Source organism: Actinomadura sp. NAK00032, assembly GCF_013364275.1.
Classification (GTDB): domain Bacteria; phylum Actinomycetota; class Actinomycetes; order Streptosporangiales; family Streptosporangiaceae; genus Spirillospora.
This window is the reverse complement of the sequence record NZ_CP054932.1, coordinates 2094798-2207289: the sequence shown is the minus strand read 5'-3', so window position 1 is coordinate 2207289 and position 112492 is coordinate 2094798. Positions and strand designations below refer to the sequence as shown.

Here is a 112492-nt window from a genome sequence, read left to right as displayed (position 1 = left end):
ACGGGTCGAGCGGCCGCACGAAGTCGAAGGTCTCGGCGCGCTTGACCTCGGCGCCCGCCGCCGCCACCAGCTCCGCGATCCGCGCCTCGGTGAGCGCGGTGCCGTGCGAGGGGTCGCGGAGCCGCTCGATGCGGTCGGGGTCGCCCGCCGCGCCGTCCGGCCGGACCAGGTCGGCGATGATCAGCGCGGCGCCGGGCCGGCTGACCCGGGCCATCTCCGCCACGACGGCCCCGGGGTCGGCGACCTGGTGCAGCGAGAAACGGGTCATGACCAACGTGAACGAGCGGTCCAGGTAGGGCAGCGCGGTCGCGTCGCCGCGGGTGAACGTCAGGTTCGTCAGGCCGGCCTGGTCGGCGCCGCGCTTGCCCTCGGCGAGCATCGCGGGCGTGAGGTCCAGGGCCGTGACGTGCCGGACGCGGTGGGCGATCGCGCGGGACACGAGGCCGGTGCCGGCCGCGACCTCCAGCACGACGTCCTCCAGGTCGAGTTCCGGCTCCATGAAGCGGACGAGCCGGTCCAGGTGACGGGTGAAGGCGGCGTTCAGCCTCGGGTCGGCGAACCCGGCCGCCTGCTTGGAGAACTCCCGGACGACCTTCTCGTCGTGCGTCACCGTCACGTCGCCTCCCTCGAAATGGTTGCCCGGATCATCCCCGAAAGCACGCACGGTGACCAGAGGGGAGTGAGACTCATCACCCCGTCCGGGCGAGAATCACAGGGCGAGAATCACAGGGCGGGGACGCCGTCGAGGAGCGCGGCGAGCCCGGCGGCGTCCAGCAGGTCGGCCGGCCGGACGGTGACGTTCGCGCCGACGTAGTGGAACGCCGCGCTGACCGCGGAGACCTCGACCCCGGTCAGCGTCGCCCACGCCAGCCGGTACGCGGCGAGCTGCACCGCCGCGAACCGCGCCTCCGCCCCGGACGGCGGCGAGCCGGTCTTCCAGTCGACGACCTCGTAGCCGCCGCCCGGCGACCGGAACACCGCGTCCATCCGGCCCCGGACGAGCCGGTCGCCGATGATCGTCTCGAACGGCACCTCGATGTCGAGCGGTTCGCGGGACGCCCACTCCGACTCCTCGAACCGCTCCCGCAGCCGGGCGAGCTGGGAGTCGTCGGCGGCGCCCTCGTCGGCGGCGCCGGGCAGCTCGTCGGGGTCGAGGAGGCGCTGCTGCCCCCAGCGGCCCTCCAGCCAGGCGTGGAACGCGGTGCCGCGCCGCGCGTAGGGGGCGGGCGGGCGCGGCATGGGGCGGCGGATCTGCCGGGCGAGCGCCGCCGGGTCGCGCGCGAGCGACACCAGCGACGACACCGACAGGTGCGCGGGCAGCTCGACGAGCAGGCCGTCGCCGGAGCGGCCCCGGTCGCGCTCGGCGAGCAGCAGCTCGACGTCGCGCGCCCACGCGGTCATCCGGGCGCGGTCGGCGTCGGACAGGCCGGTGTCGCCCGCCCAGTGCCGTGTCCGCCCGGCCATCTCGTCCCCGACCATGCGGGCGCCCTCGACGACCGCCTCGTAGCGCTGGCGGGCGGTGAGGTCGGAGTGGCCGCGCTCGCCGGGTGCGACGGGCCATTGCGCCTCCTCGGGGTCGGCGAGCAGCGGGTTCGCGGCCCCCTCCTCCGGCGGGTCGGTCCAGACGGCGACGGATCCGGCGCCGGCGACGCAGACGGCGCGCACCTCCTCCAGGAACGGCGACGGGCCGAGCGGCCGGCCCGACGCCCCCCACCAGTAGCCGGTGGTGATGAGCAGGCTGGACGCGCGGGTGACCGCGACGTAGGCGAGCCGCCGCTCCTCGCGCAGGTCGCGTTCGGCGCACGCCTGGTCGAACGCGGCGAGGTCGTCCTTCTCCAGGCCGGTCAGCGCGGGCAGGTCGGCGCGGTCGCCGCGCAGCATGAACGGCAGGACGCGCGGGTTCGCCGTCCAGCGGGTGGCGTTCTGCGGCGGCGACGGGAAGATCGACCCCTTGGCGGGGCCGCCGTTCTTCTGCGGCGTGTACGACAGGCCCGGCACCACGACGACGGGCCACTCCAGGCCCTTGGACGCGTGGACGGTGAGCAGCTTGACGCTGTCGGTCTCCCCCACGCGCCCGGCCTCCAGCCCGAACTCCTCGGTCTCGGCGGCCTTGAGGTAGGCGAGGAACGCGCCGAGCGTCGGGTCCTCGGCGTCGCCGGCGAAGGTGGCGGCGGCGTCGATGAAGGCGTCGAGGTCGGCGCGGGCGGTGACCGGGTCGAGCCCGGACCGCGCGGCGACCTCGATGTCGAGGCCGAGGGCCCGCTCGACCTCGGTGACGAGGTCGGGCAGCGGCAGCCCGACCTGGCTCCGCAGGCCGCGCAGCTCGTCGCGCAGGCGCCGCAGCCGGCCGTACCCCTCCGGCGAGTACGCCTCGGCCGGGCCGAGGTCGTCGAGCGCGTCGACGAGGCTGCCGGTCTCCTGGTTCAGCTCCCCGACGAGCTGGCGGAGCGGGTCGTCGCCGGCGTCCGGCGCGGCGGGCTCCGCCATGGCGTCCCCCGGTGGGGCGTCCTCGGCCGGGGCCGGTTCGGGGCGCTCGGGCGGGGTGACGTCGCGGGCCGTCTCCTGGGCGAGGGCGCGGGCGCGGCGGCCCAGCGCGACGAGGTCGCGGGGGCCGAGCCGCCAGCGCGGGCCGGTGAGCAGCCGGGCGAGGGACGCGCCCGCGGTCGGGTCGTGCATGACCCGCAGCGTGGCGACGACGTCCTGCACCTCGGGGACGGTGAGCAGCCCGCCGAGCCCGACGACCTCGACGGGGATGCCGCGCGCCTCCAGCGCCCGCCGGACCAGCGGGAACTGCGACCGCTTGCGCGCCAGGACGGCGACGTCGCAGTAGCGCAGCGGCTCGGCCTGCGGGCCGCCGTCGGGCGCGGTCTCGGGGTCGGCGGCCATCAGGCCCGCGATGCGCGCGGCGATGCGGTCGGCCTCGTCCTCGACCGTGGGGAACAGCGCGCACTCGACGCGGCCGCGCGCCTCGCGGCCCGCCCCCGGGACGAGGCGCGGCACGGCCTTGGTCTCGGCGCGCAGCTCCTCCTGCACCTTGGCCGCCGCCTCCAGGATCAGCTCGCCGTTGCGGAACGACCGGCTGAGCTGGACGACCGGCGCCGGCACCGGCCGCCGCCCGTCCGCGCCGGGCTGCGCGGGGAAGTCGTGGGCGAAGCGCAGCAGGTTCCCGGCGCTCGCGCCCCGCCACCCGTAGATCGACTGGCACGGATCGCCGACGGCCGTCACCGGGTGGCCGCCCGCGAACAGCGAGCGCAGCAGGACGAGCTGCGCCTGGCTGGTGTCCTGGTACTCGTCCAGCAGGACGACGGAGAACCGGGACCGCTCGATCATCCCGACCTCGGGATGCCTGGAGGCGATGCGCGCGGCGAGCGCCATCTGGTCGCCGTGGTCGATGACCTCCCGGTCGGACTTGGCCCGCGCGTACGCCTCGATGAGCGGCATGAGCTGCTCGCGGACGGCGTGCTTGGCGAGGATGTCGCGCTGCGCCTTCAGCGGCTTGTTCACCACGGCGAGCCGCTCGTCGAGCCAGGCGCCGACCTTGCGGACGTCCTCGGCGGTGCGCAGGTGCTCGGCCAGGTCGCCGGCCAGTTCCATGACGGCCTTGGTGACGGTGTCGGGCTGCCAGTCGATGCGGTCCATGGGGCCGTTGTAGGCGTCGACCACCCGCGAGCAGATCTGCCAGGCGACGGCCGGCGAGATCAGCCGCATGGTGGGTTCGAGGGCCTCGCGCAGGGCGTGGTCGCCGAAGAGCCGCGCCGCGTACGAGTGGTAGGTCGACACCATGGGCTCGCCGTCGAACAGGGCCTCGCCGCCGAGCCGTTCGAGCTCGTCGGCGGGCAGCACCTCGCGGAGCTTGTCGAGCCGCTTGCGCACGCGCACGCCGAGCTCGGCGGCGGCCTTGCGGGTGAAGGTCAGCCCGAGGACGCGCTCGGGCCGGACGAAGCCGTTCGCGACCAGCCACACCACCCGCGCGGCCATCGTCTCGCTCTTCCCGGACCCGGCGCCCGCGATCACCGCCATCGGCGCCAGCGGCGCCTCGATCACCCGGGCCTGCTCCTCCGTCGGCTCCGGGATCTCCAGCAGCCGGGCCAGTTCTCCCGGCGTGATCACCTCGCTCCCCCCGAGCTCACCGTGGACCGTTCAGTCGCTGTTCAGGCCGCTGTTCAGTCGGCGACCTGCCCGCCCTCGTCATGGACGGGGCAGCAGGAGCGTACGGGACAGGTGCGACACTTGTCGTTCGCCCGCGCCTGGAACACCTCGCTCGCCATCCCGGTCGCGACGACCTCGATGAGCTTCTTCGGCCACTCGGGGTCGGCGTCGTCGGCGGGCGGCGGCTGCTCCTGCTCGCGCGCCCTCGCGGTGAACGCGGCCTTGCCGACCTGGACGAGCTTGGCGCCGCCCGGCTCGATCAGCCCGTGCCGCTCGAACGCGCCGAGCATCACCGCGTACTGGTAGACGCCGAGCTGCGGGTGCCGCGCCAGGTCGTCCTTGGGGACGGCGGTGGAGGAGGTCTTGATGTCGATGATGACGGCGCGGCCCTGCTCGTCGCGTTCGGCGCGGTCGATGCGGCCCTTGATGACGACGCGGCCGAGGTCGACCTTGAACGACTCCTCCAGCGCGACGACCTCGTTGGGGTTGTCGCGGTGCCAGGCGAGGAACTTGTCGACCATGGTCGCGGCCTGCTCGCGCTGCTTCTCCGAGTACCAGGAGCTGCGGAACTCCAGGTCGTTCCAGATCTCGTCGAGCCGCTCGGCGACGTGCACCTCGTCGACGCCGTCGTCGGCGCCCGCCATCTCGGCGACGGCGTGGACGACCTTGCCCATCGTGCTGTACTCGTTGGGCCCGCCCTCCTGCGCGCCGACGGCGGAGGCGAGCAGCCAGCGCAGCCCGCAGGTGGTGAACGCCTCGACCTGGGACGGGGAGATGGTGATCTGCTCGTCCTCTCCGAACGCGGGCCCGGGGTCGGACAGCGCGGTGATGGCGTACCAGTTCTCCGGTTTCGCGCCGCGCACGCCCGCGCGCGCGAGGCGGGCCAGGTGCCCGGCTGCGGCGCGCCGCAGCGGTTCCGGGCGGGACGGGTCGGCGACGACCGAGCGCAGGTCGGCGACCAGCGCGGACAGTGACAGCCACCGCGTCTTCTCGTCCAGTTGCGACTGCTCGATGGCGCCGGGGAGCAGCTCGTTGAGGAACCGCGACGGACGTTCTTCGGTGTCGTCGCCGCCGACGGCCGTCACCACCAGGCGCTTGCGCGCGCGCGTGACCGCGACGTAGAAGAGCCGGCGTTCCTCGTCGAGCATCTTGGCGGCCATGGAGGCGCCCGCCGCCGCGTCGCCTTCCGGCTCCGCCCCTGCGGCGTGCTCGATGAGCTCCTCGACGCCCAGCAGCGACCCGCGCAGGCGGACATCGGGCCAGACGCCCTCCTGGACGCCGGCCACGACCACCACGTCCCACTCCAGGCCCTTGGAGCGGTGCGCCGTGAGGATCCGGACGGCCTCGCCCTCGGGCGCCTGCTCGGCCAGGGTGTCGCCGGCGATCTCCTGGGAGGCGATGTTGTCGACGAACAGCTCGGGCCCCGCCTGGGGAAGCCGGTCGACGAACCGCGCCGCGTGGTCGAACAGGGCGACGACGGCGTCCAGGTCGCGGTCGGCCGCCGCGCCGCGCGTCCCGCCCTTGACGCTCTGCTCCAGCAGGACGTCGGCCTGGCCGCTCTCCTGCCAGACGGCCCACAGCACGTCCTCGGCGGTGCCGCCGTCGTGCACGGAGCGCCGCGCCACCTCGATCAGCTGCGCGATCCGCTCGGCGGGCGCCCGCACCTTCTCGTGGACGAGGATCAGCTCGCGGGGGTCGTTGACGGCCGCGATGAGAAGCTCCCCTAGCGGACGGTCTCCGCCCGACAGCTCCTCCAGGTCGCGCAGGGCGCGCTTGAGCCGCCGCATGGCGAGCGCGTCGGCGCCCCCCAGCGGCCCTGTCAGCAGGTCTTCGGCGACCTCTTCGTCCAGGAAGCCCTTCTTCAGCGCGGCCCGCAGCAGCACCAGGAACGGGCGGACGGCGGGCTCGGCGATCAGCGGCACTTCGTCGCCCGCGACGACCACCGGCACACCGGCCTGGGCGAGCGCGCGCCGGAGCACCGGGACCTGCCGCACCGCGCTGCGCACCAGGACGGCCATCCGCGACCACGGGACGCCGTCGAGCAGGTGGGCGCGGCGCAGCTCGTCGGCCACCAGCGCCGACTCCTGGCTCTCGGAGTCGGCGATGACGGCGCGCACCTCGCCGTCGTCCAGCTCCTCCACCGGCTGCAGCGCGCGGTGCTCGGCGGCGCCGGCCGACCCGGCGGGCAGGCGGCGCGCGATGCGGCGCGACGCCGCGAGGATCTCCGGGCCCATGCGGCGGCACGTCCGCAGCGCCACCATGGGCGCGGGCTCGCCGTCCAGGGTCGGGAAGCGGCTGGGGAACTCCTGGATGCCCCGCACGTCGGCGCCGCGGAACCCGTAGATCGACTGGTCGGGGTCGCCCACCACGACCAGGTCGCGGCCCTCTCCGGCGAGGTAGTGCAGGAGCGCCTCCTGCGCGGGGTCGGTGTCCTGGTACTCGTCCACGAACACCACGTCGTAGGCGTCCCGCTCCCGGATCCGCACCTCCTCGTCCGCGAGCATGCCCGCGGCCATGTGGATGAGCTCGCCGTAGTCGTAGGTGGGGACGGGGTCGAGGAGGAACCGGTCGACGTACCGCTCCATGAACCCGCCGATGGCGGACCAGTCGTCGCGGCCGCGCACGCGTCCCAGCGCGGCCAGGTCTTCGGCGGCGTACTGGCGCTCAACGGCCCGCAAGGTGAAGTCACGCAGCTCTTCGGCGAACCCGCGCGTCGCCAGAGCGGCCCTCAGGCGCTCCGGCCAGTCGCGGGCGCCGTCCGCCAGCTCGCCCTCCAGCAACCGGCGCACTTCCAGGAGCTGCTCTGGGCCGGACAGCAGCCGCGGGGCCGGCTCCTCGTTCAGGACGGCGTCGCGCCGGAGCAGCGCGTAGGCGTAGCTGTGGAAGGTGAGCGCGAGCGGGGTGCGGGTCGTCCGGTGCAGGCGCCCGGTGATGCGCTCGCGCAGCTCCCCCGCCGCCTTGCGGCTGAACGTCAGGACGAGCACGCGCTCCGGATCGGCGCCCCGGTTCTCGATGCGGTCGACGACCGCCTCGACGATCGTCGTGGTCTTACCGGTCCCCGGCCCCGCCAGCACCAGCAGCGGCCCGCCGGCGTGCTCGACGACCCGCCGCTGCTGCTCGTCGAGCACAGGCGGGACGCTCCGCGCGGGACCGGCGCGGCGCACGAGACGGTAGGAACCAGAGGGCACAACAGTTCATTGGAACAGATCACCGGGACGGTTCTGACCACAACGCACGCATGTCGCCAGGGAGAAAAACCACACCCGGCCCGCTCAGGACGGACCTGACCACCGCGCCCGCTTGATGTCGACCTTCACGCCGTCCGGGCGGAGCGGCGTCCCCTCCTCGCGGTAGTGCTCGTGGGCGCGGCGCTCGTGGCACTGCGGCGGGCTCCCGTCGGCGCGGATCACCCGCCACCACGGGACGGCTCCCCCGTACAGCGACATGACCCGGCCGACCTGCCGGGGCCCGCCGCGCCCGACCAGCTCGGCGATGTCGCCGTAGGACAGCACCCGGCCCGGCGGGATGCTCTCCACCGCGTCCAGCACCGCCTCGGCGTACTCGTCAGGTTCGAACGGCATCCGACGATTCTCCCGGATCGCGCGGCGCGCCGCGCAGGAACACCGCGGCGCCCGCCAGGCCGAACAGGGACACCAGGCAGGCCAGCACGTAGGCGAGGACGAGCCCGCCCGAGCGGTGCACCGCCTGGACCGGCCGGACGGGCCCGTCCGCGAACCGGCGTTCGGCCGGCAGCCCGGCGCCGCTCATCCGGGCGCCCGCGAGCCCGTCGGAGGCGGCGAGCGCGGCGGCGGCGTCCACCGTCCCGAACCCGACGCCCCGGTCGTAGCCGCGCGCCGGCCGGTTCCCGGTGCTCGCCACGATCGCCTGCGTGACCAGCGCGGGCGCGAGGCCGGGGTGCCGCGACCTGATGAGCGCGGCGATGCCGGACACGAACGCGGTCGCGGGGCTCGTGCCGTCCCCGATCCAGTACCGCCCGTCCGGGCCGGCGCCGATGACCTGCACGCCGGGCGCGGACACGACCACGCCGGAGTTGCGGTTGGAGAACCCGGCGTGTCGCCCCTGCGCGTCCACGGCGGCGACGGAGATGACCCCGGGGAACGACGCCGGATAGAAGTACTTCGCGGAGGGGCGCCCCTTCCCCTTCACGCCTCCGGGGCTGCCCTCGGCGTTGTTGTTCCCGGCCGCGGCGACCACCACGACATTGCGGCGGACGGCGTAGGCGACGGCGTCCCGCTCGCGCGCCGTCGGGTACGAGCGGCCCAGCGACAGGTTGATCACGTCGGCGCCGTGGTCGACCGCGTACCGGATGCCGTCGGCGATCGTCCCGGCGAACCGCTCGGCGCCGGTGAACTCGGCGAACCCCGGCTCGTCCCGCTCCAGGATGACCCGCAGCGACAGCAGCCGCGCCTCGGGCGCGACGCCGATCATCCCCAGCGCGCCGCCGGGGCCGTGGCCGTGCCCGGCGATGATGGACGCCATGTTGGTGCCGTGCAGCCGCTTCGGCCGGGCCCCCGCCGGCCCGGCGCCGCGGGTGAGGTCGGGGCCCACGGTGACCGATCCCACGAGGTCGGCCTGGTCGGCGTCCACGCCCGAGTCCAGGACGGCGACGGTCACGCCGCGCCCCTTCGCCATCGTCCACGCCCGCGGCACGTTCAGGGACTCCAGGACGGGCGTCACGGCGTCCCGTACCTGATCAGAGCCGGGCGCGAACCGGGGGGTGTGGGGGGTCGCCCCCTCACGAACAACACCGTCGGCGCGGGCGGGCGGCGCGGTGAGGGCGGGAAGGGCGAGGAGCGCGGCGGCGGCCAGCGCGGCGGTGACGCGTCTCAGCATCGCCACTCCCGGTCGCCGCAGCGGACCTCCGCCGGGGCAGCCAGCGGGGCGAGCACGGCGCGCACCAGCTGCGGCGCGAGTTCGGCGAGGTCGGCGAGCGGGCCGCGCAGCGCGGGGCGCCCGTCGGCGTACCCGGCGGTCGCGGCGACCACGTACGGGCCGCGCTGCGCGGCGGCGGCCGCCTGCCGGGCCGCGTCGCCGAACCGGGCGGCGACCGACCCCTCGAACGGCAGCGCCCGCAGGCCGGGCCGGGGCGCGCCGTGCGGGAACCACTCGACCGCCCCGCGCGCGGACCGCTCGTCCGGGAACACCGCCACCCCGACGGTCACCACGAGCCCCTGCGTCTGGTCGAGGTAGGTGGCGCGGAGCACGGCGCGGCAGCCGCGGGCCGCGAGGGAGCGGGCGAGCGCGCCGTCGGCGGCCTGGGCGCAGCGGGTGTCGGCGCCGATCCCGACCCGGCGGGCCGTCGCCGGGGACGACTGGCCGAGCGTGTACGGGATCCCGGCGGGGAAGATCCGCCCGGCGGGCCACGCCCGGTACCGGCCCGCCACCTCGGCCGCCGCGGCGGCGGCGCGCTCGGCGGGCGTCGGGCCGCGGGTCAGCTCCGCCGACAGCCGCACCGCGGCGACGACGAGGACGGTCGCGCACGCGGACGCGGCGACCAGCGCCGCCGTCCGGCGCGACACCCGCCACCGCCCCGGTTCCGTCTCGGTGCCCGGGGCGGAGATGTCAGCGCGCGCCACGCAGCGGAGCGTAGCCCAACGGAGATCAGTACGGGGGCGCCGGCGACGCGCCGCGCGGCGGGGGCTGCTCCGGCGCGCCGTACGGCGCGCGCGGCGGCGGCCCGTACGGCCGGCCGGGCAGCTGCCCGGGCGGCGGACCGGGGGGTGCGGCCGGGCCGGAAGGCGGGCCGGCCGCGGGCTTGGGATGGCGGCGCCGGAACGCCATCGCGATCCCGCCCCCGCCGACGGCCCCGCAGATGCCGAGCACCAGGATCACGCCGATCAACCAGCGGACCCAGGCGGGATGGTCGATGATCGGCACCGGCCCGGGGTCGCCCGCGCCGAACCGCTCGCCGGCGGGCTTGCCCTTCGCGGGGCCCGGCTTCGCCGCCGCGAGCCCGTCCGCCGCCGTCAGCGCGCGGGCCGCGTGCACCTCGCCGAACCCGATCTCCGGGTCGTAGCCGCCCTTCGGCCCGCCGCGGGCGCTCTGCACCAGCGCCTGCGACACCAGCGCGGGCGCCATGTCCGGGTGCTTGGCACGGATGAGCGCGGCGATCCCGGACACGACCGCGCTGGCGTCGCTGGTGCCGGAGCTGACGAAGTACCGGCCGCCGGGCCCGGCGACGGGCAGCCCGGCGCCCGGCGCGGACAGCACCACCGAGTAGTTGCGGTTGGAGAACGGCGCGCGGGCGTGCCCGGCCGTCGTCGCCGCGACCGCGATGACGCCGGGATAGGACGCCGGGTAGGAGTAGGGCGCGAAGCCGTCGTCGTCCAGCAGCCGCTGCTCGTCGCCGTCGTTGCCGACCGCCGACACCACCACGGCGCCCTTGCCGATCGCGTAGCCGACCGCCTCGCGCTCCTCGGGCGTCTCGTCCTCGCGGCCGAGCGAGAGGTTGATGACGTCGGCGCCGTGGTCGGCGGCGTAGCGGATGCCGCGCGCCACCGACGTCTCCGCCTGCTCCGACGTCCGGTACCGGGCGTAGCTGGCGTCCTCCGGCTCGCCGATCGCGCGGATGGCGAGGATGCGGGCCTGCGGGGCGATCCCGATGATCCCGGAGCGGCCGCCCGGCCCGTGCCCCTGCCCGGCGATCAGCGACGCCATCCCGGTGCCGTGCAGCCGCGCGGGCGTGCTGCCGCGGTCGACCTTGGCGAGCATGTTGGGCCCGGTGGTGACCTTGCCGCGCAGGTCCGCCTGCTTCGGGTCGACGCCGGAGTCGACGACGGCGACCGTCACCCCGGCGCCCTTGGTGACCTTCCAGGCGGCGTCCATGCCGAGGAGGTTCAGGATGGGCCGCTGCCGGTCGCGGACCTCGTCCGCGTGCGCCGGGACGGGCAGCAGCCAGCTCCCGGCCAGGGCTCCCGCCGCCAGGGCGGCGGCCGTCCGCGCGCGCGTCAGCATTCCCACTCCGGGTCGTCGCAGTCGGGCAGCGCCTTGGAGGCCAGCGCCCGCGCGACCGCGTGGCCGAGCTGCGGGGCCACGGCGAACGGCTCGCCGGGCCGCGCCTTCTTGATCGCGGACGCGGGCCGGCCGTCGGACTGCCCGGACGCCGTCAGCACGACGTACGGGCCGCCGCGGTCGATCGTCCGGTCCTGCCGGGCCTCGTCGGTGAACCGGGCCGACGCCGTCCCCGGGAACGCGGCGGCGTGCAGCGCGGGCGCCACCGAGCGGGAGCCGTCGCCCGGGCCCTGCGAGCCGGGCAGCTCCTTGAACGCGCGGTCGGCCTTCCACGGGTCGGGGAACGCGATCACCCCGACGGTGACGACGACGCCCTGCAGCTGGTCGGTGTAGGTGGCGCGCAGGACGGCCCGGCAGCCGTACTTGGCGAGCGTGGCGGCGATCTCCTCGTCCACGGCCTGGGCGCAGCCGGTGTCGGGGACGATGCCGGTCCGGGACGCGTACTCGCTGTGGTCGCCGACGGGCCGGTAGGGGATCCGGTCGGGGAAGATCCGGCTCGCGGGCCACGCCTGCCAGCGCCGCGCGACCTCCTTGTTCGCGGCCGTCTGCAGCTCCGCGGTCGTGGGCTCGCGGTTGACGGTCGTCCAGGCTCCGACCATCGAGAACGCGGTGGTGAAGAAGTAGCAGCAGCCGACGACGAGGGCCACGACCATCCACTGGCGCCCGGTCAGGCCGAGGACCGTGGGACGGCCCGGCGGCGGCGGGGGACCGGGGGGACCCGCGTACGGAGGCCCTGGCCGGCCCGCGTACGGAGGCCCTGGCGGGCCGGCGTACGGAGGACGCGGCGGGGGCGGCGGCTGCTGGAAGGGAGGCGGGAATGCCACAACAGTCAAGATTAACTGTGTTTTACGACAATCCACCTGTCATTGCGTACGAGGCAGCGGAAAGCCCCTCCGCGGAGGGGCTTCCACTTGCGGGAGCGCTACAACCCGGTACCCGGGGCTAGGACCCGGTACCGAACGTCCGGCGCGCCTCCTGGGCGGCGTCCTTGGCCTTCTCGCCGACCTGCTTGGTGCCGCCGGCCGCCTGGTCCCTGCGCCCCTCGGCCTCCATGGACCGGTCGCCGGTCTGCCGTCCGGCCTCTTCCTTGCCCTGGCCCATGGCCTTCTGGGTCTTGTTCTTGAGCTTGTCGAGGAAGCTCATGGTTCCTCCTCCCGTATGTTGGGCGACCCATGCCCGCTACGGGACGGCCCATGCGTGCCCCTGGACCGCCACGCGCGTGCGCGTTCTGGGGGCGGCGCCCGGGGAATGCGGGGCGACGTGGCAAGGTTGTGCGGTGGGAGGACGGGACGCCCCGCCTCCCTAACAGCCGAGCGTCAGCACAGGAGCACCCACCGTGTCGTTGCCACCTCTGGTCGAGCCCGCAGCGGAGCTCACCCGCGACGAGGTCAACCGCTACTCGCGGCACCTGATCATCCCCGACGTGGGCATGTCCGGGCAGAAGCGCCTCAAGAACGCGAAGGTCCTGGTCGTGGGCGCCGGCGGGCTCGGCTCCCCCGCGCTGCTCTACCTCGCCGCCGCCGGGGTGGGCACCCTCGGCGTCATCGACTTCGACGTCGTGGACGAGTCCAACCTGCAGCGGCAGATCATCCACCGGCAGTCGTCCCTCGGCAAGCCGAAGGTCGAGTCGGCGGCCGAGACCGTCCGTGAGATCAACCCGCTGATCGACGTGGTGGTGCACAACACCGCGCTCGACCGCGACAACATCATGGACATCTTCTCCCAGTACGACCTGATCCTGGACGGCACCGACAACTTCGCCACCCGCTACATGGTGAACGACGCGGCCGTCCTGCTCGGCAAGCCGTACGTGTGGGGGTCGATCTACCGCTTCGACGGCCAGGCGTCGGTCTTCTGGGCCGAGCACGGCCCCTGCTACCGCTGCCTCTACCCCGAGCCGCCGCCGCCCGGCATGGTGCCGTCCTGCGCCGAGGGCGGGGTGCTCGGCGTGCTGTGCTCGTCCATCGGCTCGATCCAGGTGAACGAGGCCATCAAGCTGCTCACCGGCATCGGCGAGCCGCTCGTCGGCCGCCTGATGATCTACGACGCGCTGGAGATGACGTACCGCTCGGTCAAGGTCCGCAAGGACCCCGAGTGCCCGCTGTGCGGCAAGAACCCGACGCAGACCGAGCTGCTGGAGGACTACGAGGCCTTCTGCGGCGCCGTCTCCGACGAGGCCGCCGAGGCCGCCAAGGACTCCACGATCTCCGTGCACGACCTCAAGGCCATGCAGGACCGCGCCGAGGACATCTTCCTGGTGGACGTCCGCGAGCCCAACGAGTACGAGATCGTCTCGATCCCGGGCGCGACACTGATCCCGAAGGGCGAGTTCCTGAACGGCTCCGCCCTGGAGCGGCTGCCGCAGGACAAGAAGATCGTCCTGCACTGCAAGTCGGGCGTCCGCTCCGCCGAGGCCCTCGCGGTCGTCAAGAGCGCCGGCTTCGCCGACGCCGTGCACGTCGGCGGCGGCGTCCTGGCCTGGGTCAACCAGATCGACCCGAGCCAGCCGTCCTACTGACGCCGGCCGTCCTACCGACGCGAGCCGGAGACCCCCGCACCCACCAGGGTCCGGGGGTCTCCGCATGCCCGGCGCCGGCCGGCCGGGCTAGGCGTCGCGGAGCAGCTTCGCGATCTCGCCGTGCCCCTCGCGCTCGGCGTGCCGCAGCGGGGTCGCGCCCTGGCGGTCGGCCGGCTCCGGATCCGCCCCGGCCTCCAGCAGGAGCGCGACGACCTCCTGGTGGGACGGCCCGCCGAAGCGGTTCACCACCGCGCAGTCGGGCCGCGCCGGGATCAGCACCCGCGCCTGGAGGGGGACGAGTATCCGGTGGACGTCGAGGTGCGGGCGGCGCTGCTCCGCGTCGCGCAGGGCGCCGTCGCCAACGCGCGCGAGCACGCCGCCCCGGCCGCGGTGATGGTCACGCTGACCTATCTCGGCGAGGCGGTGTCCCTGGACGTCGCCGACGACGGCCCGGGATTCGACCCGGCGGACGCGGTGTCCGCACCGGGGCGCGGGTACGGACTGCGTGCCATGCGGGACCGGGTCGCGGAGGTCGGCGGCGTCCTCACGGTCGAGAGCGCGCCGGGCGCGGGGACCGTCGTCGCCGAGGCGGCCGACGGCGCGGAGGCGGTCCGGCAGGTCGGGCTCGTCCCGACCGACCTCGTCCTGATGGACCTTCAGCTCGGCGAGGGCATCGACGGCGTGGAGGCGACCCGGCGCGTCCTCGCGCTGCCGGACCCGCCGCGCGTGCTGGTGCTGACCATCTACGACTCCGACGCCGACATCTCCCGCGCCATCGCGGCCGGCGCCGCCGGGTACCTGCTCAAGGCCGGCCCGCCGGAGGAGCTGTTCCGCAGCGTCCGCACGGCCGCGCGCGGCGAGACGGCGCTGTCGCCCCGCGTCGCCACCCGCACCGCCGCCGTCGCCGCGGCCGTGGAGCGCCGCCTCATCCGCCTGCCCGGCTGACGGGCCACCCCGCATGCCCGGAATTGCCCGCCGCGCCGGGGAAACCGCACGGAGAACGCACCCTCTTATGCATAATTTATTTGCCGGGGACGATCTCCCAGCCGTCTCGTTCTCCGGTTAACCTGCCCTGCACGGTCGAAATCCGGTCGGACGCCGAATCTCCCGAGTCCGGCGAGAACGGGCATCCGAAAAATGATCGGCAAGCGCGGCAGAGGCAGCAGCCTGCTGATGGCGAGGGTGATCGCGAGCGGGGCGCCGCTCCACGTCGCCGCTCCCGCCGAAGCGGCCGCGTCCCCGGCGCCGTCGAACCCGTACGGCGTGGACGTCTCGCGCTACGACCGCGGCTTCGACTGGGGGCGCGAGGACCTCGCCTTCGGCATCGCGAAGGCCACCGAGGGGCTGCGGCGCGACGACCCGACCTTCACCGAGAACTGGACGAGGATCCAGCGGAACGGCCTGGTCAGGGGCGCCTTCCACTAAGGCCGCCCGGGCGACGACCCGGTGCGCGAGGCCGACCACTACCTCTCGGTGGTGACAAAAGCGGGCCTGGGGGCCGGCGACCTGCTCATGCTCGACCTGGAGACCACCGACGGGCGCTCCACGCGCCAGGTGAACGACTGGGCGAATACCCCTTGTGGGTCGCGCACTACGGAAAGGCCGCCGGGCGAGTGACCGCGCCTTCCCCGTGGAAGCAGTGGGCCATCCACCAATACGCGTCCACCGATCACGACCACAACGTGTCCAGCCTGAACGCGTCCCAACTCCGCGCTCTGGGCTACAAACTCCCCCAGACCCGACGCCGAACGGCAAGGCGGGCGGCGAGAAACTCGCCGCCCGCTCTGCAATGCCCACCGGCCCTGATTTCGACCGTTCTGATTCCACACCGAATTCGCCACGGAATCTGCGAGCCGAGGGGGCGGGCTGGGCCGCCTAGGCAGGTGGCCCGGGCGCGGCCGCCGGCCGGGGCCGCGCGTCACCGGGCCCCGGCCGGCGCCGGACCACCGGGAAAAGATTCCGGGGCTTTGGATCTTGACCGTCCGGCCGAGAGGTATTTAGTTTGGGCCCCGATCAAAACCCGGCGAAGGGACGCGACCGTGGTTCGACGGAGCGGCACGCAGCGAAGATGGCGGATCACGGTGGCCGGGGTGGTGAGCGTCCTGCTCGTCATCGGCGTGCTGCCCGGGACCATCGCATCGGCGGAGACGGCCGGCCACGGCCGGCCAGCGTTCGATGTGCGCCCGGCCCGTGAGGTGATCAAGCGGCTGGTCGGGCCGCGGTACGCCGCGCAGGTGAGCCTGGAGACCCTGCGGGGCGACCGGGACGCCTTCCGCGTCTCCGGCCGGCACCGGCGGCTGGTCATCGCGGGCAGCAGCACACCGGCGCTGCTCATGGGCTTCAACTGGTACCTCAAGCACGTGGTCAAGGCCGACATCTCCTGGACCGGCGAGCAGCTCGACCTCCCGCGGCGGCTCCCGCTGCCGGCGCGGCCGATCGAGCAGTCGTCCGTCGTGAAGCACCGGTTCGCCGGCAACGACACCGAGGACGGCTACTCCGGGCCCTACCGGACGTTCGAGGACTGGGAACGGCTCATCGACGTCTACGCCCTGCACGGCGTCAACGAGATGTTCATGCCCGTCGGCACCGAGGCCGTGTACTTCGAGACGCTGAAGGCGTTCGGCTACTCGGCGGACGAGGTGCGCTCCTGGATCCCGGGCGCCGGGTACCAGCCGTGGTGGCTGCTGCAGAACATGTCCAACTTCACCTCGCCTATCAGCGAGGACCAGATCCGCGACCGCGCGAAGCTCGGCCGCCGGATCGCCGACCGGATGCGGCGAGTCGGCATCACGCCGGTGCTGCCGGGCTACTTCGGCACCGTCCCGACCGACTTCGAGACCCGCAACCCGGGCGCCGTGACGGTGCCGCAGGGCACCTGGCAGGGGTTCACCCGGCCCGACTGGCTCGCGCCGACGAACCCGGTGTTCGGCAAGGTCGCCGAGCGCTTCTACGGCGTCCAGGACCGCCTGCTCGGCAAGTCGACGATGTACAAGATGGACCTGCTGCACGAGGGCGGCAAGGCCGGCGACATCCCGGTGGGCCAGGCCTCGGTGGCCGTCCAGGACGCGCTGGAGAAGGCGCACCCGGGAGCGACCTGGGTGATCCTCGGCTGGCAGAGCAACCCGCGCGCCGAGACGGTGGCCGCCGTCGACCGGAGCAGGATGCTCATCGTGGACGGCCTGTCCGACCGGGCGCTCAAGGTCGACCGCGACGCCGACTGGAAGGGCACGCCGTACGCCTTCGGGTCGATCTGGAACTTCGGCGGCAACTCCACCGTCGGCGCGCCGATCGGCGCCTGGAACGAGCGGTTCTGGGCGTGGCGGGCGCGGGCCGGCGGCAGCGCGCTCGACGGGATCGCGATCATGCCGGAGGCGAGCTACAACAACCCGGTCGCGGTCGAGTTCCTCGCCGAGATGCCCTGGCATGACGGCCCCGTCGACGTCCACCGGTGGTTCGACGAGTACGCGGACGCGCGCTACGGCGGCGCCGACCCGCACGCCCGCGCCGCCTGGCGGGTGCTGGCCGACACGGCCTACGCGATCCCGCCGACCGGCGGACGGTCGTCCGGGCACGGCGGGCTGTTCGCGGCGGCGCCGAGCCTGACCACGACGCGGCCGCACCGGTGGGCGCAGGCGGCGTTCGCCTACGACCCGGCCGCGTTCGCGCGGGCGCTGCCCGAACTGCTCAAGGTGGACCGGTCGCTGCGGCGCAGCTCCGCCTACCGCTACGACCTGCTCGAAGTGGCCCGGCAGGCCGTCGCGGACCGGTCCCGGACCCTGCTGCCGCAGATCAACGCGGCGTACCAGGCCCGCGACCTCGCCGCGTTCACCAAGCTGACCGACAGCTGGATGGACCACATCAAGGGCCTCGACGCCCTCACCGGCACGGACCGGAGCTCGATGGTCGGGCCGTGGCTCCAGCGGGCGCGGCAGGCGGCCGGCAGCCCGGCCGAGGCGCGGCAGTTGGAGTACGAGGCGCGCAAGCTGATCACCTCGTGGGGCGAGAGCGACACCAACCTGCACGACTACGCCTACCGCGAGTGGTCCGGCGTGCTGCGCGACTACTACGCGCCGCGGTGGAAGAAGCTGTTCGACGGGCTGAAGGAGGCGCTGCGCACCGGCGGCGAGCCGCCGACCGTCGACTGGTACGCCATGGCCGAGGCGTGGTCGAAGGACGACGGCAAGTACCGGACGAGGCCGTCCGGGGACACCTACACCGAGGCGTCCAAGACGCTGCGGCGGCTGATGGGCGACACCTACGACCTGCGCCTGGCGCTGCGTCCGACGGGCTCGCTCTCCGGTTCCGCCTCGGTGGCCGCCTCGGTGACCAACACCAACTACTTCGCGTCCATGAGCGGCCTGACCTTCGACGTCTCCGCGCCCGCGGGCGTGGAGGTCCGTCCGGCCGGGCCGGAGAAGGGGGAGATCGACCCGGGCGCCACGCTGGAGCAGGCCTGGACGCTGCACCGCACCGACGCCCTCCCGGCCGGGACGACGCAGGTCGCGGTGGAGTTCACCGTCGGCTTCGACCAGGCGGGGCAGCACCTGACCCGCAAGGCGACGGCGGTGCTGCCCGTGGCGGCGGACGGGCGCGTCCAGCTGAGCGACCTGCCGTTCACCTACTCCCGCAACCATGACGGCATCTACGCGGTGGCCCGCGACACGGTGACGCCGGGCACGCCCGAGGGCAACGGCAAGCCGATCCGGCTGGACGGGACCTTCTACAGCAAGGGCCTCGGCACGAACGCGAACGCGGACGTGCGCGTCGCGCTGAACCAGGGCTGCCAGCGGTTCACCACCGTGGTCGGGATCGACGACGCGATGAACCACACCGCCGACGGCGATGTGATCGTCCGCGTCTTCGGCGACGGCCGGCCGCTGCACGAGACCGGGGTGCTGCGCAGCGGGCTCGCGGCCTCCGGGGCCGAGGCCGTCCGGCTCGACGTCGATGTGACGGGCGTCAAGGAGCTGCGGCTCGTGGTCGACCAGTACGACGTGAACCGCTGGTTCGACGCCGTGTCGTTCGGGGTGCCGACGCTCACCTGCACGTCGCCGCCGGCGACCCGGTAACCCGCTCCCCCGGGGCCCGTGCCCGCCGGACCGGCGGCCGGGCCCCGGGGCATGTCCGATCCCTATACGCTCCCGTCCAGGGGGTCAGCGCGGTGGGCACGGGGAAGGCGAAGATGACCAGGCCGGTCCGCATCACCGAGAAGGCGACTCCCGCGGTCCTGCGGGAGCGCAACACCGAGCTGGTCCTGCAGAGCGTGCTGGCGGGCGGCGGCACGGTGTCCCGCGCCGACATCTCCCGGTCGACGGGCCTCGCCCGCGCCGTGGTCTCGGAGATCGTGGAGACCCTGGTGGCGCGGCGGCTGGTCGCCGAGGAGGCGGGGCGCCCGTCCGGCCGCGGCAAGCCGGCCAGGCTGCTCGGCATCGACACCGTCCGGCACTGCCTGCTGATGGCCGACGTCCGCCCGGCCGAGGTGCGCGGCGGCGTCATCGGGCTGGACGGCACGATCGGCGCCACCGCCCGGGTGCCGCTGCCCGCCCGTCCGGGCCCGGCCGACGTCGTGGCCGCGCTCGGCCCGATGCTCGCGGAGCTGGCCGCCGCCGACGGGCGCGCGGTGCTGGCCGCCGGGGTCGCCGTCCCCGGCATCGTGTCCCCCGAGCAGCGCGTCATCGAGGCGCTGCAGCTGCGCTGGAAGGACGTCGACCTGGCGGGGCCGCTGAAGTCCGCGCTCGGGCACGACGTCGTGCTGGTCAACGACGCGACGGCCGTCGGGATGTCGGAGCTGTCGTGCCAGCGCCGGGACGGCGACAGCGTCATCGTGCTGCACATCGCGGGCGGCATCGGCTCGGCGATCCTGCTCGACGGCCGCGTCCACCTCGGGGAGCGCCGCCGCGCCGGGGAGGTCGGCCACATCGACGTCGGCGTCAGCGACCGCGACTGCGAGTGCGGCCGGCGGGGCTGCCTGGAGACGGTGGCGAGTCTGCCGGCCGTGCTCGCCGGCGCGGACGTGGAGCGGCTGGACGCGGTCGCCGCGCCCGGGGACGCGCCGGCGGCGCCGGAGTCGGCGGCCCTCGCGGCGCGGGTCGACTACGCGGGCAAGAGCCTCGCGGCCCTGCTGTGCGTGCAGGCCGCGATCCTCGACATCGGGGACGTCGTGATCGACGGCCCGATCCGGCGGGCCGGGGAGCGGCTGCTCGACGCCATCGAGCGCGAGCTCGCGGTGCGGCTCCCGCCCAGCGACGTCCGGCGGCCGCGCTTCTCCACGATGGCGGAGCGCAGCATCATGCACGGCGCCGCCGCGACCGCCATGCACGACCGGCTCGGCGTCATCTGGCACAACGCCTGACCAGCCTCAGCGGCCGTCCGGCGGGCGGTAGGTGAGGCCGATCTGCGGGCTGATCTCGGTCAGCATCAGCTCGAACATGGGGGCGGCGTCCTCCAGCGCGAACTCCAGGTGGCCGAAGACCTCCAGGCTGACGCCGCCCTGGAGCCGGATCCAGCACTTCAGGAACTGCTGGATGACGCCGAGCGGCAGGTCGACGCCGACGACGTCGTCGCGGTAGCGGCGCAGCTGCGGCAGCAGGACGGGGTCGATCTCGTCGTCGGACGCGACCGGGAACGGGCTCTTGTTCCACAGCTCCAGGAACAGGGCCATGAACGTCCAGCCGAACTGGCGGGCGCACTCCTCGGCGAAGTCGACGTCCTCCTCCTGCTGGGCGGCGCCGCGCACGGGCGCGCCGAACAGCAGCGCGTACTCGCGGGGGTGCGCGAGCGACCAGGTCCGGAACCGGCGGGACACCACCAGGAACTTGCCGCTCATGTCGTCGTGCGGGACGTCCGCCAGCGCGGCGTGCAGCTCACCGGTCAGCTCGCTGAACAGGTCGCCGACCAGGTGCCGCAGCAGCTCGCCGTGGCTGCCGAAGTAGCGGTAGAGCGCCGGCGCGGTCATGCCCATCTCGCGGGCGATCGCGCGCAGCGTCACCGCCTCGGGGCCCTCCTCGACGAGGATCCGCCGGGCGGTCCCGGTGATCTCCCGGACCGTCGCCGCACGCAGCCGGTCACGCCGTGTCTCCACTACGCCGCCTCTTCTCCCGCGCTCCTGCCGTCCTCGCATGATTCCTCAGAAACACCCTTGACGAAAGCTAACGCTGTATGCGAAGTTAACGCTGTTCGCAGCTTACACCGTTTACTTCCGTGATGGAACGTAGCGAGACAGGAGATCGGGTCATGTTCGAGCGATGGGGACGGTGGGTCCACCGGCGGCGCCGGTGGGTCCTCGCGGTGGCCGGCGCCGCACTGGTCTTCGCCGGCGTGTGGGGGACGGGCGTGTTCGGCGCGCTGACCTCGGCGGGCGGCTTCGACACACCGGGCAGCGAGAGCGCGCGGGCCGCGCAGGCCGCCGAGCGCGACCTCGGCCGGGACGCGGCGGACGTCGTGGTCCTCTATCAGGGGCGGACCACGGTGGACGACCCGGCGTTCCGGGCGTCGGTCGAGCGGGCGCTCGCCGCGCTGCCGCAGGACAAGATCGCCTCGGTCGACACCTACTGGACGACGAAGGCGCCGCAGCTCGTCAGCGGCGACAAGACGGCCACCTACGCCGTCCTGCGGCTCGCCGGGGCCGACGCCGGCGCGCGGAGCGACAACTACGCCGACATGAAGGACGAGCTGACCGAGGTCGGCGGCGGTCTCACCGCGAAGGTCGGCGGGACGGTCGGCACCGAGACCGCGATCAACGACCGGGTCTCGTCCGACATCGGGCGGGCCGAGGCCATGGCGATGCCGGTGCTGCTCGTGCTGCTGGTGCTGATCTTCGGCGGGCTGGTGTCGGCGAGCCTGCCGATGCTGATCGGCGGCATCGCGATCCTCGGCTCGTTCACCGCGCTGCACGCGCTCAGCTACGTCACCGACGTGTCGATCTTCGCGGTGAACATCACCACGTTCCTCGGGCTCGGCCTCGCGATCGACTACGGCCTGTTCATGGTCAGCCGGTTCCGCGAGGAGGTCCGCCGCGACGGCGCCTCGGTCGAGGACGCCGTGGCCGCGACGATGGCCACGGCCGGGCGCACGGTCGCGGTGTCCGGGATCACGGTGGCGGTGTCGCTGTCCGGGCTGCTGCTGTTCGACCAGAACTTCCTCGTCTCGATGGGCTACGGCGGCATCGCGACCGTGTTCGTGTGCATGATCGGCGCGCTGACCGTGCTGCCCGCGCTGCTCGCCGTCCTCGGCCCGAAGGTCGACGCCCTCTCCGTGCGGCGGCGGCGCGCGAAGGCGCCCGCCGGGCAGGAGGGCTGGTGGGGGCGGCTCGCGCACAGCGTCATGCGCCGCCCGGTCGTATACGTCGTCGCGACGGTGGCGCTGCTCCTCGCGCTCGGCTCCCCCTTCCTGCACATCAACTGGGGCGGCATGGACGCCAAGTCCATGCCGGAGGGCGCCGAGGCGCGGGTCGTCGCGGAGACGCTGGAGACCCGGTTCCCGCCCAACGCGACCAACCCGATCGAGGCCGTGGTGACCGGAACGTCCGACCGGGCCGCGGTCCAGGCCTACCAGGACCGCCTCGCGGCGGTGCCGGGGGTGACCGACGCGGCGGTGACCGGCGCGAAGGGCACCACGACGCGGATCGCGCTGCGCTACACCGCCGACCCCGACTCCGGCGCCGCCCGCGACCTCGTGCACAAGGTCCGGGACGTCCCGCCGCCGCCCGACGCGGAGGTGCTCGTCGGCGGCACGACCGCCGACGTCGTCGACCAGCTCGACAGCATCGGCGCGACGCTGCCGTGGCTGGCGCTGCTCGTCGGCGGCGCGACGTTCCTGCTGCTGTTCCTGGCGTTCGGGTCGGTGGTGCTGCCGCTGAAGGCGATCGTGATGAACATGCTGTCGCTGTCGGCCACCTTCGGCGCCGTCGTGCTGATCTTCCAGGACGGGCACCTGTCCGGCCTGCTCGACTTCACCGCGACCGGCTCGATCTCCCCGGCGATGCCGATCCTGATGCTGGCCATGCTGTTCGGCGTCTCGATGGACTACGAGGTCTTCCTCATCTCGCGGGTCCGCGAGCAGTACGACCTGACCGGCTCCAACACCGCGGCCGTCGCCGCCGGGATGCAGCGCACCGGCGGGATCATCACCAGCGCGGCCCTGCTGTTCATCGTCGTGATCGGCGCGTTCGCCACGTCCGGCATCACGTTCATCAAGATGACCGGCATCGGCATGGCCATCGCGATCCTGATGGACGCGACCGTGGTGCGGGCGCTGCTCGTCCCCGCCGCGATGCGCCTGATGGGCCGCGCCAACTGGTGGGCCCCCGCCCCGCTGGCCCGCCTCTACGCCAAGTACGGCATCCACGAAAGCGACACCCCCGCCCCGCAACGACCCCACCTGGAACCCGTGGGCTGATCCTCCCGGGGCCCGCTTCAGTGGCCGGTGGTGCGCGACCACCGGCCACTGAATCGTGCCAAAGCAGTACAAAACGGTGTTTACCCTGCTTGGCGTAGCACCGGGATGCCGTGGGGGCGGGTGGGGGGCGACGGATGTTCGAGCGATGGGGCCGGTGGGTGCACCGGCGCCGCCGGTGGGTGCTCGCGGCGGCCGGTGCGGCACTGGTCTTCGCCGGCGTGTGGGGGACGGGCGTCTTCGGCGCGCTGTCCTCGGCCGGCGGGTTCGAGACGCCCGGCAGCGAGAGCACCAAGGCGACCCGGATCGCCGAGCAGGCCCTCGGGCGGGACGCGGCCGACGTGGTCGTCCTCTACCAGGGGAAGATCACGGTCGATGATCCGTCCTACCGGGCGGCGGTCGAGCGGTCCCTGGGCGCGCTGCCCGGCGACAAGGTCGCTTCGGTCGGCACGTACTGGACGACCAAGGCGCCGCAGTTCGTCAGCGGCGACCGCACGTCCACCTACGCCGTGCTCGAGATGGCCGGGGCCGACGAGGGGGCGCGGGCGGACTCCTTCGAGGCGATCAAGGACCGGCTGACCGAGGTCGGCGGCGGGCTCACCGCGAAGGCCGGCGGGCCGGTCGCGACCTCGGCCGCCATCGACGAGCGCGTCACCGCCGACATCACCCGCGCCGAGGCCATCGCCATGCCGGCGCTGCTCGTGCTGCTGGTGCTGATCTTCGGCGGGCTGGTCGCGGCGAGCCTCCCGCTGCTGGTCGGCGGGTTCGCGATCCTCGGCTCGTTCACCGCGCTGCACGCGCTGGCGTACGCGACCGACGTGTCGATCTTCGCGGTGAACATCACCACGTTCCTCGGGCTCGGCCTCGCGATCGACTACGGCCTGTTCGTGGTGAGCCGCTTCCGGGAGGAGCTGCGGCGGGACGGGGCCTCGGTCGAGGACGCCCTGGCCGCGACGATGAACACCGCCGGGCGCACCGTCGCGGTGTCCGGCGTCACGGTCGCGATCTCGCTGTCCGGCCTGCTGCTGTTCGACCAGAACTTCCTCGTCTCGATGGGCTACGGCGGCATCGCGACCGTGTTCGTGTGCATGATCGGCGCGCTCACCGTGCTGCCCGCGCTGCTCGCCGTCCTCGGCCCGAAGGTCGACGCGCTGCCGCTGCGGCGCCGGCGCAGGGCGTCCCGGGGCTGGTGGGGGCGGCTCGCGCACAGCGTGATGCGGCGGCCGGTCGTCTACGTCGTGGCCACGGTGGCGCTGCTGCTCGCACTCGGCGCGCCGTTCCTGCGCATCAACTGGGGCGGTGTCGACGCCGCCGCGCTGCCGGCCGGCACCGACGCCAGGGCCGTCGCCGAGGCGCTGGACGCGCGGTTCCCGCGCAACGCCACCACCCCGGTCAACGCGATCGTCACGGGGACGACCGACCGGGCCGCGGTCGACGCGTTCGGCGACCGCCTGGCCGCGCTGCCCGGCGCCGCCGGCGCCGCCGTCACCGGCGCCGAGGGCACGACGACGCGGATCGCGGTCCGCTACGACGCCGACCCCTACTCCGACACGGCGCGCGACCTCGTGCAGAAGGTGCGGGACGCCCCCGCGCCGCCGGGTGCGCAGGTCTACGTGGGCGGCGCCACCGCCGACGTCGTGGACGAGGTCGGCGGGCTCGGCGGCACGCTGCCGTGGCTGGCGCTGCTCGTCGGCGGCGCGACGTTCCTGCTGCTGTTCCTGGCGTTCGGGTCGGTGGTGCTGCCGCTGAAGGCGATCGTGATGAACATGCTGTCGCTGTCGGCCACCTTCGGCGCCGTCGTGCTGATCTTCCAGGACGGGTTCCTGTCCGGTCTGCTCGGCTTCACGCCGATGAGCGCGATCGCCCCCGCGATGCCGATCCTGATGCTGGTGATGCTGTTCGGGATCTCGATGGACTACGAGGTGTTCCTGCTGTCGCGGGTCCGCGAGGAGTACGACCTGACCGGCTCCAACACCGCCGCCGTCGCCGCCGGGATGCAGCGCACCGGCGGGATCATCACCAGCGCGGCGCTGCTGTTCATCGTGGTGATCGGCGCGTTCGCCACGTCCGGCATCACGATGATCAAGATGGTGGGGGTCGGGATGGCGGTCGCGATCCTGATGGACGCGACGATCGTGCGGGCGCTGCTCGTCCCGGCGATGATGCGGCTGATGGGCCGCGCCAACTGGTGGGCGCCCGGCCCCCTGTCCCGTCTCTACGGCAGGTACGGAATCCGTGAAGCGCCGGTCACCAATCTGCGGAAACCGCTTGTGGTCCCCCTCGAACCGGCGCGAGACTGAACGGCATTCCACCGGCACCGGCCCGCGTGAGGCGTACCGCGACGCGTCCGGCGGATCTTCGACCACAGCACACGGATGTCCCTTGGGGAGGCCCCATGTCCACGCGGGTGATCATCGACGCCGAGGCGGAGCTCGCGCAGCTGGAGCGGCTCACCGACGCCCTGCGGGCCGCGGGCTGGGCGGTCGAGGTCGCCGCGCCCGCCGGCCGCCGGCCGTCCGCGCTCGTCGCCGACCCGCACATGCGCCGGATCAACGAGAGCGTCATCGCGGCCCCCGACGGGCCCGGCGGCTCCTGGGCCTTCTTCTACGGCTGGGGCGAGCGGATCGCGCCGTGCACGGACCCGTCCGGCGCCGCGGCGCTGCTCGGCCGCGTCCTCACCGCCCGCCGCGACAACTGACCGGCGGGGTCAGGCCGACTTGCGGCTCCGGCTCTTGGCGGGCTCCTTCTTCGCGCCCGACTTGGCCGCCGGCTTGCGCGCGGCGGGCTCCTTTGCGGCCGCGCCCTTGCCGGACGCGGCCTTGCCGTCCTTCTCGCCGCGGCTCTTCTTGGCGGCCTCGACGCTCGCGCGCAGGGCGCTGAGCAGGTCCGCGGCGGGCTCCTCCTCGGCCTCCTCCGGCCGGGTGACCTCCCGGCCCTCGACCTTGGCGTCGATGACGGCCTGGAGCGCCTCCCGGTAGGCGTCCTTGTACTCCGACGGGTCGAACTCGCCCTCCATCGACTCGATCAGCGACGTGGCCATCGACAGCTCCTGCTTGCGGATCTCGATGTCCTCGTCCAGGAACGGGAAGTCGGGGGCGCGGACCTCGTCCGGCCAGAGCATCGTCTCCAGCACGAACACGCCGTTGCGGACGCGCAGCGTGGCGAGCGACTCGCGCTGGCGCAGCGCGACCTTCACGACCGCGACCTGCCCGGAGTTCTCCAGCGCGTCGCGCAGCAGCACGTAGGGCTTGGCGCCCTGCGCGTCCGGCTCCAGGTAGTAGGACTTCGCGAAGTAGATCGGGTCGACCTCGTCCTGCTCCACGAACTGCAGGACGTCGATCCGGCGGCTGGACGACAGCGGCAGGTCGGCGAAGTCCTCGTCGGTGAGGATGACCATCTCGCCGGACGGCAGCTCGTAGCCCTTGGCGATGTCGGAGTACGGCACCTCCTCGCCGTCGACCGTGCAGACCCGCTTGTACTTGATGCGCCCGCCGTCCTCCCGGTGCACCTGGTGGAAGCTGACGTCCCTCTGCTCGGTCGCCGAATAGAGCTTCACCGGTATCGTCACCAGCCCGAACGAGATCGCGCCCTTCCAGATGCTCCGCATGATCCGTCCTTACCCAGCACGTTCCGGCTCCTAGCGTCGCAACCTCCCGCGATTTGCGCCAGAACGAGCCGTTGATCCTTTTCCGCGCGTTCTGCGGGGCGGGACCGGGTAGGACGCCGGTATGACCATGCCGTGGCCCGTTGAGCCCATGATGGCCGCCACCGGGGAGCTGCCCCCCGACGGCGAGCGCTGGGGCCTGGAGCTGAAGTGGGACGGGGTCCGCGTCCTGGCGCACGTCTCGGCGGACGGCGTCCGGGCCGGCGGGCGGCGCGGCGGCGACGTCACGGGCCGGTACCCGGAGCTGTCCGCCCTGGCCGACCTGCTGCCCGACCACGACGTCGTGCTGGACGGCGAGGTCGTCGCCTTCGACGCGGGGCGGCCGAGCTTCGAGCGCCTCCAGCGGCGGATGCACGTCGAGCACCCCGACGCGCGGCTGATCCGCCTCGTCCCCGTCCGGTACGTGGTCTTCGACGTCCTGTACCTGGACGGGCACCTCCTCTACGACCTGCCGTACACCGACCGCAGGTCGCTGCTGGCCGACCTTGACCTGGCCGGAACCGGCCCCGTGGAGGTCCCTCCGTACCTGCACGGCGCCGACGCCACGCAGGTGCGGGAGTTACTCGCCTTCACCCGCGAGCAGCGCCTGGAGGGCGTCCTGGCCAAGCGGCTCGACTCCCCGTACCGGCCGGGGCGGCGCGTCGACTTCTGGCGCAAGGTGAAGAACTTCATGACGCGCGAGGTCATCGTCTGCGGCTGGAAGCCCGGCAAGGGCCGGCGCGAAGGCGGGGTGGGGTCGCTGCTGCTCGGCGAGTACGACGTGAAGGGCATGCTGGGGTTCGTCGGTCACGTCGGCACGGGCTTCACCGACCGCGCCCTGGACGAGCTGTACGAGACGCTGTGGCCGCTGCGCCGCCCGACGAGCCCCTACGACGAGGCCGTCCCGCGCGAGTTCGCCAAAGACGCCCAATGGGTTGAGCCGCTACTCGTCGGGGAGGTCGCCTACAGCGCCCGCACCCGGGACGGACGCCTCCGCTTCCCGTCCTGGAGGGGCCTGCGTGACGACAAGGACCCCCTGGAGGTCACGAGTGAGCAGTAGACCGGCGCGCCCCGAACCCGCCGGAGACGGCCGTGCAAGAGGCGCCGGAGGTGGCGCGTGAGCGGCAAGAAGACCACCGTGGACGTGGACGGGCGGCAGCTCTCGCTGTCCAACCTCGACAAGAACCTCTATCCGGAGTTCACCAAGGGCGAGGTCATCGACTACTACGCGCGCATCGCCCCGGTGATGCTGCCGCACCTGAAGGACCGCGCCGCCACCCGGATCCGCTGGCCGGACGGTGTCGACGGCGGCAAGTTCTTCGAGAAGAACGCGCCGTCCCACACGCCGGACTGGATCCGCACCGCGACCGTGCCGAGCCCCGGCAGCACGCGGGGCCGCGAGACGCTCGACTACATCGTGGTGGACGACCTGCCCACGCTCGTGTGGTGCGCGAACCTCGCGGCGCTGGAACTGCACGTCCCGCAGTGGAAGGTGGGGCCCCGCGGCAAGGTGCACGCGCCCGACCTCCTCGTCTTCGACCTCGACCCCGGCCCGCCCGCGACGATCGTCGAGGCGTGCAAGGTGGCGCTTCTGCTCGAAGAGCTGCTCGGTGAGGACGGCCTGCAGGCGTACCCGAAGACCAGCGGCAAGAAGGGCCTGCACGTGTACGTCCCCATCAAGGAGCCCAAGGAGGCCGAGCGGACGTCCCAGTACGCCAAGGGCATCGCCGAACGGCTCGCCACGGAGCACCCGGACCTGGTCGTCGCGAAGATGGAGAAGCGCCTGCGCAAGGACAAGGTCTTCGTCGACTGGAGCCAGAACAATCCCGCGAAGACGACCGTCGCGCCGTACTCGCTGCGCGCGGCGAGCCGCCCGTCCGTCTCGACGCCCGTCACGTGGGACGAGCTCCAAGAGTGCGAGGACGCCGCCGACCTCGTCTTCTCCCCCAACGAGGCGCTGGAGCGCGTGGACGGGCACGGCGACCTCCTGGCGCCGCTCCTGGAGGACCACCGCCCGCTCCCCTGACCTTCCCGCCGCGATTCGGGTGCCCTATGTGTTCGAACCGGCACGCTCCGGGATCGGATTCCGCCACCATGGACGCGGGGACACCGAGCGGGGCGGAAGGAAGAGCAGTTGTCGCAGAACCACCAGTTGTCGCAGCACCACTACGACGCCGTGGTCCTCGGCGGCGGGACGGCGGGGGAACTGGTCGCGGCCGGGCTCGCCCGCGCCGGGCGGGACGTCGCGCTCGTCGAGAGCCGCCTGGTCGGCGGGGAGTCGCCGTACTTCGCGTGCGTGCCGTCCAAGTCGCTGCTGCTGTCGGCGCGGCGCGGCGAGACCTGGGAGATGGCGCTGGCGCGCCGCGACGAGCTGGCCGGGCGGCGGGGCGAGCCCACCAGGCGCCGCGGCGACGATCCGGCCGTCGCGCGGATGGCCGAGGCCGGCGTCACCGTGCTGCGCGGCCGGGGCCGCGTCCTCGAACCGGGGCGCGTCGAGGTGGACGGGGCCGTGCACGGCTACGGCGACCTCGTCGTCTGCACCGGCAGCGAACCGGTGATCCCGCCCGTCGAGGGCCTCGCCGACATCCCGCTGTGGACGAGCGCGGAGGCGCTGTCGGTGCCCGACCTCCCGCGCCGGCTGGTGATCCTCGGCGGCGGCCCGGTCGGCTGCGAGCTGGCCCAGGTGTACGCGGCGTTCGGGTCGCAGGTCGCGGTCGTGGAGGCGTCCGGGCGGCTGCTGACCGCCGAGGCGCCGTTCGCCGGCGAGGTCGTCGCGGACGCGCTGCGCCGCATGGGCGTCGACCTGCGGCTCGGCGCCGCCGCCGGCAGCGTCGAGCGCAAGGACGTCGGCGTGCGGCTGTGGCTGTCGGACGGCGGGACGCTCGACGCCGACCGCGTCCTCGTCGCCGCCGGGCGCCGGCCCCGCGTGGAGGGCCTCGGGCTGGAGAGCCTCGGCGTCGCCCTCTCGCCGGGCGAGGGCGTCCCCGTGGACGAGACGTGCCAGGTGCCGTCCAGCACGGGGGGTGTGTGGGCGGCCGGTGACGTCACCGGCATCGCGCGTACGACGCACGCGGCCCGCTACCAGGCGCAGATCGTGCTGTCGAACCTCCTCGGGCAGCGCCGCGAGGCCGACTACCGCGCGATCCCGCGCGTCGTCCACACCTCCCCCTCCGTCTACTCGGTCGGGATCCCGCCCACGCGGGCGGCGGAACTCCGCATAGACCTCCTCACCGCCGGGTACGACCTCGCCGCGACGGCGCGGGCGGCGGTGGAGGCCGACGAGCGCGGCCGCGTCGAACTGTACGCCGACCGCACCCGCGGGCTGCTCGTCGGCGCCGCCGCGGCCGGCCGCCACGCCGAGGAGTGGATGAGCGAGATCGCCCTGGCCATCCGCGCGGAGACGCCGCTGAGCCTGCTCGCCGACGTCGTCCACGCGTTCCCGACCTACGGCGAGGCCGTCGAGGCGCCGCTGCGGGAGCTGGCGGCGCGGTGGCGCGACGGGACTTCGGAGGAGGACCGAGATGAGCGAGACCGACGACCTGGACCGGCCGGCGCCCGATGAGGCCGACGAGGCGGACGCCGCCGAGCAGCGCGCCGCGCTCGACGAGGCGGCCGACGGCCCCGGCGCCGCCCCGCTGCCGGACGAGGCGAACGAGGCCGACGCCGCCGAGCAGCGGCGCGAGGTGCCGGTGGACGAGGACGACTACCGGTGACCGGCACTGGCCCCCGGCACAGGTAGCAAGGTTTTCGAAAAAGATCGGTGCGGGGTGGTGCCCGCCCCGGCGGGAATACACTGACCTGCGCGAAGGAACGCCGCCGCGGCGAGAATGTGCCCGACGGAGTTACCCGCGCGTAGGATGATGTGATTGTTCACACGCGGCGGACGCCCCCCCACCCGCCGCGACGATTCGGTGATCGGAGAGTGTGGTGACCGCGACCCCGGACGCCCGCCCCCGCGGTACGCGGCTGCCGCGGCTGGCGCGCCGCAGGCAGCTGCTCGGCGCGGCCCAGGAGGTGTTCGTCGCGCAGGGGTACCACGCTGCGGCGATGGACGAGATCGCCGAGCGCGCAGGCGTCAGCAAGCCCGTGCTGTACCAGCACTTCCCGGGCAAGCTGGAGCTGTACCTGGCCCTGCTGGACGAGCACGCCGAGAACCTGGTGAGGATCGTCCGGGAGGCGCTGGAGTCCACCACGGACAACAAGCTGCGCGTCCAGGCGAGCATGCAGGCCTTCTACGACTTCGTGGCCGGCGACGGCGAGGCCTACCGGCTCGTCTTCGAGTCCGACCTGCGCAACGTGGCGCCCGTGCGGGCCCGCGTCGACCGCGCCAACCAGCAGTGCGCGGAGATGATCGCCCAGGTCATCGCCGAGGACACCAACGCCCCCGCCGAGGAGGCGCACCTGCTCGGCATGGGCCTGGTCGGCATGGCGGAGGTCAGCGCCCGGTTCTGGCTCTCCCAGCACCGCGCGATCCCGAAGGACACCGCCGAGAAGATCATCGCCCGGCTGGCCTGGCGCGGCATCTCCGGCTTCCCGCGCACGACCGACCAGGGCTGACCCCGGGCCGGGGCCGGGCCGGGGCGTCCTCCCGGGGCGTTCACCCTCGGCACAACCGACCGACCGCGCGCCGGGTGATCTCCGTGCGACCATCGGGAGTACGGGCCCGCCGGCGGTCGGCGGGACGCAGACGGACGACGGGAGCAGCGCGTTGCAGGTTCGCATCGGGGTGCAGAACGTTCCCAAGGAACTCGTGGTGGACACGGCGCAGTCGGCCGACGAGGTGACGGAGGCGCTCTCCGACGCGCTCGGCGAGCCGAACGGCGTGCTGGTCCTCAAGGACCGGCGGGCCGGCCGGATCGTGATCCCGGCCGCCCGTGTCGGCTACCTGGAGATCTCCGAGGACGAGCAACGCAGCGTGGGCTTCGGCACGCAGTACGCCTGACGGCCCCGCCGCCCGGCGACCGGCCGGGCGGTTGACCTGCGCTTTGTTTTAACGTGACATCACGGGCATACCGATCACCGTTCACGGGCCGTCCCGGCCCACGGAGAAGGAATGGATGATCGACATGCTCACGACGATCCTCTGGTTCATCGTCGTCGGTGCCGTCATCGGAGCCCTCGCCCGGCTGCTCGTTCCGGGCCGCAACCCGATCGGCGTATTGCTGACCCTGCTCATCGGGGTCGCCGGCGCCGTCCTCGGCGGTGTCGTCGCGGACGCGCTCGGCGCGGGCACCCTCATCGCCTTCGTGTTCGCGGTCGTGATCGCCGCGCTCGGCGTGGCGGCGCTGACCGGCATGAACACGCGCGGGCACGGCGGCCGCAAGCGCAACTGGCGCACCCGCCGCGGCACGTTCTGACCGCCCGCATGCGCTGACCGCCCGCATGCGCTGACGGCGCGGCATGCGCTGACAGCGCGGCGCGCGATGTGACGCGCGCCCGGCACTCCATGGAAGGCCCCCGCCGACGAAGCGGGGGCCTTCGCGGCTCCGGGCGCCGTGGACGAGCCTCAGGGCGAGGGAACGGCCGCGCCCGCCGCCCGGATGACGTCCGGCCTGATGTACCGCCCGAGACGCCGATACGGGACGTGGAACGGCCTCCATTGCCGCCCGCAGGCCATGGAGTACCCCATCCGCGACACCGGCGGATAGAAGACGATCCCCTGGCGCGTCGGCAGCATGTGCAGGACGCCCTCGTTCACCAGGGCGGGCGTCAGATCCCGCGACGCGGGCGGGGTGTCGACGTACCTGCGGCTCTCCTCGTCCCAGAACGGACCCTCGTCGCACAGCGCGCCGTGCCCGGGACCGTACTCGGCCAGCAGCCGCGTAAGGGCGCTCATGCGCGGCCCTGTCAGCGCGTCGGAGCGGAAGAAGTCGCCGCCCGCCAGCGCCCGGCCTGTGGTGAGGTCGACGGTGACCACCCGCACGGCGGGCGTGTTGCGCGTCATGACCGTCCCGCTGAAGGTGTAGCGGACGGAGAAGAGCTTCGGCCCCTTGAGGCCCACGTCGTACTCGACCTTGCCCGTGTACGGGTTCGCCGGGTCGTCCCTCGGCCGGAAGGCGGCCAGGTCCGGTCCGGCGCTCCGCGCCCAGCGCTCGGCCGGCGCCCGGACGAGCGCGTTGACCCGGGCCGCCAGCCCGCCGGGAAGCCCGGACAGCTGCGGCACCCGCGCCGTGACCCGCGTCGAGGGGCCGCTGCTCGTCCGGGTGAACGACACGGGCCGCACCTGGAGGACCCGGGGCCCGTCCGCCCGCGACGCCTCGTCGCCGGTGCTCGCCGCGTACACCCCCGCGCCGCCCGCCGCGACGGCGGTCGCCGCGATCACCGCCCCGGCCGCCTTCGCGGCGACCGCGGCGGAGACACCGCCGCCCGCGGTCACGCCGACCGCGGTGCCCGTGCCGGCGGCGGCGGTTCCGGCGGCGGCGCCTCCGGCGGGCGCCAGACCGGCCGCCACCAGCGGGAAGACGGCGGCGACCGCGACCGCCGCGCCCGCCATCGCCCGCACGCCGCGTCCCTCCCAGTCGGACCCGTAGACCGAGGACGCGACGGCGTCCAGCTCGGCGACGAAGTCGGCGGCGCCCGCCGGGCGGTCATCGGCGGACTTGGCCATTCCCCGCGCGATCAGGTCGCGCAGCGCCGCCGGCACCTGCTCGACCGGGACGGACGCGCGCAGGTGGGCGCCCGCGAGCGCCGCCAGGTCGCCGCCGTAGGGCCGCCGACCGGTGACGCACTCGTAGAACACGCAGGTGGCGGCGTAGACGTCGGTGGCCGGGGACGCGGGCCGCTTCTCCCACTGCTCCGGGGCCATGTAGGCGGGCGTGCCGGACCCGCCGCCGTCCCCGGCGAGCACGGCGACGCCGAAGTCGATCAGCTTGCTCAGCCCGTCCGCCCGGACGACGACGTTCGCGGGCTTGTAGTCGCGGTGCACCACCCCGGCCGCGTGCGCGGCGGCGAGCCCCCGCAGCGACCCCTTCAGCACGGTGAGCGCCGCCTCCGGCTCCAGCGCGCCGTGCTCGGCCAGGATCCGCTTGAGCGAGACCCCGTTCACCGCCTCCATGACGAGCGCGACGCCGCGCTCGGCGCTGACGAACCGGTACAGCCGGACGACGTGCGGGTCGTCCACCCGGCCCAGCATGACCGCCTCGGCGCGCAGCGACTCGACGGCGCGCTCGTCCCCGTCCCGCCGGTCCAGGTACTTGATCGCGACCGGGGCGCCGGTGCCGGCGTGCCGCGCCAGCACCACCCGGCCCTGCGCGCCCGCCCCCAGCTCGCGGACCTCGGTGAAGCCGCCGACGCGCCACGGCGGCGTGTCGGCGGGCGGCGGACCGGTCATGGGTCAACTCTGCGTGATCACCGGGCCGGCGGCGGAGCCGCCGGGCGCGGACTGTCCGGATGTGGCCGCCCTGACGGCCCGCGGGCGGGCCGCGCGCGGTGCCTCCGCCCCCGCCGGATAATGCCTGGCGGACGGGGCATGGAATACACGCGACCGCGCGAACGTTGGGACGGGTGATCGGCTATTGGTGTATGCAACCGCCGGTCGGTACACTGCGTCGCGGAGTGTGACCGCACGCAGCCACAGCGAGTGACTGCTTTCAACCCCTGACTGCGGTCGCCGAGAATTTGAGCAACGGCTGGTCCCTCCCGCGCGAGCGCGCGGCCACAGGAACGACGGACGCGTCCGCGAGGACGGAGTCGCGCCGGCTGGCCGCGCCGCACCCGGGAGCGGAGACCCCGCATATTGGAGGCTGAAAGCCCTGACTACCTTTCGTGAACTCGGGGTCGTCCCCGAGATAGCAGATGCCCTGGAAGCAGAGGGCATCGTGGAAGCGTTCCCCATCCAGGAACTCGCCCTCCCGATCGCCTTGGGCGGGCACGACATCATCGGCCAGGCCCGTACGGGCACCGGCAAGACCCTCGCGTTCGGCGCCGCGCTGCTGCAGCGCATCGAGCACGGCGGCAAGGAGCCGCGCGCGCTCGTCCTCGCCCCGACCCGCGAGCTGGCCCTCCAGGTCACCGACGACCTCCTGGTCGCCGGCGGCAAGCTCGGCACCCGCGTCCTGTCGGTGTACGGCGGGCGCGCGTACGAGCCCCAGATCAACGCGCTCCGCGAGGGCGTCGACGTCGTCGTCGGCACCCCCGGCCGCCTCCTCGACCTGGTCAAGCAGAAGCACCTCGACCTGTCCAAGGTCGGCGTGCTGGTGCTGGACGAGGCCGACCGCATGCTCGACCTCGGGTTCCTGCCCGACATCGAGCGGATCATCAAGCGGATCCCGGCGCAGCGCCAGACGATGATGTTCTCGGCGACCATGCCGGGCGAGATCGTCGCGCTGTCGCGGCAGTACCTGACCCGGCCCACCAACGTGCGGGCCGAGTCGCACACCGAGTCGGACGCGACGCCGCAGGTCGTCCAGCACGTCTTCCAGGCCCACCAGATGGACAAGCCGGAGATGCTGGCGCGGCTGCTGCAGGCCGAGGGCCGCGGGCTGACGATGATCTTCTGCCAGACCAAGCGGGCCTGCGACCGGGTGGCCGCCGACCTCGCGCAGCGCGGCTTCGACGCCGCCGCCGTGCACGGCGACCTCGGGCAGAGCCAGCGCGAGCGGGCGCTGCGCGCGTTCCGCAACGGCAAGATCGGCGTGCTGGTGGCCACCGACGTGGCGGCCCGCGGGCTCGACGTCGACGACGTGACCCACGTCGTCAACTACGAGTGCCCCGACAGCGCCGACACCTACGTGCACCGCATCGGCCGCACCGGCCGCGCGGGCAAGGAGGGCGTCGCGGTCACGCTGATCGACTGGTCCGACCTCACCCGGTGGAAGCTGGTCAACGGGCAGCTCGGCCTGCCGTTCGCCGAGCCGCAGGAGACCTACTCGACGTCCCCGCACTTCTTCGAGTCGCTCGGCATCCCGGCCGGCACGAAGGGGACGCTGCCGAAGGAGCAGCGGCACGGGCGCGCCGGGCTGGACGCCGAGGAGCTGGAGGACATCGGCGAGACCGGCAAGGTCCGCAGCCACACCCGCGGCGACCGGGACCGCGACCGGGGACGGGAGCAGGAGCGGGAGCGGCCGCGCCGCCGCAAGCGCAACCGGACCCGCACCCGCGCCGGCAAGCCCGTCGAGGCGACCGCGACCGCGACGGCCACCGCGGCGGAGGCCGAGACCGCCGCGGACGGCTCCGCCGCCGACGGCACCGTCGTCGACGCGGTCGCGACCGAGCGCAAGCGCGGCCGCACCCGCCGCCGCACCCGCGCCGGCCAGCCGGCGGCCTCGCAGGCCGAGGCGTCGCAGACGGCCTGATCACCTGGGACGACCGCGAGACCCCCGCCCGGTCTCGCGGTTGTGCTGTGTCTGAGCCGTGTCTCTGCGGTGCCCGGAGCCCGGGCGCCGCGGCGTCAGGCGCGGGCGCGCCCGTCCGGGCCGCCCCCGCCGTCGCGGAGCTTCAGCGCGGTGCCGGGATGGTCGGTGATCAGCACGGCGACGCGCGGGTCGCCGAGGAAGCGCCGCATCACAGGTTCGGCGTTGACCGTCCAGATCATGGCGGGGATCCCGGCGCGGCCGCACTGCCGCAGCACGCCGACGCGCGCCAGCCGGTGGTTGAGCGCGACCATGTCGGCGCCCGCCCGGCGGATGAGGCGCAGCGGCGCGAAGTCGTGCGCGGCGCCGCGCTCCCACAGGTTGCGCCCCACCGACAGGGCCGTCCGGACGCCCGGGAAGCTCTTCTTGATCTCCAGCAGCGAGGTGATCTCGCGGGTGGTGACGACGAACCCGTCCCGCCCGAACGCCTCCACCGCGAGCGCGACGGTCTCGTGCTCGCAGCCGCGCTCCTTGAGGTCGAGATGCCCCTTGGCGCTGCCCGCGATGATCTCCATGGCCTCGCTGACCAGCGGCACGGGCCGGGACGCGAGGTCCTGGACGCGGGCGTAGCTCAGCCGGTTCAGCCGCAGCCCGCCGACCTCGGGATCGTGGTGGACGACCAGGCGCCCGTCGCCCGTCCGCCTGATATCGATCTCCACGTACTCGGCACCGGACGCGGCCGCCGCGGCGAGGCCCGCCGGCCCCGCCTCGTCACGGCGGTGCGCGGAGATGGCCGGCTTGGAAGGCACGCTGGTGACGGTACCACCGAAACTTTTTCACCGATGTCCGTCGAGACCCATTGACTAGGCTGGTGCTCCGTGAGTACGCCCCGGTTCCTGAACCTGCCCCCCGGCGTGAGCCGGACGACCGTCGAGACCCCCCGCGGCGCGTTCGCCGTGCTGGAGGCCCTCCCCGGCTCGGGCGTGCCCGAACGCTGGCCCGCGCTGCTCGTCCCCGGGCTGACCGGCAGCAAGGAGGACTTCCTCGCCGTCCTGCAGACCCTGGCCGCGTCCGGCCGCCGCGTCGTCGCCCTCGACATGCGCGGCCAGTACGAGTCGATCGGGCCGGACGACGACGCCGCCTACACCCGCGCCGCGCTCGGTGCCGACATCGCGTCCCTGCTGGACGTCCTCGGCCCCGACCCCGTCCACCTCGTGGGGCACTCGTTCGGCGGCCTCGTCTGCCGGGAGACCGTGCTGTCCGGGGCGCTGCCGGCGTCGCTGACGCTGATGAGCTCGGGCCCGGCCGCCGCGACGGGCCAGGCCGCCGCCAAGGCGCGCGCCCTCCGCGACGCCCTCCCCGAACTCGGCCTCGCGCAGATCTGGGAGCTGGCCCTCGAACCCGACTACCTGGGACGCGGCGTCCAGTCCGAGATCGTGGCGTTCCTCAGGGCCCGCACCGTCGGCAACTCCGAGCGGGGCCTCGCCCGCATGGCCGACGAGCTGCTCACCGCCCCCGACCGCGTCGAGGAGCTGACCAAGCACTGCGCCGACTCCGGGCTGCGCACCCTCGTCCTCTACGGGGAGGACGACGACGTCTGGGAGCCGCCCGTCCAGGCCGCCATGGCGGAGAACCTGAACGCCGCCAAGGTCGTCATCCCCGGCGCCGCCCACTCCCCCGCCTGGGAGGCGCCGGAGACCACGGCCGCCGCCCTCCGCACGTTCTGGACCGAGACGGAGCACACCCTGAAGTAGGGGGGCGCCGCCCGTCAGGCGAAGTAGTGGCCCTTGTCCAGGTCGTCGAGAAGCCCCGCCTGAACCGGCCGCCATCCGATCAGCTCACGGGTCAGCGCGCTCGACGCCGGGCTGTCGGCCCCGACCATCGCGGCGAGCCAGCCGAAGTGCCCGGGGGCGTCCTGCGGGGCGATGGAGGCCACCGGCAGGCCGAGCCGGCGTCCGATCACCTCGGCGATGGCGCGCAGCGGCACGCCCTCGTCGGCGGAGGCGTGCAGCGCGGACCCCGCCGGGGCCTTCTCCAGCGCCAGCCGGAACAGGTGCGCGGCGTCCAGGACGTGCCCGGCGGGCCAGCGGTTGGCCCCGTCGCCGACGTACCCGGAGACGCCCGTGTCGCGGGCGATGGCCACCAGACCCGCGACGAAGCCCTTGTCCCCTTCGCCGTGCACGGTCGGAGGGAGCCGCACGACGGACGAGCGGACGCCGCGCGAGGCGAGGTCGAGCACGAGCTTCGCGGTGGCCTGCCGGACCGACGGCCCCTCCCCCCAGTCCCCGGCGTCGCCCTCGTCCCGCTCGGTCGCCAGGCGTCCCGGCGCGAGGCCGAGCAGCCCGGACGCGAGCACGAACGGCCGGTCGGTACCGGCGAGCGCGTCGGCGAACGTCTCGACCGCCCGGCGGTCCGCGTCGGCCGCGTCCAGGAAGCGGCCCTCCCCGAAGGCGACGTCGTGCTTGAACGCGAGGTGGATCACCCCGTCCGACCCGGCGGCCGCGTCCCGCAGGACGTCGAGATCGTCCAGGGTGCCGCGCCGGACCTCGGCTCCGGCCCGGTCGAGGGCGGCGGCCGAGGCGTCCGAGCGGGCGAGCCCGACGACCCGGTGGCCGGCGCCGATGAGCTCGGGGACGACGGCGGACCCGATCCAGCCGGACGCCCCGGTGACGAGAACGCGCATGAGAAACCTCCAGAACGACCGATGTCAGTCACTGCCATCACTGTACCACCGCGATGTCAGTGACTGTCATCGACTAGGATCCCCCGCATGGGGCGATGGGAGCCGAACGCGCGCGGCCGGCTCGAGAAGGCGGCACTGGACCTCTACGCCGAACGCGGCTTCGAGAAGACGACCGTCGCGGAGATCGCCGCCCGCGCGGGCGTCACCGAGCGGACCTACTTCCGGCATTTCGCCGACAAGCGCGAGGTCCTGTTCGGCGGCACGGCGGAACTCCAGGGCATGCTCACGGCCGCCGTGGCCGGCGCCCCCGCCGCCGCGGCCCCGCTGGAGGCGACGGCCGCCGCCCTGGAGGCGATCGGCGGCGTCTTCCTGGGCCACCGCGACCGCGCCCGCCGCCGCCAGGAGATCATCCAGGCGAACCCGGAACTGCGCGAACGCGAGCTGATCAAGATGGCCGCCTTCGCCACCGCCCTCGCCGAGACCCTGCGCGGGCGCGGCGTCCCGGACCCGGCCGCCGCCCTCACCGCCGAGACCGGCATCGCCGTCTTCAAGGTCGCCTTCGAACGCTGGCTCGACGCCCCCGCCGAGAAGGAACTCCCCGACTTCATCCGGGAATCGCTCAACGAACTGAGAACCGTGACCGCAGCCCCCTAGCCGCACACGGCCGCCCCTTGGCCGCGTACGCCCGAGGTAACGGTGAGCGATCGGAAAGCCGCGCATCGGAGTCGCGCTCGGCCTACCCTTGGGGCATGCCGGTGGATTACCGAGCCCCCAACATCAACGCGCGGAGCCTGGGGCAGCATCTGCGACAGATCCGGGAGATCCTCGAACTGTCCTACGAGGACGCGGCGGCCCACCTCGGTGTGAACGCCGACTGGCTCGCCCGCGTCGAGACGGGCTTCGGGACGATCACGCCCGAGCAGGTCGGCGAGATCCTGGACGCCTACGGCACGCCGCCGCACATCCGGGACGTGCTGGTCGACCTGGCGACCCGGCCCGCCGGCCCGCCGTGGCTGGCCCGCCACGTCGGGCGGCTCAAGGCCCTGGTCCGCGACATCTACACCGTCGAGTCGGAGTCCTCGCTGGTCCACGTCTTCGGCATCGGCCAGCTGCCGGAGCTGGTGCGCTGCGAGGCGTACGCGCGCCTGGTGTTCGAGCACCACATCCCCGAGGTCGACGTCGACGAGGAGTGGGATCTGCTCAGCAGCCGGCAGCGGCACCGCCCGGGCGGGGCGGCCCGCACGCTCGACGTCGTCCTCGACGGCCTGACCCTGCGCCACCACGGCGGCCCGCCCGAGGTCTTCGGCGCGCAGCTCGACCACCTGCTCGACCTCGGCGGCGCCTCGACCGTCCGCGTCATCCCGCCGGAGACGGGCGTCCACGCGGGACTGGACGGGCCTTTCGACGTCCTGGAGTTCTCCGGCATGCCCGACCGCGTCTCCCTCGTCCACACGGTCCTCGGCATCGACATCGCCGCAGGCGACCTCTGGGACACCTGGCAGAAGGTCGAGTCGGTGGCCCTCTCGCCCGCCGACTCCGCCGCGTTCCTCGCCGACCTCCGCGCCACCCTGTAGCGGCGGCCGGGCACAGCGTCCGCGTTGCCGTAGAATGCCCGGGTTCTCAGGAAAGCCTGCACGGACGGTTTCATACGGACCGGCACGCTTTTCGTCGTTTCCGGCCTGTTCGCGCGGGGCGACCGGCCGGCCGGATTCGCCGTGGTGCGGGCGCTCACGGAGCGGCGGCGCGTGCTCGCGGCCCGACCTGCCGCCCGACGTATGGATCGCGTTCGACGTGGACGCCTGAGCGCCGCTCTCAGGGCGGGTCGATCAGGACGCCCGGGTTCAGGATCCCGGACGGGTCCAGCGCGGCCTTGACGGCGCTGAGGGCCGCGGCGAAGGCGTCCGGGCGCTGGCGGTCGTACCAGGGCCGGTGGTCGCGGCCGACGGCGTGGTGGTGGGTGATCGTGGCGCCGTGGGCGGAAAGGGCGTCCGACACCGCCGCCTTGATCTCGTCCCACTGGGCCACGGTCGATCCCCAGCGGCCGGACGCGTACACGCCGAAGTAGGGCGCGGGGCCGTCCGGGTAGACGTGGGTGAAGCGGCACGTCACGACGCCCTCGGCGCCGGCCGCGTCCATCGCCTGCCGGGCCGCCGCCAGGACGGCCTCGCGCAGGGCGGGGAAGCCGCCCCAGGTGCACGCCGTCTCGAACGTCTCGACGATCATGCCGTGGGCCGCGAGGGCGTCGCGCTGGTAGGGCATCCGCAGGAACGCGGCACGCCAGGTGTCGGACGCGTCGCGCCGCGCGCGGGGCTGCGGACGGCCGCCGTGGTCGCGGCACAGTTCCAGGGCCCGCTCCAGGAGCGCGTCCACCGGACGGTCGGCCGACTCGAAGCCCAGGACGAGGACCCCGCCCGGCGAGTCGGTGCCGGCGTTCAGCAGCGCCTCCATGGGGTCGAGGAGGCGGCAGTTCGCCGGGTTCAGACCGGACTGCGCGAGGGCGCGTGTCGCGGCCACGGCGTCGTCGTAGGCGGTGAAGAGCACGGACGCCCCCGCACGCCACCGGGGGCGCTCCTGGAGGCGCATCCATGCCTCGGTGATGATACCGAGGGTTCCTTCCGAGCCCAGGAACAGGCGGTCCGGGGACGGGCCCGCGCCGGAGCCGGGGACGCGCAGCGACTCGCTCACCCCCGCCGGCGTCACCACCCGCAGGGATTCCACCATGTCGTCGATGTGGGTGAGGACGGTGGCGTAGTGGCCGCCCGAGCGGGTGGCCAGCCAGCCGCCGAGCGTGGAGAACTCGAACGACTGGGGGAAGTGCCGCAAGGTCAAACCCTGCGGCCGCAGGCGGTCTTCGAGGGCCGGCCCGTGGACGCCCGCCTGGACGCGGGCCGCCCTGGCGGCGGTGTCGATCTCGACGACGTCGGCGAGGCGCCCCAGGTCGAGGCTGACCGCCGGCCCGGCGCCGCGCGGCTCGACGCCTCCGACGACCGAACTGCCCCCGCCGTAGGGGATGACGGCGATCCCGGCACCGGCGCACCAGTCGAGGACGTCGACCACATCGCGTTCGGCGCCCGGCCTGACCACCAGATCGGGGACCTCGCCCAGGTCGCCCAGCAGGTTGCGGACCACGTCCCGGAACGCCTTGCCCCGGGCGTGGCCGAGCCGGTCGGCCGGGTCGTCCGAGCAGAGACCGGCCAGGGACGGGGGCGCGGCGATCCGCGGAGGCGGTACATCGAGGTCGCCGACGGCCGGGGGTTCGTGGTCGGTCAGGTCGGCGCCGGGCAGCAGCGCGGCCACTCGCGCGATCAGCGCCGCGCGTTCCGCGCCCGTGACCGCGCCCTCCACGTCCCCCCAGCCCCACCAAGATCGCATGCCCCCATCATCAGGTGAGGTTGAGGCCGCCGTCCACGGCGAGGGTCTGACCCGTCAGCCAGGTGCTGGACGGGTCGGCCAGGCGGACGATCCAGGCCGCCACCTCGGCGGGGTCGCCACGGCCGCTCTTCACTCTGACCTGGGCGTGTGCCAGGCTGGAAGTGTCCGTGCGTGGCGGTGCGGCGGGGTCACGGCCCGGCCGGCGCCCCGGGCTCTCCCCCGGCACCGGCCGACGGGGAGGAACCATGCGCAAGGTCGCCGACTGCCGGGACATGCCGAGCGAGTCCGGCTGCACGCTCACCATCAGCGGCGAGGAGGACGAGGTCGTCCGCGCCGCCGCCGAGCACGCGTCCTCGGTGCACGGGCACACCGACACGCCCGAGCTGCGGGACGAGGTCCGCCGCCACCTCAAGAACGAGGAGGTGAGCGTCCACTGACCCGGTCACGGCCGGGGGCGGTGTCGCGGGCGGCCGGAGGTAATGACACACTTACATGAGTTTGTCTCATGGAGGTGTGTGAATGCCCGCGACCGTCCAGCCACCCGAGAGCGTCACCTGGCGCGTCCACCTCGACCGGTCCATGTGGGTCGGCGGGGTGCGCAGCCTCATGCTCCAGGCGCTGCACCCCATGGCGATGTGGGGCGTCTGGCAGAACTCCACCTTCCGTGAGGACCCGTTCGGGCGGCTCCAGCGGACGTCCGACTTCGTCGGGCTCGGCACCTTCGGCAGCCCGGAGGAGGTCGATAAGGCCGCGTACCGGGTGCGCGAGATCCACCGGAGCCTGCGCATCCTCAACCACGACACCGGCAAGAAGGAGCGGCTGGACCAGCCGGAACTGCTGTTGTGGGTGCACTGCGCCGAGGTCTACTCCTACCTGGAGGTGGCGCGCCGCGCCGGGCTGCCGCTCACAGATGCCATGGCCGACCGGTACCTGGACGAGCAGCGCGCGTCGGCGACGCTCGTCGGGCTGCACGCCGAGGACGTCCCCGGCAGCGTCGCCGAGATGGAGGCGTTCTTCGCCGACATGCGGCCCCGGCTGCGGGTCACCGAGGAGGCGGCGGAGACCGTCCGGTTCCTGATGTGGCCGACGATGCCGGAGAACCTGAGGTTCCTCGCGCCGGGCAAGCCGGGCTACTTCCCGTTCGGCGCGCTCTGCTACTACTCGCTGCCGGACTGGGCACGCCAGATGTACGGGGCGCTGCCCGAGGTGCCGCGGCCCGCCGTGACGGCGGCGCTCAGGTCGTTCCGGCTCGCGATGAACGCGGTGCCCGAGAAGGTGCACGACTACGCGTTCGCCAAGGACACCCGCGACATGCTCGAACGGGCCCGGCAGCGGCTCGCGGCCGAGGGCTACGACGTCGGCAAGGGCCTGTTCGGGCTCCGCGACCCGCGCCGCTGGCCCGGCCGGGAACTCGCCTCGGCCTAGGCGGCGTCGACCGGGAGCGCCGCCCACGGCTCCTTGCGCGGGGCGGCCTCCCTGCCCTCGGGGCAGTGCCGGGCGAAGTCGCACCACGAGCACAGGTTGCCCGGACGCGGCGGGAACAGCTCGTCGTGGGGGGCGTGGTCGCCCGGACGCGGCTTCGGGACCCGGCCGCGGTACGCCTCGTCGGCCGCGGCGGCCTCGGCGGCGATCTGCTCCGCGCGGCGGATGTGCCGGGCCAGCGACTCGTCGGTGTGCTCCCACACCGCGACCTCGCCGGACGGCAGGTGGTGCAGCTCGACGCGGCGGCACGGGCGGCGCAGGACGCGCGACGCCGCCACCGCGTAGATCGCCAGGGCGAGGGAGCCGCGGGCGTCGTCGGCGGTGAGCACGTGCCGGCCCGTCTTGTAGTCGACGACGACCAGCTCGGGGCCGCGCGCGTCGAGGCGGTCGATGCGGCCGGAGACGGCGATCCGGTCGGTGCGGGTGGCGACCGTGCGCTCCACCCCGACCGGCTCGTCGGACGGGTCGAGGCCGGCGGCGTAGCGCTCGGTCATCTCGCGGGCCCGCTCGCGCCACTGCGCCGACTGCGCCTCGTCGCGGAAGCCGTCGGTCAGCCAGCCCCGGGCGAGCAGCGCCCCGGCGGCCTCGGGCGTGCGCTCACGGACGGGCAGCCGCCACCAGCCGGCCAGCGCGTTGTGCACGCTCGCGCCGACGCTGTTGTGCGCCCACGGCGGGCCCTTCGGCGGCATCGGACGGTCCAGGTAGGTCATCCGGTACCGGCGCGGGCAGTCCAGCCAGGTGTTCAACCGCGACGGCGTGCACGCGTACAGCCGCTGGGGCATCCCCTCGAAGCCCAGCTGCTCCATGCCCGGCCGCTCAGTCGTCGGACTCGTTGGCGAGCGAGCCCCAGGTCTCCCAGCGGGCGTCCTCGTCGCCGACGGTGGTCTCCTCGCCCTGCGCGGGCAGCACCTTCAGCTCCTTCGGCAGCGGGGTCAGCAGCGCGCCGATCGAGTTGAGCTGCTTGCGCAGGTCCTCGTAGGCGCCGCCGATCGAGCCGGGCCGGCCGCGGTGCAGGGTGTCGCCGGAGAACAGCACGCCGAGCTGCTCGCTGATCACGCAGACGCTGCCGGGCGTGTGGCCCGGGGTGTGCATGATCTCCAGCTGCGCCTCGCCGATCTCGAAGACGCCGCCGTCCTCCAGCCAGATGTCGGGTTCGAGGGAGCGGAGGGCCTTGGCGTCGTCCTCGTCCTCCTCCTCCTTGGCGAGGCGGCCGAAGTAATCGCGCCACAGCAGCCGGTCGGCGCGGTGCATCGCGATGGGGGCCCAGTCGTCCTCGTCCTCCTCTCCGGCGGCGGCGACCTCGAGCACCACCGCGAGGCGGTGCTCGTTGCCGTCGGTCAGGATGACGGCCATGACCTCGCGGTCGCCGACCTCCTTGAGGATGGCCTCGGCGTCGTACGCCGGGTCGATCACGATGACCTCGTCGTCGTCGCCGACGATGTAGGTGTTGTTCTCGACGTCGTACTCGGTGTCGTCCAGGGTGAGCTTCCCCGACGTCACCACCTGTTCGATGCGCGCGTCCACGCAACGCACCCTACCGCGCTTCGCCGCCCCGTTCCGGCACACGGAGATCACCGCCGGACGCGGCCGCGGCGAGCCGCTCGAACGCCTCCGGCGCGGTCGTCTCCGCGCCGAGCCGGTCGCCGGTCAGCGCGCCGTGGTCGTCGCTGGACCCGGTCGCGGCGAGGCCCAGCGCGGCGGCCAGGTCGCGCAGCCGGGCGCGGTCCCGCGGGCCGTGGTCGGGGTGGTCGGTCTCGACGCCGGCGAGCCCGGCGGCGGCCAGCCGCTCGATCACCGCGTCGTCGAACACGTAGCCGCGGCGGCGGGCGCGCGGGTGCGCCAGCACGCACACTCCCCCGGCCGCGCGGACGAGCCGGACCGCCTGCTCCGGGTCCAGCGCGTAGCGCTCGGCGTAGGCGCGGCCGCCCTGCGCGATCCACTCCGCCGTGAACGCCTCGTCGGCCGTCCTGATCACGCCGGCCTCGACCATGGCGCGCGCGATGTGCGGGCGGCCGACCGCCTCGCCGCGCGCGAGCGCCCGGACCATGCCCCAGGTGACGTCCACGCCGAGCTCGCGGAGCCGGTCGACCATGGTGCGCGCCCTGATCACCCGGTCGTCGCAGATCCGGGCCAGCTCGGCGGCGAGCGCCGGGTGCTCCGGGTCGAACAGGTAGCCGAGCAGGTGCAGGCTGCGGCCGCCCTCCTGGCAGGACAGCTCGATGCCGGGAACGACCGTCAGGCCCTCCGGCGCGGCGGCGGCCGCCGCGTCCCATCCGGCGACGGTGTCGTGGTCGGTCAGCGCGACGACGTCCAGTTCCCGGGCCCGCGCCCGCCGGACGACCTCGGCGGGCGGCCGGGTGCCGTCGGAGGCGTCGCTGTGGCAGTGCAGGTCGATCCGCATCAGCAGCCCGCCCGCATCAGTCGTCGAGCCGGGGGCTGTAGGCGCCGTAGGGGAGGTCGATCTCCATCCCCGGTTCGCGCAGGTCGAGGAGGTTCTGGCTCTCCAGCATCAGGACGCCCGCGTCGGCGGGCCACAGCACCGCCCACAGCCAGTTCCCCATCGCCTCTCCGGCGTAGACGGCCCGGTCGGGGCGGTCGCCGACCGCCCACATGGGCACCGACCGGCCGCACGTCGCGGCGGGGCCGCTGACGTCCAGCTTCACGTGCGGCGGGCTCCCGTTGAACGCCTCGCCGGGATCGGAGCCCGCCAGCCCCGCGTAGTGGGCGCCGAGCCCGATGCCGGGCTCCTCGGCGATCAGCACCATGTCGGCGGGGCCGCGCAGCAGCCCCGGCCCGGACACGGCGACGGCCGTCGCGCGCGCGCCGGAGCGGTCGTCGCCGACCGTGGCGAATCCCGTGACGAGCCAGGCCGGCGGAAGGGGCCAGGGCGTCCAGACCGGGACCCGCGCGTCGCGCAGCACGGCGGCCAGCCCGTCCGGGCCGGGGCGCCGGGACGGCTGCCGCGGCAGCACGGCGCCGTGCACACCGCAGCTCCAGTCGCTCGACCAGAGGCCCGGCGCGCTCAGCGGACCCGCGCAGCGCGGGCACATGGGCTCCGCCCTCATGGATACCCACACTGCGCGGCGGCGTCCCGCCCCGTCAAGTCGCCGCAGGTCGCCACCGGGAAAAGGGGGGACAAAATGGAGCCATGAGAACACGGTGCGTGGGCGGGATCGTGCGCGACGGCGACGGGCGGCTGCTGCTGGTGCGGCGCGGGCGTCCGCCCGGCGCGGGGCTGTGGTCCATTCCGGGCGGGCGGGTCGAGCCCGGCGAGGACGACCCGGCCGCGGTCGCGCGCGAACTGAGGGAGGAGACCGGCCTGGACGTCGCCGTGGGCGCCCTCGCCGGGACGGTCGAGCGCCCCGGGCCCGCGGGCGTCGTCTTCGAGATCCACGACTACGCGGCCACCGTCACGGGCGGGACGCTCCGCGCGGGCGACGACGCCGACGACGTGGCCTGGGTGCGTCCGGACGACCTCGCCGGTCTCCCGGTCACGCCGGGGCTGCTCGACGCGCTGGCGGAGTGGGGCGTCCTCTGAACTACGGCACCGGCAGCGGCTCGGGCCGCGGCGTGGTCGGGACCTCGTCCTCCCCCGTGCGCTTCTGCACCCGCATGCGCCGCGCCAGCAGCACCACCACCGCCGCGTAGAGCGCGATGGGGATGACGTCCGCCAGGACGACCTGCCAGGGCACGCTGCCCTGCTCCATGTCGAGCTTCCCGACCGCCGCCGGGAGGAGGAACGCCATCAGGTTGTTGAACACGTGCAGGGCGATGCCGGCCTCCAGACCGCCCGTCCGCACCGTCATCCACCCCGCGATCGCGCCGAACAGGAAGATGTCGGCGATGCCCCAGCTCGTGTAGCCGTGCCCGGCCGTGAACAGCGCGGACCCCAGCACGATGCCGGGCCAGGGAGTGCGGAACACCGCGCTGAACGCCCGCCCCACCGGGCCCCTGGCGTTCTCCAGCGTGCACGCGCCCACGGCCTGGAGCAGCCAGCCGCGGAACACGTACTCCTCCGCCGCCGCCTGGAACGGCACCAGCAGGACGATCAGGACCGCCGGGAGCAGGAACTCGCCCCAGCCGACCCAGTGCTCGTCGCCGCCGGACTGGTCGTCCAGCGCGATCCCCGCCACGATCGACGTCCCGTAGGACACGACGCAGAACGCGATCGCCAGGCCGCAGCACAGCAGCATCCAGCGCCACCGCAGCCGTCCCGCGACCGATGACAGGGTGCCGGGCCGCCGCCGCTGGATCAGCCACGCCGCCCCGAAGACCACGGGCAGGAACAGGGCGAGCGCCGCCAGGTTGTACACGACGTCGGCGGTGGTGTTGCCGAAGATCGAGTCGGTGCCGTCCGCGGTGGGCTCGGTGACCTCTCCGGTCGCCACCGCCTTGACGACCATCCCGGCGATCACCAGCCCGAGCATGCCGGCCATCCCCACCAGGAGGATCGCGATGCTGCCCGCCAGCGGGCGCCACCACTGGTGCACCTCGTTCCGGGCGGCCTGGTGGTACGGCCTGCCGGGCGGCAGGGACACCGTCCACGACCGCTTGGCGGGGGGCATGCCGTACGCGGGCCCGTAGTACGCGCCGGGCCCGTACGCCCCGTATGGCGGGGCCGGGTACTGGCCGGTTCCGTACGCCTGGCCCCAGCCGTCCGGCTGCGCCGGCGCCCCGGGCCAGTAGGGCATGCCGGGCGCGTACCCCTGGGCGCCGCCGGCCTCGTACGGCCGCTGCTGTGCCTGTTGCGGGGGCTGCGCCGGGACGGGCGGCTCCGGCGCGACGGGGTCGGGGGCAGGGCCTGGAGGGGCGGGGTCCAGGGGTGCCCAGCCGTTGGTCTCCCCAGGTTCTGACAACGCTCGACCCCTCCCGTTGACTTTCGCGTACGTGTGGACGAATCGTACGGGGCGTCAGTTCCCGGCGGGGTCGAAGCGCTTCGTGCGGGCCAGCCCGGCGGCGCGTCCCTTGGCGGCGATGACGAGCGCCATCTTCCGGGACGCCTCGTCGATCATCTCGTCGCCGAGCCGGGCCGCGCCCCGGCCCTCGCCCAGCGCGTGGTCGTAGGCGTCGAGGATCAGTTCGGCGTGGTCGTAGTCGTCCTGCGCCGGGGAGAACACCGCGTTCCCGGCGTCGATCTGCGACGGGTGCAGCACCCACTTGCCGTCGAAGCCGAGCGCGGCCGAGCGCCGCGCGACCCGCGTGAACGCGTCCACGTCGCGGACGTTGAAGTAGGGGCCGTCGATGGCCTGGAGGTCGTGGGCGCGGGCGGCGATCAGGATCCGCATGAGGATGTGGTGGTAGGCGTCGCCCTCGGTGTAGCCGGGCGGCTGCTCCCCCACCACGAGCGTCTTCATGTTGAGGGACGCCATGAGGTCGCCGGGCCCGAGGACGAGGGTCTCCAGCCGCGGCGAGGACGCGGCGATCGCGTCGATGTGCGTCAGGCCGCGGGCGTCCTCGATCTGCGCCTCGATGCCGATGCCGCCCGCCGGCAGGCCGGTGGCCCGCTCGATCTGGGTGAGCAGCCGGTCGAGCCACTGGACGTGGGTCGCGTCCGACACCTTCGGCAGCATGATCGCGTCGAGGTGGGCGCCGGCGCCCTCGACGACCTCGATCACGTCCCGGTAGGCCCACGGGGTGTCGAGGTCGTTGACGCGCACCACCCGGGTCTTGCCGGACCAGTCGCCGCCGGTGAGCGCGGCGACGACGGTCGAGCGGGCGTCCTGCTTGGCCGACGGCGCGACGGCGTCCTCCAGGTCGAGGAAGATCTCGTCGGCGGGCAGCCCCTGCGCCTTCTCGATGAAGCGGGGATTGCTGCCCGGGACGGCGAGGGTGGTACGGCGAGAGCGCATGGCCCGGATGCTATCCAGCGGGTGTGAGACCCTTCCGGCATGGGTCTGAACAGGGCGCTGGTGGAGGAGGCGGCCAAGAAGTCCGGGCTGCTGTGGCTCGACCTGCCCGGCCTGCCGCAGCCGCGGGCCGCCTGGCACGTGTGGCACGACGGCTCCGCCTACGTGCTGACCGGCGGCGAGGGCGAGCAGCCGCTGCCGGGCCTGCCGGAGGCCGACCGGGTCACGGTGATCCTGCGCAGCAAGGACAAGGGCGGCCGGCTGGTCTCGTTCACCGCCGACGCCGAGGTCGTCGAGCCCGGCACCGAGCTGTGGGACGCCGTGACGCCGGTCATCGCCAAGGAGCGCCTGAACGCCCGCACCCACGAGGGCCAGGTGGAGACGTGGGCGACCGAGTCGTGGATCGTCCGGCTGACCCCCGTCGAGGAGGTCGAGACGGCGGCGGACGGGTACGCGGCGGTGCGGCCGGTGCCGACCCCGGCGACGACCGCCGGCCCGCCGCCGCGCATGGTCGGCGGCAAGCGCCGCCGGATCGACCGCTGACGGGCGCCGAGCCCCGCGGTCACATCTCCAGCCGGCGGCCCTCCGCGAGGGCGCGCAGCTTGTCCGGGTTGGCGACCAGGTGGATGGCCTGGATCCGGCCGTCGGCGTCGACGTCGGCGGTGAACGCGCTGATCGGGCCGGCCGGGCCGGACACGACGACCGCGGGCTCGCCGTTCAGCTCGACCCGGTCGAACCGCATGTCCGCGGGCTCGATGCCCTGGTAGCTCTGCTGGGAGACCGCGCCGAAGAAGCGGCCGACCTTCTCCGCGCCGAAGATGACCCGGCGCGGGGCGCGGACCTTGCCGCCGCCGTCCGACCACAGCGCGACGTCCGGGGCGAGGACCTCCATGAAGCGGTTGATGTCGCCGCCGATCACCGCGTCGAAGAACCGCTCGGTCACGGCGCGCCGGTCGGGGCCACCGGCCTCGAAGCGGGGCCGCCGGGCCTGCACGTGCTTGCGGGCGCGGGTCCCGAGCTGCCGCACGGACGCCTCCGACCGGTCCAGCGCCCGCGCGATCTCCGCGTACGGGTAGCCGAAGACCTCCTTGAGGACGAAGACGGCCCGCTCCAGGGGGCTCAGCGTCTCCAGGACGACCAGCATCGCCATCGACACCGACTCCGCCAGCTCGGCGTCCTCGGCGACGTCCGGCGACGTCAGCATCGGCTCCGGCAGCCACGGCCCGACATAGGTCTCGCGGCGGGCCTGCGCGGAGCGGAGCCGGTCCAGCGCCACGTTGGTGGTGATCCGGACGAGGTAGGCCTTCGGGTCGGCCACGTCGGAGCGGTCCGCGGCGGACCAGCGCAGCCAGGCGTCCTGCACGGCGTCCTCGGCGTCGGCGGCCGTGCCCAGCATCCGGTACGCCACCGCGAACAGCAGGCTGCGGTGCTCCACGAAAGCGTCGCTCATCATCGTCAACTCTTTCACGTCGGCTAGGACGGGACGAGAGCCCGAGATGTGACACTCCTCGCCGTAAGCGTCCGGTGTGCGTCCCGAGTCCGGATCGACCGGGCGATCATGGGTAGTGTCCTGCCCATGAGTGCGGCTCCGACGCGGGTGTTCATCGCCCGGCTCGCGGGCATCGCGGTGTTCGACCCGGCCGGGGACCAGGTCGGCCGGGTCCGCGATGTGGTGGTCGCGCTGCGGCTGGCGCCGCGGCCGCCGCGGGTGCTCGGGCTGGTGGTGGAGGTCGCGCCGCGGCGGACGGTGTTCCTGCCGATCACCCGGGTGACGGTGATCGAGGCGGACGCGATCATCTTCGACGGCCGGCTGAACATGCGCCGGTTCCAGAAGCGCGAGTCGGAGACCCTGGCCATCGCCGAGATGCTGGACCGCACCGTCCGGTTCTGCGACTCCGGCGAGCCGGTCTCCGTGGTGGACGTGGCGATGGAGCCCACCCGCACCCGCGACTGGCTGGTCGCCAAGGTCGCCGTCCGCCGCCGCACCGGCCGCGGCCTGCGCAAGCGCGGGGAGAGCCTGATCGTCGACTGGGACGCCGTGGAGGGGTTCTCCGCCGTCGAGCACGGGCAGGGCGCCGCCGGGCTGATCGCCGCGTTCGAGCGGATGAAGCCCGCCGACCTCGCCAACATCGTGCACGAGCTGCCGCCGAAGCGGCGCGCGGAGGTCGCGGTCGCGCTGGACGACGAGCGGCTCGCCGACGTCCTGGAGGAGCTGCCCGAGGACGACCAGGTCGAGATCCTCGGCGACCTCGGCGTGGAGCGGGCCGCCGACGTGCTGGAGGCGATGGGGCCCGACGACGCGGCGGACCTGCTCGGCGAGCTGCCCGCCGAGCAGCGGGAGCGGCTGCTGACGCTGATGGAGCCGCAGGACGCGGCGCCGGTGCGGCGGCTGCTCACCTACCCCGACGAGTCGGCCGGCGGGCTGATGACCAGCGACCCGGTGATCGTCCCGCCGGACGCGACGGTCGCCGAGGCGCTCGCGCTGATCCGCCGCCCCGACCTGAACCCGGCGCTGGCCGCGCAGGTGTACGTGTGCCGGCCGCCGACCGCGACGCCGACCGGCCAGTACCTCGGCACCGTGCACTTCCAGAAGCTGCTGCGCGAGCCGCCGCCGACGCTGGTCAGCGGGATCGTGGACGCCGAGCTCGACCCGCTGCGCCCCACGATGTCGCTGGAGGCCGTCGCGATGTTCCTGGCCACCTACAACCTCGTCGCCGGCGCCGTCGTGGACGAGAACGGGCACCTGCTCGGCGCGGTGACGATCGACGACGTCCTCGACCACCTGCTGCCCGAGGACTGGCGCGAGAGCGTGATGGACGCCGCCGCCGAGGGGTCCGCCGACCCCGAGGAAGAGGCACTCCGGGGGACCACATGATGACGACACGGCCGATGACCGGGCGCCTGGACCAGCCGCGGGAGGTGCGCCGCACGCTGCTGCCGCGGATCCACTACGACCCCGAGTCGTTCGGGCGGCTGTCGGAGCGGATCGCCCGGTTCCTCGGCACGGCCCGGTTCCTGGTCTACATGACCGTCTTCGTCACCGTCTGGATCGTGTGGAACCTGCTCGCGCCGTCCGCGCTGAAGTTCGACCCGTACCCGTTCATCTTCCTGACGCTGATGCTGTCGCTGCAGGCGTCCTACGCGGCGCCGCTGATCCTGCTCGCCCAGAACCGGCAGGACGACCGGGACCGCGTCCAGTACGAGCAGGACCGGGCCCGCGGCGACCGCGGCATCGCCGACACCGAGTACCTGACGCGGGAGATCGCCGGGCTGCGGGTCGCGCTGAACGAGGTCGTCACCCGCGACTTCCTGCGCTCGGAGCTCCAGCAGATCCTCAAGGAGATGGACGCCAAGGAGAAGGTCCGCTAGCCGCCCGGGCGGGGACCTGCTCGTCGGCGAGCTTGCCGAGGATGTCCTCCAGGGTGCGCAGGTCGGGCTCGTCCAGCCGGCTGAGCAGGTAGTCGCGGACGCCCTGCCGGTAGGTGGGGGTGGCGTCGGCGAGCCGGTCGCGCCCGGCGGCGGTGAGGACGGCGAACAGGCCGCGGGCGTCGTCGGCGCAGGACTGCCGCACCACCAGCCCGTCGCGCTGCATCCGGTCGACCAGCCGGGTCAGGCCGCTGCGCGACAGCAGCACGCGGTCGGCGAGGTCGTTCATCCGCAGCCGCCCGTCCGGCGCCTCGCCGAGGTGCAGGAGCACGTCGTAGGAGGCGAGGGCGAGGCCGTGGCGGGCCAGCAGGTCGGCCTGGAGGCGGCGGGAGATCCGCGCCTGGGCCCGCAGCATGGTCCGCCAGACGGCCGGCTCGGCGGCCGGGAGGGTTCCGGTGGTCACCGCACCGATGTTACGGCCGGTGAGGCCCCCGCGCGATGGAGACGCACCCGGCGTGTGAGGACGGACACCCTGATTAACGGAACGGGCCCCGGGGTTCATACCATGGACGCATGGCCTCCCAGTTGACGACCGAGCGGGTGACCGAGGCTCTCGCCACGGTGAACGATCCTGAGATCCACAAGCCCATCACCGAGCTCGACATGGTCAAGAGCGTCGACATCGAGGCGGACGGCACGGTCCGCGTCGGCGTCTACCTGACCGTGGCCGGATGTCCGATGAAGGACACCATCACCAAACGCGTCACGGAGGCCGTCACCCGTCTCGACGGGGTCACCTCGGTCCAGGTCGAGCTGGACGTGATGAGCGAGGAGCAGCGCAAGGACCTGCAGACCAAGCTGCGCGGCGGGCAGCCCGCCAAGGAGATCCCCTTCGCCAAGCCGAACTCGCTGACCAAGGTGTACGCGGTCGCGAGCGGCAAGGGCGGCGTCGGCAAGTCGTCGGTGACGGTGAACCTCGCCGCCGCGCTGGCCGCGCAGGGCCGCAAGGTCGGGGTCGTGGACGCCGACATCTACGGCCACTCGGTGCCGCGGATGCTGGGCGTGGACACCCCGCCCACCAAGGTCGAAGACATGATCATGCCGCCGTCCGCGCACGCCGTGAAGGTGATCTCGGTCGGCATGTTCACCGCCGGGAACCAGCCGGTCGTGTGGCGCGGGCCGATGCTGCACCGGGCGCTCCAGCAGTTCCTCGCGGACGTCTACTGGGGCGACCTCGACATCCTGCTGATGGACCTGCCGCCCGGCACCGGCGACATCGCGATCTCCGTCGCGCAGCTGCTGCCGTCCGCGGAGATCCTCGTCGTCACCACCCCGCAGCAGGCCGCCGCCGAGGTCGCCGAGCGGGCCGGCGCGATCGCCGCGCAGACGCACCAGCAGGTCGTCGGCGTGATCGAGAACATGTCCTACCTGGCGTGCCCGCACTGCGGCGAGCAGCAGCACATCTTCGGCGAGGGCGGCGGCCAGACGGTCGCGGACGCCCTCACCCAGACCCTCGGGACCCGCGTCCCGCTGCTCGGCCAGGTGCAGATCGACCCGCGCCTGCGCGAGGGCGGCGACAACGGCACCCCGCTCGTCCTCTCCGACCCGGACGCCGGCGCCGCCAAGGAACTCCGCACCATCGCCGACAAACTGGCCGGCCGCAGCCGAGGCCTAGCCGGAATGTCCCTGGGCATCAGCCCCAAGGGTAGGTAAAGCACGAAGCCCAACCGACACAACACGGGTCGGGCGGCCGGAGGGCGCCCTAGCGCCCGGAGGCCGCCCGACCCGCCGGACGAGAGGCTGTTTCCCGAGACGCGCCAGCGGCTCGGGAAACAGCCTCTCGTCCGCTGACGGGGGTTCCAGGGGGTCGCCCCCCTGGGCTAAGTCGCTTCAGGGTCAAAGGGGGGGCGTTCGCCTGCTGGGAGGGCGCCGGTCGTCGTCGCGTAGGACGGGTCGTCGTCGAAGAGGCCGGTGCCGTTGGCGGTCGGGGTGCCGTCCTCGTCCTCGAACAGGTGCTTGCGGACGAACGTCTTCGGGTTCAGGTCGTTGATGTCGAAGTCCTTGAACTCCGGCCCGAGCCCCTCCTGCAGATCGGCCTTGGCGCTGTCGGCCATCTGCCGGAACTGCCGGAGCATGCGGCCGGCCTGCCCGGCGACCTGCGGCAGTTTGTCCCCGAAGATGACCAGGGCGAGGACGACGAGCACCGCCATCTCACCGAGTCCGACGTCGAACAACCCGTCCTCCACAAGCCGTCAGGGGCCGGTCCGCGCGGACCGGCCCCATCAGCGTATCCCGAGACCGGACGAACCGGACCTCTGCCTCTGACGGCGCGCTACTCGGCGCCGAGGGTCACCTGGACGTTGGCCTCCTTGCCGCCGCGCTCGTAGGTGACGGTGATCCGGTCGCCGGGGGCCCGGCTGCGGATCTGCGCGATCAGGTCGGTGGCGTCCTCGATCGGCCGGCCGTCGACCTTGGTGATCACGTCGCCGGGCTTAAGCCCCGCCTTGTCCGCCGGACCGCCCTTGATCACCGGGTTCTGCCCGTTGACCTGCTGGGTCATGATCCGCGCGCCGCCGTCCTGGTAGCGCGGGTCCGGGAACACGCCGAGCTTGGCCTGGCGGACGGAGCCGGTGCGGATGATCTCCTCGGCGATCCGCTTGCCCTGGTTGATCGGGATCGCGAAGCCGAGGCCGATGTTGCCGCTCGGGGTCTCCCCGCCGAGCGTCTGGCCGCCGAGCGTCGCGATCGCGGTGTTGATGCCGATCACGCGGCCCTTGCCGTCCACCAGCGGGCCGCCGGAGTTGCCGGGGTTGATCGCCGCGTCGGTCTGGATCGCGTTCAGGTAGGACGCGTCGCCGCCGCCCTCGCCCTGCGTGGGCACGGCCCGGTTCAGCGAGCTGACGATGCCGGTGGTGACCGAGCCCTGCAGGCCGAGCGGCGAGCCGATCGCGATCACCGGGTCGCCGACGGCGATCTTGCTGGAGTCGCCGAGCGGCAGCGGCGGCAGCGAGTGCTGCCCCTCCGGCTTGAGGACGGCGACGTCCGAGCTCGAGTCGGCGCCCTTGACGGTCGCGGGCAGCGTCTTCTTGTCGTTGAACACGATCTGGATCTGCCCGCCGCCCGCGCCGGCGACGACGTGGTTGTTGGTGACGACGTAGCCGCCGTTCACGATGAAGCCGGTGCCGCCGACCTCGCCCTGCGCGGACCGCACGCGGATCATCACGACGCTCGGCAGCACCCGCTGCGCGACGCCGGCGACCGAGTCCGGCGGGCGGGCCTGCACCTTGCCGTCGCTGCTGTTGCTGCCGCCGAGGCTCACCGAGCCGCCGTCGTCGCCGTTGGTGGCGATGACGCCGATCCCGGCGCCGAGCGCGCCCGCCACCAGCGCGACGATCAGCGCGACGACGGCGAGCAGCCCGAGGCCGGGGCCGCCGCGCGAGGACGGCGGCATCGCGGGCACCGGCGCCCAGTTGGGGCCGGTGCCGCCGGGCGGCATCCCGTAGCCCGCCATCGGGCGCGGGCCGGGCCCGCCGGGCGGCGGGCCCATCGGCGCGGGCGGCGGCGCCAGCGGCGGCCGGCCGTCCGCGGGCGGCGGCGGGCCCTGGTGGGACTGCTGCGGCCAGCCGCCGTACGGGCCGCCCTGCGCGGCGCGCGGGTCCTGGTTGTGGGGGACGAACCCGGGCCGCGGCCGGTCGTCCTCCACGGGGCCCTTGTCGAGCGCGACGGGCGGCGGGGGCTGCGGCATGTCCCGCGGCGGGACGTCCTGCAGCGGCACCTCCTGCGGCGCCATGCCGGCCGGCCCGCCGCCGGCGAGCACGTCCTCGCTGGTGTCCGGCGGGGCGACGAGCGAGTCCGGGGGCGCGAAGCCCCCGGCCACCAGCCGGTCGCCCTCGATGCCGGGCTCGCGGCCGGGCTCGGTGTCGGCGGCCGGCACGTCGTCGGCCGGCTCGGCGTCGTCCGCCGGCGCCTCCAGGGGGATCTCCTGGTCGGTCACCGTCTCGGGAGGAGCCGCCGCCTCCTGCCGCTCAGGCTCCTGGCCGGAGGCGACCTCGTCGTCCTCCGCCGCCGCCCTGACCGGCCCGCGGTTGTCTTCCGTCATCCCCATCTCTCCTACCGAGCATGGTCCTCGTCATCCGTGCTCATGCTGCCCCGAAAGGCATGTGGCGAGCATAAGACCTATCAGGCGCGCGCTCATCCCGGGTCAGCCGAAGGGATTCGCCGCCGACACAAGGCGCCGGGTGCCCCGCGACAGCCGCTTCCAGAACGTGTCGGCGCCGCCGCGCGGCATGTTGACGGCGACGGCCTCCGCCGTGCTCTGCGGCGCGTCGGTGAGCACGGTGTAGACGTACCCCTTCCCGGCGGACACGGCCCAGCGCCGCAGCGCCTCGCGGCGGTACACCGTCCGGCCCCGGCGGACGGTCTTCTGCCAGCCGGACATCCCGCTCTCGTCCAGCGCGCCGCGCTGCACGAACACCGAGACGGCGGCGAGACCGTCGGAGTAGCTGAGGTGGACGGACCCGCCGTCCTTCTCGCGGCGCACGTCGAAGAGGGTGAGCCGGCCGGGCAGGTCGGCCGGGACAGGCCAGCCGCGGTCGCGGAGCCCCGCGATCCCGGGGGCGTCCATGGGCTCGCCCCACGCGTCCGCTGCGGCCTCCTCGGGGGCGTCGCCCGCGCTAGACCCGGGGAAGCGCAGCAGCCCGCCCCGGGGCGTCGCCCGCACGGGCGGCTCCGGCGGCGGCATCGTGAAGCTGATCTCGGTGAACCCCGTGACGACCACCGGGCGCCCGGTCGCGTCGATCAGCTCGCGGTGCAGCATCAGCCCGGTCTCGCGGTCGATCCAGAAGCGCCCGGCCGGGGTGCCGTCCGGGCGGCGGGCCTCGACGACGCGGGCCCGGCGGCCGCAGACCATCCCGTCCGCCGCCCGCACCACCGAGTAGTTGCGGGTGAGCAGCGCCAGGGTCTCCGGGCTGAAGCCGGTGCTGTCGCCGGCGGCGGACTCGGGCCGGTGGCCGGTCCCGGAGCCGGCCGCGGACCGGTACCGGATGCCCTCGCCGGGCCGGTGCGCGACGGTGACGCGGGACGTGGCGGACCGGCTGCGGTTCCACGTGGTGAGGAAGCGGCTGCCCTCGTACGGGACGCGGCGGGCGGCGTCGGCGGCGGCGCGCAGCAGCCCCACGGCGCCCGGGTCGCTGCGGACGCGGCGCGCGGCGGCCGGGTCGCCGGACAGCAGCACGGCGAGGGCGAGCGCCCCCGCGAGCCCGCCGGCCAGGGCCGCGCAGCGCCTGCCCCGCCCGGTGCCGCCCCCCGTGCGGGTCGCGGCCGGCGCGGTCACGGCCCCGGGGAGACCTGGACCTGGTAGACCGGGTCGGTGAGCGGGTCGGTCATCGGCGCGTCGCCGGAGGTCAGCGCGTGCTCGACGGCGAACCGGTCGAACGCGGGCGTGACGGCGGGCTGGTCCTGCTCGCCGCCGGCGATGTAGGAGGCGGTGCCCAGGCCGAGGAAGAGCGTGGCGGCGCCGACGACCAGGTAGCGGCGCCGGGGGTGCACCTGGACGGCGGTGGCGCGGCCGGGCGGGCGGGTGTCGCGCGGGCGCCCGGCGGGGGACGTCCGGGACGGGCGGGCCGGTGATCGCAGCGGCCGGGCCGGACGCGCGGGCGGTGCCTCGGCGGCGGGCCGCCCCGGCGGCTCGGCCGGCGGGGGACCGGCGGGCGCCGGCATGGCGCGCAGCCGGTTCAGGAAGTCGGGGGTCGGCAGGTCGTCGGCGCCGGCCGCGGCGGGGCCGGCGGACAGCCCCCGCAGCCGCCGCTTGACCTTGCGCAGCTCGGCGACCTCGTCCCGGCACTGGGCGCATCCGGCGAGGTGGGACAGGACGCGGTCGCGCTCCTCATGCCCCAGCTCCTCGTCGACCAGAGCGGTCAGACGCTCCCCCAGACAACTCACGCCGCCTCCGTCGATTCCGTTCGATCAGGCGCGCGGTCCCGCCCCGCGCGCGATAAGTACGGCTTTACGCCCCGTCCGGCAGCGCCTGCGCGGCCGCCGCGTGCGCGCCCCCCGGCGCCTCGCCGGCCGCGGCGGTGCGCGCCTCGGCGGCCGCCTGGTAGTCGTTCCTCGTGCCGGGCCGGCGCCGCGTCGGCGCGCGGTGCTCCAGCGCCGCGCGCAGCTGCGCCCGCCCCCGGTGGATGCGGCTGCGGACGGTCCCGAGCTTGACGCCGAGCGTGGCCGAGATCTCCTCGTAGGACAGCCCCTCGATGTCGCACAGCACCACGGCCGCGCGGTACTCGGGGGCCAGCGCGTCGAGGGCGGCCTGGACGTCGGCGTCGAAGTTGGTGTCGTCGAACGCCTGCGCCGGGGTCGGCTCGCGGCCCTGGAGGCGTTCGGCGGCGTCGTCGGCGAGCCCCTCGAAGCGGATGCGCTGGCGGCGCCGCGCCATGTCGAGGAACAGGTTCGTGGTGATGCGGTGCAGCCAGCCTTCGAACGTGCCCGGCGTGTAGTTCGACAGCGAACGGAACACGCGGACGAAGACCTCCTGGGTGAGGTCCTCGGCGTCGTGCTGGTTACCGGTCAGCCGGTAGGCGAGCCGGTAGACGCGGGCCGAGTGCTCGCGGACGACCTCGTCCCAGGACGGCGGCGCCCACTCGGCCTCGGGGGCGTTCTCTCGAGTGCGAGCGGCGTTCCCAAGCCCCTGCCTGGCGCCGACCCCCACAGCGCTTCTGAAACTGAGTGCTGCGACTCCCATGGTGCCGGGCTGTTCCTCTCTCGTGAGCCAAGGTTCTCGCCTTGGAACGGCACGGTCTCGCCTGGGCTGGGGCGGTTGCTGAACCAACTGCTGAGTGCTCGTGACTTACTGCGTGCTTCTGCTTTCACTCGTTACAACGCGCGGAAACTCCGGTCGGTTCCCTGTCAACGATATGGTCTTTCCAGCATGAGGCATGCGGGGGTCCCGCGAGGAGGCAGCCATCGACGCCATTCAGGCCACCCGGGCCTACGTGGAGGATTTCCTCCCCGAAGACGAACCGCTGCGCGCCGCCCGGCGGCGCGGCGCGGAGGTCGGCGCGACGCCGATCGGCCCGGCCGGCGGCGCGGCGCTGCGCTTCCTCGCGACGCTGCTCGGCGCCCGGACGGTCGTCGAGGTCGGCTCCGGCTGCGGGGTCTCCGGCGTCTGGCTGATGCGCGGGATGCCCAAGGACGCGGTGCTGACGAGCGTGGACATCGAGCCCGAGAACCAGCGGCTGGCGAAGATCGCCTACCGCGAGGCGGGGCTGTCCGGCTTCCGCACCCGGATGATCACCGGCCCGGCGCTGGAGGTGCTGCCCCGGCTCACCGACGGCGCCTACGACATGGTCTTCTGCGACGCCGACAAGCGGGAGTACCCCGAGTACCTGACGGACGCGCTGCGCCTGCTCCGCCCCGGCGGCGCGGTCGCGTTCGACAACGCGCTGTGGCACGACCGGGTCGCCGACTCCGCCGTCCGCGACCCCGACACCGAGGCGATCCGCGAGGTGCACCGCATGATCCGCGAGGACGAGCGCCTCGTCCCCCTCCTGATCCCGGTCGGCGACGGCCTTCTGTGCGCGGTGAAGCGCGGCTGACCGATGCCTGGAGCGGAGCTCCAGCGGAGCGGAGGGCAGCGGTCAGCCCCATCGGGGGTCTGGGGGTCGCCCCCAGGCAATGACACGGCGGGTTGGGCTCCCCTGAAAGGACGACCGATGGCGGCAGACGATCAGGTTGTGGAGGCGGCCGAGACGCGCGAGCTGTTCTCGGTGCGCGACCGGGTGACGTGGCGCGGGGTCTGGCAGCTGGTGGCGTTCGCGATCCTGTTCGCGGCGTCCGTGGCGTTCGTCACGGGCGGCGCGGTGCGCGGGACGAGCGTGGCCGGCGTCACCTTCATGGTGCTCGGCGCGACGGGGATCGCGCTGTTCGGGGCGGGCCTGCTGGTGTCGGCGGGCGCGATGCTGGCGCGCCGTCCCGTGCTGGAGCTGGACGGCGACGCGGTGCGGCGCCCGGCGCGCTGGCCGCTGCCGCGCTCGGCCGGGCGGTCGCTGCCGTGGGACGAGGTGGCCGCGATCGCGGCGCTGCGGCGGGGCGTGCCAGGCACCCGGCGGGGCGAGCAGGACTACGTGGTGTTCCTGCCGACCGCGGAGCTGGCCGAGATGGCGCGCACGTCGGAGCGGCCGGCCCTGGTGGCGCTGACGATGCGGGACGTGCCCGCGACGGCGGCGGCCGCGCCGTGGTGCTTCGCCGTGGAGGCGGGCTGGGACGCGGCGCTCCCCGAGATCGTCAAGGAGGCCCGGCGGCGGCGCCGCGTCCCGGTGGTGGACCGCCGGACGAAGTGACCGGCGGCCCGCCGGTCAGGCCGTCAGCCAGTCGAGCAGCAGCCGGACGCCGTAGCCGGTCGCGCCGCGGGTGATCTCGGCGTCGTCGGCGGTGGCGCGGCCCGGGCCGGCGATGTCGAGGTGCGCCCAGGGGCGGTCGCCCGCGAACTCGCGCAGGAACAGCGCGGCCGTGGTGGCGCCGGCGCCGTAGCCGCCGCGCCCGATGTTGGCGACGTCGGCGAGGTCGGAGTCGATCGCGGCGCGGTAGTCGGCCGTCAGCGGCATCCGCCACACCGGCTCGCCCGCCGCCGTCCCGGCCCGGGTGAGCGCGGCGGCGAGGTCGTCGTCGGTGGCGAACAGCGCCGCGTGCCGCAGGCCGAGCGCGACCTTCGCGGCGCCGGTGAGGGTCGCGACGTCCACGACGGCGTCGGGGGCGAGTTCGGCGGCGGCGTAGGCGAGCGCGTCGGCGAGGACGAGCCGGCCCTCGGCGTCGGCGTTCAGCATCTCGGAGGTCTTTCCGCCGAAGTGGGTGATCACGTCGCCGGGGCGCATCGACGACCCGGACGGCATGTTCTCCGCCGCGGCGACCAGGCCGGTGACGCGGGCGCGGACGCCGAGGCCGCGCAGCGCGCTCATGACGGCGATGACCGCGGCGCCGCCGGCCATGTCGGTCTTCATCGTCTTCATGCCCTCGTTCGGCTTCAGCGAAAGGCCGCCGCTGTCGAACGTGATGCCCTTGCCGACGAGGACGATGTGCCGGCCTACGGGCTCGTCCGGCACGTAGGAGAGCTCGATCAGCCGGGGCGGGCGGGCGGACCCGGAGCCGACGGCGAGCAGCCCGCCGAAGCCGCCCTCGGCCAGCTCCTTCTCACCGCGGACCCGGACGGTGAGCCCGGCCTCGGCGGCGGCCTGCTCGGCCCGCGCCGCGAGCCAGGACGGGTCCTTCTCGGCGGCGGGCGTGTTGGTGAGGTCGCGGGCCAGCGCGGTCGCCCGCGCCCGCGCGGTGCCGCGCTCGATCGCCGGGGCGTCGGCCGCGGGCCCGGCCTCGGTCAGCACGGCGAGGGTGCCGAGCGCCTTCCGGGCGGGCGGCGCGCCGATCTTGAACTCGTAGGACGCGAGCAGCGCGCCCTCGACGAACGCGGCGAGGTCGCCGGCGGGCACGCCGGCGACGAGCGCCGCGCGGCCCCTGCCGCGGCGGGCCAGCGCGGCCCCGGCCCTGCGCAGGTCGGCCGGGGCCGCGTCGCCCACCCCGTACAGCAGCAGCTCCCGGACCTGGTCTCCGATGCGGACCTGGGTCGCGGTGATCTCGCCCGGCTCGCCCTTGGCCTTGTGCAGCGCGAGCAGTTCGTCCAGCGTGAAGGGCAGCGCCCCGGCGACCTCGGCCGCGGGCGCGACGGGGCCCTTGCGGACCGGTACCGCCACCGCCTCGGCGCCGAGGTCGGCGGCCGTCTGCGACACGGTGCCGCCGGCGCCCTGGACGCGGGTCTCGATGGGCATGGTGCTGGTCCCCCTGATCTGGACGTTCGCGTGCGGAAATGGCAAGGGCCCCGGCGTCGTCGCCGGGACCGTCACCAGAAAGGGCGGGAGCGGTGCGCCGTCAGCCCACGACGCCCTTGATCGCCTCGCCGAGCTCCTTGGCCTCGTCGGCGGAGAGCTCGACCACGAGGCGGCCCCCGCCTTCGAGGGGGACCCGCATGACGATTCCGCGTCCCTCCTTGGTCACTTCGAGCGGACCGTCTCCCGTCCGCGGCTTCATCGCCGCCATGCGTGCTTCCCCTTCCTGCGTCAGGGCCGCGGCCTCGCACACCGTTGGCCGCGTGGCCGCGTGTCGCATCCGCGTCATCAGTAGTGGTCCATTATCTCGTCTTCCGGGCGCGAAGTGGTAACGATCAGCCTCCAGATCGGAAGATGGGAAGATCTGCGGGAGAACCGGGAGGACGCTGATGTCTGAGACCGTGCTGTACGACGTGACCGACGGTGTGGGGACCATCACACTCAACCGCCCCGACGGGATGAACTCGCTGACGGCCGAGATGAAGGAGCTGCTGCGCGCGACGGTGGTGCGCGCCGCCGCCGACCAGGCGGCCCGCGCGGTGGTGCTCACCGGCGCGGGACGGGCCTTCTGCGCGGGCCAGGACCTGCGGGAGCACGCCGACAACCTCGCCGCCGGGAAGGGGCTGGACGGCACCGTCCGCGAGCACTACAACCCGATCGTGCTGGCGCTGGCCGGGATGCGCAAACCCGTGGTGGCGGCGGTGAACGGCGTCGCGGCGGGCGCGGGCGCGGCGCTGGCGTTCGCCTGCGACCTGGTCGTCGCGTCCGACAAGGCGCGCTTCGCGACCGCGTTCACCGGGATCGGCCTCGCGCCCGACAGCGGCATGTCGTGGACGCTGCAGCGCCTCGTCGGCCGCGCGAAGGCGGCCGAGCTGCTGCTGCTCGGCGAGCCGGTGAAGGCCGAGCAGGCGCTGGAGCTGGGCCTGGTGAACCGGGTCGTCCCGGCGGACGAGCTGGCCCCGGCGGCGGTGGAGCTGGCTCGGCGGCTCGCGGCCGGGCCGACGGTCGCCTACGGGGCGGTGAAGGCGGCCCTCGACCACGCGGCGACCCACGACCTGGCATCCGCGCTGGAGCGGGAGGCGGAGCTGCAGGACGAGTGCGCCGACACCGAGGACCACCGCAACGCGACCGAGGCGTTCCTGAAGAAGCAGCAGCCGGCGTTCGAAGGCCGCTGAGGGTCCGAGGGCCGCTGGAGGTAGGGCCTTCCCCCGCATCGACTGGGGAGGCTCCGCCAATGTGCCCGAGGGGGCGCGGGCGGTTGTCTTGAGGGCATGACCCAGACATCCGCCGCACCCCCTGCCGGGCAGCTCCACGACCATGTCGCCGCGGCCCGCGACCTCGTCAAGTCCTACGGGGCGGGCGAGCACGCGGTGACCGCGCTGCGCGGTGTCTCGGCGGCGTTCCCGCGCGGCCGGTTCACCGCGATCATGGGGCCGTCCGGCTCCGGCAAGTCGACGTTCCTGCACTGCCTGGCCGGGCTCGACACGGTCACCTCCGGCTCGGTGCTGATCGGGGACGTGGACATCACCAGGCTGTCGCGGACCCGGCTGACCAAGCTGCGCCGCGACCGGCTCGGGTTCGTGTTCCAGTCGTTCAACCTGCTGCCGATGCTGACGGCGGAGGAGAACATCCGGCTGACCGGGCGGCTCGGGAACCGGCGCGCCGACCGCGAGTGGTTCGACACGATCGTGGACGCGCTCGGGCTGCGCGGGCGCCTCGCGCACCGGCCGAGCGAGCTGTCGGGCGGGCAGCAGCAGCGGGTCGCGGTCGCGCGGGCGCTGCTGACCCGGCCGGAGGTGCTGTTCGCCGACGAGCCGACCGGCAACCTCGACTCCCGGTCGGGCGCCGAGGTGCTGGGGTTCCTGCGCCGCGCGGTGGACGCCTACGGCCAGACGGTGATCATGGTGACGCACGACCCGGGGGCCGCCGCGCACGCCGACCGGGTGCTGTTCCTCGCCGACGGCATGATCGTGCGCGAGCTGCACTCCCCCACCATCGACCAGGTGCACGACGTGATGCGCCGGATGGAGGGCTGAGCGCCATGTGGCTGATCGCGCGCCGCTCCTTCGCCGAGGGCTGGATGCGGATGGCCGCCACGCTGCTGGCGGCGGCGTTCTCGATCGGGCTGATCGCGGGGTCGCTGCAGTTCACGCTGCGGGCGCAGGAGGCGGTGTCGGGCAGCGACGCCAGCGAGTACGCCCGCTCCGACGTGCTCGTCCTGGGCGGCTCGGTGGACACCGACGACCCGTACGCGACGCCGGACGGCCAGGTCGCGCTGAGCAAGGTCGCGGGGCGGCCGGGCGTGGCGGCGGTCGCCGGGGACGCGATGGTCCCGGTGACCGCGCACGGGTCCGGCGGCAAGGCGATCCTGCCGCCCGCCGGGGCCGGGACGACGCTGCGGCCGTGGACGTCCGACCAGCGGCTCAACCCGTACCACCTGGAGTCGGGCCGGGCGCCCGCCGCGGACGGCGAGGTCGCCGTGACCCGGCATGTGGCGCGGGCCGGGAAGCTCGACGTGGGCGACCCGGTCCGGGTGCTGCTGCCGAAGCAGAGCCGCACCCTGAAGCTCGTCGGGATCGTGACCGTGCAGGACCACAGCTCCGTCGCGAGCGGCGACCTGCTGCTGGCGCCGCCCGCGACCGTCCAGGCGGCGGCGGGCCTGCCGGCCGGCACCTGGCAGGGCGTGTGGGTGAAGGCCGCGCCGGGCGTCGCGCCCGCGAAGCTCCGCAAGGACCTGGCCCGCGCCCTCGGGCAGGACGTCACCGTCCGCACCGCGAAGGGCGTCCGCGACGCCCAGTCGGCCGACCTGCAGTCGGCGGGCGCGTCGATCGGCGGCGCCATCGGCATGGTCTCGTCCGTCGCGGTGTTCGTCGGGCTGTTCGTCGTGGCGAACACCTTCGGCACCCTCGTCCGGCAGCGGACGCGGCGGCTGGCGCTGCTCAGCGCGATCGGCGCGACGCCCCGCCAGATCAAGCGGCTGATCCGGTGGGAGGCGCTGGCGCTCGGCCTGGTCGGGTCGGCCGGCGGCGTGGTGCTCGGCTATCCGGTGTCGGCGCTGCTCACCCGGCTGTTCGCCGACGACGGCTTCGACATCTCCGCGGCGGACGTGCAGTTCGGCTGGGTCGCGCTCGCGATCCCGGCCGCGGCCGGGATCGTCGTCACCCAGCTCGCGGCGTGGCGGGCCGCACGGCGCGCGGCGCGCGTCTCCCCCATGCAGGCGCTGCGCGCGGCGAGCACCGACACGCCCGGCCGCGCCCGGGGGCGGGTGATCGGCGCGCTCGCGATCTTCGCATGCGCGTGGATCTTCTTCGGCGGCGTCTTCGGGATCAGGTACGAGGAGCCGCCCGGCCCGGAGCGCACCATCGGCGTCTGCGTCATGGTCCTGCTGGGCTGCATGACGACGGTCGCGGCGCTCGCCGTCCTCGCCCCGTTCTTCGTCGGCCCCCTCGGCGGCCTGGTCGGCCGGATCGGGACGGCCGTCAGCGGCGAGGCCGGGCGGCTCGCCCGCGCCACCATCACCCGCAGCCCGCGCCGGGTGTCGTCGGCCGCGTCGTCGCTGATGCTGGGCGTGGCGCTGGTCGGCGCGACCGCGCTGACCGTCCTGTCGGCGGACGCGCGGTTCGCCGAGACCGGCGACCGGGTGATGCGGGCCGAGCACGCGATCGCGGCGACCGGCGCGACGTCCGGCGGCCCGGCGCCGCTGCCCCGCGACGCGGCGGCCAAGGCCGCGGCCGTGCCCGGCGTGTCCACCGCGGCCGCGCTGACGGCCTCGCAGATCAAGCTCGTCTCACCGCCGCCGAAGCGGCCGTCGCCGGAGGAGCCGCCACTGCCCGTCTACCTGGCGGTGACGGGCGCCGACCAGCGGGCGCTGCCGGAGGTGCTGAGGCTCGGCGGGCGCCTGCCCCGCCTCGGGGACGGCGAGATCGCCCTGACCTCCACGGTGATGAAGGGCCAGAAGATCAAGAAGGGGCAGCAGATCGTCGTGCGCGGGGCGCAGGGCCGCGTGCCGCTGACGGTCGCCGCCGCCTACCACGACCCGTCGCACCTGTTCGCCGACCAGGCGCTGGTGTCGGCGGCGACCATGGACAAGCTCGACCCGGACGCGCCCGCCCAGGTCGTCCTCGCGCGGGGCGGCTCCGAGCGGGACCTCGCCCGCGCGTTCGCCGGCACGCCCGGCGTCGAGGTGCTCGGCAAGGGCGCCTACATCGACCTGGCCAAGGGGTCGATGACCAGCGGGCTGACGGTCGTCTACGGGTTCATCGGCATGGCGCTCGTCCTCGCGCTGTTCGGGATGGCGACCACCGTCTCGATGAGCGTCGGCGAGCGGACCCGCGAGTTCGGGCTGCTCGGCGCGGTCGGCGCGACGGTCGCGCAGATCAGGGCGATCGTCCGCTGGGAGGCCGCGACCGTCGTGCTGCTCGGCGGGCTCCTCGGCCTCGGGACGGCGTTCGGCAGCGTGTTCCTGATGTACGTCGCGACGGGCAGCTCGTTCCTCGCGCCGAACCCGCCGTGGTGGCTGTTCCCGGCCGTCATCGCGGGCGCGGCGGCGGTCGCCCTGGCGACGTCGGCGCTCCCGGCCCGCCGGGCCGCCGAGGTGCCGCTGCTGGAGGCGGCGAAGTCGGAGTAGCGGGCCGGGCACCGGCGCGGCGGCCTACCGGTAGGCGCCGTGCCGGTGGCAGCCGGTGAGGTGGTCGTCGACGAGGCCGCACGCCTGCATCAGGGCGTAGGCGGTGGTGGGGCCGACGAAGCGGAAGCCGTGCTTCTTCAGCTCCTTGGAGAGGGCCTTCGAGGCGTCGGTGTAGGCGGGGACGTCGGCCGTGTCGGTGTAGGCCGGGGAGGCGGGGTCGGCATGGCGCCAGGCGGTCGCGGCGAGGCCGCCGGGAAGGTCGAGGGCGGCGCGGGCGTTGCCGACCGCCGCCTCGATCTTCGCCCGGTTCCGGACGATGGACGCGTCGCCCATCAGGCGCTCGACGTCGTCCGGGCCGAACCCGGCGACCTTCTCCGGGTCGAAGCCGCAGAACGCGGCGCGGAAGTTCGCGCGCTTGCGCAGGATCGTCAGCCACGACAGGCCCGACTGGAACGCCTCCAGGCAGAGCCGCTCGTAGAGGCCCTGGTCGTCGCGGACGGGGCGGCCCCACTCGCCGTCGTGGTAGGCGATGTAGTCGGGTGTCGACAGCCCCCACGGGCAGCGTCCCCGCCCGTCCTCGCCGATGATCGCGGTGCTCACGCGCCCCGTTCTACCTCACGCCTCCGACAGAACGGCCAGGCGGCGCAGCCCGAGGCCCAGGAACGCCTTCACGACCGGGCCCGCGACCAGCCAGCCGGCGCGGCCCAGCGGGCCGAGCGGGAGGTCGACGCGCTCCGCCCAGACGACGCGGCTGCCCGTCCCCTCCGGGACGACCTTGAACCACGCCTCGCCGCGCACGACGCGGCCGGTGTGCCGGACGGCGACGCGCCGGCCCTCCCGCCAGTCGGTGATGACCATGGTGTCGACGAACCCGACCGGGCCGACGCCCGTGCGCGCCCTGATCTCGTCGCCGGCCTTGGTGCCGCCCTCGGCGGTGGTGAACGGCATCCACTCGGCGTGCCGCGGCCAGTCGGTGAGGATCTCGAAGACCCGCTCGGGCGGCGCCGCGGACACGGCCTCGGCGTGGACGGCGACTGCGCTCATCGGTGGTCCTCCCCCGGTTCGTCCTCCGCCGGGACGGTCTCCTTGCGGAGCACGACCTGCTCGGCGGGCTCCTCCAGGCCGTGCAGGGCGCCGATCGGCGGCGTGTCGTCGCCGGCGCGCCGGCGCAGGTCGCCGAGCTGGCGTTCGAGGTCGGCCACCCGGGCGTCGCGCTCGCGCAGGGCCTCGGTGAGGCGGTGGACGGCCTCGTCCGTCACCTGCATCTGGTAGCCCCAGATCGTGGCGGGAAACCTGATCCGGGCGCCGGCCGGGAGGATCGGACGGCCCTCGGTGTCCAGCCTGAGCGGCGCGTAGTCCGGATGGGTCTCGGCGAGTTCGCCGCCCCGCCCCATGGCGAGCACGACGACGGCGCCCAGCACGGCCAGGCCGACCAGGACGAGCACCACGGTGACCATCACGCTCCGATCTGCCTGCGTCCCTGTGAAGGACGATCCCCGGACTCCGATCGTGCCACGCTTGGCGGCATGAGCATGCAACGGCGGATGGTCCTTCCACCGGACGCACCGGTTCCGAGCGGTGCCGTGGACGCGGGTACGGCGCCCCCCGCGAGCCGGGTGGAGCGGCTCGCCGCCTCCGGGGGAGCCGTGCTCGTCACGCTGGAGACGGACGCGCGGGAGCCCGATCCCGGGCTGCTCGCCGCAGCGTCCGTCTACGCGTGGCTGGGTGCGGCGTGGTTCCGGGTGCCGGAGTCCCAGGCGGACGGGATGCGCCAGGTACTGGACATGGTGGCGTCCATCGAGGGCACCCGGCCTCCGGCGGTGGCCCGCCGGGGCCTCGCCTGACCCCGGCGGCCCCGAGGCCGGCCCCGGCTAGCCGCGGAGCCGGTGCCAGGGGCCCGTGATGGCGTACGTCGCGCCCGGGTCCGACTGGCGGTTGGCGAACAGGGTGCGGCCGTCCGGGGAGAACGTGACACCGGTGAACTCGCTGCCGTTGAGGGCGTTGCGCGCCATCGCGAACGGCTTGTTCTTGCGGGTGGTGCCGACGAGGTACTGCTCGCCGTCGCCGTCCTCGGCCAGGATCACGCCGCCGCCGTACGGGGAGACGGTGATGTTGTCGGGCCCGTCGAACCGGCCGCCCGGCTTGAAGATCAGCTGGAGCTCGATCACGTTGCGGCGCGGGTCGTAGGTCCAGACCTGCCCGGCGTGGTCGCGGGCGGCGCCGTCCTCGGAGTTGGAGAAGCTCGCGACGAAGTACGCCTTGCCGTGCCCCCACCAGCAGCCTTCGAGCTTCTGGCTCCGGGTGACCGTGTCGAACTGCTTGCGGACGGAGGTCTTGCGCGCCGACGGGTCCGGGACGTCCAGCCACTCGACGCGCAGCCGGGTGCCGGGCTCGGTGACGAGGGACAGGTCCTCGACGCCGCGGACGTTCATCGCCTCCAGCTTCCCGCCCCGCATGTAGGCGTGGTAGCCGCCGTGGTGGGCGCGGGGCCGGAACCGGTAGAACAGCCCGAACGGCCCGGACGCGTCCTCGGTGAGGTAGGCGGTGAGGGTGTGCGGGTCGACGGCCACGGCCTCGTGGGCGAAGCGGCCGAGGCCGGTCAGCGGGACGGGCTCGGTGCGGCGGCCGTTCGGGTCGACCTCGAACACCCAGCCGTGGCTCTTGGTCTCGCCCTTGACGCCCTCGGTCTCCTCGCAGGTCAGCCAGGTGCCCCACGGGGTGCGGCCGCCGGCGCAGTTCACCGCCGTCCCGGCGAGGCTGACGTACTGCGACAGCAGGTTGCCGCGGCTGTCCACCTCCAGGGTGGTGGTGCCGCCGTTGACGGCCGGGTCGTAGGTCAGCTCGGGGCGGCCGACCGCGCGGGTGCCGTTGGTGCCCTGCTCGTGGTTGCGCACCAGCCGGGTGCGGCCGTGGCGGCTGCCGGGGAAGGTGGCCATCCCGTCGTGGTGGCCGGGCACGACGACGCCCTCGGAGATGGGGTCGCCTTCCACCGACAGCTCCTTGTAGTGGAAGCCCCTGGGCAGGTCCAGGACGCCCTTGGGGTCGGGGATGAGCGGGCCGTAGCCGAACGCCTCACCGGTGTCGGCGCCCGCGGAGGTCTGGAAGATTCCCTCCAGGCTTCCGGCGAGGGCGATGGACAGCGCGCCGGCCGCGCCGCCCTTGACGACTCCGCGACGGGTCACGGACATGGGGGACTCCTTCACGTAAGGGGATCACGCGGGAGCCTGGTCGCCGTCCCTGAACCGCCGGTGAACGATCATCGGCCGGCCGGCAAAACCCCAGGACAATCTCCGGGTCAGTGTGCCGTGGGAAAGGCCATGGAGGCGGTTTCGGACGGCCCGGAGGGCGCGGACGGCTCCGGCCAGCGCGACGTGACGGCCTTCGCCCGGGTGTAGAACCGGACGCCCTCGGGCCCGTGGACGTGGGTGTCGCCGAACAGCGACGCCTTCCAGCCGCCGAAGGAGTAGAACGCCATCGGCACCGGGACCGGGACGTTGATCCCGATCATCCCGACGTGCACCGACCGCTGGAACCGCCGCGCCGCCGCGCCGGACGAGGTGAACACCGCCGTGCCGTTGCCGTAGGGGTTGGCGTTGACCAGCGCGACCGCCTCGTCCAGGGTCGCGGCGCGCAGCACGGCCAGCACCGGCCCGAAGATCTCCTCGGTGTAGGCGGGCATGTCGGTGGTGACGCCGTCCAGCAGGCAGGGGCCGACGAAGAAGCCGGGGCCGGGCAGGTCGCGGCCGTCCACGACGAGCTTGGCGCCGGCGCGCTCGGCGTCGGCGACGCGCCCGCCGACCCGCTCCCGCGCCGCCGCGCTGATCAGCGGGCCCATCTCGCTGGCCGGGTCGGCGCCGGGCCCGACCGTGATCGCGCGGGCCCGGTCGGCGAGCCGCTCGATCAGCGGGTCGGCGGCGTCCCCGACGGCGACCGCCACCGAGATCGCCATGCAGCGCTGCCCGGCCGACCCGTAGGCGGCCGAGGTGATCTGGTCGGCGGCGAGGTCGAGGTCGGCGTCGGGCAGCACGACCGCGTGGTTCTTGGCACCGCCGAGGGCCTGCACGCGCTTGCCGGCGGTGCTCGCCGCCTCGTGCACGTGCCGGGCGACGGGCGTGGACCCGACGAACGACACCGCCGCGACGCCCGGGTGCGCGATGAGCGCGTCGGCGGTCTCGGCGTCGCCGTGCAGCACGTTGAACACCCCGTCCGGCAGGCCCGCCTCGGCGTACAGCTCGGCGACCAGGTTCGACGCGGACGGGACGCGCTCGCTCGGCTTCAGCACGAACGCGTTGCCGCAGGCGATCGCGATCGGGTGCATCCACAGCGGCACCATGACCGGGAAGTTGAACGGGACGATGCCCGCGCACACCCCGAGCGGCTCCCGGAACGAGAACGCGTCCACGCCGGTCGACACCTGGTCGGAGTACTCGCCCTTGAGCAGCTGCGGGATCCCGCACGCGAACTCGACGACCTCGCGGCCCCGGACGACCTCGCCGCGCGCGTCGTCCAGCACCTTGCCGTGCTCGGCGGTGATCAGCCGGGCCAGCTCGTCCTCGTGCCGCTCCAGCAGGTCGCGCAGCGCGAACATGATCCGCGCCCGCCGGGTGAGGGACACCTCCCGCCATGTCGCGAAGGCGCGGGAGGCGGCGCCGACGGCGGCGTCCACCTCGGCCCGGCGGCCCAGCACGACCTCTCCGGTCTGCTGCCCGGTCGCGGGGTCGTGCACGGGCGCCGCGGTGCTCCCGCCGACCGGGACACCGCCGATCCGGTGCTGAATCGAGCGCATGGGGGTTCCTTTCAGGGGTTTCAGAGGTGGTGGCGCTGGGTCTTCTTGGCGTCGTCGTAGCGGGCGCGGGCCCGCGCGGTGGACTCCAGCGCGGAGACCTCGGCGACGGGGACGTCCCACCACGCCTCGCCGTCCGGGGCGGGGGCGAGCGGGTCGGTCTCGACGTGGACGACGGTGGTGCGCGGCGACGCGACCGCCGCGCGCAGCGCGTCCCGGAACCCGTCGACGCCCTCGGCGCGGAGCACGTCGGCGCCGAGGCTGGCGGCGTTCGCGGCGAGGTCCACGGGCAGGACGTCGCCGTCCAGCCCGGTGCCGGTGCGGGCCCGGTAGCGGGTGCCGAACCGCTCGGCGCCGACACTCTCGGACAGGTTCCCGATGGAGGCGTAGCCGCGGTTCTCGATGAGGACGACGACGAGCTTGACGCCCTCGGCGACGGCCGTGGCCAGCTCCTGCGCCATCATCAGGTACGAGCCGTCGCCGACGAGGACGAACACCTCGCGGTCGGGGGCGGCCATCTTCACGCCGAGGCCGCCGGCGATCTCGTAGCCCATGCAGGAGTAGCCGTACTCGACGTGGTAGCCCTTCGGGTCCCGCGTCCGCCACAGCCTGTGCAGGTCGCCGGGCATGGACCCGGCCGCGCAGACGACCACGTCGCGGGGGCCGGACAGCTCGTTGACGGCGCCGATGACGGCGGCCTGCGCGGGGAGCCCGTCGCGGCGGGCGCCGAACGCCCCGTCGACGACGGCGTTCCACCGCTCGGCGAGCTCCCGGGTCTTCGCGCGGTACGAGTCCGGGACCGAGTGGCCGTCGAGCGCGGCGCCGAGGGCCCGCAGCGCCTCGCCGGCGTCGGCGACGACCGCCGTCCCGGCGAGCTTGAGCGCGTCGGGACGGGCGACGTTGATGTTGACGAACCGGACGCCCGGGTCGGCGAACAGGCTGTGCGAAGCGGTCGTGAAGTCGCTGTAGCGGGTGCCGATGCCGACGACGGCGTCGGCTTCGCGGGCGAGCGCGTTCGCGGCCGTGGTGCCGGTCGCGCCGACCGCGCCGACCGAGCACTCGTGGTCCCACGGCAGGGCGCCCTTGCCCGCCTGCGTCTCGGCGACCGGGATGCCCGTCCGCTCGGCGAAGGCGCGCAGTTCGTCGGTGGCCCGCGAGTAGATGACGCCGCCGCCGGCGACGATGAGCGGGCGCTCGGCCGACCGGAGGACGGCCGCCGCCTCCTCGATCGCGGCCGGTTCGGGGACGGGCCGCGGGATGCGCCACACCCGGCGGGCGAACAGCTCGTCCGGCCAGTCGTACGCCTCCGCCTGGACGTCCTGCGGCAGCGCGAGCGTGACGGCGCCGGTCTCGGCCGGGTCGGTCAGGACGCGCATGGCCGCGAGCAGCGCGCTGGGCAGCTGCTCCGGGCGGTTGATGCGGTCCCAGTACTTCGACACCGGCTTGAAGCAGTCGTTGACCGACACGTCATAGGACCGCGCGTCCTCCAGCTCTTGCAGGACGGGGTTGGCGGCACGGGTCGCGAAGATGTCGCCGGGCAGAAGCAGCACCGGCAGCCGGTTGATGGTCGCCAGCGCGGCACCGGTCACCATGTTGGTCGCGCCGGGCCCGATGGACGTCGTGCAGGCGAACGTGGACAGCCGGTCGTTCATCCGGGCGTAGCCGGACGCCGTGTGCACCATCGCCTGCTCGTTGCGGGCCATGTAGTACGGGAAGTCGTCGGCGTGCTCCAGCAGCGCCTGGCCGAGCCCGGCGACGTTGCCGTGCCCGAAGATCCCGAAGCATCCGGCGAAGAAGCGCCGCTCTTCGCCGTCCCGCTCGCTGTGCTGGGCCGCCAGGAAGCGGATGACCGCCTGGCCCACGGTGAGTCTCGTACTCATATGACCTCCACTGCTGCGTCCACGGCTCCGGCCACATCGCCGTCGGCAGGGTAAAGAAGGGAGCGGCCGACGACCAGGCCCCGCACGGTCGGCAGCCGCATCGCGCGGCGCCAGCCGTCGCGGGCGGCGCGCGGGTCGGCCGACACCTCGCCGCCCAGCAGCAGCGCGGGCAGCGTGGAGGCGGCCATGACGCGCTCCATGTCCGGGACGACGGGGACCTTCAGCCAGGTGCGCGCGGAGGTCGTGCCGAGCCCGGACGCGATCGCGATCGCGCGGATCATCGCCTCGGGGCTGAGGTCGTTGCGGACGCGGCCGTCCACCCGGCGGGCGATGAACGGCTCCACCATCGCCATCAGCCCGTGCCCGGCGAGCGCCGACACCGCGCGGGCGCAGTTCTCCAGGGTGCGCGGGGTCGCCGGGTCGTCGTCGTCCACGCGCAGCAGCACCTTGCCGCCGTCGAGCCGGGACGCGGCGATCCCGTCGGCGCTGTAGGCGGTGAACCGGTCGTCGATCTCGAACGCGGAGCCGGCGAGGCCGCCCCGGTTCATCGAGCCGACCACCACCTTGCCGTCGAGTGCACCGAGGAGCAGCAGGTCCTCGGCGACGTCGGGGGTGGCGAGCACGCCGTCCACGCCGGGGCGCTCCAGCGCCGTGCACAGCCGGTCGAGCAGCTCGCCGCGGTCGGCCATCGCGAGCGGGTCGCCGCCGGCGGCGAGCGCGCCACGCGCCGGGTGGTCGGCGGCGATCAGCATCAGCCGCCCGGTGGCGCCGAGCAGCGCGGGGCGCCGGGTGCGGCGGGCGGCGGCCTCGGCGACGGCCGCGGGGCGGACGGCGCGGGTCTCGGCGAGCGCCGCGATCCGCCCGGCCCGCGACCCGGCCGGGGACTCGGTGTCGAGGGTCACGGGGCCACCGCCGGCTCCGCGGACCCGGCGACCTCGGCGGTCGTCGGCATGGCGGCCGAGCAGGCGAGCCGGGACGCGACGATCGCGCCGGCCCGGTTGGCGAACGCCAGCACGCGGGCGAGGTCCCAGCCGGCGAGCAGCCCGTGGCAGAGGGCGCCGCCGAACGCGTCGCCGGCGCCGAGGCCGTTGACGACCTCGACCGGCAGCGCGGGCGCGGCGGCGGTCTCGCCGCCGGCCGCGACGGCGAGGACGCCGTCCGGGCCGCGCTTGACGACCGCGAGGCGGACGCCCCGGTCGAGCAGCGCGCGGGCTGCCCGCTCCGGGTCGCTCTCGCCCACGGCCATCTCGCATTCGGCGAGGTTGCCGACGGCGACCGTGGCGTGTTCGAGGGCCTCCCCCGCCCAGCGCCGCGCCTCCGCCGGGGACTCCCAGAACATCGGGCGGTAGTCAAGGTCGAGGACGGTGAGGCCGTCGCGGCGGCGCAGGCCCAGCGCGGCGAGCGTCGCCGTGCGGGACGGCTCGGCGCACAGCCCGGTCACCGTCGTCCACAGCACTCCGGCGGCCTCGATCGCGGGACGGTCCAGCTCGTCCGCGCGGATCTCCAGGTCGGGGGCCTTCGGGAAGCGGTAGAAGTACAGCGGGAAGTCGTCGGGCGGGAACAGCTCGCAGAAGGTGACGGGCGTCGGCAGGCCGGGGACGTCGGCGACGTAGCGGGCGTCCACGCCGTACTCGGCGAGGGCGCGGCGGACGAACCGGCCGAACGGGTCGGCGCCGGTGCGGGTGATGACGGCGGCGCGGCGGCCGTGCCGGGCGGCGGCGACCGCGACGTTGGTGGCGCTGCCGCCGAGGAACCGGGCGAACGTCTCGACCTCGTCCAGCCGGGCGCCGGTCTGGAGCGGGTACAGGTCAACGCCGACGCGGCCCATCGTGATGACGTCGAAGGCGGTCATGCGGGGATCCCGGCGAGGAAGTCGACGCAGGCGCGGACGTCGGCCACTGGGCCGGCGCCGGGCGCGGGCTCCGCGTCGATGATCATGTCCTGTTCGAGCACGTACCAGCCGTCGTACCCGGCGCCTTCGAGGGAGCGGATGATCCCGGCGATGTCGATGTCGCCCGCGCCGAGCGGGCGGTAGATGCCGGCGCGGACGGCGTCGGTGTACGGGGTCGCGCCGGTCCGGACGGCGGCGGCGAGCGCGGCGTCGACGTCCTTGAGGTGGACGTGCGCGATCCGGCGGGGCGCGCGCGCGGCGAGGTCCCCCGGGTCGGTGCCGCCGATGAGCAGGTGCCCGGTGTCGAGGCAGAGCGGGATCGCCGATCCGTCCAGGACGCGGTCGACCTCGTCGGACCGTTCCACCATCGTCCCGACGTGCGGGTGCAGCACCGCGCGGACGCCGGCGTCGGCCGCGACCGCGTCGATCCGGTCGAGGTTGCCGAGCAGCGCCGCCCAGCCGGCGGCGTCGAGCGCGGGGCGCTCGTCGTAGCCGTCCAGGCCGGTCACGGCCGCCAGCACCAGCGTCAGGCCATCATTGGAGCGTTCCACCCCGAACCCGGACAGAATCCTCCGTACCTCGGGCAGCGGGTCGCGGTCCGGGTCGTGCAGCACGACCGGCGCGAAACCCCCCACCGGGCGCAGCCCGTACTCGGCGAGCAGCGCCGCGCGCTCGGTGGCCCCGGCCGGCAGGAAGCCGTCCGGCCCGAACTCGGCGGCGGCCAGCCCGAGGTCGCGCATCTCCGCCAGCACCCGCGCGGGCGCCAACTGGTGGCCCCAGCCCGGTACCTCGCACACCCCCCACGAGATCGGGGCTCCCGCGACACGATCCTTGATCATCAGCTCACCATCTCTCCGGGAACGTGCTCCGGCCGGTCGTGGCACCGGCCCCGCCGAGTCTGCTGAAGGTCAGGACGGGATGTCAATAGTTTGTTAGGACATTATGAGGTAATAAGTTAAACACACAGATCGAGGTACGATCGTCCCGCACGAGAGGAGACGATGGGTGTACCGACCGCGCGTGACCGTGGACCGCAGCAGCCCCGTGCCGCTGTACTACCAGCTCGCCCAGCAGCTGGAGGCGGCGATCCGGGACGGTGAGCTGGCGCCCGGCACCCGGCTGGAGAACGAGGTCGAGCTGGCCGACCGGTGCGGGCTGTCCCGCCCGACCGTCCGGCAGGCCATCCAGCACCTGGTGGACCGGGGGCTCCTCGTGCGCAAGCGGGGCGTCGGCACGCAGGTCGTGCGGTCGGAGATCCGCCGCCCGATCGAGCTGACCAGCCTGCACGACGACCTGGCGGCGGCCGGCCGGGAGCCGCGCACCCGCGTGCTGGAGCTCGGCCCCGTCCCCGCCGACGACAAGGTGGCCAAGGAGCTCGGCGTCCCGCCCGGCTCCGAGGTCGTCCGGATGCGCCGCATCCGCTGCACCGGCGAGGAGCCGCTCGCCCTGCTCACCAACTACCTGCCCGTCGACCTGATGAAGGTGACCGAGGCCGACCTCGCCGAGCACGGCCTGTACGAGCTGCTCCGCGCGACCGGCATCAACCTGCGCATCGCGAACCAGACCATCGGCGCCCGCGGCGCGACGGCGGCCGAGGCCCGGCTGCTGGACGAGCGGCGCGGCGTCCCGCTGCTGACCATGAACCGCACCGCCTACGACGACAAGGGCGTCGCGATCGAGTACGGCTGCCACGTGTACCGCGCGGACCGCTACTCGTTCGCGCTCACCCTCGTGGAGCGGTAGCCGCCGGGCGGCGGCCCGCCGGACGCCGGCTGAAATCCTCGTGATCAATTAGAGCGCTCTATTGAATTAGAGCGCTCTAACGCTTACCGTGCAGGCATCCCCCTTCGCGCATCAGGAGGAACCCGATGCACCTGAGACCCACCCCCAAGGGCGTCCGGCTGGCGGCCGCCGCCACCGGCGCCGTGCTCGCCGCCGCCGTGCTGTCGGCCGCCCCGGCCGCCGCCGACGGCGACGAGCTCGCCCAGGTCCGCGCGGCCCTGGAGACCCCGCCGAACTACGACGACGAGGCGGGCGGCAACGCCAACGCCGACGACCCCGCGATCTGGAGCCACCCGAGCGACCGCGGCGGCGACCTCGTCGTCGCGACCCTCAAGGAGGGCGGCCTCGTCGTGTACGACGCCGCCGGCACGGAGATGCAGCGGATCGCCGCGCCCGCCCCGCCCCGCCCCGGCGACGAGGCCGGCCGGTTCAACAACGTCGACCTGATCTACGGCTTCCAACTCGGCAGCCGAAAGGTCGACCTCGCGGTCGTCTCCGACCGCGGCCGCGACACCGTCCGCACCTACGCGATCGACCCGCGGGCGGCCGTCCGGCACCAGGCGCCCCTCACCGACGTCACCGACCCGTCGGCGCCGCTCGTCTTCTCCTCCTCCCTCGACGAGGTCAACGACCAGGCCACGGCCTACGGGCTCGCGTCCTGGAGCGACTCGCACGGCGGCGGCTACGTCGCGCTCAGCCGCCGGCACACCTCCCGGCTCGGCCTCGTCCGCCTCCAGGTCACCAGCGCCGGCAAGATCAGCTACCGGCACGTCCGCGACCTGGACCTGCCGACCTCGTTCCCGGTGCCCGGCGGCACCTGGACGCCCTGCGAGGACCCGGGCGAGGGCCCGCAGGTCGAGGGCATGGTCGCCGACCCCGAGAACGACGCGCTCTACGCCGCGCAGGAGGACGTCGGCATCTGGCGCATCCCGATGGACGGCGGCCGGCCGCAGCTCATCGACAAGGTCAAGGAGTACGGCGTCCCCGCCACCTACAACCCCGAGACCGAGGAGTGCGACCCGAGCGGGCCCGACCCGGGCGTGGGCGGCACCCACCTCACCGCCGACGCCGAGGGCCTGTCGATCTACCGGCAGGACGACGGCGAGGGCTACCTGATCGCCTCCAGCCAGGGCGACAACACCTTCGTCGTCTACGACCGCGAGGACCCGGGCGACTACATCGGCCGGTTCCGCGTCGCCCCCGGCACCACCGTGGACGGCTCCGAGGTCTGCGACGGCGCGATGGTGACCAGCGCCCCGATCGGCGGCTTCCGCAACGGCCTGCTGGTCGTCCACGACGGCGTCAACACCCCCGACGCGGTGGACGGCAACGGCGAGGTCCGCGAGAACACCAACTTCAAGTTCGTCGACTGGAAGGATGTCGCCGAGCCCCTCGACCTGGACATCACCCCGGGCGACTGGGACCCCCGAGACTGACCTGACCTGACCCGACCGCACCGGACGCGAGTCGCCGCCATGCCTCCCCATGGCGGCGGCTCGCCCCGTCTATGGAGATCACGACATGGCCCACCCGACCCTGGAGGACGTCGCCGCGCGCGCGGGTGTGTCCCGCGCGCTGGTGTCGCTGGTGATGCGCGGCTCCCCCAAGGTCGGCAGGGAGCGCCGGAAGGCGGTCCTCGAAGCGGCCAGTGAGCTCGGCTACCGGCCGAACATGATGGCCCGCGGCCTCGCCGCGGGCCGGACCGGCATCGTCGGGGTCCTGCTCGCCGACCTGCACGACCCCCGGGACGCGGCGGTCCACGACGGGCTCGCCGACGAGGCGCCGCGCGGCGACGTCCGGCTGCTGGTGTCCACGGGGCGCGGCCGTCCCGCCCGCGAGGCGGCCGCGCTGGACGACCTGCTCGACCTCCGCCCGGACGGCGTGGTCCTGGTCGGCCCGCGGATCCCGGCCGCCGGCATCGACCGCGCCGCCGCGGGCTGCCCGGTCGCCGTGGTCGGGCGCTCCGTCCGCTCGGGCCGCGTCGACTGCGTGACGGGCGACGACGCGGCGGCGGTGGCGCAGGCCGTCGAGCATCTGAAGGCCCTCGGGCACCACGGCATCGTCTGCCTGGACGCGGGGGCGCGCCCGTCCCCGCTGCGCCGTACGTGCGAGGCCGCCGGGCTGACGGCCGTGACCGGTGTGGACGAGCTGCCGGCGTCCGCCACCGCCGTGCTCGCGCTCGGCGACACGACCGGCACGGCGGCGCTGACCGCCCTCCTGCGGGCCGGGAGACGCGTCCCCGAGGACGTGTCGCTGATCGTCCACGGTGATCCGCCCGGCGCGCTGAGCGCCCGGGTCACGACGGTCGCCGCCCCCGCCGCCGAGCTCGGCCGCCTCGCCATGGCGGCGCTGCTGGACCGGATCCGCGACGGCGTCTCGGCGGAGCCGCGCCGTCTGACCGTCCCTCCCCGGCTGCACGAGCGCGCCACCACCGCCCCGGTCAGGCGATGAGGCGAAGCCCGGTGGCCGCCAGGGTGAGCGGCCCGTCGTAAGCCTGCCTCGCCTCGGCCAGCGCGGCGTGCGGGTCGGCCCAGGGCCGCAGATGGGTGAGGACGAGCTGCCCCGCGTCCGCCTGCTTCGCCAGATCCCCCGCCTGGGCCGGGGTCAGGTGCGCCTCGGCTGCGCCGGGGGTCTCCACGGACGCGGCGGCCTCGCAGAGCAGGACGTCGGTGCCGCGCGCCAGCTCCAGCAGTTCCGGGCATTCGCCCGAGTCGCCGGAGTAGGTGAGGGCGCGCGAGCCGGCCGTCACGCGGACGGCCAGCGCCGGGACCGAGTGCCGCACCGGGGCGGTCTCCACCGTGAACGGCCCGAGGCTCATCGGGCCCGGCGCGGAGTCCAACCAGCGCAGGGCGCCGGCGTAGGAGGGCGGGAGGCCGAGGCGGCCGGCGGTTCCGGCGGGGGCCAGGACCGGGAGCGGCGCCGGGTGCCCGCGCCGGTCCCGGACGTAGGCGAGGGGCGCCAGGTCCGCGTAGTGGTCGCGGTGCGGGTGGCTGATGACCGCGGCGTCGATCGCGCACGGGTCGGCGAAGCGCTGCAGCGGGCCGAGCGCGCCCGTCCCGGCGTCCAGCAGGAGCCGGAAGCCGGCGTGCTCCAGCAGGTAGCAGGAGCACGCGGCGTCCGGCCCCGGGACGGTCCCCGCGCAGCCGATGACGGTCAGGATCACGGCAGCACGCGGGAGACGAGGTCGGCGACCGCGCCCTCCGCGCAGGCGGCGACCACGATGTCGGCGGCGGCGCGGACGGGCTCGGCGCCGTCCCCGACCGCGGCGCCGAGCCCGGCGACCTGGATCATGTCCAGGTCGTTCGGGTTGTCGCCGATCGCGGCGATCTCGGAGAGCGCCACGCCGCGGGCGGCGGCCAGCTCGCGCAGCGCCGCGCCCTTCGTCGCGCCCGCCGGGAGGGCCTCCAGGTAGGTGCTCTCCGAACGCATGAGGGTGACGCCCTCCACGTTCGCCGACACCATCGCCTCGGCGGGGTCCATCAGCTCGGGGCGGTCGCAGATCATCATGACCTTGGTGATGTCGTCGAGCGGCAGGTCGCCCCAGGCGCCGACGCGGTCGAGCGTGATGCCGTCCCGCTCGGCGTACTCGCGCAGCGCCGGGCTGACGGAGACCACGTGGGCGCGGCCGCCGCTGAACGCCACCGGCCACACGCCCTCGGGCAGGGAGCCGAACAGCATCGTCAGCTGCGCCCAGGTGGCCACGCCCAGGCAGCGGCGATGCAGGACGGCGCCGGTGCTCAGGTCGACCACGCGGGCCCCGTTGTAGAGGATCGCGGGGGTGGTGAGGCCGAGCGCCCGGTAGTACGGGAGCGCGGCGGCCTCGCTGCGGCCGGTGGCGATGACGACCGTGCCGCCCGCGTCCATGAAGCGGCGCAGCGCGGCGAGGCTCGACTCGACGATCTCCCTGTCGCGGCGGACGAGCGTTCCGTCCAGGTCGGTGACGATCCAGTCGACCGTGCGGATGCCGGTGGTGCTCATGCCCCGCTCCCCGGCGCCGGCAGGCCGGCCACCTCGACCATGACGGAGCCGGCGAGGTCGAAACCGCCGACGTGCGCCAGGTAGCCGGGCGCCTCGTGGTCGGGGGCGCCGGGCTCGCCGCCGAGCGGCAGGTACGTGCCGCCCGCCTGCCGGACCAGCAGCAGCGCCGCGGTCACGTCCCAGGCGTTGATGGACGGGTCGTAGGCGACGTCGGTCCAGCCGGCGGCGACGTGCGCGAGGGTGAGCGCGGCGCTGCCGGGGCGGCGCAGCGTGGCGAACGCGTCGACCATCTGCCCGAAGCGGCGCAGCGCCCCCTCCCGGTCGGCCTCCAGCTCGCGCGCGTTGGGGTAGGACGTGGCGACGACGGCGGTCGCGTCGCGGCCCGCCCCGCGGCTCTCGATCCGCTCGCCATCGCAGGTCGCGCCGCCGAGCGACGCGCTGAACATCTCGTCCCGCACCGGGTCGTACACCGCGCCCGCGACGACCTCGCCGCCCGCGACGGCGCCGATGGACACGCAGAAGAACGGCAGGCCGACCGCGAAGTTCGCGGTGCCGTCGATGGGGTCGACGTACCAGCGGATGTCGCCGTCCGCGCCCTGCTCTCCGCCCTCCCCGCCCTCCTCGCCCACGACGACGCTGCCGGGGGTCTCCTTGGCGAGCACCTCCCGGATGGTCTCCTCCGCCGCGCGGTCGTGCTCGGTGACGGGGTCGTGCATGTCGCGCTTGGTGTCGACCTCGGGACGCGAGCGGAACGCCGTCCGCAGCCGGTCCCCCGTGGCCCGAGCGGCGAGCTCGGCGATCCCGGCCAGTTCCCGCGAGGCGGGCACATCGACGTTCATCCGTCTCCTTCGATGGCGTTGGTGAGCAGTTCGAGCAGGCCGTGGCCGTCGTCCACGACCGCGTCGGGGCGGCAGCGGACCTCGTACGGCACGTCGTAGGTCCCGCCGGCGACCATCAGCACGTTCCCGCCGACGCCCGCGCGATGCCCGCAGAGCACGTCGCGGTCGAAGTTGTCGCCCGCGTACCAGGCGTCGCCCGGCTCGACGCCGAGCGCGCGGGTCGCGATCCAGATCATCTCCGGGTTGGGTTTGCGCACGCCGGCCTCGTCGCTGTAGACCTCCAGCGCCAGCTTCTCCGCCAGACCCGTCGCGGCGGTGAAGTTCCGGTGGACGGCGGCCGACAGCGAGTTGCTGACGACGGCGCACGGGATGCCGTGCTCCTCGGCGGCGTCCAGCAGTTCGGGAATGCCCGGCCTGATGCGGCGCTCCTGCCGCAGCTCCCCCATCCGCCGGCACAGCGGCGTCGCGTGCGCGACGACCAGCTGCCGGGCGGCCGCGGGCCAGTCGGCGGCGACGTAGTCGCCCCAGAACCCGGTGTGGGTCATCTCGGCCGGCGCGTACGGCCGCGACATCGCGTCCTTCCAGCACTTGTCGGCCGCGACGCCCGCCTTGATGTCGGTCTCGACGGCGGTGACGTCCAGCTCGTCGCAGCCGGCGCGGACGAGGGCGGCGTGCACCTCCTTCGCCAGCGCCGCCGACCAGCCCTCGCGGCGGGACGTCTCGACCAGCACCCCGCCGAAGTCCAGCAGGAGGGCGCGGGGCCTGCGCATCCGCGCGTTCACGAAGCCGCCTTTCCGACGGGCGCGTTGGCCTCGTCCCAGGCGCCCATGCGGGCGCCGTCGTCGGCGAACAGGTGCAGCCGGCCCGGCCGCGTCCAGCAGGTCAGCCGGTCGCCGGGGCCGGCCTCCGGGTCCTCGTGGGTGACGGCGAACAGCTCGGTGTCCAGGACGCGGAGCTGCACCGTCCAGCTCGCGCCGGTCGGCAGGACGGTCTCGACGACGGCCTCGTCCGACCAGGCGGTGTCCGGGACGTCGTTCTTCGACCGGACCAGCCGGAGCGCCTCCGGCCGGACGCCGACGCAGCCCGGCGACCCGATGCCGCGCTTCTCCGCGAACCGGAGCAGCGACCCGGCGAGCCCCTCCGGCTCACTCCCGATCGGGACGATGTTCATGGGCGGGCTTCCTACGAACTCTGCGACGAAGCGGTTGCCCGGTCGCTCGTACATCTCCATGGGCGGTGCCACCTGCTGCAGCTCTCCCTCCGACATGACCGCGATGTGCGTGGCCATCGTCATGGCCTCCATCTGATCATGCGTGACGAAGACGACGGTCGCCCCGGTCTCGTCGTGGATGCGCTTCAGCTCGGTCCGCATCTCCAGCCGGAGCCGCGCGTCGAGGTTGGACAGCGGCTCGTCCAGCAGCAGGACGTCGGGGTCGACGGCGAGCATGCGGGCCAGCGCGACGCGCTGCTGCTGCCCGCCCGACAGCTGGGACGGGTACCGGTCCATGCAGTCGGCGACGTGGACCTTCTCCAGGGCCTCCTCCGCGCGGGCCTTGCGCTGCTCGGCCGGGACCTTGCGCATCCGCAGCCCGAACTCGGTGTTGCCGCGCACGGTGAGGTGCGGCCAGAGCGCGTAGTTCTGGAAGACGAGCCCCATGTCGCGCTTCTCCGGCGGGACGTACACGCCGCGCTCCACCGAGTCCAGGACGCGGTCGCCGACGGCGATCTCACCGAGGGTCGGCTGCTCCAGCCCGGCGATCATGCGCAGGGTGGTGGTCTTGCCGCAGCCGGACGGGCCGAGCAGGCAGGTGAACGAGCCGTCCGGGATGGTGAGGTCCAGGTCCTTCACCGCCGGACGGGTGCCGCCGGGATAGGTCTTGACCACTCCGCTGAGGGTGATGGCCGGCATGATCAACCTCCGATGCCCGAGGCCAGGCTGCTCTTGGTGAGCCGCTGGGCCAGGTAGGTCATGGTGAACGAGAGCAGGGCGATGATGAGCACGACGCCGTTGGCGAGCTGGGTGTAGCCGTACTCGACGAGCCCGATGGACAGGGTGGTCAGCAGCTGGGTGCCGGCGGTGGTCAGCATGATCACGATGCTGAGCTCCTTCAGCCCCGAGATGAACGGCAGCACCACGCCGGTGACGAGCGCGCCCCGCTGGATCGGCATGATGATCCGCGTCATCCGGGTGACCCAGCGGGCCCCGCTGATCTGCGCGGCCTCCTCCGGTTCCCGGCCGAGCTGCATCATCGCCGAGATCCCCGACCGGGACGAGTACGGCAAATGCGTCACCACCATCACCAGGACGAGCAGCGTGATCGTGCCGTACAGCGCCGGGACCGGCCCGCGCTGGACGGCGAACAGCGACAGGCACGCGGCGGCGAACGCGATGCCCGGCACCAGGTAGGGCAGGAACGACACCTGCCGCAGGAACGAGGAGACCCGGCTCCCGGCGCCGCGCACCACCACGTAGCCGATCAGCAGTCCGAGGAAGCCGCACACCAGCGCGGCGACCCCGACGATCCGGAGGCTGTTCCAGGCCGCCTCCCACAGCTCGGAGCCGCGCAGCACGCCGTGCGGGAACCCGACGGCGCCCTCGATCTTCGAGCCGAACCAGTACTTGAGCGTGAAGTTGTCGGCGCTGAACACGCCCGGCGTCTTGGTGACGGTCGACAGCAGCAGCGTCAGCACGGGGACGATGACGCTCGCGGCGAACACCGTCATGCCGAGGCCGAACGCGGGCCAGCGCCAGCGGCGCAGGTCGCTGCGGCGGTCCATGGCGCCCTTGCCGCCGACCGTGACGAACCGGCGCTGCTCCCGCACGAGCCGGGTGTCGATGATCACGACGAGCACGCCGACCAGCACGATGACGCCGGCGAGCGTCGAGGCGACGCCGGTGCTGCGGTCGCGGATGGCGTGGTAGAGGCCGGTGGACAGCACGTTGTAGTCGCTCGGCAGCCCGAGGATGTAGGGGGTGCCGAACGTGCCGAGGACGCGGCCGAGGACGAGCAGCACCGCCGACGACAGCGCGGGCAGCATCAGCGGCAGCGTGATGCGGCGGACGACCGTCCGGCCGCCGGCGCCGAGGATGCGGGCCGAGTCCTCCAGCTGCGAGTCGATGCGGCGCAGCGCGTTGCCGAACAGCAGCAGCACGAACGGGTAGTAGTGCAGCCCGAGCGTGACGATGATCGGCACCGGCCCGTAGGCGAGCCAGTCGGGGGTGTGGATGCCGGCGCCCTGGAGGTAGCCGACCTGGCCGCCGGACCGCTCGTTCTTGAACAGCGACAGCCAGGCCAGCGCGAACGTCCAGGACGGCAGCATGTACGGGACGACGAGCGCGCCGGCCAGGAACTTGCGCCCCGGCACGTTGGTGCGGGTCACCAGCCACGCCATCGACCCGCCGACGACGAGGGCGAACGCGATGACGCCGAGCGCGACCGTCACGGTGTGGAGGAGCGGCTCCCAGAACAGCAGCTTGCTGACGGGCGAGCGGAACACCCGCCACAGGTAGTAGCCCGTCCACGAGCCGGACTCCTGGCCGGAGCGGGCCTCGTCGCCGTACTGGACGCGCGCCGCGTCCGAGATGACCGACACGAGCGGGGCGATGACGAGGTAGAGCAGGACGGCGCTCAGCGCGAGGCCGAGCAGCACGGTGGGGTCACGCAGGAGCACGCGCAACCGGTACAGCACGCGCCGGCCGCGAGACGCCGGCCGTGCGGGGGCGGCGACCGCCATGGGCAGTTCCTCCGGGGGTGAGGGCCCCGGCGGGCCGCCCGTGCGGCCCGCCGGGAAACCGGGGTCAGGAGTGGTTCACGCGCCAGAAGTCCTTGATGTCCTGGCGGGCGCGGAAGTCGGCGAGCAGCTTGTCCGAGGAGAACCAGTACAGCTGCGTGTTCCAGTCGGTGAGGCCGGGCGGGTTGTGCGGGCTCACGCCGACCTTGTCGTTGCCGGAGACGCCGCCGGAGTGGGCCTCGAGGTCGAAGCCCTCCTTCTCCATCGCGAAGTGGACGAAGAGCTTGGCGGCGTTCGGGTGCTTGGAGCCGGTCGCGATCGTGGCGAACTTCGGGTAGGCGAAGCCAGTCCACGGGGCCAGGCCCTCGCAGACCTTCATGTTGAACTTCTTGTCCTCGATGTCGCGGAACTTGGCGATGGAGAACAGCCCGATCGTGGTGCGGGTCTGGTTGGGGGCGCCGACGGCGGTCGCGACGTCCTCGTCCTCGGTGGTGAGGACGGGGTCGTTCTTGGCGAACCGCTTCACCCACTCGTGCGCGGGGTCCTTCTCATCGAGCTTGAGCTTGCCCTTGCCGAGCTGCTCGTAGGCGGCGGCGAGCTTGTCCGAGCCCAGCTCCGACATCTGCGTGAACCACTGGGTGAAGACCTCCTTGCCCAGCGGGTCCTGCAGCATCACCTTGCCCTTCCACTCCGGCTCGGTGAGCTGCCACATGTTCTTCACCGGGCAGCCGTTCGGGTTGAGCTTGGGGTTGTAGGCGAACACGTACGCCTTGGAGATCATCATCAGCGGGTTGCGGTTCTTCTCCGCGATGCTCCCGGCGAGGTCCGGCGGGATCCAGGTCTTGACGATCTTCTGCGGGAGGAGCTGGCCGACCAGCATCGGGCCGTCCTCGAACAGGCTGACGTCGATGGTGACGTTCTTGGCCTGCGCCTCGCGGGTCATCTTCTCGGCGGTGGCGGCGGCCTTGGACTTCACGCCCTCGGCCTTGATCCCGTACTTCTTCTCGAACGCCGCCGCCATGTCCTTGACGTCGCCGCTGCCGTCGTAGGCCAGGAGGCTGCCCTCCTTCTTCGCGGCCGCGATGAGCGCGTTCAGGTCGAACGACGCGGCGTCCTCGACGGTGACGGTCGGCAGCGGGTCGCCGGCCCCGGCCTCGCCGCTGCTGGACGGGGCGCACGCGCTGAGCGCCGCGGTGGCGAGCGCGGCCAGCACGGCGGCGCCGGTACGGCCCCGGCGCCCTCTCGGGATGGTGCGGATCATGGTCGGTTCTCTCCTTGCGCTTCGCCGGCGGGCCCCGGACCTGCGGCTCGATGGGGGTGGATGAGAGGTTCAGTGACTGCGTTTGAGCATCGCGTCCGACAGGGCGTCGGCCGCCTCGCCGAGCCGCCGCCCGACCGCGTCGAGCCGGTCGAGCAGCTCGCGGCTGCGCAGCACGTCGATGTCGAGCGGCCCGGCGAACAGCCGCGCGAGCGCGGCCTGCCGGTACTCGCGGACGCGGTTGCCGGCCTTGCGCGCGCCCAGCGCCGCGATGGTGACCGCGGCGGGCTCGGCGAGGACCTTCCGGACGGCGGCGTCGAGGGCGGTCAGCCCCTCCAGCACCGCGTCCAGCGGCGGGACGGCGAAGCCGAGTCCGGGCGGCCCGAACAGGTCGGCCTCGCGGACGAAGTCGCGGAGGTTGTCCAGGACGTCGTCGGCGGAGCGGGAGAGCCGGTAGAGGTCCTCCCGGTCGATGGGGGTGGCGAGGACGCCGCGCAGCATCGCGGCGAGCGCGGCCCGCTCGGCGTCGCCGGCGTGCTCGATCTCGGCCATCCGGGCGCGGGCGTCGGCCGAGGGCACCCGGCCGGCGGCCAGCTCGCGGGCCAGCTCGGCACCGTCGCGGGCGGCGCGGACCTGCCGGGCGACCTGCCCGATGACCCGGTCGCCGGAGCGGCCGCGCAGGTCGTCCCAGACGAGCCGGAACCGGCGCACGGGCCGGACGGCGGCGCTCACAGCGCCCTCGCCGCGAGGCCGCAGAGCGCGCCGCCGGCGAACGCCAGCGGGAGGGTGAGCAGCCAGGCGGCGCCGATGCCGAGGACGTTCTGCCAGCGCACCCGCGCGGCGCCCTCGCTGGCGGCGACGCCGACCACCCCGGCGGTGACCGACTGCGTCATGCTGACCGGCGCGCCCGCGAGCGAGCTGGCCGCGACGGACGCGGCCGCCGCGGCCTCGGTCGACACGACGTGTAGCGGCCGGGCGAGCACGAGCCCGCGGCCGAGCCGGTCCCCGACCCGGTGCACGGCGCTGAGCGCGCCGGCGCAGAACACCACGGCGATCGCGATGAGCACGAACGGGGTGGGCTGGACGGGCCCGATCGCGCCGAGCCGCCGGGTGGAGACCACGTGCCGCGCCACGCTGACGACGGCGAGCATCTTCTGCCCGTCGTTGGCGGCGTAGGCGGCGCACTGGGCGCTGTAGGCGAGCACGTGGGCGGTCCGCACGGCGCCGGGCATGCCGGCGAAGGACGGGATGCGCCGGGAGGCGAGCCCGAGCCCGTAGCCGACGGACGTCCCGACGAGCGGCGCCGCGGCGCCGATCAGTAACACCAGGCCGAGGCCGCCCCAGGCGACGTCCAGGCCCATGCCGAGGCCGGCGCCGCCGATGCCGCCGACGATCGCCAGGGTCAGGCTGGTCGGCAGGCCGCGCCGGGTGAGCGCGGTGACGACGGCGAGCGCGACGGTCACGCCGAGCAGGAAGGCGAGCGCGCCGCGCCGGTCGCCGAGGTCGGTCAGCCCCTCGGTGAACGTCCGCGCGACCGCGACGGTCAGCTGCGGGACGAGCACGAGCGGCAGCAGCACGAGCGCCATCAGCAGCGGCCCGGACGAGCGGGGGTAGCGCCCGCTCAGCCCGAGCAGGGCCGCCCCGTCGTTGACGCCGGTGACCCAGACGAAGGCCAGTGCCAGCGCGGCGAACGCCATCGCCCAGATCATCGCAGCTCCGCCAGTGCGACCCGGCGGCCCTCGCGCAGCGACAGCGTGGCGGCCTCGGCGATGAGGAACGCCTCCAGCGCCTCGTCCACCGTGCAGGGGCTCGGAACCTTGCCCTTGGCCACTTCTAGGAACGTTCCAATCTCGTTCGCGTAGGCGGGGTCGAAGCGCTCCTGGAAGTCGGTCCACGGGTCCCCGGAGGGCCAGTCGACACCGGGTTCGGCCGACCGGAGCGGGGCGCGCTCGTCCAGCCCGACCACCCAGGTGGCGGCGGTGCCCGCCAGCTCCATCCGGACGTCGTAGCCGGCGCCGTTGTAGCGGGAGCCCTGCAGCGTGGCGAGCGTCCCGTCGTCCAGGGCGAGGACGGCGGCGCTGGTGTCGACGTCGCCGGCCGCCGCGAAGTAGGCGTCGCCGCGGTTGGCGCCGGTGGCGGTGACCGACTCGACCTCGCGGCCGGTGACCCAGCGCAGGATGTCGAAGTCGTGGATGTGGCAGTCGCGGAAGATCCCGCCGGACGAGCGGACGTACTCGGCGGGCGGCGGCGCCGGGTCCGCGGTGACGAGGTGGACGCGGTGCAGCGCGCCGAGCCGGCCGTCGAGGACGGCCCGCCGCGCCGCCGCGTAGCCGGCGTCGAACCGGCGCTGGAAGCCGATGTGCACCGGCACCCCGGCCTTGGCGGCGCGGTCGCGGACCTCCAGCGTGGTGCGCAGGTCGGGCGCGACGGGCTTCTCGCAGAACGCGGGGACGCCCGCGTCGCAGGCGCGGCCGAGCAGTTCGGCGTGGGTGGCGGTGGGGGTGGCGATGACGACGGCGTCGAGCCCGGCGCCGAGCACCGCGTCCGGGTCGCCGGCGCGGGCGCCGATCGGGCCCGCGAGCGCCTCGGCCCGGCGGACGTCGGCGTCGCCGATCAGCAGGGCGTCCACCTGGGGATGCCCGCCCAGGAACCGGGCGTGCCACGCCCCGATCCGCCCCGCGCCCAACAGTCCGACCCGCATGGTGCCTCCCACTGGCCCGTTCGGTCTGACGGCGAGTTCACCGGAGGGACCGGTGGTGGACACCGTCCGTTCATCCGCTCGTCATCTTCGTGTGGCTTGAGGCACATTTGTAGCCCGCGCCGGAACGTCAGTCAATACTTTGTTCTTACATCTAGACGTTCTGACCTGAAGTCATCGCTACCTGACAGCCCGTCCGGCGGCGCGGCGGGACCGCGGGGCGCACGTGGGAGCGCAGGGGGCGGGTCAGCCGTCCCCGGCCGCGGGGAGGATGCGTTCCAGCAGGTGGGCGGCGGTGATGACACCGATCACGGTGCCCTTCTCGGGGTGCCGCTCGTCGTCGGCGACCGCCACCACCGGGCTGCGGGCGCCCGCCATGACGCTCGCGATCTCCATCACGGTGGCGCCGGGATCGACGACGGGCAGCGGCGTCCGGCCGCCCTCCAGGAGGTCGGCGACGGTGCGGCCGGCGAGCCTGGCGCAGAGCCGGTCGGCGTGCGGCTCGTCGTAGACGCGGGCGAGGGCGGGGTCGTCCCGCACATGCGGCGGGACGATCTGGCGCACCAGCCGGGAGCCGGGGAGCACCGCGACCGCGCGGCGCCGCCCGTCCACCACGACCAGGCCCGGCAGCCCCTGGGCCGCCAGCAGCCGGGCGGCGTCCATCGCGGAGTCGTCCGGGGTCACGGTCGGGTAGTCGACGGCGAGTTCGCGAGCGCGCACACCACGACGGTATCCCGCGCCGCGGACCACCGCGTTACAGACCCGCGGTCACGGGCAGTGGGTCTCTGTGCCCGGACAAAGCGCCCGCATGGGGATGAGATGAAACACAAGATCGGCAAGGGCGGCGTCGTCGTGCTCACCGGCGCCACCGGCGGGATCGGCCGCGCGACCGCGCGGGAGTTCGCCCGGCGCGGCGCGCGGATCGCCCTGCTGGCGCGCGGCGAGCAGGGGCTGGACGGCGCCGCCGCCGACGTGGCGGCCGCCGGCGGGCACCCGCTCCCGATCGCCGTCGACATGGCCGACCGCGACCGCGTCGAGGAGGCCGCCGAGCGGGCGGAGACGGAGCTCGGCCCGATCGACGTGTGGGTGAACGTCGCGTTCTCCTCGGTGCTCGCGCCGTTCTGGGAGATCGCGCCCGCGGAGTTCGCGCGCACCACCGAGGTCACCTACCTCGGCTACGTCAACGGCACCCGGGCGGCGCTGGAGCGGATGATGCCGCGCGACCGCGGGGTGATCGTCCAGTGCGGGTCGGCGATGGCCTACCGGGGCATCCCGCTGCAGAGCGCCTACTGCGGCGCCAAGCACGCCATCAAGGGGTTCCACGAGTCGCTGCGGACCGAGCTGATGCACGAGGGCAGCGGCGTGAAGGTGACGATGGTGCAGCTGCCGGGGGTGAACACGCCGCAGTTCGACTGGGTGCTGTCCCGGCTGCCGAAGCGCCCGCAGCCGGTGCCGCCGGTCTACCAGCCGGAGATCCCGGCGAAGGCGCTGCTGTACGCCGCCGAGCATCCCGCGCGCCGCGAGTACTGGGTCGGCGCGAGCGCGGTCGCCACGATCCTCGCCAACCGCGTCGCGGCGGGCCTGGTGGACCGCTACCTCGCGCGGACGGGCTTCGCCTCCCAGCAGACGGAGCAGGACGTCCGGCCGGACCGTCCGGCGAACCTGTGGGAGCCCACCGACGAGGCGCCCGGCACGGACCGCGGCGCCCACGGCCGGTTCGACGAGCGGGCGCACGGGACGAGCCCGCAGCTGTGGGCGGGACAGCACAAGTACCTGGTGGGGGCCGCGACGGCGGGAGCCGCCGCGGGCGCGGCGGTCGGCGCGGCGAAACTGCTGCGGCGCTGACCGGCACGCGGCGCCGACGGGCACGACGACGCCGACGGGGCACGACGACGAGAGGAGACAGGCATGGCGCAGCAAGTGGCCGACTACGTCCTCCACCGGCTGACCGAGTGGGGCGTGAAGCGGGTCTACGGGTACCCGGGCGACGGCATCAACGGGCTGCTCGGCGCGTTCGACCGCGCCGAGGGGAACCCCGAGTTCATCCAGACGCGGCACGAGGAGATGGCCGCGTTCATGGCGTGCGCGCACGCCAAGTTCACCGGCGAGGTCGGCGTCTGCGCGGCGACGTCCGGTCCGGGCGCGATCCACCTGCTGAACGGGCTGTACGACGCCAAGCTGGACCACCAGCCGGTCGTCGCGATCGTCGCGCAGCAGAAGCGGCTCTCCCAGGGCACCCACTACCAGCAGGAGGTGAACCTGGAGAACCTGTTCTCCGACGTGTCGGAGTTCTGCCAGATCGTCATGGCGCCGGGGCAGATGCGGCACGTGATCGACCGCGCGTTCAAGACGGCGCTGACGACCCGGAGCGTCGCGACGATCATCGTCCCGGAGGACGTCCAGGAGTCGGAGGCGGTGCCGTCGCCGCCGAAGGAGCACGGCTCGGTGTACTCCAGCGTGGGGTGGAGCCAGCCGCGGATCTTGCCGAACAAGGAGGAGCTGCACAAGGCGGCGCAGATCCTCAACGAGGGCGAGAAGGTCGCGATGCTCGTCGGGCAGGGCGCGGCGAACGCGCGCGACGAGCTGGTCGAGACGGCCGAGCTGCTCGGCGCCGGCGTCGCCAAGGCGCTGCTCGGCCGCGAGGTGCTCCCGGACGACCTGCCGTTCGTCACCGGGCCGATCGGCCTGCTCGGCTCCAAGGCAAGCGATGAGATGATCATGAACTGCGACACCCTGTTCATGATCGGCACGAGCTTCCCGTACGCGGAGTGGCTGCCGGACGAGGGCAGCTGCAAGGGCGTCGAGATCGACATCGACGGCCGCATGATCGGCATCCGCTACCCGATGGACGCGCACGTCGTCGGGGACGCCAAGGAGACGCTGCGCGAGCTGATCCCGCTGCTGGAGCGCAAGAAGGACCGGTCCTGGCGCGAGCGGATCGAGGAGAACGTCCGCACCTGGGACACGGTGATGGCCAAGCGCGCCGGGCAGAGCTTCGAGGGCAGGATCAACCCGCAGGCGGTGGCGCACGAGGTGTCGCCGCTGCTGCCCGACGGCGCGATCCTCACCGCCGACTCGGGGTCGGCGACCAACTGGTGGGCCCGGCACATCAAGCTCCGCGACGGGATGCGGGCGTCGCTGTCGGGCACGCTCGCGACGATGGGGCCCGGCGTCCCGTACGCGATCGCGGCCAAGTTCGCCTACCCGGACCGCCCGGTGATCTGCTTCGTCGGGGACGGCGCGTTCCAGATGAACGGCATGAACGAGATGCTCACCGTCAAGCGGTACGCCGACCGCCTCGGCGGCTCCCCGCCGCTGGTCTTCGCCGTGTTCAACAACCAGGACCTCAACCAGGTCACCTGGGAGCAGCGCGCGATGGGCGGCGACCCCAAGTTCAAGGGCTCGCAGAACATCCCGGACTTCCCGTACGCCGAGTACGCCGAGCTGTGCGGGCTCAAGGGCATCTACTGCGACAAGCCCAAGAAGGTCACCGACGCCTGGAAGGAGGCGCTCGCGAGCGACCGGCCCGTGGTGCTGGAGTTCGTGGTGGACGACGAGATCGCCCCGATCCCGCCGCACATCATGAAGGACCAGGCGAAGAAGGCCGTCAAGGCCGGGCTCAAGGACCCGCAGAAGATCGGGATGGCGGCCCGCGGCTTCCGGCAGAAGCTCACCGAGATGTACGAGAGCATGCCGGGCCGCAAGCACGACTCCTGACCCGACCGGCGGCTCAGAGCTGGGTCTCGGCGTAGTCCTCCGGGGAGTACTCGATGCGGGGCTGCGTCCGCTCCAGGAGGTCGAACGCCTCGGGGACGGAGGCCGTCCAGCCGATGGCGTCCCAGATCTTGGGGCGGGCGAAGCCCTGCTCGGTGAGGCCCTTCATCAGCTCGCGCAGCGGCTCGTACACGCCGGTCGGGTCGAGGATGACGACGGGCTTGTCGTGCATCGCGAGGACCCGGGCCGTCCACACCTCGAACAGCTCCTCCAGCGTGCCGATGCCGCCGGGCAGGACGAGGAACGCGTCGCTGCGCCGGTCCATCTCGCCCTTGCGGGTACGCATGTCTGGCGTGACGATCAGCTCGTCGTTGTCCTCGTCGGAGATCTCGACGCTGACCAGGCCCTCGGGGATCACCCCGACGGTCCGGGCGCCGCCGGCCCGCGCGGCGCGGGCGACGGCGCCCATGCACGAGACCTGGGCGCCGCCGCTGACGAGGCTGTGGCCGCGCCGGGCCAGCTCGGCGCCGGCGTCGGCGGCGAGGTCGACGTAGCGGCGGTCGATCTTGCCGCTGGAGGAGCAGAACACGCAGACGGCGAGGGGTTTCGGCGTAGTCACCGGGCCATGTTACGGCCCGGCGCCCGCACGGCTCAGCTCCATTACGGCCCGGCGCTCACGCGGCTCAGCGCTCTCACGGCTCAGCGCGTGGCGAGGTCCCGGCGGCGGAACCCGGCCAGGCCCGCCGCCGCCAGCACGGCGGTGAGCGCGAGGAGCCAGAGCATGGGCGCGGCCTCGAACGACCCTCCGGGGAGCTTCGGGATGTGGGTGAACGGCGAGACGTCCAGGGCCCACTGGTCGAGGTCGAGCGCGGCACCGAAGAGCGTCACCATGGTGCAGACGCCGACGACCGTCCAGCCGCCGCCCGCCGTCAGGCCGGGGACCAGCCCGAACAGCGCGAGCGCGATCGCGGCGACCAGCCAGACGGCGGGCAGCTGCGCCAGCGCCGCGCCGAGCACCCGCGGCACCTCCCGGCCGGGGTCGCCGGTGTCCAGGCCGTGCGCCACCCCGGCGGCCAGCCCGGCGACGACCAGCGCGGCGACCGGGCCGAGCAGCGTGAACAGCAGGTGGCTCGCCGCCCAGCGCAGCCGCCCCGTCGCGGTGGCGAGCAGCGGTTCGGCGCGCTGGCCGCTCTCCTCGGTGCGCAGCCGCAGCGTCGCCGACACCGCGTAGGCGGCGGCGAACAGCCCGAGCATGCCCATGATGGACGCGAAGTAGGCGTCGGTGATCCCGCTCTCCCCGCCGAGCCGGGTGAAGATCTCCTCCAGGTCGGGGTTGTCGTCCACCATCTCCCGCACCCCGCCCGCGACGGCGCCGTAGACGATGCCGAGCGCGAGGAAGCCGGCGAGCCAGCCGTACAGGGCGCGGCTCTGCAGCCGCCAGGCGAGCCCGAACGGACCCGACAGCCGCGCCGTGGCGTCGGGCCTGCCGAGCCGCGGCGGCAGCACGCCCGCGCCGACGTCGCGGCGCGCCGACAGCGCCGCCGCGGCGGCCACCAGCAGCGCGACGAGCGCGGCGGCCAGCGCGAACGTCCACCAGCGCTCCCCGCCGTAGGCGCGGGCGCGGTTGGTCCAGCCGAACGGGGACAGCCAGCCGAGCCAGGTCAGCGAGTTGCCCGCGCCGCCGACGTCGGCGGCCATCCGGACCGCGAACGCGGTGCCGAGCGCGGCGAGCGCCGTCCCCCGGGCCGCGCCCGCGCTCTCGCTGAGCTGCGCGGTGACGCCCGCGACGGCCGCGAAGACGCAGCCGGCGGCGGCCATCTGCGCGCCGAAGGCCAGCGACCCGGCGGCGGGCAGGCCCTGCGCGGTGAGCCCGGCGGCGAGCAGCCCGCCGAGGACGAGGTTCGCCGCCATCGCCACCAGCAGCGCGGCGGCCAGCCCGGCGCCCCGGCCGGTGACGGTCGCGCCGAGCAGCTCGCGGCGGCCCGCCTCCTCCTCGGTGCGGGTGTGCCGGACGACGGTGAGCGCGCTGATCAGCCCGATCACCACCGGGATGAACCCGGACCGCTGCGCGATGATGCTGCCGAGGTCGGTGCCGTACATCGGCCCGTAGAGGGCGAGGAACGTCGGGTTGGTCCCGGTGGTGTGCGCGTACTGGAGCCGGTCGGCGGCCTCCGGGTAGAGGGCGTCGGTGGCCCCGACGAAGCCGAGCGGGATGACGGCGATCCAGAGCACCCAGGCGGGCAGCAGGAACCGGTCGCGGCGCAGGATGAGCCGCATCAGCCCCCAGGTCCCGGTCAAGCCGGTCATCGCGCGGCCTCCTGCAGCTCGTCCTTGTAGTGGCGCAGGAACAGCTCCTCCAGCGTCGGCGGGCGGCTCACCAGGCTGCGGACGCCGATCTCGGTGAGCGCGCGGAGCGCGGCGTCCAGCTGCGGCGTGTCGACCTCGAACTTGATCGTGTTGCCGTCGGCCTGGAGGTCGTGGGCGCCGGGCAGCGGCTGGCCGTCCAGCGGCGCGGCCAGCTCCGCGTGGATCGAGGTGCGGGTCAGGTGCCGCAGCTCGTCCAGGGTGCCGGTCTCCACCGCGACGCCGTTGCGGATGATCGTCACCCGGTCGCAGAGCGCCTCGACCTCGGACAGGATGTGGCTGGACAGCAGGACGGTCCGGCCCGCCTGCCGCTCCTCGCGGACGCACTCCTGGAAGACCTCCTCCATGAGGGGGTCGAGACCGGAGGTCGGCTCGTCCAGCAGCAGCAGCTCGGCGTCGGACGCGAGCGCCGCGACGAGCCCGACCTTCTGCCGGTTGCCCTTGGAGTAGGCGCGGCCCTTCTTGCGCGGGTCCAGCTCGAACCGGTCGAGCAGCTCGGCCTTGCGGCGCGGGTCGGTGCCGCCGCGCATCCGGCCGAGCAGGTCGATGACCTCGCCGCCGGACAGGTTCGGCCACAGCGTCACGTCGCCGGGCACGTAGGCGAGGCGGCGGTGCAGCTCGGTCGCGTCCCGCCAGGGGTCGCCGCCGAGCAGGCGGACGGTGCCGGCGTCGGCGCGCAGCAGGCCGAGCAGGACCCTGATCGTGGTGGACTTCCCCGCGCCGTTCGGGCCGAGGAAGCCGTGCACCTCGCCGGGCCGGACGGTCAGGTCGAGACCGTCCAGCGCGCGCGTCCGGCCGAAGTTCTTGACCAGGCCGGATACGGCTATCGGAGGCGTGTTCGCGGTCACCGGTTCTCCTTGTCGGGAGGCTGCCCGCCGGCGGTGAGCATGGATTTCAGGGAGACGCGCGCCTGCTCGACCAGCTCCGGATCCACCAGCCGGTCGTCGAAGAGGTCCATCATGGCGAGCGCCATCCGGGGGTAGCCCTCGGCCGTGAGCGTGTTGCCGCCGAGGCTCCGGGAGATGTGTTCGTGCAGGACCATCAGGCCGAACGTCATCGTCGTCATGACGGCCGCGTAGGCGTGGAGGTCGTCGGTCTTGGGCACGCGCAGCCCGGGCCTGCCCTGCGCGAGGACCTCCTCGGTGTAGGCGACGGTGTCGTCGTACAGCGCGACCGCGGCCGGCGACCCGTCGGTGAGGGCGCGGGCGAAGTAGCGCTGGATGGGCAGGGCCGTGCGCATGGCGAGCATCAGGAAGCCGGGGTCGCCGATCCCCCCGCGCAGGGCCTCCTCCTTGATCTCGCGGACGGCCCCGAGCGCGTACTCGTCGCACTCGCGGCGCAGCGCCTCCTTCGTCCCGAAGTGGTGCTGCACCAGCGCCGGCGAGACGCCGGCGGCCTTGGCGATGCCGCGGATCGTCGCGCCCTTCGTGCCGTGCTCGGCGAACTCCAGCAGCGCGGCGTCCCGGATGCGGGCGCGTCCGGTCAGGTCGTCGGCTTGCTCGGCCGTCATCCCCACCCCCTGTACATATGTTCAGTGGCCTGTACGGATGTACACTGTACTCCCGTACAGGCCACCGTCAAGAGGGTGGGGCGCCGGGGATCATCCCCCGCCGGGCAACTCCCCGAGCGTCACCTGGACGGTCTTCTTCGACCCGTCCGCGTGCTGGACCTCGACCTTGGCCGTGTCGCCCGGCTTGAGGTTGGCGAGCACCGACGACAGCGCCGTCTGGTCGGGCGTCGCGGTGCCGTTCACCGACAGGATCAGGTCCCCCGGCCTGATGCCCGCCTTCGCCGCGCCGCCGCCGCGCTGGACGTCCACCACGGCGACCGCGGTCCGCTCACCGCTCTGCGGATCGACGATCGTGCGGACGGTCACGCCGAGCGCGGCCCGCCCCGAGTTCGACACCTTCCCGCTCTGGATCAGCTGCGGGACGATCCGCTGCACGGTGTCGCTCGGCGTCGCGAAGCCGATCCCGGCCGCCGCCGAGCCCGCCGACGGGTCCGACGCGGCGGCCGTCGGGACGCCGATGACCTGCCCGCTGAGCGTGACGAGCGCGCCGCCGCTGTTGCCCGGGTTGATCGCCGCGCTGGTCTGGATGGCGTCCGCGATCGTCGACCCCTGGAAGGCGCCCTCCCCCTTGGTGGACACCGTCCGGTGGAGCGCCGACACGATCCCGTTCGTCACGCTCCCGGCGAGGCCCAGCGGGTTCCCCATCGCGAGGACGATCTGCCCGACCCGCGCCTTGCCCGACTCGCCCCACGACGCCGGTTTGAGGTTCCCGCCCTTCGCCTTGATGACGGCCAGGTCGTCCGCCGCGAACGCGCCGACGAGGTCGGCGTCCAGCGTCGCGCCGCCGCTGGAGGACGTCACCTGGATCTTCTTCGCCCCGGCGACCACGTGCGCGTTCGTCACGATGTGGCCCTGCGCGTCGTAGACGACGCCGGAGCCCTCCGCCTGATCGGTCTGGATCTTCACCACGGACGGCAGCACCGCGTCCACGACCCGCTCGTACTGCTGCTCCAGCCCCGTCGCCGAATCGCTCACCGGCGCCGACGTCTGCGCCGCCGGTGTCGCGGCCTTCTCGGCGCCGCCGCCGTCGCTGCACGCGCCGAGCACCAGCATCCCCGCCACCGCCAGCGCACAGGCCCCGGCCTTCACGTCCCTGTCCACGCTCCACCTCCAGAGGGGACACTTCCCGCACTCCGGAAATCAGCCGCCGGGCAAGGTCACGTTTTGGCCGCGCGTTCGCATCCGGCCCGCAGCGCCAGGCCGATCCCGGCGGCGGTGACCGCGCCCACCGCGACGGCGGCGCCGGCTCGGGCGACGCGATGGGACGCGGGTGGGGCCGGTCTGCGCGCGCCCGGCCTTCTCCGGCTTGCCGCTGATCGGGGCGTCGCTCTCCCGGGCGAGCTGCATGAGCTGCGCGACGTGCAGTGCGCGCCGCCCGGTCTTGGCGTGCTCGATCTGGGTCTTGCAGGAGAAGCCGTCGGCGACGATGCACGTGGTGTCGGTGGCGTCCCGGACGGCGGGCAGGAGGGCCTGCTCCCCGCAGTCCATCGAGATGTCGTACTTGCCGTTCTCGAACCCCCACGACCCGGCGAGGCCGCAGCAGCCGCCCTTGAGGCTCTCGGTCTCCAGCCCCATCCGCTCAAGCAGCGCCTGCTCCGGTTCGACGCCACCGGTGGCGCGGTGGTGGCAGTGCCCCCACAGCAGCGCCTTGCCGCCGCCGCGCAGCCGCGGCGGGCGGATGTCGTAGGCCTGGAAGAACTCCGCGAAGTGGTGGGCGCTCGCCGCGAGCCGCGCGGCGTCGTCGTCGTGCGGAAGGATCTTGGTCAGCTCGTCCTTGAAGACGGCGAGGCAGCTCGGCTCCATTCCGACGACCGGCGTCCCCGCCCGGACGTACGGGCGCAGGACGTCCAGCACGTTGCGCAGGTAGCGCTCGGCCATGTCGAGGAAGCCGTAGTCGTAGAGCGGCCGCCCGCAGCACACGTGCGTCTCCGGCATGACGACCTGCCAGCCCGCGGCCTCGATCGCCTCCACGCAGTGCCGGAAGTTCGACGCGTCGTTGGCTTACATCGCCCGCGACCCGGCGTCGAAGCGGACCTCCCCCTCGACGGCCTTCCGCAGCGCGCGGGCCAGCCGCCGGACCTCGACCACCTGCCGCCCGCGCGGCGGCCCCGGCACGGAGGGGGCCGTCTTCGCCGGCACCTCGCGCGTCTCGGCCACGTGCGTCCTCGCCATGTCCCTCGTCCCCCTCTCTCTTCAGTCGCCATCAGGCCGGACGGGAGCCGTACACGCGGTACGGCTCCGCGTCGTCCCACCTGACCTCCAGGCCCAGTCCGGGACGGCCGGTGTCCGGGCGGAGCGCGCCGTCCACCGGGCTGAGGTTCCCGTCGAAGAGCAGGTGCTCCACGCGGACGTGGTCGTGGAAGTACTCCAGGTGGCGGAGCCGCCGCACCGCGCAGAAGGCGTGCGCGGACACGGCGGGCGCGCAGTGGGCGGACAGGTCGATCTGGTGCGCCGCCGACAGCCCGGCGACCTGGAGGAGGCCGGTGACGCCGCCGCAGCGGGTGACGTCGGCCTGCAGGCAGTCCACGGCCGGGCCCGCGAGCAGGTCGGTGAAGTCCTTCAGCACGAACCCGTACTCGCCGGCGGCGATCTCGGTCCGGCCCGGGCCCCGCTCGCGCACCAGCCGCAGCCCGGCGGTGTCGTCGGAGGGCACCGGCTCCTCGAACCAGCGGACGTCCCACTCGTCGGCGAGCCGGTGCGTCCAGTACAGCGCCTCCTTGCGGGTCAGCGCTCCGTTGGCGTCGGCGAACAGCTCCGCGCCGGCGCCGATCGCCTCGCGGACGGCGGTGAGCCGCCGCGGGTCCTGCGCCGGCCGCCGGGAGGTCTTCAGCTTCACCCGGGGGATGCCCTGCTCCACCCAGCCCCCGAGCTGGGTGGAGAGCCGGTCAAGGGAGTAGTTCGTGAACCCACCGCTGCCGTAGACGGGCACCCGGTCGTGGAACGCGGGCAGCGCCGTGACCAGCGGGACACCGAGCAGCCGCGCCTTGAGGTCCCACAGCGCGATGTCGACGGCGGAGACCGCCATCGCGCCCGCGCCGGGGCGTCCCGCGTTGCGGATGCCGGCGAACATGCGCGCCCAGGCGGCGGCGGGGTCGAGCGCGCTCGCGCCGCGCACCGCGGGCGCGAGCTTCGACCGGACGAACGCGGCGACCGAGACGTCCCCGTAGGTGTAGCCGATCCCGGTGCGGCCGCCCGCCCGCGCCTCGACCAGGACGGCGGTCGTCGAGTCCCAGCGGAGGGTGCCGTCCTCCTCCAGGCCGTCCGGGCCGTCCACGGGTACCTCGAACGCGTGGACGGCGACGTCCTCCACCACGGCGCCGGCCGCCTGCACCCCTTCGTCCACGTGCGTCTACTACCGCGGAAGGGAAGGCCAAAACGGGGGCGCCCGGCCCGGCGGGATCAGCCCCAGGTCGCCGCCCACGTCCAGGCGTCGATCTCCCCGTCGTCGGCCAGCCCGGCGCGGCGCTGCAGCGACTTGGCGACCTTGCTCGACCGCGGCCCGTACCAGCCGTCGACGCGCAGCGTGTAGCCCTTCCTGCACGCCTGCCGCTGCCACTGCTCGACGTCCATGCCGTGCATGATCGGCGTCCCCGGGCCGGCGTACTTCAGCGTCCGGCGCGGGAACGGCGGCATGCCCTTGACCAGCTGGACGACCGTGCGGCGCGGCCGGCGGTGCTTGCCGCCGAACCCCCGCTGCAGCCACGGCGCCCACGGGGCCGGCGCGGAGTACTCCGACGCCGCCGCGGTCGTCCCCAGCACATCCTGATTCATCGGAAACCCACCGTTCGTCTTTCTCACTGCGGATATCAGCGCGGCGCGAGGCAGGGCGCCGGCGCCGCGGCCAGCCGGGACATCTCGACGCCGATCACGATCGCGCCGAGCAGCGCCAGCGCGATGACGCACACGATCAGCGCCAGGTCCGTCCACACCCGCGGACGGCCCGGGAACGGCGGCGGCACGGCGTCCGCCCCGCGGGACGCGTCGCACGCCTCCAGCCGGAGCAGGGAAGCGATCTCGGGTTCGTGCAGGGTCATGGCTCACTCCATGGAGGTCGGGTCGGCCGTGCCGAGGGGAGGGCACGGCCGGAGGGTTGCGCCCGGTCGGTCGGCGGCGCGCCGGAGGGCGGCGCCGGGAGGGCCAGGGCCCCGCCCCCGCGGCGGGCCCTGGAAAGGCCGGCGGCCACGCCTGGGCGATGGGCGTGGCCGCCGGCGACGGCGGATCTCCTCCCCCATTCGAGACCCGCCCTCGGAGGTCGTCCCCCTCCCCCCGGTCGGGAGACGACGTGGTCAGTGGCGCCTCAGCGCAGGTCCCAGCTGTGCAGCCGGACGACGCGGCGGAGCTGCTCGGCGTGCGCGCCGGAGCTGTCGCGCGGCAGCGCCTCCCAGCGTTTGGCCAGGTCGTAGCAGGCGTCGGTGAGCGAGCGGTGTTCGGAGAGAGCGGTCTTGCCCAGCGCTTCGGCGCGGTTCTGCGCCGCGACCGCCTCGTCGCGCTGCGCGGCGATGAGCCGGACGGCCTTCTCCGCCCTGCCGAGCTGCGCGAGCGTCTCGGACGCCTTCCAGTACAGCCGCCGGCGGCGCCGGGCGGCGAAGGCCAGCGCGCCCAGCGTCAGCCCGGCGATCAGAACGGCGGTCCAGGCGTGTTCTCCACTCACCCCGTCACCTCACATTCCCGCGGCGCTTCTCGTCCGCCCGGTCCGCCGCACCAGGGACACCACGCCGCCGGTGCGCGGCTGCGCGGGCGCCTGCTCCGGCTGGTCGCCGGTCCCCTGGGCGGACGTGCCGAGGGCGTCGTCGAGCTCCTCGTCCGGGTCGCGCTCGGGGTCGCCGTGCTCCCGCTCGTTGGGCTCGTGGTCGCCGGCCCCGCCGGGCGGCGGCCAGGCGCGGGGCACGGCGGCCGGGGCGTCCGTCTCCGGCGCGAGGCGGGGCGGCGGCGCGCAGGTGCGCGCCCGCTCGTCCGCGTGCAGGGCGACGACGTGCGCGGCGGCGTACAGGGCGCGCATCGACTCGGCCAGGTGGCCGTACTGCACGGCGGACGCGTCCGGCGGCAGCGCCATGCGGATGCTGCCGATCGCCAGGCCCAGCCCCTCCTGCGCCCCGGCGACCTCGCGGATCTCACCGGGGGACGGGATGGGCGCGGCGCCGTAGGCGATCGTCAGGAGGAACTTCGCCTCGGCGGCGAGCCCCTGGTGCCGGTGCAGGACCTCCATGACCTGGAAGGCCGCCTTGCGGTGGTTCTCGAGTTCCTCGTGGGCCCGTTCGACGGCGACCTCGTGCTCGGCGACGGACGCGGCCAGGTCGTCGATGGTGCCCTGGCTGAGCCAGTTCATCGGGCACCTCCGGCCGGGCGGGCGCCGGCGGGAGGAGCGGGCGGTGGTGCGGTGCTCATGGTGACGTTCCTTCTTGCGGGGCGGTGTTCAGGGCTCGCGGCACTGTCCGGGGCTCGCAGCGCCCGCGGGGTTCAGTTCGCCCGGTCCCACTGTTCGGCGGGCTCGACCGGGCAGGCGCCCATGTCCTTGATCGCTTCGAGGTCCTCGTGCGCGAACCGGAACAGGCGCTTGCCGTAGCGGCGGTGCGGAATCTCTCCCCGGCTCGCCGCCCGGACGAGCCAGTCACGGGTGAACGACGTCATCTCTGCGGCCTCCTGGGGCGTGTACAGAAGGCGTTCCACGGGAATCTCGCTGCCTGGAGATCTTGACATGCCCGGAAGCGTAACGCATCTCAGTGCGTCGTGCAGCATCAAGACGCGTTTTAACCATCTCATGTGGTGCTCAATGCACTGCGTTGTGCAGGCATCCGATGGCAACCGGCCAAAACGCGTTACGACTCGTCAAAGTCCGTTTTGCTCCGCTACACTTACGCACCGTGTCAGGCCGTCACCCCGCGAATGAGTAAGGAGCCTGATCGCCTTGAACGAGTTGGACGGACTCGACGAGGACGCGCCCGGCCACCCGCCGGCGTCCTGGCGGCGACTGGGGCAGATCGTCCGGCAGCGGCGGATCGAACTCGGTTTCGGCTCCCAGGCGAGCCTCGCCGCCGAGGGCGGCCCCTCGCTGTCCGTGGTCAACAAGATCGAGACCGGCCGCGGCCGGGACTACACCGACCGCGTCATCATCCCGCTGGAGGACCGGCTCGGCTGGCAGCGCGGCAGCTTCCGCTCGATCCTGGACGGCGGCGAGCCCGTCTGCCTGGACGCCGCCGCGGCCCCGCCCGCGACCGCCGCGCCGGCCGCCGAGCATTCCCATGACGGAAACTATCCGGAGGAAGTGGTCGGCGACCCCTTCCTCCGGTTCATCTGGGACGCTCCGGAATCCCTCGCCGACGACGAGGACAAATGGGCCGCCGTGACGGGCGTCCTCCTCAAGCGGCGACGACCGATGCCCCGATCTCTCGACGAACCGCAGGGTCGTCAGCAGAAAGCCGACAACATATAGTGTCGGTAACTGGGTAGCAGGCGCTTCTGCTACCCAGTTTTTCTGTCTGCGCGATCGTGCTGCCCGGGGGCGCGGAACGACGCGGATGATGCGATCGGGAGACGGCATGGATTTTCCTGATGAACACCGCCTCAAAGAGACCATCGAACGCCTGACCCGCGAGAATGAGAAACTGCGTACTCAGCTTGCAGTGGCGCAGCAGTGGAACCCGCCCCTCGATCTCGAACGGGCGTTCCGGTCGGCGCACGGGTGGCAGTGCCTCACGGTATCGCTGATGCCGGAAAAACCGACGCTCATTCTGATCAGCGGCGGCAAACCCGGAAAGGACGAGGAGCCCGACGCGGCCGGCGAAGTGTGGCGGCATCTGCAGACCGCGGCCGAGCCGCCTGGCCGGATCGGGCCGTTCGCGCGGGCCTGGATGCCGAGCCGGCTGCTGGGATACCTGCGCGAGCAGAGCGGCCGGACCGTCATCGTCATCAACCGCGATCTGCGCCGCGGACAGGTGTCGCGCGCGGCCCGAATGCTCCGGGAGGGTTCCAAAAGACGCCGCTCGGCTACCCGACTCATGGAACTATCCGCCATTCCGGTGCTGAGCCTCTGCGCACTGCTGTACGGCCATACGGCCAAGAGCACGACCGGATTCTCGGGGGCGGCGGCGCCGGCCGCCACCATCATGCTGCCGGCGGCGGTCGCGTCCGCCATATCCCCCAGCCTCGACCTGCATCCGATAACGGCGCGGCACCGGCCGCCCGCGCACGGCAGGGCGCTCGACAGGCCGCCGCAGTGGCCCGCGGCCCCCCTTCAGCAGCACAACCTGGATTGGCTGCACTGACGGAAAGCGCGTTCGCGGGCGGTCGCTTCTTTCGATTCGCGTGTTCGCGCGCGGATCGGACATCCTCGCCGCACCGACCGCGATTATTCGAAGTCGTCCGGGCTGAGGTCCTCCGGCCGTCCGCCGCGCCCCTCGGTGGAGTCGGGCCGGAACTCCTCCGGATGCACGTCCTGACTCCCCGGTGCCTCCTGGGCTCCGCTCGCCTGCGTCTCGGGCCGCGGTCCCGCGTCGCCGGCCTCTCCGTTCGGCGTCCGCTCGCTCATCACCGGTCCCCCTTCCGTGCCGTCAGGCGCCGCCCTACCCGCCGGACGGCACCCTCACACCGGCCGCGGCTCACGTCCGCACGTCCAGCAGCAGCAGCCCGCGTGCGCCGACCGCCGCCAGCACGCCGCCGTCGCCGGACCAAGCGCAGCCGGTGAGGCCCCCGTCGACCCGCATCATCGCCACGGGCCGGCCGGTGCCGAGTTCCACGACCCGCAGCCGCCCCGCCGCGTCGGCCGAGGCGAGCCGCCCGCCGCGGGAGACGGCGACGGCCCGCACCGGTGCCCGGTGGTGGCCGAGCACCCGCACCGGACGTCCGGCGGCCACATCCCACACCCGGATCTCGCGGTCGTCGCCCGCCGAGACCAGCAGCGCCCCGTCCGGGGAGACGGCGAGGGACCGCACCGTCCCGCCGTGCCCGCGCAGGGTGAGCCGCACGGCGCCGGACGCCACGTCCCAGATCCGGACCGCGCGGTCGCGGCCGGCGTAGGCCAGCCAGCTCCCGTCCGGCGCGACGGCCAGCGCCGTCAGGTTCCGCAGGCTCCCGGTCGGATGGGCCTGGACGGCGTCGTGCCCGGTGTCCCAGATCCGCAGCGCGTGGTCGCCACCGGTCCAGGCGACCCATGTGCCGTCCGGTGAGATCGCCACCGCGTGCATCGACCACTGCGGGAGCAGCACGCGCCGCCCGGTCCGCCGGAGCGCCTCCCATGCCCGCGTGCGCCGGCGGACGGCCGGCGAGAACACCACGGGATCGGCGGCGAACGTCCGCGTCAGCTCGGCGCCGCGCGGATCCCACAGCCGCACCGTCCGGTCGGCGCCCGCCGTCGCGATCCGCGCGCCGTCGGGGGCGACGGCGACCGCTTCGATCCCGCCGGTGTGCCCCGCCAGCACCGTCGTCTCCCCCGACGCCGGGGCGAGGATCCGCAGGGTGCCGTCGCCGCCTCCGGTGGCGAGCCAGGAGCCGCCGGGCGCGAACGCCACCGCCGCCGGCGCGTGCCCGTCCCCCGCGCCGCCCGCGCCGCCGTCCGGGCGGGCGGCGGCACGCGCCACCCGGGCCGCGACCGGCGCGGTGTCCCAGACGCGGCCCTGCCGGACGGCGGCGGCGGCGATCCAGCCACCGTCCGACGGGACGGCCAGCGCGGCGATCCGCCGGTACGACAGGGCGTCCCGGCCCGGCATGACGAGGGCGGCGCACAGCGCGCCGGTGGCGGTCTCCCACACCCGGACGACGCCGTCGCCGCCCGCCGCCGCCAGCCACGAGCCGTCCGGCGCCACCGCCAGCGCGTGCAGGGCACCGGGAGCGCCGGAAAGGGTGCGCAGCAGCTCCCCCGTCGCCGGGTCCCACATCATGACGACGGGATCGTCGCCCACCGACGCCAGCCACGAGCCGTCCGGCGCCACCGCCAGCGCGTAGATCCGGCGGGCGTGGCCACCGGACCGGCGGAGTTCGGCACCGGTCGCCGGGTCCCAGACGCGGATCGTTCCCTCCTCACCGGCGGTCGCGAGCCACGCGCCGTCCGGCGCCGCGGCGACCGCCCGCGCGTCCGGCTGCGCGAGCCGCGCCGCCACGCGGCCGGAGGCGGTCTCGACGATCTGCACGTCCGTGCCCAGCACGACGGCGATCCAGTCGCCGCCCGGACCCACCGCCATCGCCTCCGGCCCGCCGTCGAGGCCGAACGAGGCGACGCGCTCCCAGGTTCCGGTGTCCCAGAGCACCAGCGTGCGGTCGGTGCCGGTGGCGGACGCGAGCCACCGGCCGTCCGGCGCCGCGGCCAGCGCGTCGGCGCCCCAGCGGTGGCCGCCGAGCCGCCGCGCCACCGACCGCCGCGCCACGTCCACGATCAAGATCTCGCGGTCGTCGAGCACCGCGAGCCAGCCGCCGCGCGGGTCGGCGGCGGCCGCGGCCCGGATGCGGCTCGCCGCCGCCCGCCAGGACATGCGCGCCGGGGCGGTGCCCACCTCCCGGACCCGGGACCGGTCGGCGGCGGCGTCCCAGATCCGCACCGTCCCGTCCCGGCTCGCCGAGGCCAGCCAGGCACCGTCCGGGGCGATCGCGACCCCGGTCACCGCCTGCCGGTGGCCGGTCAGCACGGCCCGGACGTCGCCCGTACCGGCGTCCCAGAGCCGGACGGTCTCGTCGCCGCCGGTGGCCAGCCACGTCCCATCGGGCCCGACGGCCACCGCCGCGATCGGGCCCGGATGCCCGGTGAGGACAAGGCCGGCCTCGCCGGTCCGCACATCCCAGAGCCGCACCGCCTTGTCGGCGCCCGCGGAGGCCAGCCACGTCCCGCCGGGGGCGGCGGCCACCGCCGTGACGACGTCCTCGTGGCCGCGCAGCTCGGTCACGGGCCGCCACCCGGCCGGGTCCCAGACGCGCACCACCCCTTCCCTCGGCAGGGTGCCGTACCGGCGGGAGCGGCGCAGCGGCGGGTTCCACGCCTCGGCGAGCACGGTGCCGTCCAGGCTGAAGGCCAGGTCCGCGGTCTCCCCCGCGCGGCGCGGCGAGCGCTTGAGCACCCGCCTCGCCTCCGCGTCGCACCGCGAGAGGCGGTCGCCCGCCCTGATCGCCAGGTCCCGGCCGGCGCCGAAGGCCAGCGCGCCGAAGCCGTCCAGCGGGGACGTCACCGAGCCGTGCGGCTCCCCGGTGGCCGCATCCCAGAGCTGGACGCGGCGGTGGCTCGCCGCCGCGAGCAGCGCGCCGTCCCGGCTGACCGCCAGCGCGACGGCCGCCCCGCCGAGCTCGCGGAGGCGGCGGCGTTCGGCGCCGGTCGCGGCGTCCCAGACGCGCACGGTGCCGTCGGCCCCGGCCGAGGCGAGCCAGGTCCCGTCCGGTGCGACCACCACGGCCGTCACCGCGCCGTCGTGGCCGGTCAGGGTCTGGCGCAGCGCCGGATCCGGCCGGTCGGGCAGAGGCGCGCGCGGGACGAGCCGGGGCCGGTCGAGGGCGGCGGCCACGTCCCGCGCCTCGTCCTCCCAGCCGGGGACGTACCGGAGCCTGGCGAGGAAGACGTCCTGGACCGCCTCGGGCGGGTCGGTGGGCGACAGCAGATGCGCCCACCGCGCCAGCTCGGCGCGCAGCACACCGGCGCGCGCGCCGGCCCCGTACGCGTCCAGGTCGGCGAGCACCGCGACCGGGCCGGACCATTGCAGCCGGGCGATGACCCAGCGCAGGTCCGTCACGAGCCGGGCCGCCTCACCGTCCCGCCCGGCCGCCGCCAGGTGCACGGCCAGGTTGTCCCACAGGTAGCGGTCCGCCGCCTCCATCCGCCACCACGCCGTCGCCGTCCCGCCGTCCGGGACGGGCTCTTGGGGGAGCTCCGCGCCGCGCGCGTCCAGCAGGGTCGCGTGCAGCTCCCGCACCCGGTCGCCGTCAAGGCCGGCGCGCAGATACGCGCGGACCGTGTCGTGCATGGTGACGGCGCCGCCCGACCCCGGCGCGGGCGACACCAGCGACAGCCGTGCGAGCCGCCCGGCCAGCCCCCGGGCCCGCGTCTCGTCCATCCCGGCGGTGGCCGCCCAGAGCCGGGCGATCAGCGGCAGCGGGACGGCCTCGTCCTCGGTGAAGACGGTCAGCTCCGCCAGCCGGTCGAGCCCGCCGGGCTCGCCGAGCAGGTCCCCGGCCGCGCCGATCGTGGTACGCACCGCGCGCCGCCGCTGCTCCGGGTCGGTGGCCGCGCCGCCGCCGGGCCCGGGGCCCGCCCAGGAGTCCACCGCGCCCGGACCGCCGGAGCGCAGGCGGGCGAGGAGATCGGCGGCGGCCTCGGCGGGATCGCGCCCGGTCGCGATCTGCTCGGCCAGGACCCGGTTCACCAGCCGGAGCAGCAGCGCCCACCGCGCCGCGACGGCGAGCAGCCCGTCGGCCGCCGTCGCGGGGAGGGCGGGAAGCCCCCAGGTCAGCACCGTGCGCGCGTCGGCGTCCGGCAGGTCGCGCACCTCGACCCCGGCGGCGCCGGAGAACGACCCGGCCGGCACCCGGCTCGTCAGCAGCCGGGCCGCGCGCCGCCCGCCGACGAGGAACGGCGCGGCGTGGGCCTCGTCCCACACGTCGTCGACGACGACCAGCACCCGGCGGCGCCGCTCGTCCAGCACCCGGCCGAGGTGCCGTCCCGCGACGTCGGGGTCCTGGTAGCCGGGCCGGCTCCCGGTGATCAGCTCGACCAGCTCGTTGACCCGCGCGGCGACCGCCGCCCGCCCGTCGAGGTCGCGGCCGAGCACGACGCGGTGGACGCCGCCGCGGAACCGCCGCGCCGTCCGCCGGTCGGCGCACACCAGGTCCGCCAGGGTGGTCTTGCCGAACCCGCCCGCGCCGTGCAGGACGACCAGGGGCCCGCGCCCGCCCTCGCCCTTGCGCCGCAGCGCGCGCCGGACCCGGCCGGCCTCGGCGGGCCGCTTCACCACCCAGTCGGGAGGCTCCGGGACCGCCGGCGGGGGCGGGCCCGCGTCGGCGGCGCCCCGCTGCGTCCAGAACTGCAGGACGCCGGCCGCGCCCGCGGCGGCGGTCAGCGCGAGCCCGGCCGCGAACGGATGCCGCCTGATCAGGTCGAGCGCCCCCGGCCACGGCCCGTTCCCCGACGAGAACACGTTCACCGCGAGCGCGCCCAGCTGCGCGAGCACCGCGACCGCCAGGATCAGCAGCACCTGCCCGCCAGTACGACAACCCCGACTCGCCACCGGCCACCCCTCGCGTCCCAGTCCCGTCCGGACACTTCTACATCCGGAAGGGGCCGGCCGGTGCTCCGCGACCGGACCCGGCCGGGCCGGTCAGCCGCCCTCGCGGTCGAGGGGTCCCCAGTCGGTGTTCGCGTCGCGTTTCAGCAGGTTCTCGGCCTCGTCGAGGACGCGCTTGTCGATGAGCGCGACGGCGGCGGGACGGGCCACGACGGGCTCGTTGTCGGGACCGCGGCCCGCCTCCTCGCCCTCCAGCACCCACGGCCGCGCGCCGCGGGCGCGGGCCCGCTCCAGGTGGGAGTAGTCGTGCAGCCGCCGCGCCACCCACAGCACCGTGGACCGCTCCCCCCACCACTCCTCGACGGCGAGCGGGTTGGCGGAGAGGCCCGGCAGCTCCGCGCCGGTCAGCCCGTCCGCGCTGTGCGGGCGGTACTCGTCCGCCTCCGGGTCCGCCGACCAGCGCACGTACAGGGACGGACGGTCCTCCAGCAGCGCGGCCAGCTGCTCCAGCGTGGTGATCACGTCCAGCGCCATGAGGGCGCCCTTCCCCGTACGGGCGCGCCGACTCCCCCGGGGGTCACTCGGCGGCGGTCTGCCCCGCCTCGGCCTGCGCCCGGGCCTCGATGATCGCCTGCTCGGCCCGCGTGTGGCCCTCGACGATGATCTGGACGACCTCCTCCGGGTCGTCGGTGAGGTGGATCAGGTCGATGTCCTGGGGGGAGATCTTGCCGCTGGGCAGCATGGACTGCTTCACCCAGTCCAGGAGCCCGCCCCAGAACCGCGTCCCGACGAGGACGATCGGGAAGCGGGTGATCTTCTTGGTCTGGACGAGGGTGATCGCCTCGAACAGCTCGTCCAGGGTGCCGAAGCCGCCCGGCAGCACCACGAACGCCTGCGAGTACTTCACGAACATCGTCTTGCGGACGAAGAAGTAGCGGAACTCCAGGCCGATGTCGAGGTGGTCGTTGAGCCGCTGCTCGAACGGCAGCTCGATGCCGAGGCCGACGGACAGGCCGCCGTTCTCGTCGCAGCCCTTGTTGGCGGCCTCCATGATCCCGGGGCCGCCGCCGGTGATGACGGCGTACCCGGCGTCGTGCAGCCGGCCGCCGATGTCGACGGCGAGCTCGTACTCCGGCGAGTCGGGCTTGGTGCGGGCGCTGCCGAACACGCTGACCGCCTTCGGCAGCTCGGCGAGCAGGCCGAAGCCCTCGACGAACTCCGCCTGGATGCGCAGCACGCGCCACGGGTCGGCGTGCACCCAGTCGGCCGGGCCGCGGCCGTCGAGCAGCCGCTGGTCGGTGGTCGTCTTCGGGACCGCCCGCCCGCGCAGCATGGCCGGCCCCTGGCGCCGCGAGGGGGAATTCGCATTCAGAGTCATGGAGCCACGTTAGTGCGACCGGCCAGCCACGTGCGCATACGTTGCTCGCACTCGGCGATGAGGGGGATCTCGACGTACTCGTCCCTGGTGTGGGCGAGGGTGGGCTCACCGGGCCCGTAGTTGACAGCGGGGATGCCGAGTTCGGAGAAGCGCGCGACGTCCGTCCAGCCGAGTTTCGCGCGGACCTCGGCCCCGGCGGCCGCGACGAACGCGGCGGCCGCGGGGTGCGTCAGCCCAGGCCGGGCGGCGGACGCGGCGTCGGTGACCGTCACCTCGAAGCCCGTGAAGATTTCCCTGAGGTACGCCTCCGCGTCGGCCACCGACTTGTCGGGGGCGAACCGATAATTCACGGTAACGACGCATTCGTCCGGGATAACGTTTCCGGCGACGCCGCCGGAAATGAACACGGCGTTCAGGCCTTCGCGGAATTCGAGGCCGTCCACAACCGGACGCGGCGGCTCGTAGGCGCGCAGCACGTCGAGGATCCGCCCCGCCGAGTGGATGGCGTTCGACCCCATCCACGCCCGCGCGCTGTGCGCCCGCTCCCCCTTCGCCACGACCTCGACCCGCATCGTGCCCTGGCAGCCGCCCTCGATCTGGCCGCCCGTCGGCTCCATCAGCACCGCGAAGTCGCCCGCGAGCAGCTCGGGACGCGCCGCCGCCAGCTTGCGCAGCCCGTTGCGCTCAGCCTCGATCTCCTCGCACTCGTAGAAGACGTAGGTGATGTCGCGGTTCGGCTCGGGAACGGTCGCGGCGAGCCGCAGCGCGACCGCGACGCCGCTCTTCATGTCCGTGGTGCCGCACCCGTAGAGCCGGTTGCCCTCCACCCGCGACGGCAGGTTGCCGTTCAGCGGGACGGTGTCAAGGTGCCCGGCCAGCACGACCCGTTCACCGCGTCCCAGGTCGGTGCGGGCGACGACGTTGTTCCCCGCCCGCTCCACCGCCAGGTGCGGAAGCGCCCGCAGCGCCTCCTCGACGGCGTCGGCGAGCGGCCCTTCCCCGCCGCTCACCGATTCGATGTCGACGAGCGCCGCCGTCAGGTCCGCCACGTCCGCGAAGAGATCCAGCCCCATCAGGTTTGCGCGGAGGGGCCCCGCCCGCTCCAGCGGGCGGGGAATTCCGCGCTCCCTCCCTTCGAGTTTTGTCGGCGCCGATCGATACCGTCGA

General features: G+C 74.2%; 110 protein-coding genes (2 of these 110 only partly in view). 40 read left to right on the top strand and 70 right to left on the bottom strand.

Annotated features, from left to right (window positions below):
- From HUT06_RS10320 to HUT06_RS10280, 9 genes are all read right to left on the bottom strand, one after another.
- Window positions 1-616, bottom strand: the 5' portion of a protein-coding gene (locus HUT06_RS10320) for a class I SAM-dependent methyltransferase (protein ID WP_176195518.1). Its footprint begins 164 nt before the window's first position; the window shows 616 of its 780 coding nt (coding positions 1-616); its start codon is at window positions 614-616; its stop codon lies beyond the left edge, outside the window.
- Between the two features lie 107 nt (window positions 617-723).
- Complete coding sequence (locus tag HUT06_RS10315; RefSeq protein WP_176195517.1) at window positions 724-4110, bottom strand: ATP-dependent DNA helicase; 3387 nt, start codon at window positions 4108-4110, stop codon at window positions 724-726.
- Window positions 4111-4163: 53 nt separating this feature from the next.
- On the bottom strand, window positions 4164-7277 hold the full coding sequence (locus HUT06_RS10310; RefSeq protein WP_254715091.1) for an ATP-dependent DNA helicase: 3114 nt from the start codon (window positions 7275-7277) through the stop codon (window positions 4164-4166).
- Window positions 7278-7421: 144 nt separating this feature from the next.
- Window positions 7422-7730, bottom strand: coding sequence for an MGMT family protein (locus HUT06_RS10305; RefSeq protein ID WP_176195515.1), 309 nt, complete (start codon window positions 7728-7730; stop codon window positions 7422-7424).
- Window positions 7714-9003 (bottom strand): S8 family serine peptidase, encoded by a 1290-nt coding sequence (locus tag HUT06_RS10300; protein ID WP_176195514.1) that lies wholly within the window; start codon window positions 9001-9003, stop codon window positions 7714-7716. Before HUT06_RS10300 ends, HUT06_RS10305 begins: the two co-directional genes overlap by 17 nt.
- A complete protein-coding gene (locus tag HUT06_RS10295) occupies window positions 8997-9746 on the bottom strand; it encodes a hypothetical protein (RefSeq protein ID WP_176195513.1) in 750 nt (249 codons plus the stop codon). The genes HUT06_RS10300 and HUT06_RS10295 overlap by 7 nt, the downstream gene beginning before the upstream one ends.
- Window positions 9747-9771: 25 nt before the next feature.
- The gene (locus HUT06_RS10290) at window positions 9772-11124 is read right to left on the bottom strand and encodes a S8 family serine peptidase (protein ID WP_217711270.1); all 1353 of its coding nucleotides are present in this window, start codon (window positions 11122-11124) and stop codon (window positions 9772-9774) included.
- Window positions 11118-11828, bottom strand: a complete 711-nt coding sequence (locus HUT06_RS10285; RefSeq protein WP_176195512.1) for a hypothetical protein — start codon at window positions 11826-11828, stop codon at window positions 11118-11120. Before HUT06_RS10285 ends, HUT06_RS10290 begins: the two co-directional genes overlap by 7 nt.
- A 295-nt stretch (window positions 11829-12123) precedes the next feature.
- A complete protein-coding gene (locus HUT06_RS10280; protein ID WP_176195511.1) occupies window positions 12124-12324 on the bottom strand; it encodes a CsbD family protein in 201 nt (66 codons plus the stop codon).
- 193 nt (window positions 12325-12517) lie between these two features.
- Between HUT06_RS10280 and moeZ the strand changes: the two genes are divergently transcribed.
- Window positions 12518-13699 (top strand): adenylyltransferase/sulfurtransferase MoeZ, encoded by a 1182-nt coding sequence (moeZ, locus tag HUT06_RS10275; protein ID WP_176195510.1) that lies wholly within the window; start codon window positions 12518-12520, stop codon window positions 13697-13699.
- Window positions 13700-13786: 87 nt separating this feature from the next.
- Here moeZ and HUT06_RS10270 read toward each other — a convergent pair whose 3' ends face one another.
- The gene (locus tag HUT06_RS10270; RefSeq protein WP_176195509.1) at window positions 13787-13978 is read right to left on the bottom strand and encodes an ankyrin repeat domain-containing protein; all 192 of its coding nucleotides are present in this window, start codon (window positions 13976-13978) and stop codon (window positions 13787-13789) included.
- A gap of 27 nt (window positions 13979-14005) precedes the next feature.
- On the opposite strand from HUT06_RS10270, the gene HUT06_RS45580 reads away from it, so the two are divergent.
- From HUT06_RS45580 to HUT06_RS10250, 4 genes are all read left to right on the top strand, one after another.
- Window positions 14006-14644, top strand: a complete 639-nt coding sequence (locus tag HUT06_RS45580; RefSeq protein ID WP_368406965.1) for a response regulator — start codon at window positions 14006-14008, stop codon at window positions 14642-14644.
- A 228-nt stretch (window positions 14645-14872) separates the two neighbouring features.
- Window positions 14873-15124 (top strand): GH25 family lysozyme, encoded by a 252-nt coding sequence (locus HUT06_RS10260; RefSeq protein ID WP_176195508.1) that lies wholly within the window; start codon window positions 14873-14875, stop codon window positions 15122-15124.
- A gap of 614 nt (window positions 15125-15738) precedes the next feature.
- Window positions 15739-18768, top strand: a complete 3030-nt coding sequence (locus HUT06_RS10255; protein ID WP_176195507.1) for an alpha-N-acetylglucosaminidase TIM-barrel domain-containing protein — start codon at window positions 15739-15741, stop codon at window positions 18766-18768.
- A 113-nt stretch (window positions 18769-18881) separates the two neighbouring features.
- Window positions 18882-20051 (top strand): ROK family transcriptional regulator, encoded by a 1170-nt coding sequence (locus tag HUT06_RS10250; RefSeq protein ID WP_176195506.1) that lies wholly within the window; start codon window positions 18882-18884, stop codon window positions 20049-20051.
- A 6-nt stretch (window positions 20052-20057) separates the two neighbouring features.
- On the opposite strand, the gene HUT06_RS10245 is transcribed toward HUT06_RS10250, so the two are convergent.
- The gene (locus HUT06_RS10245) at window positions 20058-20780 is read right to left on the bottom strand and encodes a TetR/AcrR family transcriptional regulator (RefSeq protein ID WP_176195505.1); all 723 of its coding nucleotides are present in this window, start codon (window positions 20778-20780) and stop codon (window positions 20058-20060) included.
- Window positions 20781-20932: 152 nt separating this feature from the next.
- On the opposite strand from HUT06_RS10245, the gene HUT06_RS10240 reads away from it, so the two are divergent.
- The 3 genes from HUT06_RS10240 to HUT06_RS10230 all read left to right on the top strand — a co-directional run bounded on the left by HUT06_RS10240 (window position 20933) and on the right by HUT06_RS10230 (window position 25790).
- The gene (locus HUT06_RS10240; RefSeq protein ID WP_176195504.1) at window positions 20933-23095 is read left to right on the top strand and encodes an MMPL family transporter; all 2163 of its coding nucleotides are present in this window, start codon (window positions 20933-20935) and stop codon (window positions 23093-23095) included.
- Between the two features lie 134 nt (window positions 23096-23229).
- A complete protein-coding gene (locus HUT06_RS10235; protein ID WP_176195503.1) occupies window positions 23230-25392 on the top strand; it encodes an MMPL family transporter in 2163 nt (720 codons plus the stop codon).
- A 95-nt stretch (window positions 25393-25487) separates the two neighbouring features.
- Entirely contained in the window at window positions 25488-25790 is a 303-nt protein-coding gene (locus HUT06_RS10230; protein ID WP_176195502.1) for a hypothetical protein, read from the top strand.
- 9 nt (window positions 25791-25799) lie between these two features.
- Here HUT06_RS10230 and HUT06_RS10225 read toward each other — a convergent pair whose 3' ends face one another.
- Window positions 25800-26699 carry a Ku protein gene (locus HUT06_RS10225; protein WP_176195501.1) on the bottom strand — a complete coding sequence of 300 codons (900 nt, stop codon included), beginning with the start codon at window positions 26697-26699 and terminating at the stop codon, window positions 25800-25802.
- Between the two features lie 121 nt (window positions 26700-26820).
- On the opposite strand from HUT06_RS10225, the gene ligD (HUT06_RS10220) reads away from it, so the two are divergent.
- From ligD (HUT06_RS10220) to HUT06_RS10190, 7 genes are all read left to right on the top strand, one after another.
- Window positions 26821-27795: a non-homologous end-joining DNA ligase gene (gene ligD / locus HUT06_RS10220; protein WP_176195500.1), complete on the top strand. Its 975-nt coding sequence runs from the start codon at window positions 26821-26823 to the stop codon at window positions 27793-27795.
- A 57-nt stretch (window positions 27796-27852) separates the two neighbouring features.
- Window positions 27853-28761, top strand: a complete 909-nt coding sequence (ligD, locus tag HUT06_RS10215; RefSeq protein WP_176195499.1) for a non-homologous end-joining DNA ligase — start codon at window positions 27853-27855, stop codon at window positions 28759-28761.
- Window positions 28762-28869: 108 nt separating this feature from the next.
- Complete coding sequence (locus HUT06_RS10210; protein ID WP_254715090.1) at window positions 28870-30297, top strand: NAD(P)/FAD-dependent oxidoreductase; 1428 nt, start codon at window positions 28870-28872, stop codon at window positions 30295-30297.
- Window positions 30257-30448 (top strand): hypothetical protein, encoded by a 192-nt coding sequence (locus HUT06_RS10205; protein WP_176195498.1) that lies wholly within the window; start codon window positions 30257-30259, stop codon window positions 30446-30448. Before HUT06_RS10210 ends, HUT06_RS10205 begins: the two co-directional genes overlap by 41 nt.
- A 214-nt stretch (window positions 30449-30662) precedes the next feature.
- Window positions 30663-31292: a TetR/AcrR family transcriptional regulator gene (locus HUT06_RS10200; RefSeq protein WP_089326332.1), complete on the top strand. Its 630-nt coding sequence runs from the start codon at window positions 30663-30665 to the stop codon at window positions 31290-31292.
- A gap of 151 nt (window positions 31293-31443) precedes the next feature.
- Window positions 31444-31677: a DUF3107 domain-containing protein gene (locus HUT06_RS10195; RefSeq protein ID WP_176195497.1), complete on the top strand. Its 234-nt coding sequence runs from the start codon at window positions 31444-31446 to the stop codon at window positions 31675-31677.
- Window positions 31678-31792: 115 nt separating this feature from the next.
- On the top strand, window positions 31793-32092 hold the full coding sequence (locus HUT06_RS10190) for a GlsB/YeaQ/YmgE family stress response membrane protein (RefSeq protein ID WP_254715089.1): 300 nt from the start codon (window positions 31793-31795) through the stop codon (window positions 32090-32092).
- Window positions 32093-32241: 149 nt separating this feature from the next.
- Here the strand turns inward: HUT06_RS10190 and HUT06_RS43785 are convergent, their stop codons facing one another.
- Complete coding sequence (locus HUT06_RS43785; RefSeq protein WP_217711269.1) at window positions 32242-34065, bottom strand: serine/threonine-protein kinase; 1824 nt, start codon at window positions 34063-34065, stop codon at window positions 32242-32244.
- Between the two features lie 487 nt (window positions 34066-34552).
- Here HUT06_RS43785 and HUT06_RS10180 point away from each other — a divergent pair, with 487 nt between their 5' ends.
- A complete protein-coding gene (locus HUT06_RS10180; RefSeq protein ID WP_176195496.1) occupies window positions 34553-36028 on the top strand; it encodes a DEAD/DEAH box helicase in 1476 nt (491 codons plus the stop codon).
- A gap of 95 nt (window positions 36029-36123) precedes the next feature.
- Here HUT06_RS10180 and HUT06_RS10175 read toward each other — a convergent pair whose 3' ends face one another.
- A complete protein-coding gene (locus HUT06_RS10175) occupies window positions 36124-36834 on the bottom strand; it encodes a glycerophosphodiester phosphodiesterase (protein ID WP_176195495.1) in 711 nt (236 codons plus the stop codon).
- Between the two features lie 69 nt (window positions 36835-36903).
- Here HUT06_RS10175 and HUT06_RS10170 point away from each other — a divergent pair, with 69 nt between their 5' ends.
- Complete coding sequence (locus HUT06_RS10170; RefSeq protein ID WP_176195494.1) at window positions 36904-37779, top strand: alpha/beta fold hydrolase; 876 nt, start codon at window positions 36904-36906, stop codon at window positions 37777-37779.
- A 14-nt stretch (window positions 37780-37793) separates the two neighbouring features.
- Here HUT06_RS10170 and HUT06_RS10165 read toward each other — a convergent pair whose 3' ends face one another.
- Window positions 37794-38708 (bottom strand): SDR family oxidoreductase, encoded by a 915-nt coding sequence (locus tag HUT06_RS10165; protein ID WP_176195493.1) that lies wholly within the window; start codon window positions 38706-38708, stop codon window positions 37794-37796.
- A gap of 87 nt (window positions 38709-38795) precedes the next feature.
- On the opposite strand from HUT06_RS10165, the gene HUT06_RS10160 reads away from it, so the two are divergent.
- Both HUT06_RS10160 and HUT06_RS10155 read left to right on the top strand, forming a co-directional pair.
- On the top strand, window positions 38796-39362 hold the full coding sequence (locus tag HUT06_RS10160; RefSeq protein ID WP_176195492.1) for a TetR/AcrR family transcriptional regulator: 567 nt from the start codon (window positions 38796-38798) through the stop codon (window positions 39360-39362).
- 95 nt (window positions 39363-39457) lie between these two features.
- Window positions 39458-40282: a helix-turn-helix transcriptional regulator gene (locus HUT06_RS10155; RefSeq protein WP_176195491.1), complete on the top strand. Its 825-nt coding sequence runs from the start codon at window positions 39458-39460 to the stop codon at window positions 40280-40282.
- Window positions 40283-40520: 238 nt separating this feature from the next.
- Here the strand turns inward: HUT06_RS10155 and HUT06_RS10150 are convergent, their stop codons facing one another.
- Together HUT06_RS10150 and HUT06_RS45575 are read right to left on the bottom strand one after the other, a co-directional pair.
- Window positions 40521-42080 carry an FAD-binding oxidoreductase gene (locus tag HUT06_RS10150; RefSeq protein ID WP_176195490.1) on the bottom strand — a complete coding sequence of 520 codons (1560 nt, stop codon included), beginning with the start codon at window positions 42078-42080 and terminating at the stop codon, window positions 40521-40523.
- Window positions 42081-42090: 10 nt separating this feature from the next.
- Window positions 42091-42213 carry an SDR family oxidoreductase gene (locus HUT06_RS45575; protein ID WP_254715088.1) on the bottom strand — a complete coding sequence of 41 codons (123 nt, stop codon included), beginning with the start codon at window positions 42211-42213 and terminating at the stop codon, window positions 42091-42093.
- 112 nt (window positions 42214-42325) lie between these two features.
- Here HUT06_RS45575 and HUT06_RS10140 point away from each other — a divergent pair, with 112 nt between their 5' ends.
- Window positions 42326-42517 (top strand): DUF1059 domain-containing protein, encoded by a 192-nt coding sequence (locus HUT06_RS10140; protein WP_176195488.1) that lies wholly within the window; start codon window positions 42326-42328, stop codon window positions 42515-42517.
- 82 nt (window positions 42518-42599) lie between these two features.
- Window positions 42600-43505 (top strand): oxygenase MpaB family protein, encoded by a 906-nt coding sequence (locus HUT06_RS10135; protein ID WP_176195487.1) that lies wholly within the window; start codon window positions 42600-42602, stop codon window positions 43503-43505.
- On the opposite strand, the gene HUT06_RS10130 is transcribed toward HUT06_RS10135, so the two are convergent.
- From HUT06_RS10130 to HUT06_RS10115, 4 genes are read right to left on the bottom strand one after another with little or no spacing between them, the layout of a single operon-like run.
- The gene (locus HUT06_RS10130) at window positions 43502-44368 is read right to left on the bottom strand and encodes a PD-(D/E)XK nuclease family protein (RefSeq protein WP_176195486.1); all 867 of its coding nucleotides are present in this window, start codon (window positions 44366-44368) and stop codon (window positions 43502-43504) included. The genes HUT06_RS10135 and HUT06_RS10130 overlap by 4 nt on opposite strands.
- Before the next feature lie 10 nt (window positions 44369-44378).
- Window positions 44379-45086 carry an MBL fold metallo-hydrolase gene (locus tag HUT06_RS10125; RefSeq protein ID WP_176195485.1) on the bottom strand — a complete coding sequence of 236 codons (708 nt, stop codon included), beginning with the start codon at window positions 45084-45086 and terminating at the stop codon, window positions 44379-44381.
- 10 nt (window positions 45087-45096) lie between these two features.
- Window positions 45097-45963, bottom strand: a complete 867-nt coding sequence (locus HUT06_RS10120) for a PHP domain-containing protein (protein WP_176195484.1) — start codon at window positions 45961-45963, stop codon at window positions 45097-45099.
- Between the two features lie 16 nt (window positions 45964-45979).
- Complete coding sequence (locus HUT06_RS10115) at window positions 45980-46627, bottom strand: DUF6758 family protein (RefSeq protein WP_176195483.1); 648 nt, start codon at window positions 46625-46627, stop codon at window positions 45980-45982.
- An 83-nt stretch (window positions 46628-46710) separates the two neighbouring features.
- On the opposite strand from HUT06_RS10115, the gene HUT06_RS10110 reads away from it, so the two are divergent.
- Window positions 46711-47100: an NUDIX hydrolase gene (locus HUT06_RS10110; RefSeq protein WP_176195482.1), complete on the top strand. Its 390-nt coding sequence runs from the start codon at window positions 46711-46713 to the stop codon at window positions 47098-47100.
- 1 nt (window position 47101) lies between these two features.
- On the opposite strand, the gene HUT06_RS10105 is transcribed toward HUT06_RS10110, so the two are convergent.
- The gene (locus HUT06_RS10105; protein WP_176195481.1) at window positions 47102-48418 is read right to left on the bottom strand and encodes a CPBP family intramembrane glutamic endopeptidase; all 1317 of its coding nucleotides are present in this window, start codon (window positions 48416-48418) and stop codon (window positions 47102-47104) included.
- A 54-nt stretch (window positions 48419-48472) separates the two neighbouring features.
- Entirely contained in the window at window positions 48473-49411 is a 939-nt protein-coding gene (locus HUT06_RS10100) for a CoA ester lyase (protein WP_176195480.1), read from the bottom strand.
- A 39-nt stretch (window positions 49412-49450) separates the two neighbouring features.
- Between HUT06_RS10100 and HUT06_RS10095 the strand changes: the two genes are divergently transcribed.
- On the top strand, window positions 49451-49951 hold the full coding sequence (locus tag HUT06_RS10095; RefSeq protein WP_176195479.1) for a hypothetical protein: 501 nt from the start codon (window positions 49451-49453) through the stop codon (window positions 49949-49951).
- 19 nt (window positions 49952-49970) lie between these two features.
- Here HUT06_RS10095 and HUT06_RS10090 read toward each other — a convergent pair whose 3' ends face one another.
- On the bottom strand, window positions 49971-50861 hold the full coding sequence (locus HUT06_RS10090) for an RNA polymerase sigma-70 factor (protein ID WP_176195478.1): 891 nt from the start codon (window positions 50859-50861) through the stop codon (window positions 49971-49973).
- 123 nt (window positions 50862-50984) lie between these two features.
- Between HUT06_RS10090 and HUT06_RS10085 the strand changes: the two genes are divergently transcribed.
- Window positions 50985-52283, top strand: a complete 1299-nt coding sequence (locus tag HUT06_RS10085) for a CBS domain-containing protein (RefSeq protein ID WP_176195477.1) — start codon at window positions 50985-50987, stop codon at window positions 52281-52283.
- A complete protein-coding gene (locus HUT06_RS10080; RefSeq protein ID WP_176201269.1) occupies window positions 52283-52777 on the top strand; it encodes a DUF1003 domain-containing protein in 495 nt (164 codons plus the stop codon). The genes HUT06_RS10085 and HUT06_RS10080 overlap by 1 nt, the downstream gene beginning before the upstream one ends.
- Here the strand turns inward: HUT06_RS10080 and HUT06_RS10075 are convergent.
- The gene (locus HUT06_RS10075) at window positions 52743-53237 is read right to left on the bottom strand and encodes a MarR family winged helix-turn-helix transcriptional regulator (RefSeq protein WP_254715087.1); all 495 of its coding nucleotides are present in this window, start codon (window positions 53235-53237) and stop codon (window positions 52743-52745) included. The genes HUT06_RS10080 and HUT06_RS10075 overlap by 35 nt on opposite strands.
- A gap of 110 nt (window positions 53238-53347) precedes the next feature.
- On the opposite strand from HUT06_RS10075, the gene HUT06_RS10070 reads away from it, so the two are divergent.
- Window positions 53348-54487 (top strand): Mrp/NBP35 family ATP-binding protein, encoded by a 1140-nt coding sequence (locus tag HUT06_RS10070; RefSeq protein ID WP_176195475.1) that lies wholly within the window; start codon window positions 53348-53350, stop codon window positions 54485-54487.
- Between the two features lie 167 nt (window positions 54488-54654).
- Here HUT06_RS10070 and HUT06_RS10065 read toward each other — a convergent pair whose 3' ends face one another.
- The 5 genes from HUT06_RS10065 to sigE all read right to left on the bottom strand — a co-directional run bounded on the left by HUT06_RS10065 (window position 54655) and on the right by sigE (window position 59510).
- Window positions 54655-55008 (bottom strand): sec-independent translocase, encoded by a 354-nt coding sequence (locus tag HUT06_RS10065; protein ID WP_176195474.1) that lies wholly within the window; start codon window positions 55006-55008, stop codon window positions 54655-54657.
- A gap of 98 nt (window positions 55009-55106) precedes the next feature.
- Window positions 55107-56873, bottom strand: a complete 1767-nt coding sequence (locus HUT06_RS10060) for a S1C family serine protease (RefSeq protein WP_176195473.1) — start codon at window positions 56871-56873, stop codon at window positions 55107-55109.
- A gap of 102 nt (window positions 56874-56975) precedes the next feature.
- On the bottom strand, window positions 56976-58106 hold the full coding sequence (locus HUT06_RS10055; RefSeq protein ID WP_176195472.1) for a sigma-E factor regulatory protein RseB domain-containing protein: 1131 nt from the start codon (window positions 58104-58106) through the stop codon (window positions 56976-56978).
- Window positions 58103-58714 (bottom strand): anti-sigma factor, encoded by a 612-nt coding sequence (locus HUT06_RS44455; RefSeq protein WP_176195471.1) that lies wholly within the window; start codon window positions 58712-58714, stop codon window positions 58103-58105. The genes HUT06_RS10055 and HUT06_RS44455 overlap by 4 nt, the downstream gene beginning before the upstream one ends.
- A gap of 64 nt (window positions 58715-58778) precedes the next feature.
- Window positions 58779-59510, bottom strand: coding sequence for an RNA polymerase sigma factor SigE (sigE, locus tag HUT06_RS10045; RefSeq protein WP_254715086.1), 732 nt, complete (start codon window positions 59508-59510; stop codon window positions 58779-58781).
- Window positions 59511-59703: 193 nt separating this feature from the next.
- Here sigE and HUT06_RS10040 point away from each other — a divergent pair, with 193 nt between their 5' ends.
- Both HUT06_RS10040 and HUT06_RS10035 read left to right on the top strand, forming a co-directional pair.
- Window positions 59704-60363 carry an O-methyltransferase gene (locus HUT06_RS10040; protein WP_176195469.1) on the top strand — a complete coding sequence of 220 codons (660 nt, stop codon included), beginning with the start codon at window positions 59704-59706 and terminating at the stop codon, window positions 60361-60363.
- 117 nt (window positions 60364-60480) lie between these two features.
- A complete protein-coding gene (locus HUT06_RS10035; protein ID WP_254715085.1) occupies window positions 60481-61107 on the top strand; it encodes a hypothetical protein in 627 nt (208 codons plus the stop codon).
- Between the two features lie 15 nt (window positions 61108-61122).
- On the opposite strand, the gene HUT06_RS10030 is transcribed toward HUT06_RS10035, so the two are convergent.
- Together HUT06_RS10030 and HUT06_RS10025 are read right to left on the bottom strand one after the other, a co-directional pair.
- Window positions 61123-62583 (bottom strand): M17 family metallopeptidase, encoded by a 1461-nt coding sequence (locus tag HUT06_RS10030; RefSeq protein WP_176195468.1) that lies wholly within the window; start codon window positions 62581-62583, stop codon window positions 61123-61125.
- A 100-nt stretch (window positions 62584-62683) separates the two neighbouring features.
- The gene (locus HUT06_RS10025; RefSeq protein ID WP_089314488.1) at window positions 62684-62851 is read right to left on the bottom strand and encodes a DUF3117 domain-containing protein; all 168 of its coding nucleotides are present in this window, start codon (window positions 62849-62851) and stop codon (window positions 62684-62686) included.
- A gap of 178 nt (window positions 62852-63029) precedes the next feature.
- On the opposite strand from HUT06_RS10025, the gene HUT06_RS10020 reads away from it, so the two are divergent.
- From HUT06_RS10020 to HUT06_RS10010, 3 genes are all read left to right on the top strand, one after another.
- Complete coding sequence (locus HUT06_RS10020; protein ID WP_176195467.1) at window positions 63030-63815, top strand: enoyl-CoA hydratase-related protein; 786 nt, start codon at window positions 63030-63032, stop codon at window positions 63813-63815.
- Between the two features lie 96 nt (window positions 63816-63911).
- A complete protein-coding gene (locus HUT06_RS10015) occupies window positions 63912-64676 on the top strand; it encodes an ABC transporter ATP-binding protein (protein ID WP_176195466.1) in 765 nt (254 codons plus the stop codon).
- A gap of 5 nt (window positions 64677-64681) precedes the next feature.
- On the top strand, window positions 64682-67267 hold the full coding sequence (locus HUT06_RS10010; protein WP_176195465.1) for an FtsX-like permease family protein: 2586 nt from the start codon (window positions 64682-64684) through the stop codon (window positions 67265-67267).
- 24 nt (window positions 67268-67291) lie between these two features.
- On the opposite strand, the gene HUT06_RS10005 is transcribed toward HUT06_RS10010, so the two are convergent.
- The 3 genes from HUT06_RS10005 to HUT06_RS09995 are packed head-to-tail and all read right to left on the bottom strand — an operon-like array spanning window position 67292 to window position 68727.
- Entirely contained in the window at window positions 67292-67867 is a 576-nt protein-coding gene (locus HUT06_RS10005; protein WP_176195464.1) for a DNA-3-methyladenine glycosylase I, read from the bottom strand.
- A gap of 15 nt (window positions 67868-67882) precedes the next feature.
- Window positions 67883-68311: an SRPBCC family protein gene (locus tag HUT06_RS10000; RefSeq protein ID WP_176195463.1), complete on the bottom strand. Its 429-nt coding sequence runs from the start codon at window positions 68309-68311 to the stop codon at window positions 67883-67885.
- Complete coding sequence (locus HUT06_RS09995; protein ID WP_176195462.1) at window positions 68308-68727, bottom strand: hypothetical protein; 420 nt, start codon at window positions 68725-68727, stop codon at window positions 68308-68310. Before HUT06_RS09995 ends, HUT06_RS10000 begins: the two co-directional genes overlap by 4 nt.
- A gap of 66 nt (window positions 68728-68793) precedes the next feature.
- Between HUT06_RS09995 and HUT06_RS09990 the strand changes: the two genes are divergently transcribed.
- Window positions 68794-69111 (top strand): hypothetical protein, encoded by a 318-nt coding sequence (locus tag HUT06_RS09990; RefSeq protein WP_176195461.1) that lies wholly within the window; start codon window positions 68794-68796, stop codon window positions 69109-69111.
- A gap of 27 nt (window positions 69112-69138) precedes the next feature.
- On the opposite strand, the gene HUT06_RS09985 is transcribed toward HUT06_RS09990, so the two are convergent.
- From HUT06_RS09985 to HUT06_RS09960, 6 genes are all read right to left on the bottom strand, one after another.
- On the bottom strand, window positions 69139-70455 hold the full coding sequence (locus tag HUT06_RS09985) for an alkaline phosphatase PhoX (RefSeq protein ID WP_176195460.1): 1317 nt from the start codon (window positions 70453-70455) through the stop codon (window positions 69139-69141).
- A gap of 107 nt (window positions 70456-70562) precedes the next feature.
- Window positions 70563-72053, bottom strand: coding sequence for a CoA-acylating methylmalonate-semialdehyde dehydrogenase (locus HUT06_RS09980; protein ID WP_176195459.1), 1491 nt, complete (start codon window positions 72051-72053; stop codon window positions 70563-70565).
- Between the two features lie 20 nt (window positions 72054-72073).
- Window positions 72074-73930: a 3D-(3,5/4)-trihydroxycyclohexane-1,2-dione acylhydrolase (decyclizing) gene (iolD, locus tag HUT06_RS09975; protein WP_176195458.1), complete on the bottom strand. Its 1857-nt coding sequence runs from the start codon at window positions 73928-73930 to the stop codon at window positions 72074-72076.
- Complete coding sequence (locus tag HUT06_RS09970) at window positions 73927-74787, bottom strand: aldolase (RefSeq protein WP_176201267.1); 861 nt, start codon at window positions 74785-74787, stop codon at window positions 73927-73929. The genes iolD and HUT06_RS09970 overlap by 4 nt, the downstream gene beginning before the upstream one ends.
- 41 nt (window positions 74788-74828) lie before the next feature.
- Window positions 74829-75782, bottom strand: a complete 954-nt coding sequence (gene iolC / locus HUT06_RS09965) for a 5-dehydro-2-deoxygluconokinase (protein WP_176195457.1) — start codon at window positions 75780-75782, stop codon at window positions 74829-74831.
- Window positions 75779-76660: a TIM barrel protein gene (locus tag HUT06_RS09960; protein WP_176195456.1), complete on the bottom strand. Its 882-nt coding sequence runs from the start codon at window positions 76658-76660 to the stop codon at window positions 75779-75781. The genes iolC and HUT06_RS09960 overlap by 4 nt, the downstream gene beginning before the upstream one ends.
- Window positions 76661-76826: 166 nt before the next feature.
- On the opposite strand from HUT06_RS09960, the gene HUT06_RS09955 reads away from it, so the two are divergent.
- The 3 genes from HUT06_RS09955 to HUT06_RS09945 all read left to right on the top strand — a co-directional run bounded on the left by HUT06_RS09955 (window position 76827) and on the right by HUT06_RS09945 (window position 80054).
- Entirely contained in the window at window positions 76827-77564 is a 738-nt protein-coding gene (locus HUT06_RS09955; RefSeq protein ID WP_176195455.1) for a GntR family transcriptional regulator, read from the top strand.
- A gap of 125 nt (window positions 77565-77689) precedes the next feature.
- On the top strand, window positions 77690-79039 hold the full coding sequence (locus HUT06_RS09950; protein WP_176195454.1) for a phytase: 1350 nt from the start codon (window positions 77690-77692) through the stop codon (window positions 79037-79039).
- An 85-nt stretch (window positions 79040-79124) separates the two neighbouring features.
- Window positions 79125-80054, top strand: a complete 930-nt coding sequence (locus HUT06_RS09945) for a LacI family DNA-binding transcriptional regulator (RefSeq protein ID WP_217711265.1) — start codon at window positions 79125-79127, stop codon at window positions 80052-80054.
- On the opposite strand, the gene HUT06_RS09940 is transcribed toward HUT06_RS09945, so the two are convergent.
- The 11 genes from HUT06_RS09940 to HUT06_RS09890 all read right to left on the bottom strand — a co-directional run bounded on the left by HUT06_RS09940 (window position 80044) and on the right by HUT06_RS09890 (window position 90828).
- Entirely contained in the window at window positions 80044-80766 is a 723-nt protein-coding gene (locus HUT06_RS09940) for an MBL fold metallo-hydrolase (RefSeq protein WP_176195453.1), read from the bottom strand. The two genes, HUT06_RS09945 and HUT06_RS09940, sit on opposite strands and share 11 nt — an antisense overlap.
- A complete protein-coding gene (locus HUT06_RS09935) occupies window positions 80763-81581 on the bottom strand; it encodes a Cof-type HAD-IIB family hydrolase (protein ID WP_176195452.1) in 819 nt (272 codons plus the stop codon). Before HUT06_RS09935 ends, HUT06_RS09940 begins: the two co-directional genes overlap by 4 nt.
- Window positions 81578-82420, bottom strand: coding sequence for an inositol monophosphatase family protein (locus HUT06_RS09930; protein WP_176195451.1), 843 nt, complete (start codon window positions 82418-82420; stop codon window positions 81578-81580). The genes HUT06_RS09935 and HUT06_RS09930 overlap by 4 nt, the downstream gene beginning before the upstream one ends.
- Complete coding sequence (locus HUT06_RS09925) at window positions 82417-83202, bottom strand: HAD family hydrolase (protein WP_254715084.1); 786 nt, start codon at window positions 83200-83202, stop codon at window positions 82417-82419. Before HUT06_RS09925 ends, HUT06_RS09930 begins: the two co-directional genes overlap by 4 nt.
- Window positions 83199-84329, bottom strand: coding sequence for an ABC transporter ATP-binding protein (locus HUT06_RS09920; protein WP_176195450.1), 1131 nt, complete (start codon window positions 84327-84329; stop codon window positions 83199-83201). The genes HUT06_RS09925 and HUT06_RS09920 overlap by 4 nt, the downstream gene beginning before the upstream one ends.
- A gap of 2 nt (window positions 84330-84331) precedes the next feature.
- The gene (locus HUT06_RS09915) at window positions 84332-86092 is read right to left on the bottom strand and encodes an iron ABC transporter permease (protein ID WP_254715083.1); all 1761 of its coding nucleotides are present in this window, start codon (window positions 86090-86092) and stop codon (window positions 84332-84334) included.
- Between the two features lie 127 nt (window positions 86093-86219).
- Window positions 86220-87413 carry an ABC transporter substrate-binding protein gene (locus HUT06_RS09910; protein ID WP_176195448.1) on the bottom strand — a complete coding sequence of 398 codons (1194 nt, stop codon included), beginning with the start codon at window positions 87411-87413 and terminating at the stop codon, window positions 86220-86222.
- Window positions 87414-87482: 69 nt separating this feature from the next.
- A complete protein-coding gene (locus HUT06_RS09905) occupies window positions 87483-88142 on the bottom strand; it encodes a DUF47 domain-containing protein (RefSeq protein WP_217711264.1) in 660 nt (219 codons plus the stop codon).
- Complete coding sequence (locus HUT06_RS09900; RefSeq protein ID WP_176195447.1) at window positions 88139-89119, bottom strand: inorganic phosphate transporter; 981 nt, start codon at window positions 89117-89119, stop codon at window positions 88139-88141. Before HUT06_RS09900 ends, HUT06_RS09905 begins: the two co-directional genes overlap by 4 nt.
- Complete coding sequence (locus HUT06_RS09895; protein ID WP_176195446.1) at window positions 89116-90111, bottom strand: Gfo/Idh/MocA family oxidoreductase; 996 nt, start codon at window positions 90109-90111, stop codon at window positions 89116-89118. Before HUT06_RS09895 ends, HUT06_RS09900 begins: the two co-directional genes overlap by 4 nt.
- Before the next feature lie 243 nt (window positions 90112-90354).
- A complete protein-coding gene (locus tag HUT06_RS09890) occupies window positions 90355-90828 on the bottom strand; it encodes a CBS domain-containing protein (protein WP_176195445.1) in 474 nt (157 codons plus the stop codon).
- A 99-nt stretch (window positions 90829-90927) separates the two neighbouring features.
- On the opposite strand from HUT06_RS09890, the gene HUT06_RS09885 reads away from it, so the two are divergent.
- Both HUT06_RS09885 and HUT06_RS09880 read left to right on the top strand, forming a co-directional pair.
- Window positions 90928-91953 carry an SDR family oxidoreductase gene (locus HUT06_RS09885; RefSeq protein ID WP_176195444.1) on the top strand — a complete coding sequence of 342 codons (1026 nt, stop codon included), beginning with the start codon at window positions 90928-90930 and terminating at the stop codon, window positions 91951-91953.
- A 63-nt stretch (window positions 91954-92016) separates the two neighbouring features.
- On the top strand, window positions 92017-93825 hold the full coding sequence (locus HUT06_RS09880) for a thiamine pyrophosphate-requiring protein (protein ID WP_176195443.1): 1809 nt from the start codon (window positions 92017-92019) through the stop codon (window positions 93823-93825).
- Window positions 93826-93838: 13 nt separating this feature from the next.
- Here the strand turns inward: HUT06_RS09880 and HUT06_RS09875 are convergent, their stop codons facing one another.
- From HUT06_RS09875 to HUT06_RS09815, 13 genes are all read right to left on the bottom strand, one after another.
- Complete coding sequence (locus HUT06_RS09875; protein ID WP_254715082.1) at window positions 93839-94441, bottom strand: TIGR00730 family Rossman fold protein; 603 nt, start codon at window positions 94439-94441, stop codon at window positions 93839-93841.
- An 80-nt stretch (window positions 94442-94521) separates the two neighbouring features.
- On the bottom strand, window positions 94522-96129 hold the full coding sequence (locus HUT06_RS09870) for an ABC transporter permease (RefSeq protein WP_176195442.1): 1608 nt from the start codon (window positions 96127-96129) through the stop codon (window positions 94522-94524).
- Entirely contained in the window at window positions 96126-97034 is a 909-nt protein-coding gene (locus HUT06_RS09865; protein ID WP_176195441.1) for an ABC transporter ATP-binding protein, read from the bottom strand. The genes HUT06_RS09870 and HUT06_RS09865 overlap by 4 nt, the downstream gene beginning before the upstream one ends.
- Complete coding sequence (locus HUT06_RS09860) at window positions 97031-97696, bottom strand: TetR/AcrR family transcriptional regulator (RefSeq protein ID WP_176195440.1); 666 nt, start codon at window positions 97694-97696, stop codon at window positions 97031-97033. Before HUT06_RS09860 ends, HUT06_RS09865 begins: the two co-directional genes overlap by 4 nt.
- Before the next feature lie 90 nt (window positions 97697-97786).
- Window positions 97787-98857, bottom strand: coding sequence for a S1C family serine protease (locus HUT06_RS09855; protein WP_254715081.1), 1071 nt, complete (start codon window positions 98855-98857; stop codon window positions 97787-97789).
- 39 nt (window positions 98858-98896) lie between these two features.
- Window positions 98897-99727: a heterodisulfide reductase-related iron-sulfur binding cluster gene (locus tag HUT06_RS09850; RefSeq protein WP_217711263.1), complete on the bottom strand. Its 831-nt coding sequence runs from the start codon at window positions 99725-99727 to the stop codon at window positions 98897-98899.
- A 30-nt stretch (window positions 99728-99757) separates the two neighbouring features.
- Complete coding sequence (locus tag HUT06_RS09845; RefSeq protein WP_176195439.1) at window positions 99758-99928, bottom strand: hypothetical protein; 171 nt, start codon at window positions 99926-99928, stop codon at window positions 99758-99760.
- 31 nt (window positions 99929-99959) lie between these two features.
- Window positions 99960-101099 (bottom strand): enolase C-terminal domain-like protein, encoded by a 1140-nt coding sequence (locus tag HUT06_RS09840; RefSeq protein WP_254715080.1) that lies wholly within the window; start codon window positions 101097-101099, stop codon window positions 99960-99962.
- 56 nt (window positions 101100-101155) lie between these two features.
- On the bottom strand, window positions 101156-101527 hold the full coding sequence (locus HUT06_RS09835; protein WP_176195438.1) for a peptidoglycan-binding protein: 372 nt from the start codon (window positions 101525-101527) through the stop codon (window positions 101156-101158).
- Between the two features lie 35 nt (window positions 101528-101562).
- On the bottom strand, window positions 101563-101790 hold the full coding sequence (locus HUT06_RS09830; RefSeq protein WP_176195437.1) for a hypothetical protein: 228 nt from the start codon (window positions 101788-101790) through the stop codon (window positions 101563-101565).
- Between the two features lie 263 nt (window positions 101791-102053).
- Entirely contained in the window at window positions 102054-102407 is a 354-nt protein-coding gene (locus tag HUT06_RS09825) for a hypothetical protein (protein WP_176195436.1), read from the bottom strand.
- A gap of 9 nt (window positions 102408-102416) precedes the next feature.
- Complete coding sequence (locus HUT06_RS09820; RefSeq protein WP_176195435.1) at window positions 102417-103082, bottom strand: hypothetical protein; 666 nt, start codon at window positions 103080-103082, stop codon at window positions 102417-102419.
- Window positions 103083-103213: 131 nt separating this feature from the next.
- A complete protein-coding gene (locus HUT06_RS09815; protein WP_176195434.1) occupies window positions 103214-103423 on the bottom strand; it encodes a helix-turn-helix domain-containing protein in 210 nt (69 codons plus the stop codon).
- A gap of 238 nt (window positions 103424-103661) precedes the next feature.
- On the opposite strand from HUT06_RS09815, the gene HUT06_RS09810 reads away from it, so the two are divergent.
- Together HUT06_RS09810 and HUT06_RS09805 are read left to right on the top strand one after the other, a co-directional pair.
- Window positions 103662-104186, top strand: coding sequence for a helix-turn-helix transcriptional regulator (locus HUT06_RS09810; RefSeq protein WP_176195433.1), 525 nt, complete (start codon window positions 103662-103664; stop codon window positions 104184-104186).
- 106 nt (window positions 104187-104292) lie between these two features.
- Window positions 104293-105018, top strand: a complete 726-nt coding sequence (locus HUT06_RS09805; RefSeq protein ID WP_176195432.1) for a hypothetical protein — start codon at window positions 104293-104295, stop codon at window positions 105016-105018.
- Window positions 105019-105101: 83 nt separating this feature from the next.
- On the opposite strand, the gene HUT06_RS09800 is transcribed toward HUT06_RS09805, so the two are convergent.
- From HUT06_RS09800 to dapE, 5 genes are all read right to left on the bottom strand, one after another.
- On the bottom strand, window positions 105102-105281 hold the full coding sequence (locus tag HUT06_RS09800; protein WP_176195431.1) for a hypothetical protein: 180 nt from the start codon (window positions 105279-105281) through the stop codon (window positions 105102-105104).
- A gap of 70 nt (window positions 105282-105351) precedes the next feature.
- The gene (locus HUT06_RS09795; protein ID WP_176195430.1) at window positions 105352-109917 is read right to left on the bottom strand and encodes an NB-ARC domain-containing protein; all 4566 of its coding nucleotides are present in this window, start codon (window positions 109915-109917) and stop codon (window positions 105352-105354) included.
- A gap of 123 nt (window positions 109918-110040) precedes the next feature.
- Window positions 110041-110481 carry a DUF6098 family protein gene (locus HUT06_RS09790; RefSeq protein ID WP_176195429.1) on the bottom strand — a complete coding sequence of 147 codons (441 nt, stop codon included), beginning with the start codon at window positions 110479-110481 and terminating at the stop codon, window positions 110041-110043.
- 43 nt (window positions 110482-110524) lie between these two features.
- Entirely contained in the window at window positions 110525-111325 is an 801-nt protein-coding gene (locus tag HUT06_RS09785; protein WP_176195428.1) for a TIGR00730 family Rossman fold protein, read from the bottom strand.
- Window positions 111322-112398, bottom strand: coding sequence for a succinyl-diaminopimelate desuccinylase (gene dapE / locus HUT06_RS09780; RefSeq protein ID WP_176195427.1), 1077 nt, complete (start codon window positions 112396-112398; stop codon window positions 111322-111324). The genes HUT06_RS09785 and dapE overlap by 4 nt, the downstream gene beginning before the upstream one ends.
- Before the next feature lie 68 nt (window positions 112399-112466).
- On the opposite strand from dapE, the gene HUT06_RS09775 reads away from it, so the two are divergent.
- Window positions 112467-112492: the 5' portion of a transposase gene (locus HUT06_RS09775; RefSeq protein ID WP_254715079.1), read on the top strand. It continues 1219 nt past the right edge of the window; the window shows 26 of its 1245 coding nt (coding positions 1-26); it begins with the start codon at window positions 112467-112469; the stop codon falls past the right edge of the window.

Bases quoted from the DNA above. Each gene is read 5' to 3' on its own strand.
- HUT06_RS10305 (WP_176195515.1), bottom strand. From the start codon at position 7,730: ATGCCGTTCGAACCTGACGAGTACGCCGAGGCGGTGCTGGACGCGGTG.
- HUT06_RS10300 (WP_176195514.1), bottom strand. From the start codon at position 9,003: ATGCTGAGACGCGTCACCGCCGCGCTGGCCGCCGCCGCGCTCCTCGCC.
- HUT06_RS10290 (WP_217711270.1), bottom strand. From the start codon at position 11,124: ATGCTGACGCGCGCGCGGACGGCCGCCGCCCTGGCGGCGGGAGCCCTG.
- HUT06_RS10280 (WP_176195511.1), bottom strand. From the start codon at position 12,324: ATGAGCTTCCTCGACAAGCTCAAGAACAAGACCCAGAAGGCCATGGGC.
- HUT06_RS10260 (WP_176195508.1), top strand. From the start codon at position 14,873: ATGGCGAGGGTGATCGCGAGCGGGGCGCCGCTCCACGTCGCCGCTCCC.
- HUT06_RS10250 (WP_176195506.1), top strand. From the start codon at position 18,882: ATGACCAGGCCGGTCCGCATCACCGAGAAGGCGACTCCCGCGGTCCTG.
- HUT06_RS10240 (WP_176195504.1), top strand. From the start codon at position 20,933: ATGTTCGAGCGATGGGGACGGTGGGTCCACCGGCGGCGCCGGTGGGTC.
- HUT06_RS10235 (WP_176195503.1), top strand. From the start codon at position 23,230: ATGTTCGAGCGATGGGGCCGGTGGGTGCACCGGCGCCGCCGGTGGGTG.
- HUT06_RS10230 (WP_176195502.1), top strand. From the start codon at position 25,488: ATGTCCACGCGGGTGATCATCGACGCCGAGGCGGAGCTCGCGCAGCTG.
- HUT06_RS10225 (WP_176195501.1), bottom strand. From the start codon at position 26,699: ATGCGGAGCATCTGGAAGGGCGCGATCTCGTTCGGGCTGGTGACGATA.
- ligD (WP_176195500.1), top strand. From the start codon at position 26,821: ATGACCATGCCGTGGCCCGTTGAGCCCATGATGGCCGCCACCGGGGAG.
- HUT06_RS10205 (WP_176195498.1), top strand. From the start codon at position 30,257: ATGAGCGAGACCGACGACCTGGACCGGCCGGCGCCCGATGAGGCCGAC.
- HUT06_RS10190 (WP_254715089.1), top strand. From the start codon at position 31,793: ATGATCGACATGCTCACGACGATCCTCTGGTTCATCGTCGTCGGTGCC.
- HUT06_RS43785 (WP_217711269.1), bottom strand. From the start codon at position 34,065: ATGACCGGTCCGCCGCCCGCCGACACGCCGCCGTGGCGCGTCGGCGGC.
- HUT06_RS10165 (WP_176195493.1), bottom strand. From the start codon at position 38,708: ATGCGCGTTCTCGTCACCGGGGCGTCCGGCTGGATCGGGTCCGCCGTC.
- HUT06_RS10160 (WP_176195492.1), top strand. From the start codon at position 38,796: ATGGGGCGATGGGAGCCGAACGCGCGCGGCCGGCTCGAGAAGGCGGCA.
- HUT06_RS10155 (WP_176195491.1), top strand. From the start codon at position 39,458: ATGCCGGTGGATTACCGAGCCCCCAACATCAACGCGCGGAGCCTGGGG.
- HUT06_RS10150 (WP_176195490.1), bottom strand. From the start codon at position 42,080: ATGCGATCTTGGTGGGGCTGGGGGGACGTGGAGGGCGCGGTCACGGGC.
- HUT06_RS10140 (WP_176195488.1), top strand. From the start codon at position 42,326: ATGCGCAAGGTCGCCGACTGCCGGGACATGCCGAGCGAGTCCGGCTGC.
- HUT06_RS10135 (WP_176195487.1), top strand. From the start codon at position 42,600: ATGCCCGCGACCGTCCAGCCACCCGAGAGCGTCACCTGGCGCGTCCAC.
- HUT06_RS10130 (WP_176195486.1), bottom strand. From the start codon at position 44,368: ATGGAGCAGCTGGGCTTCGAGGGGATGCCCCAGCGGCTGTACGCGTGC.
- HUT06_RS10120 (WP_176195484.1), bottom strand. From the start codon at position 45,963: ATGCGGATCGACCTGCACTGCCACAGCGACGCCTCCGACGGCACCCGG.
- HUT06_RS10115 (WP_176195483.1), bottom strand. From the start codon at position 46,627: ATGAGGGCGGAGCCCATGTGCCCGCGCTGCGCGGGTCCGCTGAGCGCG.
- HUT06_RS10110 (WP_176195482.1), top strand. From the start codon at position 46,711: ATGAGAACACGGTGCGTGGGCGGGATCGTGCGCGACGGCGACGGGCGG.
- HUT06_RS10100 (WP_176195480.1), bottom strand. From the start codon at position 49,411: ATGCGCTCTCGCCGTACCACCCTCGCCGTCCCGGGCAGCAATCCCCGC.
- HUT06_RS10095 (WP_176195479.1), top strand. From the start codon at position 49,451: ATGGGTCTGAACAGGGCGCTGGTGGAGGAGGCGGCCAAGAAGTCCGGG.
- HUT06_RS10090 (WP_176195478.1), bottom strand. From the start codon at position 50,861: ATGATGAGCGACGCTTTCGTGGAGCACCGCAGCCTGCTGTTCGCGGTG.
- HUT06_RS10085 (WP_176195477.1), top strand. From the start codon at position 50,985: ATGAGTGCGGCTCCGACGCGGGTGTTCATCGCCCGGCTCGCGGGCATC.
- HUT06_RS10080 (WP_176201269.1), top strand. From the start codon at position 52,283: ATGACGACACGGCCGATGACCGGGCGCCTGGACCAGCCGCGGGAGGTG.
- HUT06_RS10070 (WP_176195475.1), top strand. From the start codon at position 53,348: ATGGCCTCCCAGTTGACGACCGAGCGGGTGACCGAGGCTCTCGCCACG.
- HUT06_RS10060 (WP_176195473.1), bottom strand. From the start codon at position 56,873: ATGACGGAAGACAACCGCGGGCCGGTCAGGGCGGCGGCGGAGGACGAC.
- sigE (WP_254715086.1), bottom strand. From the start codon at position 59,510: ATGGGAGTCGCAGCACTCAGTTTCAGAAGCGCTGTGGGGGTCGGCGCC.
- HUT06_RS10040 (WP_176195469.1), top strand. From the start codon at position 59,704: ATGCGGGGGTCCCGCGAGGAGGCAGCCATCGACGCCATTCAGGCCACC.
- HUT06_RS10035 (WP_254715085.1), top strand. From the start codon at position 60,481: ATGGCGGCAGACGATCAGGTTGTGGAGGCGGCCGAGACGCGCGAGCTG.
- HUT06_RS10030 (WP_176195468.1), bottom strand. From the start codon at position 62,583: ATGCCCATCGAGACCCGCGTCCAGGGCGCCGGCGGCACCGTGTCGCAG.
- HUT06_RS10025 (WP_089314488.1), bottom strand. From the start codon at position 62,851: ATGGCGGCGATGAAGCCGCGGACGGGAGACGGTCCGCTCGAAGTGACC.
- HUT06_RS10020 (WP_176195467.1), top strand. From the start codon at position 63,030: ATGTCTGAGACCGTGCTGTACGACGTGACCGACGGTGTGGGGACCATC.
- HUT06_RS10015 (WP_176195466.1), top strand. From the start codon at position 63,912: ATGACCCAGACATCCGCCGCACCCCCTGCCGGGCAGCTCCACGACCAT.
- HUT06_RS10010 (WP_176195465.1), top strand. From the start codon at position 64,682: ATGTGGCTGATCGCGCGCCGCTCCTTCGCCGAGGGCTGGATGCGGATG.
- HUT06_RS10000 (WP_176195463.1), bottom strand. From the start codon at position 68,311: ATGAGCGCAGTCGCCGTCCACGCCGAGGCCGTGTCCGCGGCGCCGCCC.
- HUT06_RS09990 (WP_176195461.1), top strand. From the start codon at position 68,794: ATGAGCATGCAACGGCGGATGGTCCTTCCACCGGACGCACCGGTTCCG.
- HUT06_RS09985 (WP_176195460.1), bottom strand. From the start codon at position 70,455: ATGTCCGTGACCCGTCGCGGAGTCGTCAAGGGCGGCGCGGCCGGCGCG.
- HUT06_RS09980 (WP_176195459.1), bottom strand. From the start codon at position 72,053: ATGCGCTCGATTCAGCACCGGATCGGCGGTGTCCCGGTCGGCGGGAGC.
- iolD (WP_176195458.1), bottom strand. From the start codon at position 73,930: ATGAGTACGAGACTCACCGTGGGCCAGGCGGTCATCCGCTTCCTGGCG.
- iolC (WP_176195457.1), bottom strand. From the start codon at position 75,782: ATGACCGCCTTCGACGTCATCACGATGGGCCGCGTCGGCGTTGACCTG.
- HUT06_RS09960 (WP_176195456.1), bottom strand. From the start codon at position 76,660: ATGATCAAGGATCGTGTCGCGGGAGCCCCGATCTCGTGGGGGGTGTGC.
- HUT06_RS09950 (WP_176195454.1), top strand. From the start codon at position 77,690: ATGCACCTGAGACCCACCCCCAAGGGCGTCCGGCTGGCGGCCGCCGCC.
- HUT06_RS09945 (WP_217711265.1), top strand. From the start codon at position 79,125: ATGGCCCACCCGACCCTGGAGGACGTCGCCGCGCGCGCGGGTGTGTCC.
- HUT06_RS09935 (WP_176195452.1), bottom strand. From the start codon at position 81,581: ATGAGCACCACCGGCATCCGCACGGTCGACTGGATCGTCACCGACCTG.
- HUT06_RS09930 (WP_176195451.1), bottom strand. From the start codon at position 82,420: ATGAACGTCGATGTGCCCGCCTCGCGGGAACTGGCCGGGATCGCCGAG.
- HUT06_RS09920 (WP_176195450.1), bottom strand. From the start codon at position 84,329: ATGCCGGCCATCACCCTCAGCGGAGTGGTCAAGACCTATCCCGGCGGC.
- HUT06_RS09910 (WP_176195448.1), bottom strand. From the start codon at position 87,413: ATGATCCGCACCATCCCGAGAGGGCGCCGGGGCCGTACCGGCGCCGCC.
- HUT06_RS09900 (WP_176195447.1), bottom strand. From the start codon at position 89,119: ATGATCTGGGCGATGGCGTTCGCCGCGCTGGCACTGGCCTTCGTCTGG.
- HUT06_RS09895 (WP_176195446.1), bottom strand. From the start codon at position 90,111: ATGCGGGTCGGACTGTTGGGCGCGGGGCGGATCGGGGCGTGGCACGCC.
- HUT06_RS09885 (WP_176195444.1), top strand. From the start codon at position 90,928: ATGAAACACAAGATCGGCAAGGGCGGCGTCGTCGTGCTCACCGGCGCC.
- HUT06_RS09880 (WP_176195443.1), top strand. From the start codon at position 92,017: ATGGCGCAGCAAGTGGCCGACTACGTCCTCCACCGGCTGACCGAGTGG.
- HUT06_RS09870 (WP_176195442.1), bottom strand. From the start codon at position 96,129: ATGACCGGCTTGACCGGGACCTGGGGGCTGATGCGGCTCATCCTGCGC.
- HUT06_RS09860 (WP_176195440.1), bottom strand. From the start codon at position 97,696: ATGACGGCCGAGCAAGCCGACGACCTGACCGGACGCGCCCGCATCCGG.
- HUT06_RS09845 (WP_176195439.1), bottom strand. From the start codon at position 99,928: ATGGCGAGGACGCACGTGGCCGAGACGCGCGAGGTGCCGGCGAAGACG.
- HUT06_RS09835 (WP_176195438.1), bottom strand. From the start codon at position 101,527: ATGAATCAGGATGTGCTGGGGACGACCGCGGCGGCGTCGGAGTACTCC.
- HUT06_RS09830 (WP_176195437.1), bottom strand. From the start codon at position 101,790: ATGACCCTGCACGAACCCGAGATCGCTTCCCTGCTCCGGCTGGAGGCG.
- HUT06_RS09820 (WP_176195435.1), bottom strand. From the start codon at position 103,082: ATGAACTGGCTCAGCCAGGGCACCATCGACGACCTGGCCGCGTCCGTC.
- HUT06_RS09805 (WP_176195432.1), top strand. From the start codon at position 104,293: ATGGATTTTCCTGATGAACACCGCCTCAAAGAGACCATCGAACGCCTG.
- HUT06_RS09800 (WP_176195431.1), bottom strand. From the start codon at position 105,281: ATGAGCGAGCGGACGCCGAACGGAGAGGCCGGCGACGCGGGACCGCGG.
- HUT06_RS09790 (WP_176195429.1), bottom strand. From the start codon at position 110,481: ATGGCGCTGGACGTGATCACCACGCTGGAGCAGCTGGCCGCGCTGCTG.
- HUT06_RS09785 (WP_176195428.1), bottom strand. From the start codon at position 111,325: ATGACTCTGAATGCGAATTCCCCCTCGCGGCGCCAGGGGCCGGCCATG.
- dapE (WP_176195427.1), bottom strand. From the start codon at position 112,398: ATGGGGCTGGATCTCTTCGCGGACGTGGCGGACCTGACGGCGGCGCTC.